The sequence below is a fragment of the Gilliamella sp. Occ4-3 genome, from assembly GCF_001690675.1.
GTDB lineage: Bacteria > Pseudomonadota > Gammaproteobacteria > Enterobacterales > Orbaceae > Gilliamella > Gilliamella bombi.
This window is the reverse complement of record NZ_LZHR01000118.1, coordinates 1-107,798: the sequence shown is the minus strand read 5'-3', so window position 1 is coordinate 107,798 and position 107,798 is coordinate 1. Positions and strand designations below refer to the sequence as shown.

124 protein-coding genes, 6 pseudogenes and 1 riboswitch are annotated in these 107,798 nt (G+C 35.1%); of the genes and pseudogenes, 41 read left to right on the top strand and 89 right to left on the bottom strand.

Annotation, left to right across the window (positions count from 1 at the left end):
• The 12 genes and pseudogenes from A9G44_RS12595 to dusA form a co-directional block, all read right to left on the bottom strand.
• A pseudogene (locus tag A9G44_RS12595) lies at positions 1 to 238 on the bottom strand (hypothetical protein); the annotation flags it as partial.
• A 125-nt stretch (positions 239 to 363) separates the two neighbouring features.
• Entirely contained in the window at positions 364 to 780 is a 417-nt protein-coding gene (locus tag A9G44_RS12590; protein WP_218837602.1) for a DUF4878 domain-containing protein, read from the bottom strand.
• Between the two features lie 140 nt (positions 781 to 920).
• On the bottom strand, positions 921 to 1,628 hold the full coding sequence (truC, locus tag A9G44_RS12585; protein WP_065611439.1) for a tRNA pseudouridine(65) synthase TruC: 708 nt from the start codon (positions 1,626 to 1,628) through the stop codon (positions 921 to 923).
• Positions 1,629 to 1,649: 21 nt separating this feature from the next.
• Positions 1,650 to 2,468 (bottom strand): pyridoxal phosphatase, encoded by an 819-nt coding sequence (locus A9G44_RS12580; RefSeq protein ID WP_065611437.1) that lies wholly within the window; start codon positions 2,466 to 2,468, stop codon positions 1,650 to 1,652.
• 66 nt (positions 2,469 to 2,534) lie between these two features.
• Entirely contained in the window at positions 2,535 to 3,140 is a 606-nt protein-coding gene (gene recR, locus A9G44_RS12575; RefSeq protein WP_065560888.1) for a recombination mediator RecR, read from the bottom strand.
• A gap of 210 nt (positions 3,141 to 3,350) precedes the next feature.
• Positions 3,351 to 3,953, bottom strand: a complete 603-nt coding sequence (plsY, locus tag A9G44_RS12570) for a glycerol-3-phosphate 1-O-acyltransferase PlsY (RefSeq protein WP_065590802.1) — start codon at positions 3,951 to 3,953, stop codon at positions 3,351 to 3,353.
• 183 nt (positions 3,954 to 4,136) lie between these two features.
• Positions 4,137 to 6,977: an excinuclease ABC subunit UvrA gene (uvrA, locus tag A9G44_RS12565; protein ID WP_143426418.1), complete on the bottom strand. Its 2,841-nt coding sequence runs from the start codon at positions 6,975 to 6,977 to the stop codon at positions 4,137 to 4,139.
• A 233-nt stretch (positions 6,978 to 7,210) separates the two neighbouring features.
• Positions 7,211 to 8,146, bottom strand: a complete 936-nt coding sequence (locus A9G44_RS12560; RefSeq protein ID WP_065611433.1) for a sugar kinase — start codon at positions 8,144 to 8,146, stop codon at positions 7,211 to 7,213.
• Positions 8,147 to 8,171: 25 nt separating this feature from the next.
• On the bottom strand, positions 8,172 to 8,642 hold the full coding sequence (locus tag A9G44_RS12555; protein ID WP_065611431.1) for a YhcH/YjgK/YiaL family protein: 471 nt from the start codon (positions 8,640 to 8,642) through the stop codon (positions 8,172 to 8,174).
• Between the two features lie 112 nt (positions 8,643 to 8,754).
• Positions 8,755 to 9,510, bottom strand: coding sequence for a hypothetical protein (locus A9G44_RS12550; protein WP_143426417.1), 756 nt, complete (start codon positions 9,508 to 9,510; stop codon positions 8,755 to 8,757).
• A 35-nt stretch (positions 9,511 to 9,545) separates the two neighbouring features.
• Complete coding sequence (gene rep, locus A9G44_RS12545) at positions 9,546 to 11,561, bottom strand: DNA helicase Rep (protein WP_065611428.1); 2,016 nt, start codon at positions 11,559 to 11,561, stop codon at positions 9,546 to 9,548.
• A gap of 104 nt (positions 11,562 to 11,665) precedes the next feature.
• Positions 11,666 to 12,628 carry a tRNA dihydrouridine(20/20a) synthase DusA gene (gene dusA / locus A9G44_RS12540; RefSeq protein WP_065611426.1) on the bottom strand — a complete coding sequence of 321 codons (963 nt, stop codon included), beginning with the start codon at positions 12,626 to 12,628 and terminating at the stop codon, positions 11,666 to 11,668.
• A 150-nt stretch (positions 12,629 to 12,778) separates the two neighbouring features.
• Between dusA and A9G44_RS12535 the strand changes: the two genes are divergently transcribed.
• Complete coding sequence (locus A9G44_RS12535) at positions 12,779 to 13,867, top strand: site-specific integrase (RefSeq protein WP_065611425.1); 1,089 nt, start codon at positions 12,779 to 12,781, stop codon at positions 13,865 to 13,867.
• A gap of 152 nt (positions 13,868 to 14,019) precedes the next feature.
• Here A9G44_RS12535 and A9G44_RS12530 read toward each other — a convergent pair whose 3' ends face one another.
• The 10 genes and pseudogenes from A9G44_RS12530 to A9G44_RS12485 all read right to left on the bottom strand — a co-directional run bounded on the left by A9G44_RS12530 (position 14,020) and on the right by A9G44_RS12485 (position 23,163).
• The gene (locus A9G44_RS12530; protein WP_065580538.1) at positions 14,020 to 14,826 is read right to left on the bottom strand and encodes a hypothetical protein; all 807 of its coding nucleotides are present in this window, start codon (positions 14,824 to 14,826) and stop codon (positions 14,020 to 14,022) included.
• Between the two features lie 84 nt (positions 14,827 to 14,910).
• On the bottom strand, positions 14,911 to 15,438 hold the full coding sequence (locus A9G44_RS12525) for a tail fiber assembly protein (protein ID WP_065611423.1): 528 nt from the start codon (positions 15,436 to 15,438) through the stop codon (positions 14,911 to 14,913).
• 1 nt (position 15,439) lies between these two features.
• Positions 15,440 to 16,876: a prophage tail fiber N-terminal domain-containing protein gene (locus A9G44_RS12520; RefSeq protein ID WP_065611421.1), complete on the bottom strand. Its 1,437-nt coding sequence runs from the start codon at positions 16,874 to 16,876 to the stop codon at positions 15,440 to 15,442.
• 41 nt (positions 16,877 to 16,917) lie between these two features.
• Positions 16,918 to 20,160: a TipJ family phage tail tip protein gene (gene gpJ / locus A9G44_RS12515; RefSeq protein WP_065611419.1), complete on the bottom strand. Its 3,243-nt coding sequence runs from the start codon at positions 20,158 to 20,160 to the stop codon at positions 16,918 to 16,920.
• Positions 20,153 to 20,728, bottom strand: a complete 576-nt coding sequence (locus A9G44_RS12510; protein WP_065611417.1) for a tail assembly protein — start codon at positions 20,726 to 20,728, stop codon at positions 20,153 to 20,155. The genes gpJ and A9G44_RS12510 overlap by 8 nt, the downstream gene beginning before the upstream one ends.
• On the bottom strand, positions 20,725 to 21,441 hold the full coding sequence (locus tag A9G44_RS12505; protein WP_065611415.1) for a C40 family peptidase: 717 nt from the start codon (positions 21,439 to 21,441) through the stop codon (positions 20,725 to 20,727). The genes A9G44_RS12510 and A9G44_RS12505 overlap by 4 nt, the downstream gene beginning before the upstream one ends.
• Positions 21,442 to 21,444: 3 nt before the next feature.
• Positions 21,445 to 22,149, bottom strand: coding sequence for a phage minor tail protein L (locus A9G44_RS12500; protein WP_065611412.1), 705 nt, complete (start codon positions 22,147 to 22,149; stop codon positions 21,445 to 21,447).
• On the bottom strand, positions 22,146 to 22,475 hold the full coding sequence (locus tag A9G44_RS12495) for a phage tail protein (protein ID WP_065611454.1): 330 nt from the start codon (positions 22,473 to 22,475) through the stop codon (positions 22,146 to 22,148). The genes A9G44_RS12500 and A9G44_RS12495 overlap by 4 nt, the downstream gene beginning before the upstream one ends.
• 89 nt (positions 22,476 to 22,564) lie before the next feature.
• Positions 22,565 to 22,867, bottom strand: a complete 303-nt coding sequence (locus A9G44_RS12490; RefSeq protein WP_065561131.1) for an addiction module antidote protein — start codon at positions 22,865 to 22,867, stop codon at positions 22,565 to 22,567.
• Between the two features lie 2 nt (positions 22,868 to 22,869).
• Positions 22,870 to 23,163: pseudogene (locus tag A9G44_RS12485) on the bottom strand (type II toxin-antitoxin system RelE/ParE family toxin).
• 136 nt (positions 23,164 to 23,299) lie between these two features.
• Between A9G44_RS12485 and A9G44_RS12480 the strand changes: the two are divergent.
• Positions 23,300 to 23,548 carry a helix-turn-helix domain-containing protein gene (locus A9G44_RS12480; protein WP_218837601.1) on the top strand — a complete coding sequence of 83 codons (249 nt, stop codon included), beginning with the start codon at positions 23,300 to 23,302 and terminating at the stop codon, positions 23,546 to 23,548.
• Positions 23,549 to 23,603: 55 nt separating this feature from the next.
• Here A9G44_RS12480 and A9G44_RS12475 read toward each other — a convergent pair whose 3' ends face one another.
• From A9G44_RS12475 to A9G44_RS12350, 28 genes are all read right to left on the bottom strand, one after another.
• The gene (locus A9G44_RS12475) at positions 23,604 to 24,248 is read right to left on the bottom strand and encodes a hypothetical protein (protein WP_065611410.1); all 645 of its coding nucleotides are present in this window, start codon (positions 24,246 to 24,248) and stop codon (positions 23,604 to 23,606) included.
• A 125-nt stretch (positions 24,249 to 24,373) separates the two neighbouring features.
• Complete coding sequence (locus A9G44_RS12470) at positions 24,374 to 25,195, bottom strand: phage antirepressor N-terminal domain-containing protein (RefSeq protein WP_065611408.1); 822 nt, start codon at positions 25,193 to 25,195, stop codon at positions 24,374 to 24,376.
• Positions 25,196 to 25,462: 267 nt separating this feature from the next.
• Positions 25,463 to 26,236 (bottom strand): 3'-5' exonuclease, encoded by a 774-nt coding sequence (locus A9G44_RS12465; protein WP_081298342.1) that lies wholly within the window; start codon positions 26,234 to 26,236, stop codon positions 25,463 to 25,465.
• Positions 26,237 to 26,244: 8 nt separating this feature from the next.
• Positions 26,245 to 26,655, bottom strand: a complete 411-nt coding sequence (locus A9G44_RS12460; RefSeq protein ID WP_081298341.1) for a J517_1871 family lipoprotein — start codon at positions 26,653 to 26,655, stop codon at positions 26,245 to 26,247.
• Positions 26,656 to 26,708: 53 nt separating this feature from the next.
• Positions 26,709 to 29,972, bottom strand: coding sequence for a tape measure protein (locus tag A9G44_RS12455; protein ID WP_065611406.1), 3,264 nt, complete (start codon positions 29,970 to 29,972; stop codon positions 26,709 to 26,711).
• Positions 29,973 to 29,974: 2 nt separating this feature from the next.
• The gene (locus A9G44_RS14155) at positions 29,975 to 30,253 is read right to left on the bottom strand and encodes a phage tail assembly protein T (protein ID WP_081298346.1); all 279 of its coding nucleotides are present in this window, start codon (positions 30,251 to 30,253) and stop codon (positions 29,975 to 29,977) included.
• Positions 30,254 to 30,267: 14 nt separating this feature from the next.
• Positions 30,268 to 30,639 carry a phage tail assembly chaperone gene (locus A9G44_RS12450; RefSeq protein WP_065611404.1) on the bottom strand — a complete coding sequence of 124 codons (372 nt, stop codon included), beginning with the start codon at positions 30,637 to 30,639 and terminating at the stop codon, positions 30,268 to 30,270.
• The gene (locus A9G44_RS12445) at positions 30,639 to 31,109 is read right to left on the bottom strand and encodes a phage tail tube protein (RefSeq protein ID WP_065611403.1); all 471 of its coding nucleotides are present in this window, start codon (positions 31,107 to 31,109) and stop codon (positions 30,639 to 30,641) included. The genes A9G44_RS12450 and A9G44_RS12445 overlap by 1 nt, the downstream gene beginning before the upstream one ends.
• Before the next feature lie 60 nt (positions 31,110 to 31,169).
• A complete protein-coding gene (gene gp17, locus A9G44_RS12440) occupies positions 31,170 to 31,496 on the bottom strand; it encodes a tail completion protein gp17 (RefSeq protein ID WP_065611401.1) in 327 nt (108 codons plus the stop codon).
• The gene (locus tag A9G44_RS12435) at positions 31,493 to 31,921 is read right to left on the bottom strand and encodes an HK97-gp10 family putative phage morphogenesis protein (RefSeq protein ID WP_065611399.1); all 429 of its coding nucleotides are present in this window, start codon (positions 31,919 to 31,921) and stop codon (positions 31,493 to 31,495) included. Before A9G44_RS12435 ends, gp17 begins: the two co-directional genes overlap by 4 nt.
• Entirely contained in the window at positions 31,914 to 32,243 is a 330-nt protein-coding gene (locus A9G44_RS12430; protein ID WP_065611397.1) for a phage head closure protein, read from the bottom strand. Before A9G44_RS12430 ends, A9G44_RS12435 begins: the two co-directional genes overlap by 8 nt.
• A 4-nt stretch (positions 32,244 to 32,247) precedes the next feature.
• Positions 32,248 to 32,556: a head-tail connector protein gene (locus A9G44_RS12425; protein WP_065611394.1), complete on the bottom strand. Its 309-nt coding sequence runs from the start codon at positions 32,554 to 32,556 to the stop codon at positions 32,248 to 32,250.
• Between the two features lie 11 nt (positions 32,557 to 32,567).
• Complete coding sequence (locus A9G44_RS12420; RefSeq protein WP_065611392.1) at positions 32,568 to 33,098, bottom strand: Ig-like domain-containing protein; 531 nt, start codon at positions 33,096 to 33,098, stop codon at positions 32,568 to 32,570.
• Positions 33,099 to 33,177: 79 nt separating this feature from the next.
• Positions 33,178 to 34,449: a phage major capsid protein gene (locus tag A9G44_RS12415; RefSeq protein ID WP_065611390.1), complete on the bottom strand. Its 1,272-nt coding sequence runs from the start codon at positions 34,447 to 34,449 to the stop codon at positions 33,178 to 33,180.
• Between the two features lie 70 nt (positions 34,450 to 34,519).
• Positions 34,520 to 35,452: a S49 family peptidase gene (locus A9G44_RS12410; protein WP_065611389.1), complete on the bottom strand. Its 933-nt coding sequence runs from the start codon at positions 35,450 to 35,452 to the stop codon at positions 34,520 to 34,522.
• Positions 35,440 to 36,693, bottom strand: coding sequence for a phage portal protein (locus A9G44_RS12405; RefSeq protein ID WP_065611387.1), 1,254 nt, complete (start codon positions 36,691 to 36,693; stop codon positions 35,440 to 35,442). Before A9G44_RS12405 ends, A9G44_RS12410 begins: the two co-directional genes overlap by 13 nt.
• A gap of 2 nt (positions 36,694 to 36,695) precedes the next feature.
• Positions 36,696 to 36,875 carry a hypothetical protein gene (locus A9G44_RS12400; protein ID WP_065611385.1) on the bottom strand — a complete coding sequence of 60 codons (180 nt, stop codon included), beginning with the start codon at positions 36,873 to 36,875 and terminating at the stop codon, positions 36,696 to 36,698.
• Positions 36,869 to 38,593 carry a terminase large subunit gene (locus A9G44_RS12395; RefSeq protein ID WP_065611383.1) on the bottom strand — a complete coding sequence of 575 codons (1,725 nt, stop codon included), beginning with the start codon at positions 38,591 to 38,593 and terminating at the stop codon, positions 36,869 to 36,871. The genes A9G44_RS12400 and A9G44_RS12395 overlap by 7 nt, the downstream gene beginning before the upstream one ends.
• A gap of 2 nt (positions 38,594 to 38,595) precedes the next feature.
• Positions 38,596 to 39,081, bottom strand: coding sequence for a phage terminase small subunit P27 family (locus A9G44_RS12390; protein WP_065611381.1), 486 nt, complete (start codon positions 39,079 to 39,081; stop codon positions 38,596 to 38,598).
• Positions 39,082 to 39,175: 94 nt separating this feature from the next.
• Positions 39,176 to 39,538 (bottom strand): HNH endonuclease, encoded by a 363-nt coding sequence (locus A9G44_RS12385; RefSeq protein WP_065611379.1) that lies wholly within the window; start codon positions 39,536 to 39,538, stop codon positions 39,176 to 39,178.
• Positions 39,539 to 39,550: 12 nt separating this feature from the next.
• Positions 39,551 to 39,742, bottom strand: a complete 192-nt coding sequence (locus A9G44_RS13370) for a hypothetical protein (protein ID WP_143426415.1) — start codon at positions 39,740 to 39,742, stop codon at positions 39,551 to 39,553.
• A complete protein-coding gene (locus A9G44_RS12380; RefSeq protein ID WP_065611376.1) occupies positions 39,739 to 40,110 on the bottom strand; it encodes a hypothetical protein in 372 nt (123 codons plus the stop codon). Before A9G44_RS12380 ends, A9G44_RS13370 begins: the two co-directional genes overlap by 4 nt.
• Positions 40,082 to 40,348: a hypothetical protein gene (locus tag A9G44_RS12375; RefSeq protein WP_143426414.1), complete on the bottom strand. Its 267-nt coding sequence runs from the start codon at positions 40,346 to 40,348 to the stop codon at positions 40,082 to 40,084. Before A9G44_RS12375 ends, A9G44_RS12380 begins: the two co-directional genes overlap by 29 nt.
• A complete protein-coding gene (locus tag A9G44_RS12370) occupies positions 40,314 to 40,640 on the bottom strand; it encodes a hypothetical protein (protein ID WP_143426413.1) in 327 nt (108 codons plus the stop codon). The genes A9G44_RS12375 and A9G44_RS12370 overlap by 35 nt, the downstream gene beginning before the upstream one ends.
• A 41-nt stretch (positions 40,641 to 40,681) precedes the next feature.
• A complete protein-coding gene (locus tag A9G44_RS12365) occupies positions 40,682 to 41,122 on the bottom strand; it encodes a lysozyme (RefSeq protein WP_065611371.1) in 441 nt (146 codons plus the stop codon).
• A complete protein-coding gene (locus A9G44_RS12360; protein ID WP_065611368.1) occupies positions 41,106 to 41,465 on the bottom strand; it encodes a phage holin family protein in 360 nt (119 codons plus the stop codon). The genes A9G44_RS12365 and A9G44_RS12360 overlap by 17 nt, the downstream gene beginning before the upstream one ends.
• The gene (locus A9G44_RS12355; protein WP_065611366.1) at positions 41,465 to 41,854 is read right to left on the bottom strand and encodes a putative holin; all 390 of its coding nucleotides are present in this window, start codon (positions 41,852 to 41,854) and stop codon (positions 41,465 to 41,467) included. The genes A9G44_RS12360 and A9G44_RS12355 overlap by 1 nt, the downstream gene beginning before the upstream one ends.
• Before the next feature lie 17 nt (positions 41,855 to 41,871).
• The gene (locus tag A9G44_RS12350; RefSeq protein WP_065611364.1) at positions 41,872 to 42,954 is read right to left on the bottom strand and encodes a DNA-methyltransferase; all 1,083 of its coding nucleotides are present in this window, start codon (positions 42,952 to 42,954) and stop codon (positions 41,872 to 41,874) included.
• Between the two features lie 367 nt (positions 42,955 to 43,321).
• On the opposite strand from A9G44_RS12350, the gene A9G44_RS12345 reads away from it, so the two are divergent.
• Positions 43,322 to 44,431: a hypothetical protein gene (locus A9G44_RS12345; protein WP_065611362.1), complete on the top strand. Its 1,110-nt coding sequence runs from the start codon at positions 43,322 to 43,324 to the stop codon at positions 44,429 to 44,431.
• Positions 44,432 to 44,451: 20 nt separating this feature from the next.
• Here the strand turns inward: A9G44_RS12345 and A9G44_RS12340 are convergent, their stop codons facing one another.
• A complete protein-coding gene (locus A9G44_RS12340; protein WP_065611360.1) occupies positions 44,452 to 45,237 on the bottom strand; it encodes a BRO family protein in 786 nt (261 codons plus the stop codon).
• Between the two features lie 243 nt (positions 45,238 to 45,480).
• The gene (locus A9G44_RS12335; protein ID WP_065611359.1) at positions 45,481 to 45,840 is read right to left on the bottom strand and encodes an antiterminator Q family protein; all 360 of its coding nucleotides are present in this window, start codon (positions 45,838 to 45,840) and stop codon (positions 45,481 to 45,483) included.
• 216 nt (positions 45,841 to 46,056) lie between these two features.
• Between A9G44_RS12335 and A9G44_RS12330 the strand changes: the two genes are divergently transcribed.
• Positions 46,057 to 47,151: a hypothetical protein gene (locus A9G44_RS12330; protein WP_065611357.1), complete on the top strand. Its 1,095-nt coding sequence runs from the start codon at positions 46,057 to 46,059 to the stop codon at positions 47,149 to 47,151.
• Positions 47,152 to 47,180: 29 nt separating this feature from the next.
• On the opposite strand, the gene A9G44_RS12325 is transcribed toward A9G44_RS12330, so the two are convergent.
• From A9G44_RS12325 to A9G44_RS12310, 4 genes are all read right to left on the bottom strand, one after another.
• On the bottom strand, positions 47,181 to 48,200 hold the full coding sequence (locus A9G44_RS12325; protein ID WP_065611355.1) for a DUF968 domain-containing protein: 1,020 nt from the start codon (positions 48,198 to 48,200) through the stop codon (positions 47,181 to 47,183).
• Positions 48,200 to 48,991, bottom strand: coding sequence for a KilA-N domain-containing protein (locus A9G44_RS12320; protein WP_065611353.1), 792 nt, complete (start codon positions 48,989 to 48,991; stop codon positions 48,200 to 48,202). Before A9G44_RS12320 ends, A9G44_RS12325 begins: the two co-directional genes overlap by 1 nt.
• A 252-nt stretch (positions 48,992 to 49,243) precedes the next feature.
• Positions 49,244 to 49,531 (bottom strand): helix-turn-helix domain-containing protein, encoded by a 288-nt coding sequence (locus A9G44_RS12315; protein WP_065611351.1) that lies wholly within the window; start codon positions 49,529 to 49,531, stop codon positions 49,244 to 49,246.
• Positions 49,524 to 49,844 carry a type II toxin-antitoxin system RelE/ParE family toxin gene (locus A9G44_RS12310; RefSeq protein WP_065611349.1) on the bottom strand — a complete coding sequence of 107 codons (321 nt, stop codon included), beginning with the start codon at positions 49,842 to 49,844 and terminating at the stop codon, positions 49,524 to 49,526. Before A9G44_RS12310 ends, A9G44_RS12315 begins: the two co-directional genes overlap by 8 nt.
• Positions 49,845 to 50,040: 196 nt before the next feature.
• On the opposite strand from A9G44_RS12310, the gene A9G44_RS12305 reads away from it, so the two are divergent.
• Together A9G44_RS12305 and A9G44_RS12300 are read left to right on the top strand one after the other, a co-directional pair.
• The gene (locus A9G44_RS12305; RefSeq protein WP_065611347.1) at positions 50,041 to 50,262 is read left to right on the top strand and encodes a hypothetical protein; all 222 of its coding nucleotides are present in this window, start codon (positions 50,041 to 50,043) and stop codon (positions 50,260 to 50,262) included.
• A 14-nt stretch (positions 50,263 to 50,276) separates the two neighbouring features.
• A complete protein-coding gene (locus tag A9G44_RS12300; protein WP_065611345.1) occupies positions 50,277 to 50,621 on the top strand; it encodes a hypothetical protein in 345 nt (114 codons plus the stop codon).
• 57 nt (positions 50,622 to 50,678) lie between these two features.
• Here the strand turns inward: A9G44_RS12300 and A9G44_RS12295 are convergent, their stop codons facing one another.
• From A9G44_RS12295 to A9G44_RS12260, 7 genes are all read right to left on the bottom strand, one after another.
• Complete coding sequence (locus A9G44_RS12295; RefSeq protein WP_065611445.1) at positions 50,679 to 51,032, bottom strand: RusA family crossover junction endodeoxyribonuclease; 354 nt, start codon at positions 51,030 to 51,032, stop codon at positions 50,679 to 50,681.
• Positions 51,028 to 51,402 carry a hypothetical protein gene (locus A9G44_RS12290; RefSeq protein ID WP_065611343.1) on the bottom strand — a complete coding sequence of 125 codons (375 nt, stop codon included), beginning with the start codon at positions 51,400 to 51,402 and terminating at the stop codon, positions 51,028 to 51,030. The genes A9G44_RS12295 and A9G44_RS12290 overlap by 5 nt, the downstream gene beginning before the upstream one ends.
• Complete coding sequence (locus A9G44_RS12285) at positions 51,399 to 52,145, bottom strand: phage N-6-adenine-methyltransferase (protein WP_065611340.1); 747 nt, start codon at positions 52,143 to 52,145, stop codon at positions 51,399 to 51,401. The genes A9G44_RS12290 and A9G44_RS12285 overlap by 4 nt, the downstream gene beginning before the upstream one ends.
• A complete protein-coding gene (locus A9G44_RS12280) occupies positions 52,138 to 52,851 on the bottom strand; it encodes a replication protein P (RefSeq protein ID WP_065611338.1) in 714 nt (237 codons plus the stop codon). Before A9G44_RS12280 ends, A9G44_RS12285 begins: the two co-directional genes overlap by 8 nt.
• Complete coding sequence (locus A9G44_RS12275; RefSeq protein WP_065611336.1) at positions 52,848 to 53,762, bottom strand: hypothetical protein; 915 nt, start codon at positions 53,760 to 53,762, stop codon at positions 52,848 to 52,850. The genes A9G44_RS12280 and A9G44_RS12275 overlap by 4 nt, the downstream gene beginning before the upstream one ends.
• A gap of 228 nt (positions 53,763 to 53,990) precedes the next feature.
• Positions 53,991 to 54,476: a YmfL family putative regulatory protein gene (locus A9G44_RS12265; RefSeq protein WP_065611332.1), complete on the bottom strand. Its 486-nt coding sequence runs from the start codon at positions 54,474 to 54,476 to the stop codon at positions 53,991 to 53,993.
• Between the two features lie 27 nt (positions 54,477 to 54,503).
• Positions 54,504 to 54,689, bottom strand: a complete 186-nt coding sequence (locus tag A9G44_RS12260) for a Cro/CI family transcriptional regulator (protein WP_065611330.1) — start codon at positions 54,687 to 54,689, stop codon at positions 54,504 to 54,506.
• Positions 54,690 to 54,789: 100 nt separating this feature from the next.
• Between A9G44_RS12260 and A9G44_RS12255 the strand changes: the two genes are divergently transcribed.
• The 3 genes from A9G44_RS12255 (at position 54,790) to A9G44_RS12240 (ending at position 56,685) form a co-directional block, all read left to right on the top strand.
• Positions 54,790 to 55,437 (top strand): LexA family protein, encoded by a 648-nt coding sequence (locus tag A9G44_RS12255; RefSeq protein WP_065611328.1) that lies wholly within the window; start codon positions 54,790 to 54,792, stop codon positions 55,435 to 55,437.
• Positions 55,434 to 55,931 carry a hypothetical protein gene (locus A9G44_RS12250; RefSeq protein ID WP_065611326.1) on the top strand — a complete coding sequence of 166 codons (498 nt, stop codon included), beginning with the start codon at positions 55,434 to 55,436 and terminating at the stop codon, positions 55,929 to 55,931. Before A9G44_RS12255 ends, A9G44_RS12250 begins: the two co-directional genes overlap by 4 nt.
• 526 nt (positions 55,932 to 56,457) lie before the next feature.
• On the top strand, positions 56,458 to 56,685 hold the full coding sequence (locus tag A9G44_RS12240; protein ID WP_065611322.1) for a hypothetical protein: 228 nt from the start codon (positions 56,458 to 56,460) through the stop codon (positions 56,683 to 56,685).
• Here A9G44_RS12240 and A9G44_RS12235 read toward each other — a convergent pair.
• Positions 56,675 to 57,601 carry a hypothetical protein gene (locus A9G44_RS12235; RefSeq protein ID WP_065611321.1) on the bottom strand — a complete coding sequence of 309 codons (927 nt, stop codon included), beginning with the start codon at positions 57,599 to 57,601 and terminating at the stop codon, positions 56,675 to 56,677. The genes A9G44_RS12240 and A9G44_RS12235 overlap by 11 nt on opposite strands.
• A gap of 217 nt (positions 57,602 to 57,818) precedes the next feature.
• Here A9G44_RS12235 and A9G44_RS12230 point away from each other — a divergent pair, with 217 nt between their 5' ends.
• From A9G44_RS12230 to A9G44_RS12170, 14 genes are all read left to right on the top strand, one after another.
• Positions 57,819 to 58,673: a hypothetical protein gene (locus A9G44_RS12230; protein ID WP_065611319.1), complete on the top strand. Its 855-nt coding sequence runs from the start codon at positions 57,819 to 57,821 to the stop codon at positions 58,671 to 58,673.
• 39 nt (positions 58,674 to 58,712) lie between these two features.
• Positions 58,713 to 58,931 carry a recombination-associated protein RdgC gene (rdgC, locus tag A9G44_RS12225; protein ID WP_065611318.1) on the top strand — a complete coding sequence of 73 codons (219 nt, stop codon included), beginning with the start codon at positions 58,713 to 58,715 and terminating at the stop codon, positions 58,929 to 58,931.
• Complete coding sequence (gene rdgC / locus A9G44_RS12220) at positions 58,898 to 59,629, top strand: recombination-associated protein RdgC (protein ID WP_081298337.1); 732 nt, start codon at positions 58,898 to 58,900, stop codon at positions 59,627 to 59,629. The genes rdgC (A9G44_RS12225) and rdgC (A9G44_RS12220) overlap by 34 nt, the downstream gene beginning before the upstream one ends.
• A 196-nt stretch (positions 59,630 to 59,825) precedes the next feature.
• Positions 59,826 to 60,098, top strand: coding sequence for a hypothetical protein (locus A9G44_RS12215; RefSeq protein ID WP_065611314.1), 273 nt, complete (start codon positions 59,826 to 59,828; stop codon positions 60,096 to 60,098).
• Entirely contained in the window at positions 60,083 to 60,262 is a 180-nt protein-coding gene (locus A9G44_RS12210) for a hypothetical protein (RefSeq protein ID WP_065611312.1), read from the top strand. The genes A9G44_RS12215 and A9G44_RS12210 overlap by 16 nt, the downstream gene beginning before the upstream one ends.
• Positions 60,263 to 60,264: 2 nt before the next feature.
• Positions 60,265 to 60,465, top strand: coding sequence for a hypothetical protein (locus tag A9G44_RS12205; RefSeq protein ID WP_065611310.1), 201 nt, complete (start codon positions 60,265 to 60,267; stop codon positions 60,463 to 60,465).
• 2 nt (positions 60,466 to 60,467) lie between these two features.
• Positions 60,468 to 60,638: a hypothetical protein gene (locus tag A9G44_RS13610; protein WP_179854849.1), complete on the top strand. Its 171-nt coding sequence runs from the start codon at positions 60,468 to 60,470 to the stop codon at positions 60,636 to 60,638.
• 64 nt (positions 60,639 to 60,702) lie between these two features.
• Entirely contained in the window at positions 60,703 to 61,512 is an 810-nt protein-coding gene (locus A9G44_RS12200) for a DNA adenine methylase (protein ID WP_065611308.1), read from the top strand.
• A 30-nt stretch (positions 61,513 to 61,542) separates the two neighbouring features.
• The gene (locus A9G44_RS12195) at positions 61,543 to 62,067 is read left to right on the top strand and encodes a hypothetical protein (RefSeq protein WP_065611306.1); all 525 of its coding nucleotides are present in this window, start codon (positions 61,543 to 61,545) and stop codon (positions 62,065 to 62,067) included.
• 2 nt (positions 62,068 to 62,069) lie between these two features.
• A complete protein-coding gene (locus A9G44_RS12190; protein ID WP_065611304.1) occupies positions 62,070 to 62,786 on the top strand; it encodes a hypothetical protein in 717 nt (238 codons plus the stop codon).
• Positions 62,787 to 62,815: 29 nt separating this feature from the next.
• Positions 62,816 to 63,298 (top strand): hypothetical protein, encoded by a 483-nt coding sequence (locus tag A9G44_RS12185; protein WP_065611302.1) that lies wholly within the window; start codon positions 62,816 to 62,818, stop codon positions 63,296 to 63,298.
• 10 nt (positions 63,299 to 63,308) lie between these two features.
• Positions 63,309 to 63,917, top strand: a complete 609-nt coding sequence (locus A9G44_RS12180; protein ID WP_065611300.1) for a 3'-5' exonuclease — start codon at positions 63,309 to 63,311, stop codon at positions 63,915 to 63,917.
• A 39-nt stretch (positions 63,918 to 63,956) separates the two neighbouring features.
• The gene (locus A9G44_RS12175) at positions 63,957 to 64,208 is read left to right on the top strand and encodes a pyocin activator PrtN family protein (RefSeq protein WP_065611297.1); all 252 of its coding nucleotides are present in this window, start codon (positions 63,957 to 63,959) and stop codon (positions 64,206 to 64,208) included.
• A gap of 288 nt (positions 64,209 to 64,496) precedes the next feature.
• A complete protein-coding gene (locus A9G44_RS12170; RefSeq protein ID WP_065611295.1) occupies positions 64,497 to 64,874 on the top strand; it encodes a DUF5362 family protein in 378 nt (125 codons plus the stop codon).
• 229 nt (positions 64,875 to 65,103) lie between these two features.
• Here A9G44_RS12170 and ilvN read toward each other — a convergent pair whose 3' ends face one another.
• Together ilvN and ilvI are read right to left on the bottom strand one after the other, a co-directional pair.
• Positions 65,104 to 65,598, bottom strand: coding sequence for an acetolactate synthase small subunit (gene ilvN / locus A9G44_RS12165; RefSeq protein ID WP_065591025.1), 495 nt, complete (start codon positions 65,596 to 65,598; stop codon positions 65,104 to 65,106).
• The gene (gene ilvI, locus A9G44_RS12160; protein ID WP_065611293.1) at positions 65,598 to 67,316 is read right to left on the bottom strand and encodes an acetolactate synthase 3 large subunit; all 1,719 of its coding nucleotides are present in this window, start codon (positions 67,314 to 67,316) and stop codon (positions 65,598 to 65,600) included. Before ilvI ends, ilvN begins: the two co-directional genes overlap by 1 nt.
• A gap of 284 nt (positions 67,317 to 67,600) precedes the next feature.
• Here ilvI and ygfZ point away from each other — a divergent pair, with 284 nt between their 5' ends.
• On the top strand, positions 67,601 to 68,476 hold the full coding sequence (ygfZ, locus tag A9G44_RS12155) for a tRNA-modifying protein YgfZ (RefSeq protein WP_065611291.1): 876 nt from the start codon (positions 67,601 to 67,603) through the stop codon (positions 68,474 to 68,476).
• Between the two features lie 68 nt (positions 68,477 to 68,544).
• Here the strand turns inward: ygfZ and A9G44_RS12150 are convergent, their stop codons facing one another.
• From A9G44_RS12150 to ppdD, 5 genes are all read right to left on the bottom strand, one after another.
• Positions 68,545 to 69,702 carry a M20 aminoacylase family protein gene (locus tag A9G44_RS12150; protein ID WP_065611289.1) on the bottom strand — a complete coding sequence of 386 codons (1,158 nt, stop codon included), beginning with the start codon at positions 69,700 to 69,702 and terminating at the stop codon, positions 68,545 to 68,547.
• 210 nt (positions 69,703 to 69,912) lie between these two features.
• Positions 69,913 to 70,662, bottom strand: a complete 750-nt coding sequence (locus A9G44_RS12145) for a prepilin peptidase (RefSeq protein WP_065611287.1) — start codon at positions 70,660 to 70,662, stop codon at positions 69,913 to 69,915.
• On the bottom strand, positions 70,662 to 71,837 hold the full coding sequence (locus tag A9G44_RS12140) for a type II secretion system F family protein (protein ID WP_065611286.1): 1,176 nt from the start codon (positions 71,835 to 71,837) through the stop codon (positions 70,662 to 70,664). Before A9G44_RS12140 ends, A9G44_RS12145 begins: the two co-directional genes overlap by 1 nt.
• Entirely contained in the window at positions 71,834 to 72,943 is a 1,110-nt protein-coding gene (locus A9G44_RS12135) for an ATPase, T2SS/T4P/T4SS family (RefSeq protein WP_065611284.1), read from the bottom strand. The genes A9G44_RS12140 and A9G44_RS12135 overlap by 4 nt, the downstream gene beginning before the upstream one ends.
• Before the next feature lie 39 nt (positions 72,944 to 72,982).
• A complete protein-coding gene (gene ppdD, locus A9G44_RS12130; protein ID WP_034911395.1) occupies positions 72,983 to 73,414 on the bottom strand; it encodes a prepilin peptidase-dependent pilin in 432 nt (143 codons plus the stop codon).
• A gap of 200 nt (positions 73,415 to 73,614) precedes the next feature.
• On the opposite strand from ppdD, the pseudogene ampD reads away from it, so the two are divergent.
• Positions 73,615 to 74,163 (top strand): annotated as a pseudogene (ampD, locus tag A9G44_RS14150) (1,6-anhydro-N-acetylmuramyl-L-alanine amidase AmpD); the annotation flags it as partial.
• A gap of 21 nt (positions 74,164 to 74,184) precedes the next feature.
• Positions 74,185 to 74,478 (top strand): annotated as a pseudogene (locus tag A9G44_RS14145) (YqcC family protein); the annotation flags it as partial.
• Positions 74,479 to 74,567: 89 nt separating this feature from the next.
• On the opposite strand, the gene mltG reads toward A9G44_RS14145, so the two are convergent.
• The 3 genes from mltG to A9G44_RS12110 form a co-directional block, all read right to left on the bottom strand.
• Positions 74,568 to 75,590 carry an endolytic transglycosylase MltG gene (mltG, locus tag A9G44_RS12120; protein ID WP_065611280.1) on the bottom strand — a complete coding sequence of 341 codons (1,023 nt, stop codon included), beginning with the start codon at positions 75,588 to 75,590 and terminating at the stop codon, positions 74,568 to 74,570.
• Positions 75,583 to 76,683, bottom strand: a complete 1,101-nt coding sequence (gene alr / locus A9G44_RS12115; RefSeq protein WP_065611278.1) for an alanine racemase — start codon at positions 76,681 to 76,683, stop codon at positions 75,583 to 75,585. Before alr ends, mltG begins: the two co-directional genes overlap by 8 nt.
• A 206-nt stretch (positions 76,684 to 76,889) precedes the next feature.
• The gene (locus tag A9G44_RS12110; protein WP_034911385.1) at positions 76,890 to 77,219 is read right to left on the bottom strand and encodes a nitrous oxide-stimulated promoter family protein; all 330 of its coding nucleotides are present in this window, start codon (positions 77,217 to 77,219) and stop codon (positions 76,890 to 76,892) included.
• 70 nt (positions 77,220 to 77,289) lie between these two features.
• Here A9G44_RS12110 and A9G44_RS12105 point away from each other — a divergent pair, with 70 nt between their 5' ends.
• Positions 77,290 to 78,120 (top strand): shikimate 5-dehydrogenase, encoded by an 831-nt coding sequence (locus tag A9G44_RS12105; RefSeq protein ID WP_065611276.1) that lies wholly within the window; start codon positions 77,290 to 77,292, stop codon positions 78,118 to 78,120.
• A gap of 61 nt (positions 78,121 to 78,181) precedes the next feature.
• Here the strand turns inward: A9G44_RS12105 and ycaO are convergent, their stop codons facing one another.
• Positions 78,182 to 79,948 carry a 30S ribosomal protein S12 methylthiotransferase accessory factor YcaO gene (gene ycaO, locus A9G44_RS12100; RefSeq protein WP_065611274.1) on the bottom strand — a complete coding sequence of 589 codons (1,767 nt, stop codon included), beginning with the start codon at positions 79,946 to 79,948 and terminating at the stop codon, positions 78,182 to 78,184.
• Positions 79,949 to 80,066: 118 nt separating this feature from the next.
• Between ycaO and A9G44_RS12095 the strand changes: the two genes are divergently transcribed.
• Positions 80,067 to 80,423, top strand: coding sequence for a DUF4282 domain-containing protein (locus A9G44_RS12095; RefSeq protein WP_051634198.1), 357 nt, complete (start codon positions 80,067 to 80,069; stop codon positions 80,421 to 80,423).
• Between the two features lie 103 nt (positions 80,424 to 80,526).
• Here A9G44_RS12095 and tsaD read toward each other — a convergent pair whose 3' ends face one another.
• Genes tsaD through coaE form a run of 4 tightly spaced genes read right to left on the bottom strand, consistent with a single transcriptional unit; the run spans position 80,527 to position 83,144 of the window.
• Positions 80,527 to 81,552, bottom strand: coding sequence for a tRNA (adenosine(37)-N6)-threonylcarbamoyltransferase complex transferase subunit TsaD (tsaD, locus tag A9G44_RS12090; protein ID WP_065611271.1), 1,026 nt, complete (start codon positions 81,550 to 81,552; stop codon positions 80,527 to 80,529).
• Complete coding sequence (yacG, locus tag A9G44_RS12085; protein ID WP_034911369.1) at positions 81,552 to 81,767, bottom strand: DNA gyrase inhibitor YacG; 216 nt, start codon at positions 81,765 to 81,767, stop codon at positions 81,552 to 81,554. Before yacG ends, tsaD begins: the two co-directional genes overlap by 1 nt.
• 28 nt (positions 81,768 to 81,795) lie before the next feature.
• The gene (gene zapD / locus A9G44_RS12080) at positions 81,796 to 82,533 is read right to left on the bottom strand and encodes a cell division protein ZapD (protein WP_065611269.1); all 738 of its coding nucleotides are present in this window, start codon (positions 82,531 to 82,533) and stop codon (positions 81,796 to 81,798) included.
• 5 nt (positions 82,534 to 82,538) lie between these two features.
• On the bottom strand, positions 82,539 to 83,144 hold the full coding sequence (gene coaE, locus A9G44_RS12075; protein ID WP_065591010.1) for a dephospho-CoA kinase: 606 nt from the start codon (positions 83,142 to 83,144) through the stop codon (positions 82,539 to 82,541).
• 256 nt (positions 83,145 to 83,400) lie between these two features.
• Between coaE and lexA the strand changes: the two genes are divergently transcribed.
• Both lexA and A9G44_RS12065 read left to right on the top strand, forming a co-directional pair.
• Entirely contained in the window at positions 83,401 to 84,027 is a 627-nt protein-coding gene (lexA, locus tag A9G44_RS12070; protein ID WP_065611267.1) for a transcriptional repressor LexA, read from the top strand.
• An 81-nt stretch (positions 84,028 to 84,108) separates the two neighbouring features.
• Complete coding sequence (locus A9G44_RS12065) at positions 84,109 to 84,483, top strand: hypothetical protein (RefSeq protein WP_065611265.1); 375 nt, start codon at positions 84,109 to 84,111, stop codon at positions 84,481 to 84,483.
• 127 nt (positions 84,484 to 84,610) lie between these two features.
• Here the strand turns inward: A9G44_RS12065 and hisM are convergent, their stop codons facing one another.
• The 4 genes and pseudogenes from hisM to clpB all read right to left on the bottom strand — a co-directional run bounded on the left by hisM (position 84,611) and on the right by clpB (position 89,803).
• A complete protein-coding gene (hisM, locus tag A9G44_RS12060; protein ID WP_065611263.1) occupies positions 84,611 to 85,330 on the bottom strand; it encodes a histidine ABC transporter permease HisM in 720 nt (239 codons plus the stop codon).
• Between the two features lie 6 nt (positions 85,331 to 85,336).
• Positions 85,337 to 86,020: an ABC transporter permease gene (locus A9G44_RS12055; RefSeq protein ID WP_065611261.1), complete on the bottom strand. Its 684-nt coding sequence runs from the start codon at positions 86,018 to 86,020 to the stop codon at positions 85,337 to 85,339.
• A gap of 3 nt (positions 86,021 to 86,023) precedes the next feature.
• Positions 86,024 to 86,809 (bottom strand): annotated as a pseudogene (locus A9G44_RS12050) (transporter substrate-binding domain-containing protein).
• A gap of 423 nt (positions 86,810 to 87,232) precedes the next feature.
• Positions 87,233 to 89,803 carry an ATP-dependent chaperone ClpB gene (gene clpB, locus A9G44_RS12045; protein WP_065611259.1) on the bottom strand — a complete coding sequence of 857 codons (2,571 nt, stop codon included), beginning with the start codon at positions 89,801 to 89,803 and terminating at the stop codon, positions 87,233 to 87,235.
• Positions 89,804 to 90,088: 285 nt separating this feature from the next.
• A riboswitch (PreQ1 riboswitch) is annotated at positions 90,089 to 90,134 on the top strand.
• Between the two features lie 3 nt (positions 90,135 to 90,137).
• Between clpB and queD the strand changes: the two genes are divergently transcribed.
• The 3 genes from queD (at position 90,138) to A9G44_RS12030 (ending at position 92,353) form a co-directional block, all read left to right on the top strand.
• Positions 90,138 to 90,560 carry a 6-carboxytetrahydropterin synthase QueD gene (queD, locus tag A9G44_RS12040; RefSeq protein WP_065611257.1) on the top strand — a complete coding sequence of 141 codons (423 nt, stop codon included), beginning with the start codon at positions 90,138 to 90,140 and terminating at the stop codon, positions 90,558 to 90,560.
• Positions 90,561 to 90,562: 2 nt separating this feature from the next.
• Complete coding sequence (locus A9G44_RS12035) at positions 90,563 to 91,177, top strand: 7-carboxy-7-deazaguanine synthase QueE (protein ID WP_141672793.1); 615 nt, start codon at positions 90,563 to 90,565, stop codon at positions 91,175 to 91,177.
• Between the two features lie 108 nt (positions 91,178 to 91,285).
• Entirely contained in the window at positions 91,286 to 92,353 is a 1,068-nt protein-coding gene (locus tag A9G44_RS12030; RefSeq protein WP_081298336.1) for a DUF1176 domain-containing protein, read from the top strand.
• A 143-nt stretch (positions 92,354 to 92,496) separates the two neighbouring features.
• Here the strand turns inward: A9G44_RS12030 and pgeF are convergent, their stop codons facing one another.
• Together pgeF and rluD are read right to left on the bottom strand one after the other, a co-directional pair.
• Positions 92,497 to 93,267, bottom strand: a complete 771-nt coding sequence (pgeF, locus tag A9G44_RS12025; protein WP_034911320.1) for a peptidoglycan editing factor PgeF — start codon at positions 93,265 to 93,267, stop codon at positions 92,497 to 92,499.
• A gap of 5 nt (positions 93,268 to 93,272) precedes the next feature.
• Positions 93,273 to 94,247, bottom strand: a complete 975-nt coding sequence (gene rluD, locus A9G44_RS12020) for a 23S rRNA pseudouridine(1911/1915/1917) synthase RluD (RefSeq protein WP_065611253.1) — start codon at positions 94,245 to 94,247, stop codon at positions 93,273 to 93,275.
• Between the two features lie 92 nt (positions 94,248 to 94,339).
• Here rluD and bamD point away from each other — a divergent pair.
• From bamD to infA, 6 genes and pseudogenes are all read left to right on the top strand, one after another.
• Positions 94,340 to 95,062, top strand: a pseudogene (gene bamD / locus A9G44_RS12015) (outer membrane protein assembly factor BamD); the annotation flags it as partial.
• A gap of 341 nt (positions 95,063 to 95,403) precedes the next feature.
• Positions 95,404 to 97,986 (top strand): leucine--tRNA ligase, encoded by a 2,583-nt coding sequence (gene leuS / locus A9G44_RS12010; protein WP_065611249.1) that lies wholly within the window; start codon positions 95,404 to 95,406, stop codon positions 97,984 to 97,986.
• Between the two features lie 35 nt (positions 97,987 to 98,021).
• Positions 98,022 to 98,516 (top strand): LPS assembly lipoprotein LptE, encoded by a 495-nt coding sequence (lptE, locus tag A9G44_RS12005; RefSeq protein WP_065611247.1) that lies wholly within the window; start codon positions 98,022 to 98,024, stop codon positions 98,514 to 98,516.
• Between the two features lie 7 nt (positions 98,517 to 98,523).
• A complete protein-coding gene (gene holA, locus A9G44_RS12000; protein ID WP_065574613.1) occupies positions 98,524 to 99,528 on the top strand; it encodes a DNA polymerase III subunit delta in 1,005 nt (334 codons plus the stop codon).
• Positions 99,522 to 100,175 carry a nicotinate-nucleotide adenylyltransferase gene (gene nadD, locus A9G44_RS11995; protein WP_065611245.1) on the top strand — a complete coding sequence of 218 codons (654 nt, stop codon included), beginning with the start codon at positions 99,522 to 99,524 and terminating at the stop codon, positions 100,173 to 100,175. The genes holA and nadD overlap by 7 nt, the downstream gene beginning before the upstream one ends.
• Before the next feature lie 226 nt (positions 100,176 to 100,401).
• A complete protein-coding gene (infA, locus tag A9G44_RS11990; protein WP_025315083.1) occupies positions 100,402 to 100,620 on the top strand; it encodes a translation initiation factor IF-1 in 219 nt (72 codons plus the stop codon).
• Positions 100,621 to 100,737: 117 nt separating this feature from the next.
• Here the strand turns inward: infA and A9G44_RS11985 are convergent, their stop codons facing one another.
• Positions 100,738 to 102,180 (bottom strand): amino acid permease, encoded by a 1,443-nt coding sequence (locus A9G44_RS11985; RefSeq protein WP_065611243.1) that lies wholly within the window; start codon positions 102,178 to 102,180, stop codon positions 100,738 to 100,740.
• Positions 102,181 to 102,383: 203 nt separating this feature from the next.
• Entirely contained in the window at positions 102,384 to 102,650 is a 267-nt protein-coding gene (locus tag A9G44_RS11980) for a YkgJ family cysteine cluster protein (protein ID WP_065611240.1), read from the bottom strand.
• A gap of 117 nt (positions 102,651 to 102,767) precedes the next feature.
• Between A9G44_RS11980 and yeiP the strand changes: the two genes are divergently transcribed.
• Positions 102,768 to 103,340, top strand: a complete 573-nt coding sequence (yeiP, locus tag A9G44_RS11975) for an elongation factor P-like protein YeiP (RefSeq protein WP_065559915.1) — start codon at positions 102,768 to 102,770, stop codon at positions 103,338 to 103,340.
• A 14-nt stretch (positions 103,341 to 103,354) separates the two neighbouring features.
• Positions 103,355 to 104,251: a tRNA 2-thiocytidine(32) synthetase TtcA gene (ttcA, locus tag A9G44_RS11970; RefSeq protein WP_065611238.1), complete on the top strand. Its 897-nt coding sequence runs from the start codon at positions 103,355 to 103,357 to the stop codon at positions 104,249 to 104,251.
• A gap of 128 nt (positions 104,252 to 104,379) precedes the next feature.
• Here the strand turns inward: ttcA and glnE are convergent, their stop codons facing one another.
• Both glnE and A9G44_RS13605 read right to left on the bottom strand, forming a co-directional pair.
• Entirely contained in the window at positions 104,380 to 107,223 is a 2,844-nt protein-coding gene (glnE, locus tag A9G44_RS11965; RefSeq protein WP_065611236.1) for a bifunctional [glutamate--ammonia ligase]-adenylyl-L-tyrosine phosphorylase/[glutamate--ammonia-ligase] adenylyltransferase, read from the bottom strand.
• 394 nt (positions 107,224 to 107,617) lie between these two features.
• On the bottom strand, positions 107,618 to 107,798 hold a 181-nt coding region (locus tag A9G44_RS13605; RefSeq protein ID WP_179854848.1), incomplete at its 5' end, for a hypothetical protein.

The window sequence follows — 107,798 nt, the reverse complement described above, 5'->3', positions numbered from 1 at the left end:
TAGGATGGTCCTCATCATCGCTAGTCGTAGCATGAATAATTCTAATTTCTGGATTGATTGATATAATCATACCAATATGTGAAAAATCACTACCACCTAATTGATTGACTATAAGACTATCGGTTTGTATACCTTTTCTAAAAATCCAATCGCCAACTTTTACTGAATATGGTATTTCGGTGGTTGGATTTGAAAAATGAACAGTATCATTAGCTAGAGCAAAATTTACTAGCATCATAATTAACATCATACAAAGATAATAGCAATATCTCATCAAAAATCGTTTCTTAATAAAAAAGGGTAATCACTATTTACCCTTTTTAGATTCTTCTAAAAGTATAATCTATATTGACGATAATATAGCTATTTAAGATTAATTAGCCATTTACCATCAGCTTTAATCACCGATATGTTTTTTTCCTCTTTTTTAGTAGCATCTTTAAAGATAACAGTAGTACTAACTATTGCCATATTTTTTTCATCATTAGTATATTTTACGAGTTCAGATTCGACTTTATCAAGTCCTCCATGTTCATCAGCAAATTGTTTACCTCGCTGTAGTGCTTCTTGCATTTTGCTTTTAACGAACATTCGCATATCCATACCTTTGTTATCATCATCTTTAGGAAAATTGATGAGATTTATAACAGTATCTGAATCACCTTTGTAGATCGCTGAGATAAATTTTTCTGCTACTTGTTCAGGAGAATCATTATTCGAACATGCAGTTACCATAAGTGCTAATAAAAATACACTTAAAAATTTCATTATCAATTTCATTTTTAATCCCATCATCAATTTAAATTATAATTAAAATATTACATAAATTTCCTTTGATAAAAATAAACAACATCAAAGGAAATGGTGTTAAATAATACTATATAATCAAATAATTGCAAAGTAATATGGAATAATAACTACTATTTAAAATTTAAAAGGATATCTTGCCAACTTTGATCTAATTTAGCTTCAATAATCATTGGCTTATGTTGGATTGGATGTTTGATTTCAAGTTTGCTTGCATGCAACATCAATCGTTTGATATTAAAATAAGTTGCAAATGCACGATTCTGATGTAAATCGCCATGTTTGCTATCCCCCAATATCGGATGGAAAATATGTTTCATATGGCGACGTAGTTGATGTTTACGACCAGTTTGTGGTTTTAATTCAACAAAACTATACCTTGCTGTTTCAAATTTGCCAACCTTAATCGGAACTTCAATTTTGCTTATAGATTTGTAAAATGTGACGGCATCTTGTGCTGGTTTATTATTATTAGTAAATTTATCTGCAATTTTATCTAATTCTTCAACTAAAGGGTAATCAATCACCGCTTCCCCCTCAACATAACCGCGCACAATCGCATGATACGTTTTTTCAATTTGTTTTTTTGCAAATTCTTCTGACATAATTCTTGCTACATCACTAGAAAGGGCAAACAACAAAACACCAGAGGTTGGTCTATCTAGCCTATGTATAGGGAAGACATGTTGACCGATTTGATCACGCAATGTTTGCATCACAACAACTGTTTCAGTTTTATCTAACCAACTGCGATGCACAAGCCAACCAGATGGTTTGTTAATGGCAATTAAGTCATCATCTTGATAAAGGATTTCAAACATAGAATATTTATAAAATATCAATTATAAAAAGAGTTCTTCAAGCTCTTTAGCTATACTAGGACCATTATTATCACCAATGGCATAATTTGCTTTGGCTTTCACTTCATCATCAGCATTACCCATCGCAATCCCTAATCCAGCAATAGATAACATACTTATGTCATTATAACTGTCACCAAAAGCGACTATTTCGCTTAAATCAATATTTTCGTACTCTGCCCAGTGAGTTAATCCATTTCCTTTGGTATTTCCTTTAACTGCTACATCTGCTCGATTTGACCAAGACCATTCACACGAAAACATACCAAAGGAATCAACTGCATTTGAAAATTGTTGTAAAGCAGGTATATTATGACTACTTGTTGCAAATTTAAAAATAGCGTCAGATTGCTCAATAACTTTTTCAAAATCATCTACTTTTTTAATTTCAGGTTGTAAAAACTCAGGCAATGATTTAACCCACTTAAAAAAGCTTTCTAGATGATCATCTAACAATTCATAAGTCATTATTTTATCAGTATAAATTAATGTATGAATACCATATTGATTGACAAGATTTAGTAGCATTCGAGCCTGATCTTTCGTCATTGGTTTAGCGGCAAAAGCGTTTTGTTTCTCAAAATCATAGAGATAAGATCCATTACAACAAATTGCCGGGGTTGATAATTTGAGCTGATAGTAATAAGGATAAATTACAGAATGATGCCGCCCTGAAACTAAAATAACTTTCATACCTTTAGCTGTAATTTTTTCAATGGCCGCTATTGTTTCTGGTAAAATTAAACGATTGCCGGCTAACAACGTACCATCCATATCAAAGGCTACGGCTTTATACTTCATATAATACCTCTTTTCATTTCTGATCTTAGCTATAAAGACTGACTAATTACTAAAAGTTCAATAAAATTATAATTCTATTTTTTGACGACCAACAAACGAATGCGATAAGGTGGTACCATCTACCATTTCGAGTTCACCACCAACTGGAACACCATGAGCTATTCTTGTTGCTGTTACATTAAACTCTGCACACATTTGCGCAATATAATTAGCTGTTGCATCACCTTCGACGGTGGGATTAGTGGCTAAAATAACTTCGCTAATCGACTCTGAAGATAGTTTTTTTTTCAATAAATCAAGACCTATATCACTAGGGCCAATACCATCTAAAGGTGATAAATGCCCTAATAATACAAAATAGCGACCACTATACTGCCCAGTTTGTTCAATGGCTACTATATCTGCTGGAGTTTCAACCACACAAAGCTGTTCACTACTTTGACGACGAGCATTTGCACAAATAGTACAGGTTTCTTGTTCGGTAAAAGTTCGGCATTCCTTGCAATGGCCGATATTTATCATTGCTTCATGTAGCTCATGAGCTAATTTAATGCCACCTTGTCGATTTCGTTGTAATAAATGAAAGGCCATTCGTTGCGCCGATTTTGGACCAACGCCAGGTAAACAACGCAATGCTTCCATAAGTGATTCTAATAATGGGCTTATTTGCATGAATTATTTGGTTTCCACATATTTGAGTTTTAAGATAATAATACCTTTTTTAAAAAATCTATCAAACAAGAATTATTCTATTGTTTAATTAACTAACGATAAAATCAAAAAGATTGCAGAAAATAAGTAGGTAGGATGTTACATAACGTACAATCTATGTTATAAAAGCACTATTCAAATATATAACATTATTATGTATAAATTTTTAGGTTATCTTTTGTTCTTGCTACGATGATAACTTTTTGGTTCTTCACCTTTAAAAAGACGCATAATGTTATTATTATGGCGAACAATAATCAAACACGAAAGCATTGCAACTGGTAAAGTAAGCTCAGGTTTGAATAACCAAACATAAAATGGCGCCATAAGAAAACCAACAACTGCAGCTACCGAAGAATATCCTGTAATTAGTAAAGTAAGTAACCAAGTTAAAATAAAGCAACCTGTAAAATCAAACCCAATTGGAGCCATCATACCTAACGCAGTTGCAACTCCTTTTCCTCCACGAAAATGAAAAAAACAGGGGAAAATATGTCCTAAACAAGCAAAAATACCAATAATACCTAAAAAGAAAGGTGTAATACCAATCCGATATGAAATATAAACAGGAATTGTACCTTTTAACATATCAAAGATTAAAACAAAAATGGCTGGTAATTTGCCATTGAGTCGTAAAATATTGGTTGCTCCAGGATTGTGAGATCCATGTTCTGAAGGATTAGGTAAATGCATGATACGACTAATGATCATTGCACCAGAAAGCGAGCCCAAAATATAGGCGACTATGATCATCAATACAATTAGCAATGTCAAAATATACCCCCTTTCATCAACCACACCATGCTGATAATTGCACTTAAGAATCTTACCAAACTCGTCGTAAATCCAGTTTCTGTCTATTTTCAGTACTTATTTAACTATAATATTAATTAAAGTATATAAAAAGACTGGGCGTTGCTCCTCGCCCGTTCTTTATATGCTATATTAATAATAATTCTAGACTACTTTTTGTTTTTCCAACAACGGTTTTAAATATTCACCAGTGAAGGAATGTTTAGATTTCGCAACCTCTTCTGGCGTCCCTTCGGCAATAATTTCTCCGCCACCATTACCACCTTCTGGTCCTAAGTCCACAATCCAGTCTGCTGTTTTAACTACATCCAAATTATGCTCGATAACAACGATAGTATTGCCTTTATCTCGTAATGAATGTAATTGCGTTAATAATTGTTTCACATCGGCAAAATGTAGCCCAGTTGTTGGTTCATCTAAGATATACAAAGTACGACCAGTATCTCGCTTAGATAATTCTTTTGCGAGTTTTACTCGTTGCGCTTCACCACCCGATAATGTTGTTGCTGACTGTCCAATGGTAATATAAGAAAGCCCAACATCAATCAATGTTTGCAGTTTGCGTGCTATCATTGGCACGGCATCGAAAAACTCACGACCTTCTTCAACTGTCATATTTAAAATTTCGTTAATAGACTTTCCTTTATATTTGATCTCTAGGGTCTCACGGTTATAGCGAGCACCATGACACTGATCACAAGGAACATAAATATCAGGCAAAAAGTGCATTTCAACTTTGATTAAACCATCACCTTGACAAGCTTCACAGCGTCCACCCTTAACATTAAAACTAAAGCGACCTGGATTATAGCCTCGAGCTCGAGATTCTGGTACACCAGCATAAAGTTCACGGATAGAAGTAAAAAATCCAGTATAAGTTGCTGGATTAGAACGTGGCGTACGTCCAATTGGGCTTTGGTCAATCGCAATTACTTTATCAAAATGGTTAAGTCCTTTGATTGATTTATAGGGTGCTATTTCAGTTTTTTCTGCACCATTGAGTTCGTTTTGGGCAAGGGGATATAAGGTATCATTAATTAAGGTTGATTTTCCCGAGCCCGATACACCAGTGATACATGTAAATAAGCCAACTGGAATATTTAATGTCACATCTTTAAGATTATTACCGGTTGCACCAATAAGAGATAACATTTTTTTCTTATCGACTTTGGTGCGAATAGTTGGTATTTCAATTTTTTCTTTACCGGATAAATATTTTCCTGTTAAAGATGTTTTACATGCCATTATTTGTTTGGGTGTTCCCTGAGCAACAACTTCACCACCATGAACCCCTGCCCCAGGACCAATATCAATTACATAATCAGCAGCCATAATAGCTTCTTCATCATGTTCAACGACTATAACAGTATTACCTAAGTCACGTAAATGCGTTAAAGTGTCAATCAGACGAGTATTATCTCGCTGATGCAATCCAATAGAAGGTTCATCCAGCACATACATCACGCCAACAAGACCTGCACCAATTTGGCTTGCTAATCGAATACGTTGTGCTTCACCACCTGATAATGTTTCAGCGGATCTTGAAAGCGTTAAATAGTTAAGTCCAACGTTAATCAAAAATTGTAAACGATCGTTGATCTCTTTCAAGATTTTTTCTGCAATTTGAGCTCGTTGCCCAGTCAATGTCAATTTATCAAAAAAATCCTTGGCTTGTTGCGTACTTAAATCACTAATTGTTGGTAAATTTGTATCATTAATAAACACATTTCTTGCTGCCGTACATAACCTAGAACCACCACAACAAGGACAAGGTCGATGGCTAATATATTTTGCTAGCTCTTCACGGATAGTTTGTGATTCAGTTTCTTTATACCGACGAGCTAAATTATTAATAATCCCTTCAAATGGATGTTTACGCTTAACCACATCACCACGATCGTTTGAATAAACAAACTGAATTTCGGTATTACCTGAACCATTTAATAAAATGTCTTTTATCTTTTCAGGTAATTTTTCATACGGTTTATCAATGTCAAACTTATAATGATCTGCTAATGATTTTAGCATCTGGAAATAGTAAAAATTGCGACGATCCCAACCTTTAATCGCACCAGCAGCTAATGAAACTTCTGGCATCTGAACAATACGTTTTTGATCAAAATATTGTTGCACACCCAAACCATCACACTCAGGGCACGCACCAGCAGGATTATTGAACGAGAATAATCTCGGTTCTAATTCAGAAATACTGTAACCACAAATAGGACAAGCAAAATTAGCCGAAAACAAATATTCTTCAGCTTGTGGATCATCCAAATTGGCGACTTTAACAATACCATTAGTGATCGAAAGAACCGTTTCAATCGACTCCGCTAAACGAAGTTTTAAGTCGTCACGAATACGAAAACGATCAACAACAACTTCAATGGTATGTTTTTTTTGCAATTCAAGAATTGGCGGATCAGAAAGATCATATACATCACCATCCACTCGTACCCGAATATAACCACTAGCAGCAAGTTGCTCGAACAGTTTAACAAACTCCCCTTTACGCTCAGTAACCACAGGGGCAAGTAGCATATAACGATTATCAGACGGTAACGCCATGATGCTATCGACCATCTGTGATATCGTTTGTGCAGCTAACGGTAAATGATGATTTGGACAACGAGGCTCTCCAATTCGAGCAAAAAGCAAACGTAAGTAATCATAAATTTCAGTGATAGTCCCTACTGTCGAACGAGGGTTATGCGAAGTTGATTTTTGCTCAATCGAAATTGCAGGTGATAATCCTTCAATATGATCTACATCAGGTTTTTCCATCAATGATAAAAACTGACGAGCATACGCCGACAACGATTCAACATAGCGTCGTTGCCCTTCGGCATATAAAGTATCAAATGCTAACGAAGATTTACCTGATCCAGAAAGACCTGTAATAACAACTAATTTATCTCTTGGAATGGTTACATTAATGTTTTTTAGATTGTGCGTTCTCGCACCACGAATATCGATATCTTTGATTGACATAGATCTCTTCTTTTTTGTGTTTTTAAACAAAATGGATAGAAAATTAACTGTATATTATACCAGTAACATTTGATTAAATATACAACTATATAGCTTAATATACTACTTAGCTAATTTTATACTAAAACACAGTGTTACCTGAAACTTTTTGACAAAAAATAAACTAAAAATATTTATTTTTACAGCAGAAAAAACGGCCATTAATGACCGTCATTTGTTGATTCAACTTAGTATGTCAATTTTGGCGTCGCATCAACAGGAATAATTGCGCCGCGATACTGTATAACCGTGCCAGCCACCAAGTGCCCTTGTAATGCTGACTGAGAAGGGTTCCTTCCACTTAAACGAGCCCCAAGATAACCTGCACTAAATGAATCACCAGCGGCCGTAGTATCAATCACTTTATCTTTAGCAATTTTATTAGCAGGAACTTCAAAACGACCATCAGCAGAATCAATAATACAGCTATCACTGCCACGTTTAATAACAATTTCAGTTACACCAAATTGTTTTGTACGCTCAATAACTTGCTCATAAGGTAGCTTACCCCATAATAAATCTTCGTCATCTAATGTTAAAAATGCAATATCTGTAAAGCTAAGAATATCAGCATAAACACTACGAGCCAAATCAAGGCTACTCCATAAACATGGACGAAAATTATTATCAAAAATAACTTTACCGCTATTAGCTTTAACACGTTTTAAAAGATCTAATAATTTAAGGATACTTTCAGCATCTAAAATAGCAATACTAATACCGCTCAAATATACATAATCATAATGTTCAATTTGCTGAATTATTCTATCTGTTTCAGTTGTTTTCAACCAAAATTTAGCAGCAGCATCATTACGCCAATAATAAAAAGACCGTTCACCATGTTCATCAGTAACAATAGAATAAAGCCCCGGCATTTTATCAGACATTCTTTGTACTAAATCTGTTTGAATGTTTTCTGTTTCCCAACAATCTAACATTTCTTGACTGAAGGGATCGGTACCAAGCCCGGTTACATAATGTATTGAAAAATCATTATCTTTTAGTAAACGAGACAAATAAACCGATGTATTAAGCGTATCACCACCAAAACCACGCGTAGTCGAATCCTGATTCATCGACAATTCAATCATACATTCGCCAATAACAGCTATTTTTGTAGTCATAATATACTTATCATCTTTAACCTTTTTATAAATAATCTAACGCGATTTTTACCACAACTTTGCGAACTGTTTCGATATTATTATCAATTGCACAAAGCGGTTTATGCACTTCATTAGGTAAAAACACGATAAAATCATTTGGGTGTAATATCAACAAGGTTTCTTCTTTTGGTGTTTCGATAAAAGCAATATCATTTTCTACTAATTTATTATCTAACACTTTTGTATATGGCGGTAACGTACTTACTGCCATACCCTCTTGCCCAACTAAAACAATCTGAACGTCAATATATTTTTCATGATATTCTGGATTAGCATCGTGGATATATCGCGATGTACTATCTGACACAATAAAAAACATATTATCACCATCAATATCGTAACGCCCAACAGGCGTATTATTATTGACATTATCTTTAATATATTCAATTGATTGTTTAATTTTTTCGGGTAAATAAGGAACTAACCCTAAATGATTAATATTACCTAAAATCATACCAAATGATCCTTAAAAATATTGCTGAAAATTAATACTAATAACCAAATTAGTTGTAACTAACTTATACTATGATAAAGTTAATTAAATTGATAAAGAGTATATACATAAGTCACTTGTTTTTGTAGATTCTTTGACATATTTCTTCACATTTGTTTGTTTTCATCACTTCGATGATATGTGATAACTGTGATTTAAATATAGGTTGTTGAGTTATTAATTGTTCGGCCTTTTCAATGATTGCTGTCTTTTTCGATTCTGGGATAAATTTTGCGTAATTTTCAGCTGATTGTTCTAATGTGGTGATAATATCCAATTTAGATTGTTCAGTTAAACAATCTGGTAAAGCAATCCACTTAAATCCACCGTAGTAATATTTTAACATTTCTGATTGCATCATTTTCACACTATACTGTATGACTCCACCTCTTTCATTATCGGGAAGTTCTTTATAAAACTGATTAACATGAGGAGATATTGCCGCAAAATATTTTATATTAAAAGTGCTTAATAAAATAATTTCTTGTTGAAATCGTTTTAGGTTATTTGTTAGATCTTGGCTAGTTATTTCATTTGATTTATTTGATAAAAAGGTTAAATAAATCTCAACTATATGGTTGATATAATTGGTTATATCTAATTTTTCATCTATTTTATCTTTTGAAAAATTCTCAAGAAGTTTGGGATCAGTAAATTGGCTAAGAATTTCTTTACCTTCTTTTGTATATAATCTAGGTAATGTTTTTTGCGCTTCAAATTTTTGGGTTAATTGATAGAGCCTCGTGCGTTCTGAGTGATAATTTAAACCTGTAGCATTCGCAAAGCAACTAGTTAAAATTAATATGACACTTATTATTAACTTCATCATTTGTTATTCCTTATTTTATAATTGTCAAAATTTGGTTACTTAGCCTTGGCAATTTGCGCTTTTAGCATGGCTAGCCTACTTTGCCCTTGTTGCATTTTTTTTTCAGGTGATAATTCGTTACGCTGATCTTGCCACTCCAAGTCGTCTTGTGGCAGTTCTAATAAAAATCGACTCGGTTCAACTTGAAGGGTTTCGCCAAATTGTTTACGTTGCCGGCTAAAAGAAAAAGTCAGTTCTCGTTGCGCCCGAGTAATACCAACATAAGCTAAACGGCGCTCTTCTTCAATGTTATCTTCATCAATGCTGGTTTGATGAGGTAATAAACCTTCGGACATGCCAATCAAGTAGACATAAGGAAACTCTAATCCTTTAGATGCATGTAGTGTCATAAGTTGTACTTGGTCGAGTTCTTCTTCGGACTCGTTACGTTCTAACATATCACGCAAAGTAAATCTCGCGACAGCTTGTTCAAGTGTCATTGCTTCATCAATATCATCACCTTGCAACATATCATTTAACCAACTGACCAATTGTTCTACATTGCGCATGCGCATTTGCCCAGATGTTGGAGATGATGAGGTTTCATAAATCCAGCTCTCATAATGAATCCCGTGTAAAAGTTCATAAATTGCTTCCATGGGTTCAGTATGAGATTTTTGAATAAGGGCATCAAACCATTGTATGAATTCTTGTAATGACTCCATACGTTTACCTGAAAGCAATTGGGTCAACCCCATATCATGGCTTGCTTGATATAAACTAACACCTCGATGATTTGCCCATTCGCCAAGTTTTTGAATAGTCGCTGGACCAATTTCTCGTTTTGGTGTGTTAATAATACGAATAAACGCATTATCATCATCTGGATTAGTTAATAATCGCAAATATGCCATTAAGTCTTTAATTTCAATTCGAGCAAAAAATGATGTGCCGCCAGAGATTCGATACGGTATCCGATATTGCATGAGTATCTTTTCAATTAGTCGTGCCTGATGATTGCCACGATATAAGATAGCGTATTGACCATATTGACTGTTATGCGCAAAGCGATGGCCAATAAGGTGATTAATAACTTTTTCGGCTTCATGCTCTTCGCTATCGGCTGAAATAACTTTTAATGTTTCACCATAACCCAGTTCTGAGAAAAGTTTTTTTTCAAAGATATGTGGATTATTTTCGATTAAGATATTCGCCACTTTTAAAATTCGACCCGATGATCGGTAATTTTGTTCTAATTTGATCACTTCTAAATTAGGAAAATCTTGTTTAAGTAATACTAAATTTTGTGGTCGTGCACCACGCCAAGAGTAAATAGACTGATCATCATCACCAACAACAGTAAATTTAGCTCGGTTACCAACTAGTAATTTGATAAATTCGTACTGACTTGTGTTTGTGTCTTGATATTCATCAACCAACAAATAACGAACTTTGTTTTGCCATTTTTCGCGAACTTCTTCGTTGGTTTTTAATAAGAGTGTGGGCAATAATATAAGATCATCAAAATCTAATATACTGCAAGCTTTTAATTGTTTTTCATACAATTGATAACAGTGAGCAAATAGTTTCTCTTTATTCGTCTGCGCTCTTGCCATCGCAATAGTTGAATCAACAAGATCATTTTTCCAATTTGAGATTGTTGAGCGTAATTGATTAATCAAATCCTTATCATCTTCTAACCATTGATGAGTTAGTTCCTTGAGTAGCGCTGTTTGATCATGATCATCAAATAGAGAGAAGTTAGATTTAATTCCCAGATGAGTATACTCTCGGCGAATAATATCCAATCCTAGCGTATGGAATGTTGATATTTTAAGCCCTCTTGCTTCTTGTTTACTAAGCGCTTGGGCTATACGTTCTTTCATTTCGCGTGCGGCTTTATTCGTAAAGGTAACCGCAACAATATGGCGTGGTAAATATTCTTTAACATGAATTAAATAGGAAATTTTGTTAATGATAACCCGAGTTTTGCCAGAACCTGCTCCAGCTAAAACAAGACACGGTCCTGAAACATATTCAACGGCTTTTTGTTGACTTGAATTTAAACGCACAGAATAAAACCATTAGGAAAAATGTGAGTTAGTATATAACGATATACTAGTAGCGCGCAATTAGCGTCATTATTGAGCAAATATAATTGCTATTTTGTTAAATATTATTTGATGAATGTTAAAGCCTGTTCAACAACCTCGACCCCTGCCCCTTTTTTATGCGCATTTTCACTAAGATAACGCCGCCATTGCTTTGCTCCTTTACGTCCATTAAATATACCTAAAGTATGCCGCATAATATGGTTAAGTTGCGCACCTTGCATTAGCTGTTGTTCGATATAAGGGTAAAGTGCTTGAATAGCAGATAGGGGATCAATGATGGGGGTATTTGTGCCAAAAATTTGCGTATCAATTTCAGTAAGTAACAATGGATTTTGATATGCCTCTCGCCCAACCATTACACCATCAACATGCTGTAAATGACATTTTATTTCATCAATCGTTTTTATGCCACCATTGATGGCTATAGTTAAATTGGGATAATCTTGTTTCAATTTATAAACACGTTCATAGTCAAGTGGAGGAACCTCACGATTTTCCTTTGGGCTTAATCCTGATAACCATGCTTTGCGCGCATGTACAATAAATGTTTTGGTGTAAGGCATTACCTTTTCAATAAATTGACACAAAAAAGTATAGCTATCGCAATCATCAATACCAATTCTTGTTTTTACCGTGACGGGAATATCAACCTGATCTTGCATCTGAGCGATACAATCGGCAACCAAATTTGGATTTCCCATTAAACAAGCACCAAACATACCATTTTGTACGCGATCTGATGGACATCCCACATTTAAGTTGATTTCGTCATAACCACGTTCTTGCGCTAATTTTGCACATTGCGCTAATGCGTTAGGATCACTACCGCCTAGTTGCAAGCTAACTGGATGCTCTTCATTGTTGAAAGCTAAATAATCACCTTTCCCAAATAAAATTGCGCCTGTAGTCACCATTTCGGTATATAGCAATGCTTTTTTTGTTAAAATTCGATGAAAATAACGGCAATGTTTATCTGTCCAATCTAACATAGGAGCGATGGAAAATTTATTTTTTGTTGAATTCATTGATACACCAATATTTATAGCTATTTTTACTGATTATTTCAGAAATATTATTTTTGCTTATTTTTACCTATTTTGATATATTTTTCCATCATCAGGATCCCACATGGGCTCCCACGCGGATAGGACAAAATAATTTAGGATAAACAATTTATGGCTCATTATATCATAGAGAAACGTATTCGTGCAGACGGAACACCTCGATATCGTTGTACCGTTGTAATAAAAGAAAAAACCAAGGTTATTTATCGTGAGTCAAAGACATTTAGCAAACAACAAATAGCAAAAACATGGGGAACAAATCAAGTATCGAAAATAGAGCAATTCGGGATCCCACAGAAAAACGATATAACAAAATTAACATTAGGGAATCTTTTAAATAAATACTTATCTGATCCAAATCTTGGTGAAAAAGCAGGACGAACAAAACGATATGTTATTCAAATGATTATCAATAGTGACATTGCAAATATAAAATTATCTGATCTAAAAACGCATCACATAATTGAACACTGCAGGGCTAGAGCAGCCTCAGGAACCAAACCAGCTACTATCAACCATGATATAAGCTATATTGGTTCTATTCTTGAAGTTGCGCGGCCTATTTATGGAATAAATATTGATAAAACAGTTGTAGAGGATGCTAGACCGTTATTAATACAGATGAATTTAATCGGAAAAAGCCAACGCAGAGCAAGACGACCAATAAGTGATGAATTAAATCGTATTGTTGAAAAACTACAAGAACGGCAGTCACATAAATATTCAAAAATTCCTTTTGTCGATATTTTGAATTTTTCAATATTGTCATGTATGCGAATAGGTGAAATATGTTCTCTAAAATGGGATGATGTAGATTATAAACAAAAAGCAGTACTAGTTAGAAACAGAAAAGATCCTAGAAAAAAAATAGGAAATCATATGCTTGTACCCTTGTTAGGCGAAGCGTGGACTATTTTACAATCACAACCTAAAAACAACGAGTTAATATTCCCTTATAATTCAAGATCTGTAACTGCAGGTTTTCAGCGAGTTAGAAATAAACTTGGTATTATTGATTTAAGGTATCATGACATGAGGCGAGAAGGAGCTAGTCGATTATTAGAACAGGGTTTTGCAATAGAAGAAGTGGCTCAAGTGACAGGACATAGAAATTTACAAACGCTCTGGAATATTTATATTAGTTTATTCCCAAATTCATTACATGCTAAATTTAACAAATTAAAAGAAAAAGAAAGCTAGTTTTCTTTCGCTTTAATAATGAAATTACGGGCGAATGCTACATTATCAATAGCGACGACGATCACAATTATGTATTCTATCAAACGCAGAAAACACTATATGATATCGCCGATTTTGTGATGCTACATGACGCTGTTGAGTATTGTAGGCTATTATTTGATAAAAATTAGAAAAATAAAAAACAATATTATTCCAACCTCAATTATTATTTTTTGTTTATATTTAATTTTGCGTAAAATAAATTGAAAAATATTTTCTTTTAAATAGTAATCAATTTCTTTTTGCAACATTTTATTACCACCTAGTATTTCAAAAATTTTCTGCTTTTGGTTTTTAAGTGTTTCTTTTTTTTCAATAAGATAATCAGTTATCTCCACTTCCTTGATGTTTTTTTTCCAAGTTTCTACCGTTGTAAGCTGATTTATAAAGGTTTTATTAGATTTTCCTTCTTCTTTTTTATCATTACTATAATTAAACTTAATTCCAAATTGCTCGTAAAAGCGATTTCTCCGTTCCTTGTTTTCTAAATTAGCTTGACCTTGACAAAGAGTGATAGTATCAAGTATTGCACTAGAATAGTTATGCTTCGCCCATAATATTATTTGATTCATGATATATGTACCTATTCTATATCCTCGTATTTCTTCCGGATCTAAAAATACTGCTCCCCTAGACATAGAATCAGAAGTGATAGACAATCGCTTAGCCCTCCTGTCATAACTTGCGCCAAACCAACCATGACCGACTCCTGTTGCGCATCTATCTAATACTCGATACGAAATTGTTAAAGAGTCTAGTCCAAAATCACCCTCAGAGTTAACCTCTTCTTTTTCAAGTATAATAGTAAAAAAAGGGGCTTCTTTGGCTGATATTTCACCTTGATATACTTCTAAAAGTAAAATGCGGGGACTTAGAATGTCTGTTTCATTTTTACTAAGACGGGGTAATAACTTACTCACAATTTTTACCTTTGTTTATCGTTATTATCATAATAATGTCTTATTTTTACACAAAACAAAAATGTTATGAAGATAAAATACACTTTACGGCTTGTCTGGAAATACTGCATTAATGTCTGATACATCAACACGCATTAACAAGATTCGATATTTTTTCCACGCTTTTAACTGCGCTTCTTCATCAGCTTCTTGCATATCAAGATCGATAATATCTTGCAAAATAGCTATTTTTTCGTTAGCTTCGTTGATTAATGAGTTTTTTAATGCCTGGTTATTTTTGATGATATGTTCATTTTTTGCATCTTCATCTAATACCCATTTTTTTCCGCTCCATTTACAAAACTCGAACGGTTTTAGCTCAGTAAACCCACTCTTGATTTTACCGAGATAATCGATTTTTTTTGCTTCTTTTGTTTCAATGTTATAAACGGTTTTATCCCTATTGTCCTCAACTAACACCCAGGCACCGTTTTGCATACACGGACAATATCCATCTTTGAACTCAGGAGCGATACGTAACGCATTGTCTGGCGGTAATGTATCATCATTAGCTTCTAATTTATGTGTAAACGGTCTTAGTTCATTTGTGTTATCAAAATAATAATTAATCATATTAAACTCCTAAATAAATTACAGGTGTCATACCGATATTGAGAGGTCTATTTTCGTGAGCCGTAGGTACTATGCGTGATGCATCAAATGTTGAGATGACGGATTCAGCCAAAGAATTATAATCTTGAACAACTATCGCTTGTTTGCCCACTCCCCTAGAATAACTAAATACATATGTATATGGAGTAAAACCACCGTTTATATCTATTGATGCATCAACTCCGCCCCTAACGCCTTGTTGACCATAAATATTACGAATCGCATCATCTTCAGTGCTACCAACTTGCCTGTTGATTCCATTTACTGCACGCTCAAAATAACCTCGACCGTCGGGTGCAAACGCTGTTGGTACATTAATGTATTGTTTACCGTTAATTGTTTTTATCGTAATGCGATGATCGTTTTTATAATTAGCTGACAAACTATTTAAAGCTCGCCCATGTGGTGAATCTAAAAGAAAATTATCACCGTTGCGAAAATACCAACCAAAAGGCAGTTCATCACGACGAAACGGCATTAATCGTTGGTCGCCAATCATGTCTTTTACAACTATGTGAGCACCCACCTTGTAAATAGGTGAGTCGTTAACAACCTCTTTAATGGCTGGAACAGTACCAATATCATCAGCGGTTGGTTTATTATTCGGCGAGTAAACACGTTGCCCTTGTTCAGTTAATTTTTTAACATCTATCGAGCCATTAATTGACTGGTTTTCTTCACCTGTTTTTTTGATAAAATTTGAATTATCGATAGTAGACGCCCAATTTTTAGCATCATCTGCTGATTTTTTAGCATTTTGTTCAGATGTTTTAGCTTTGTCTTCCGACACTTTAGCAGCATTTGCGCTATTACTAGATTGCTCTGCTGAGTTACGTGACTCTGTAGCTGATGCGCTAGCACTATCTGCATATGATTTTGCTGAATCTGAATGTGATTTTGCTGATGTGTTAGCATTCGTTGCCGTTGTTGCTGATTCGCGTGCTGATTGTGCGCTGTTAAACGCATTATTTTCACTGGCTTTTGCATTATCAGCACTAACTTTTGCATTCGTTTCAGATGTTTTGCTATTTCTTTCTGAATCTGCCGCTTTTTCAGCAGATTTATTTGCATGATTACGAGCATCGATAACTTGTTGCAGTATTTCTGGCGTAATTTCACTCTCCAACGGATTCAGTAAAAAATCATTTAATGTGCCATCTTTTGAATCTGAAAATACTTGAATAGTGCCAAGCTTCTTCGGCGGAAACCCATTTATAATCAGCTTCACATCGTAATCACACGGCAACACGTTCATCATGTAACTGCCGTTGTTTGCGACTTGAAACGCTTGTGTTTGTGTTAGCACTTTGTTTGTTGTTTTTTTTGCGTATAACTCGATAGTGCAGTTGTTAATAATATTACCTGCGCCATCAGTTAATACCCCTGATATTTTTGCCATATTTGCTCCTAAAATAAAAAAAACCGCTACGAGCGCGGTTGTTATTTTTTCAATGTCATTATTGTGATGGAATTCGGTATGCCAGATACTTTATATTTATCTGGCGTTTGCGCGCTAACAACAAGAGTTTCGTTGGCGGGTATTGAGTGTAAAAATATCTCGCTGACAACTGGGTTAAGATTCGTCGTTTCTAATCTGTGACGCGCAGGAGCTGGGTGCGAAATTTCTCTAATAGTAATATCCAGCCTGCCTAAATTCCAATAATCTGGTTTTATCCCATCACCCCCACCACCGCTGCTGTGTCTGATTGCAACCAATGTTACCGGCAGTATAACTAACTCTCGTTCGAACGGCTCCGGTGCTATAGTAACAGAGCCATTTTTTTTACACGTATGCATTTTTACAATATCACCGACAATTTGCATTGCTGTCAATTTTCCCTGAATCTGACAGCTCTCATTAATCACAACATTATTTAATTGCCCTGAACTTGCATAAATATTGCCTGAGATGTTAGCTCGTCTAGCGTTTAGCGTACCGTCTTCTAGTAATTCAAAAGCTGGAGGATTACCTGCGCTGATAACATTACCGGCAACCATTTTACCGCCAGCAATTTGAGGTGCTCTGATTTCAGTGCCAGCAATTAATCTATCACCTCGCATTGTGCCAGTAGCGATTAAATCACCGTCCAAAAACATAGCAGGTTCAACCCAATACGCACCGTTGTACATTCTTGCTTCCGAATGAGCAACTTTGCCTGCACCATCTAATGAATAAACGATTAGCGTAGTGTCTCTCGCAGGATAAAATCCGAATTCACGATAAAACATTTGAGTAGCATCATCGTTATTTGTCGGGAATCTACCATCTCCCGTTTGAATTCTAAATAATCCCCCCGCCCCGTTTTCTGCAATTAAGGTCCTGGTATTAGCTATGAACATCTCTGAGCGACCAACAACATTAACCGCATTCACACCGTACCAATATTCAGTGTCTGGCTGACAATCAACATCAGTAAGTGACATAGCTCGCCCCAGATAATTGCGCTTAGCTTCAACTTCGGCTTTAGTTGTACCTTTGTAGAATTCGAATTGTGTACCCAAACTCGATACAGAAGTCATTACTGGTCGAATTGCTACGTTAAAGCTGCTTGGTGTTAACACTAAACCCGATGGTTTAGCTGGCGGCAGAATCGAAAATGCAATCGTAGTTTCGTCGCCTAGCCGTCCATCCTCTGCCACTCCTCTAACCGTTGCATTGAATTTACCCTGTTGTAGGTCCGATAGATAATACTCAGTATCATTAACCATTTCTCTGCTAATCAATTTATCATCACGATACACTTTTACTTCAAACTTCAAGTTTTGGATTGTGCGAGGTGTGGACCATGAAAGCCTAGCTTGGTATAGGTCTGATTCGGGGATTATTTCAGCTTGTAACTGCTCAACGGGTGGAATTGACCATCCGAAAATAGTACCGCTTTCCGCTTCAAATTTAGCCCCGTTATCAACAATCGCTTCTTTTTGTGGCTCATGTTGTAGCGCAGTGATTGAGTAAGTGCCGTCACTGTTTTCAGCGATTGTTATAGCCTTAAATAGTCTTGGTTTGATTTTATTGTCATATAAGCCCCAGACAGAATACTCATCAACACTAACACTATTCACCAAAACAACTTGATTTGGTTTGACTTGCGCTTGAATTTTAACTTTCTGTAGCTGCATATTAGTATCAGTGACACACAAATAAGCATTTTTCAAATTTTTAATATCAATATCACGGTCTAACGTAATCGTATCACCATTCGCCGTTACAATTCGCCCTCCAATTGTTGTGCCCGAAAAATCGTTATCGGCAATACCGATAATATCACCCGGTAAATGACGGATGCCCTCACGACCTACTGAAAATGTTACCGTTTGCGTTTCTAATTTTTCAGTTTGAATCAGCCACTTACCCACTCTGTGCGCTTGCCCTCTCGATGTACAGCCAAACGCATCAATCTGTGCTACATTTAATCCAAATCGTTTAATTAAATCATCATCAGCTACGTATTCAGTCGTTGGTTCCCAATTATTATTTGGGTCAATATAGCGAACATGAACCGCAGTATGCCGTGATTTTTGTGCTGCCGATGTGTAGTTGAACTGCCCATCTACTACATTTGCATTTGCATAAATCGCTACTGGGTCGCTCGGTCTGTCCATCACTGCGGTGTACTGCGTACCATCCCAAATTGGCATAGCTCGAAAGATTGAGCACAGGTCGTGAATAACATCGTACGCTTGTCGTTGCTCTGTGATATAACAGTTACAGGTAAATCGTGGTTCTTTACCGCCAAAACCATCGTCAACTAGTTGGTCACAGTATTGAGCAATCGTGTATAACGCGAATTTATCAACACCGAATTGGCCAATACGATTGCCCATACCGTAACGTGTATTGGTCAGGATGTCGTAAAATATCCATGCCGGATTATTGGTCCAAGCAAGCTTGAAATTACCCGACCAAAACCCTTTGTACTCTCTTGTTTCAGGAGTGTAATTATCAGGTACTTTAACTATCATCCCTTTAATGAGATAGTTACGACGAGGTACACCGCTGAACTGCGATGAATCGAATTTTAGTCCTACAACAGCCGTGTTCGGGTATGAAAATTTAGTATCATAGATTTCAGTGTATGAACTCCACAATGTATTATTGACTAGCAATGATGATGTACTATCTGGCGTTCTACGTGCTACACGAATATTAAACGGTTTCGGCGGTAAATCATCTAAAATAACTGATGTTAAATATTGTGAGCGTGTTTTTTTATCAATTAAATCAACCGTTTTTACCGTTTTCCATATACTGCCCACGCCAATTTGAATTTCCATTGATACCGATGTTCGGTTGATGTTGCCTTTGTTATCCGTTGAGCTTAATGATTGCACACCTACAGTTACACGAACTCTATCAATATTCGGGTCGGTAATAGTACGCACAATCGGGGTTGATGCTTTTACCTCAAGATTAACGGGCACTTCGTTTTCAGTGGCTGGAAAACCCTCAAGTGGTGCTTGTGACTGAATACCCGCCGTCCATTCAACATTAACGCCGTTGAAATTATATGAGCCGTCGGGTGCTTGGATTGGCGTGTCGTTTAAAAAAACGCTCTGTAGTCCATTTGATGGACCTTCTATTTGCCCTTCACACAGCAAATCAATAATACTTAACTGTTGATGTGACTTAAGATTGTCACGAGCTTCACTAGGCGTTTTCGCCTTTTTTGAACCTTTACCCATGTAATTTTGGCTCCTTAATAGCAATATTGTTACCATCTTGTTTTGGTGGGAAAAATGGCGGTTTATCTGAATCTATCGTGTCGTCTAATGTTTCAAGCCCTTGCGACAGTACTTTTGAGCCGATTTTTGTTAATCCGTAACAAAGCGGTACAGGTGCGCCCTGCGCTATCGTGTTGTCTAAGTTGGAAAAATAGGTGTTTTTATTGGTACCACCGTCCGCTGATTTGTCGGTTTTGGGTAATTTGGTTAACATCATGGCCACACCACCAATCATTAAGCCCAAGCCTGCTGCCATCAGCGGATAACAGTAAAAAATAGCCCCCACAACAAACATTACAGCCCCTGCTATAAAGCTGAATGCTCCGCCTTTTGCGCCCTTTGTTTTCGGCACAATATGAATAACGGCATTTTGTGGGATTCGGCTGTGTAGACCAAACTGTAAATTGTCATCGTTCATATCTACGCCGTTAATTCGCACCCGAAAATAGCCGTCCATGATTTGCTTTTTCAAGCCTTTAATTTGACAATACAAGCCATTCATCGCTTCCGCTGCTGTTTCAACGCTCATATTGAACTTATCGCCATATTGTTTAAGATTGCCGTAAAAGCGAATGATTGCCACTGTTTATGTCTCCATATTGAATGTGTGTATTTAAGCCAAAACCCGTCGTATAAATCTCTTTTTGATAAACGGTTTGGACAGTGATGTAAAATGAACTGATTACCGATGTAGATAGCTGCGTGATTGGGGGTTGTTGAACCAAGGCAAACCAAGATAACGTCACCCTCTTGTACGTCATCCACTTGTTCAAACTCATTCTTGGGTAGTAAATCTAAGTAAAGGTTTTGCCCGTTATGCCACCAATCATCTTGTCGTTCATAATTTGGTAAATTGATACCCGTTAACATGTACGCATCTCGTACTAGTGTTAGGCAATCAATCTCACCGTGTTTGAATTCACGACCCAGTAACGGTTTGATATACCTGAATTTGTGAATTTTGTTATCACAAACTAGCCACCAGTCTAATCCTGTTTGTTGTTGATAAAATTGGTCCGCTTCGCTCAAAATTGGCAAACCATCAGGATGTGAATGCACAATTGCAGTTATTTCCCCTTTTTGTTCCGCTTTTATCCAATCATCAGAGGATATTTCGAATGTTTCGGTTGGTGTGGGTGAGATGTTGTTGCATGGCAGATAGGATTTATTATCAATAACAAATCCGCAGCACTCAGCCTCGCCGCATTGTTTAGCGTGATTAAGTATTTGTGTTTTCATAATTAATTAAGAGAGTTTAGCAGCAGTTGGAAAACCGCCGAATGGAAGAATGCCGTGTTGCCCATAACGCAGTTTACAGCCATTTAAACAACGGCTACATTTATCTTTTGTGATGTCGTTTGTCGGTTTATCAAATTCATCAGCTACAGGTCCACCAGTGTAACCACATTCTGACGAGCGATATATCCAGCTACAAGTATTAGCGACAATAACACGAGCAGGAATTAAGGCACCATCTGATTCGCATGGCAACGCTAATTCAAACGTCACAACCATTGAATTTTGTTGTTTCACCTGCTCAATCACATAATTTGAGATGATTTCGCAAAACGGATCAGCATATTGATTACCATTCTCAAAGTTAACAGCGTCTAAGTATTTAACGGGCACTTCGTGACGTGTGACAATTGCGCCTAATAAACCATCGAAGTCATTAATTAAGCCAGTAATAAATCCCATTGCATTGCTAACGCTCATTGTCGGACGGTTACTCGTTCCCTGCCCGTTTTTTTCGAATCCCTCTACTTTTATTGGGTACGGCTCATAAACGTTACCTTGCCACGTTATTGGACGTCTCAGCTCATTTAATCCGTTATGAAATCGGAATATCGTTTTATTACCCACGATCTTCGTTAAATCGACTTCATACAAATCAACAATCGCATCTTGCGCTATTTTGGTTATATCAAGTAACATTTTTTTGGGGATCATGCGACTACCTCCTCGAATGCTGCGGTTATTGTTGTTACTGTGTTCATAACGTTAGATGTCCAAGATGTACATTTAACTCTAATTAGCCGATGAGAGTTAGGCTCTCTCCATTTAAATGCATGAAGCCCACCATGACGTGTTAAAAAATCATTGATGTGATGCGCATCTTCTCGTGCTACTTTTAGCGTGACACTGTATGAGCGCAAGTCGTTGTTAATGCCGTCTTTAATTCGTTGCTCGTAGCCGTCACCGAATTTTATAACTTTTACTCGTGGCTCAGCTTTTTCGCTCATATTCGGCGCAACTTGCCAGTGAAATGTTTCCATAATTTTCTCCAGACATAAAAAAAGCCCGCAATTGCGAGCTTTAGGTTTGATTTTATTTTGTATATCTACATTAGATTTTCCATACTCAGTTAACAACAATCAGCATGTTTTTGTGAGGAAAACTGCATTTGCAAACCTAATGCTTGAACAATTTTAAAGATTGTATTAAAAGTAGGATTCCCCTCACCTGATAACGCTTTATAAATACCCTCACGGCTTATACCTGTATCACGTGAAAGCTGACTGATGTTTTTAGCTCTAGCTATATCACCAAGTGCAATAAATAAAAATTTAGGGTCTCCTTCTTCTATTGCGGCATTTAAATATTCTTGCATTTCTTCATCAGTATTTAAAAAATCAACCACATCAAAAGTTTTTAGTTTTGTAGTCATAATTAACCCCATTTATTTGCTAATTCTTTAGCAATTTTAATATCTGTTTGTTGTGTATCCTTGTCACCGCCACACAATAAAATAACAATTTCATTATTGCGGTTAACAAAATAAACCCTATACCCTTTTCCACAGTGAATACGCATTTCTGATACACCGCTGCCTACAGGCTTAACATCACCAAAATTACCTTCTTGCATGCGACGAATTCAAACTTTAATTTTAGCTGCTGCAGTTTTATCTTTAAGCGACTTCAACCATTTTTCCATTTGCGGTGTATAACTTACAGTAATCATGCTTTATTCCTGTTTTAATTTAAAACTATTATATCTTACACTGTTAGAATGTCAACTATGGTTATCAATTCTAATTATTTATATTTTTACTAAAACTTATATAATGCTTATATTGAGGTTAATCATAAAAATAATAATGAATAAAACAATCGATATTGAAACGGGCGTACCAAACGAAGTTGTTAACATGGTTTTTGATAATAACTATTCTCCTGCACAAGCATGGCGTGAGTATTTAAAATTATCTCAAGTTGAAGTTGCGAATAAAATAGGTATTAGCCAATCAGCTTATTCTCAATATGAAAAAAGCCAAAACTTAAGAAAAGCAACACGAATTAAAATTGCCCAAGCACTACAAATCAAGCCTGAACTGTTAGATTTTTAATAAAAAACCCGCCGAAGCGGGGTAGATTAATAATATACAGTTAAGTTAAGTTATTTTACATACCTGGGGTTTTTTTTAAGGCAAGGGAGGGAGTATTAGATATATCCACTCCAAAAGCTAATTTAAAATTGTCTTCATGAATCATGACTAATGAATTTTTCTCTATCATTATAGCGATTGAGCCACCACCGCCACTCTTGTTAGAGCCATTTTCTCTTATACGTTGTTCTTTCAAAAAGTTAAGATAATTACAGAATTCTTTGTATGATGTAGTTTGTTCATCGTTTGACTGAGTTGATTTTTCGTTTAAAAACGCTTTTTGTATATCAAGAGGAGTGCCTGCTTGACTATCATCCCAATATAATCGAATTTTTAAATCTAGTGCTCCATTACCTTGACAACCATAAATTAAATAATGGAACTTATCTTGATTATTAAAACCCTTTTCACCATTTTGATTATTAATGGATTCTTTTGATTCTTGATAATTTTTATATTTACATTTTTCACTATCTAAGCAACTTTTATTGCGCTTAAATTCAATTAAAAACCATCTACCTCTGATGTTTGCTAATGCATCACCCGCATGTTCTTCAGCATTTCCATCTAGCGGAGCTATGTTTTTTTCACCTTCTATAGCAAAAAACATTTGAAGAAATCGATATTCTACTGTTTTCTCCCACCATATTTTATCACTCATAACTTTCACCTCTAAATATATTTATAATACATGACTCAATTATACTTCTAGGTAATAGTATGTTATTTCAACGTTTGGGGCAATAAAAAACCACCCGCAGGTGGTTATATTTAAATATTATTTGATTAGTGATATCGAATGACTGGTAATACTCTATTCCATTTCTCAGTAAAGTGATTTGTAATGATATGCATTGTCTCCCTTTCGATAATCAATCGTGCCGATTCAATATCTCTTTTAAATTCAATACCCATAGAATAAAAAGCTCCTCTATAAGATGAATCAATTATTTTTAACGCCGGTTCAATTAACTGAATTTTTTCTCTCATATAATTAGCAACAAATAATAGTCGAGCTAATTTATACCAATCTTCATCAGATAATCCACTTCGAGAATGCACACCACCCAACCACTTAATCGCCTCATCAAATTTACTAGCTGGCAAATCTTGGTAACGTGGTATCTTAAATTGCTGATGAAATTTTGAATAAACCGCTTGATGTTTTTCACCTGTTCGATACACTCGCTCGTTGACAGCCTGTTGGATTTGCTGTTGTTGTTCGGGTGAAATAGTGTTAGGAAACTGCTGCGCTACTTTTGGCATAAAGTGATTATAAAGTACATCGAAACATTCAAGTTGATATTGTTCAAGTGTCGCCCTTATTTCTGGTTTTACTCTGCTTGTCTCAATACCAAAAAGCCAGCCGTTGATCATTGAGATTGGGAGGCAAACGTACTTTTGTAAACCACCTTTTGTGGGGGTCGCTATCATGGCGACACCTTGACTTAATACGTGATGTCTATTAATTCTATTTAGTTGTGCGTGCCAATCTAACCCAATATTTTCACAAACTGGCTTCATTGCAATATAAGGTTTGTTTTGGTGATTAAGAACGATTAATTGTTGATTGTGAAACTGAATTGTTTCTAATTTTGTGTTTGACATGCTATATCCTCTTTGATTTTATTATTAACCCTATTTTGAGTAGGGCGATCAGGAGCTCAAAACTGCAAAGAGACAGCGGACTTATTTCCCGAGGGTGTTGTATTCGTCGCACTCCCGATCATAAAATCTGGATATAAAAAAACCGCTTAACTATCGGGTGCGGTTACCGCTCTTTGAAGGTGTTTTGAGCACCTTTTTAGAATATATATTAAGTTAACAAATAAAGTCAACTAATATTATTTTACTGGGTGTTCTCTCGGCATTCTTTTAGAGGTTAAGAAAACTATTAATTATAGATAAAACTGTTTTACAATCAGTTAAAGACCTATGCTTTTGACCTTCTATTTGCACCTTTCTCAATCTGGCTATAAAGTCAAGCGACTTGAAAAGATATTCTCCATTTCTTTTTTGCTCTCCATTCCATTGAGCCATAAGTTTCATAACGCATGCACTTTTAAATGTCGGAGATGGAACTTTTGATAATCTACATGTTTGCATAATTAAACGTTTGTCATAACGTTCATTATAAATAAAAACCAGATCGGCTGATTTAACTATTTTTCTAAACTCTTTATAAATATCTTCCCATAGAGGAGCGTCTTTCACCATTTCATTTGTGATACCATGAATGTTAATAGCATCTGCAGGTATTTTTCTCTTTGGTTTAATCAAGGTATCAAGTAAAACATTACCTTTTAAGTCAATAATGCTTACTTCGATAATTTCAGCTTTTTCATCCAAACCAGTCGTTTCAGTGTCTAAGATTAGCGTGTTATCAGTTATTAATTTAGCAAGTAAAGATCGATAATAGTTGTCACGAGAAATAGGTGGTTCTGTATAAAATTGTTTCTTCTTAGAAAGATCTTGATAGTTAACTATTAGTTCTTTTTTTTTAAGTTTTGATATTTTTGACGGCTTCAACGGCTTATTTAAATGTTCATCTGATTGACCTTTTCTTTTTTTCAGAGGTGTCCACCAAAATATCTGTAGAAAAAATGCAATAATAAAAACAAATATACCTAATGCCGCCCACCACATCATAATTTACCTTATTTATTAAATAAATTTTGACAGAATGTTGATGACTTTGTCAGGTTATCATCTTTATAAAATTTGTACTTTGTTGTGCCATAGTAATACGACTTAGCTTCTATTACACTTCCGTTAGTATCTGTTATTTCTAACTTCTCTCCACTTTGATAAATTATCTCTTTACCATTAAAAATTAACTTGCCATTAACATTTTTACCATTCCAAGAATAACAAAATTCACCTGTCCCATCATTATTGATCTTCCATGTATTAAGATATGGACCAGACGCACCCACCCAAAAACCAATCAAGGATGATTGCGGATTAACTTTTTTTGCTGTTATAAAATCCTCTCCATTTACATCGCCAATTGTCGCGCACCCAGCCAACCAAAAACCTACAACACCGACTGTCATTAATTTTTTCATACCATTCTCCTTAATTAATTTTTGGATAATGGTATGAAATTTCGGCTACTAAATCAACGTCTATTTAATTTGCCTCCTGGGCGTGTTTGCTCATCAAGAATTGCTAGTACTGATTGCTTTATCATATTCCCGACTGCTTTTCCGTCATCCTCAGATAAACCACCGTTACCAACATTTACAGGCACGTTTACTGTTATATTACCGCCTGATTTATTCGATGTTTGCAAGAAATCTTTTAAATCAGCATTTGTTCGTGCATCAACTACACGCTCACCTTTATCAAGTAGCCAAGTACCCTCTTTAGGGATGTTATCAATACCGCTATGCGCCATACCTGAAATTGTTTGAGCTGCGATCATGCCAACCGACGCATAGCCAAGACCTCGAATTAATGAGGCGGCAGGAACACCCATTATTGGACCTAATTCAAGTGCTTTTGCAGCCGCAACTTCGGTACTAATCATCGCTTGTGCAATAGCGGACGCTTTACTAGCAAGAAACATCACTTTGTATGCTGCTGATGATTCGCCTGCCGTCTCTCTGAACATGTCAGCAATAGAGCCAGTTAACGATGAAAATGTGCCGAGTGCCGCTAATGTATATGCAGACTGAATATCCTTTTGCTTTTGTTGCATAGTTTCTTCAATCTTAACGACAGCGTCAGCGTACTCTTCATACATAATCTTCTTTTTCTCTAAGAGATCGGCTAGTATTGTTAGCTGGTCTTCTTTCCAGTCTCGCAGCTTTTTATCGTCTTCCGCTACATTCAGTAAATCACTACCCAAACCACTGTAAGAGTTGTGATAGCTGAATGTTGGTGCTGATTCAGCGGCTTTTTTAGCCATTCTATTAAGCAGTTCTTCACGTTCTTTTAATGATAGATTTGCTTTTTCGATAATCGATAAATGCTGCTTGTAAGTATCTAGCTGTTGCTCAGCAGGAGTGCGCAAAGAATCCATAATTGATTTATACTCTTTTTGAGCATTTAACTTATCTAGTTCAACCGCTTTGGTTTCCAACGCTTTCTTCTGAATATCAGTTAATCTACTAAGTTCACCTTCGGCTAATTGTCTGCGGATTTTTTGCAACTCAGTGATATCTGTATATGCATTGATTTGGTTGTTGAGTTTATCTAACTGCGACTTATACAGTTCTGCTGCGCTCTTGATCGTTTTTGAATGCTTGAAGCCCTCTTGTAGCTTGAAGCTTTCACGTAGATTTTTTGCAAATTCCGATAGTTTTTGAGCGAGTTTATCAGTCATTTTCCCTGATAAATCCGCCCCTTTCGCTAATGCAATTAAATCATCTGCATGTTCAAGCGCAGCATCGCCAGCTGCTCGTTGTAGCCCTGCAAGCACATATGCTGCTTCTGCTCCAGCATCTGCTTTGACGTTGTTAACATCAAGTTGCTGACTAAGTACGCCAAGTTGATTTTCTAAATTGGGAAAATCAGTTACATCAAGTTTTTTAACTTCTTTAGCTGTTTCAGCCGAGGCTTTGCCCACCGCATCCATTTTTTCTTTGTTTTCTGCTAGCTTCTGAGCATTTTCTAACAGAGCAGTAGTAATATTCCCAATTAGTGTCTTGAATTGTTCGCCGCCTGCTGTTGCTGATGTAAATTTCTGCCCAGCTTCAAATAGCTTCTCGCCAAATTCTTTTGATGTTATTTCTCCCTCTTTTAGCTTATTTTTGAGCGAATCAATTTCATTCACATACTCATCAATAGCTTGTTTATTAGATGGTGACAAATAAAGCGTCACACCCGAATATCCAGCGGGTAAAATGTCAGTTAATTTATCCGTTAATTTATCTTTAATATCAGAAATATTAATATCGATATCTTTTGTATTAATATCGATTTCAGCTTGCAGTCCAGTTGTTATATTTAACTGTCTTGATTTGTCGAGCTCTTTAAACTTAGCGAGTAGTTGATCAATGGGTAGCTGTAATTCTTCGATCGGCTTCTTAGCTTTATCTGCGCCGTCGCCCATCATTAAAAAACCAGCGCCCACCGATAACAATGTTGTAGCTAAGCCAAGTGGACCACCCAGCATACCTAATAAACCGCTACCCGCACGGGATAACAAATTAAATTTACTAGTTAATACATTTACTTTTGTTTGTGCAGCAGCTAGCGCATTGTTTGCTTGTGTTTGGCGATTAATAGCTGCTGTTAAATTGTTTTGCGCAATTAAATTGGCTTTTAAGCCAACTGCTCGTTGTGCTTCAAATCTAGCAGCATTTACTTCTGCAACCGCTTTTAATTGCAAGCTTTTAACAGCTGCTAGTTGTGCTTGGGCTTGAGATATTTGTGCTGCTCTGTTTGCTAATGTTGTTTTTGTTGCATTAAAAACAGATAGCGAAAGTCCGCTAAAATATCGTGATAATCCTGCGGCAGTTAAAACTGCGCCAGCACCAGTAATCAAATGAATATTGTCCGCAACGACTTTCAAACCACTAGCAACACTTTGTGTAATCCCCATGTTGCTATTTATCTCACCGATTAACGACTTAAAGCTGTTTGATATTTGAGTAAAACCGTCTTTTACAGTATTACCCATGCCATCAGCCATTTCACCCGTTTCATCTTTAACCTTAATCATTGCATCAGCAAGCTGTCGCATTGATATTTGACCACTCATACCGAGTTGCTTTATGACCTTTTCGGCTTTACCTGTTGAGTTTGTAAGTGCTGTAACAACATTTGGCGTTGATGCCATTATCGATTTCCAGTCGTTACTACTAACTTTCCCTGTGATCATCGATTTAGTGATTGCGTTAATGCTTGTTGATACTTTATCTGCAGAAGTCGCATTTATAGTATAACTGTTTGACATGGCTTCGATAAAGTCGATCGTGTCATTTGTGCTATAACCAAGATCCCGCATTGATGAAGCCGTTGCAATGTATAGCTCTTGCGAATCTTCGATAGCTTTAGCATTGCGATTACTAATTTCAAGCAAGCGACCCTGCACTTGCTCATAATTATCAGCTGAACCCTCGACAGATGTAATAGCCATTCTGATACGAGCAGCTGATTGCCCCCAATCGTCCGCCATATTGACAATGCTAGTAAAGGCAAAACCACCGGCAAATGCTGTAGCAACACTTAACGCTGATGATTTTAGTTGTGTTAATTGCATGTTCAGTGCTTGAACTGAGCGATTATTGCTAGCAATGTATGCATCAAACCGCTTTGAGCGATCTTCCATTGTTTTGTAATAATCTGTACCAAGCCGTGATGCCCTGCTCATTTCTCGTTGATATGATGATGAGTCGGCTGTGACTCGGATTGCCAATTCTCGCAATGTTGCCATAATTATTTCCCAAGTAAATTAGATAAAGCATCAAAGATACTCACAGGCTCTTTCTTCTCTTCTTTGAATTTAAGTAAACAGTCGTCAAACTCGACTTTTGCGCCTTGTGAGCGATAGATAGCTGATGCGACTTGTGCGGCGTGCCAGTCGTGACGCTCGTCGCCGATCGGGTTTAATTTGTCGAATGCGACCCAGTAATAAAACTCTCTAGCCGTTAATGTTTGTTCAAGCTCGGCAAGAGTTTTACCGAGCCTTAATGCAAGCTTTAACTTAAAAAACAGCTCAGGATCGCTTTCTACTTTTTTTCAGCTTCTTTTATTGGCTCGCTTTTCAAGCCTAGTAGATTAAAAGCTTCATTTACTAGTCGGGTGTGAACAGGACCGTAGCTTTTTACTAAATCATCAATATCATTGCTGAAAACAAAATCACCGTTATCGTCAAGCAGCACTGTCGCAAATAGCGTTGCTTCTGCTTTAATGTTCAGTAAATCTTTTTCGTGTTCAGTTAGCTTTTTATTATCTGTGATATCTTTGATTGTCTTAATGTACCGATTAAAATCAGTGTGCAAAGGCTCACGAATAGTAACCGCAACACCCCACTCGGCAACGTGAACTTTTTTTGTACGAAAGCCTGAATTTTTTGCTGTAATAATTTGTTTTAAATTCATTATTTTTGTCCTGAATTAACAGATGGAACATTAAAAACAAACTTGCCTTTAACTTTAAATGAAAATGAGCCTGTTACAACACCGTTTTTAGCACCTTTGAACTCGTAGCTAGTTACGCGAGCAATCCAATCGATTGAGCTGCCATCTTCGTACTTAATTTGAAATGCGTAGTTATCTCCCGTGTCGTACGATTTACGTAAAACTTGCTGTGCAGCGTTGCCGATAACAAAATTAGCATTCATGGATACCGTCGCTTCTGCAGGTAAACCGCTAATAGTCTCTTTTGTGATTGAGGAAAGGGTTGATACGTCGATTTCTTCGCCCTCAGGTGCTGTCATTGAGTAATCAGTTACAGTGCACTCAAGACTAAGCTTTGCTGTTGCCTGCGCAATAAATTTAAGGGACGGATCTTTACTAACAAAAACACCAACATCCCTTGTTTTTGTATATTCACTTTGTACTTCTGCCATATTAATATCTCCAAAATAAAAAACCGCAGTTAAGCGGCATAAAAATGGTTAAATAGGTAATTATTGAATGAAAAATTCTAATGTTGAGCGATATAGCTCAGTTTCTGATTCGTAGTCTTGGCGACTAGTGATATTGAATGGTTTTAACGGTTTCAGTTTTTCGTACGCTTGTTGTTTAATGGTTTCAGCTTCGAGCAATGTTTTAGCGTAGATATCAACTTGAAAACAATACTCAACAGATGATTGGCCACACATAACATCGTCGTAAACTTCTGAAACTTTTGTGTAACAGATGTAAGGAGGACTAGTCCCCTGTGGCGCAACTAATGGGCTAACACGACCGTCGCACAATGTTTTTAGTGTGTTGTTAATTTTAGCTTCTATCATTTTAAGAAAATCTCATCGATATCTTTTAAAAACTGTTCAAATGCTGCATCTTCTGCCTTTTTTACATTTGCATCAAATGCAGGACGAACAAAAGGCCGTGCTGACATTTTTGAAGTGCCGTTTTCGATCATCCACCAGTAAAAAGGTAAAATATTTTTATGTTTGCCTTTTTGTGATTTCTTTGTAACTCGAATTTTTTTGAACTTCACGCCTGCTGTTAGCGAGCCTCTTGCTGTATCTACAGAAATAGACCGCCTCAAGCGTCCAGTTCGAACTGGCGCACTTGCACGAATAGCATCACGAAAAACAACAGCACCGGCACGCACAGCCTTTTTTGAAACTTTTCGTTGCTCTGCTTTTGACAGTAATTTAAAGTCCGCTTCAAGCTCTTTAAATCCAGCTATTGATAACGTGGGTTTAATCATAACGAGCACCTTTTTGACAGGGTAACTGCAGATGAGTCTGCTTTTCATTTGTTAAAACGGCTTTAATATCATAAATAATCCCGTTATGACATGCCCGCATATCAGGAGTTATTACGGCATTTTTATATTTTCTAACGGTAATTGTGCAATTTGAGACGGACTGCTCGGTTTGGCTTGAATTAAATTCTCTTCCAGTCTGATCTGTTATTGCCCCCCACAGTGTAATAACATCATTCCATTTTTCTGTTATTTGTCCAAGTTCGTCTTTTTCTTTTGTTTTTTGTTGAAAAACAATACGATTTATTAAGCGACCAGTTTGCATAAACCTATCCAATTGCATGTTCTTTGAACGGATGTAGCATAACTTCAACATGAGCGGGAATACTACCACCTCCTCGCCCTTCAAACAGATTGCAAACAAGAATCTTTATTGCTAGTAAAACATCAGCTTCGGCAATAAAATAACGCTTACCATCACAAGGAAACTCTGTATCTTTTGGTAAAAAAATACAGTTACACTCTCTTTCGATTCTTTTATGAACACTTTCAATCAATGCAGATATAACAGGATCGTGCTCAGTTATATCATCTTCAATTTGAAGAAAGCGTTTCACATCAATTAAGTCAACAATCATTGAAGCACCAATTATTTTTTATAAAGCTTGGCCACATTCCGTGTTTCAACTAATTCTTTTGCATAACTAGTTTCAAAACCCGCAATATCACCACGCGAATAACGACTAAAAGGACAAATGAATTCAACAATAACTTTAGTATCGTTTTTAGCACCTTTTTGCGGTTGCTGTGTTTTTTGATCTTTAGGCGGTGATGGAGGTAAGCTAGGGCTCTTTTCTTCAATATATTTCAATTCAATTGAATTTTGATTCACAACATCATTCACACTAAAGCCAAACTTTTCTTCACCAACATTCGTTGTTGAAACGGTGCATGTATATGTACCGTCGTCATTGCTTGTTAGTGCAGATAAAATACTTTTACTTTCAGAAATTAACGCTACTTTATATTCACTAGAAAGATTTTTAATATCATTACCTTCTGAGTCCTTTAATTGGATTGTAATAACAGCTTGATCTGTCCCATTTGCTAAGATTTGCTCTTTGTTTATCGATAATACAGATAATTGTGCATCAGCAATTAGATTTTTAGTTTTGCTCATAATATTCTCCTAAAAATAAAGCCATCAGTATCTTCGATGGCTTTATTATTGATGTTTTTAATTAGACAAATTATCTAAATTAAAATGCAACTTTTGACCCGAGTGATAATCCTTCAGGATGACGGAACCCGATATCATGTTCAGTAACAACACGAATTAATGATTGGTTACGTGCAAAAGCTGAAACTTGATTACCATTTGCGTCGATATATGTCGCTTCTCGTGAATAATCAATTGTCATATTGCCATCTTCACCGATGACAACATCATTGAAATCCGCAAAATAAATTTCGGTTTCATTTGATCCTGTACCTAAATTTGATGGAATGGCGTTGGTGTGTTCGATCGGATATCCTTTCAAAATGCCTTGCGCCATTTCTGGATAAACTTTGTTACCATTTCCATCACGTAGCCCAAACAGATACATCCACGTGCGAGGCGACATAGCCCATCCGCATTTAATCATCAAGCTGTTTGATTCCATTAGTTTTAAAATCAATGAATCTAAATATTTATCAACTTCATTCAAATTCACAGCACCCGACCAATCAACATTACGTGAGTTATCCATTGCTGTGGCTTTAAACCCTTTCGGTGTGTTGTTATTACCATCATCACGCAAAAAGGCTTTATCTTCACGTACTGCAATTGCTGACAGCACATCAGCTAATACCATTTGTTCAACATTGAAGCCTGCTCGACCAATTAATTGGTTAGACATCGGCACCAGCGCAATCATTGTTTTAGCCGTTAATTTAACATCATCAAATTTTGACTCTGTGGCTTTTGCATCACTACCTTCGCCAACATAGGAAGCTGTTGCTCCCCCCGACATTCGTGGTAAGCTTAAATTGCCATTTGGCAATGGAATTGAACGAGCCCCCAGTTTTCGAACTACAGTGCGATCACGTAAAAGCTCAATAACTTCGCTATATAAATTTTGCGGAATTAATGCTCCACCCGATGCTTGTGTAGTACTAATTGCCATTGAAACGCCTTTATCTCCGATTTCTGTTTCGGCAAATTTTGCAGCATCTTGAAGATTACCTTTACCTGCAGCAATAGACATTGCAATTCTGGCCAATCCAGCACCAGGATATTGTTTAAGATCTTGCTTAACAACAACTGCCGGAGCATTAACGGCACTGACTGGTTGTGCAATAGCTGCTTGCATTTTTTCTGCTTTTTCAAGTTGTTCTATTTGCGCTGTAATTTCATCAAATTCAGTACAAAGTTGAGTGAACTGAGCTGACTCATCACTCGTTAACCCAGCTTCTGACTTTTTTGCTAAAGCTTGCACTTTATCATTTACTTCTGAACGTTTTCTTCGTAATTCTAGAATTTTAGACATGTTTTCACCTTGATTTAGATATAAAAAAAGCGACTTGAGTCGCTTGATGAGAGTAAAAAATTATTAATTGTTAAATTCGTGATGCGTTAGCAATTGCTTGTGCACGAATCTTAATGTTATTTTGAACTTTTGCTTGTTGTTGATACTGTGATGCAATTAAATTAATTGCGTTTTGAGGCGTTTGTAATTCATCAGCTAGTCCAGCACTTATTGCTTCATTACCAAAATAACATCTTGCTTGTGTATTGATAATCGTTTGAACATCAACACCTCTATATTTAGCAACTGACTCAGTAAATAATTTATATGTCCAGTCAAGCTGCCCGTTAAGGAATTCCAATGCATGATCGCTTAATGGCTCATGAATTGAACCTGCATTTTTATAATCACCTCGATAGAGTGTTGTAAATTTAACACCAGCATTTTCTTCAAGCTTTGACATTTCCATATGTTCTAGAATTACGCCGATTGATCCAACTCCTGATGTTTCACTCAGAATTACTTTTGAACACGCAGCAGCAATAAAATAAGCAGCAGAAAAAGCAGAATAATTAACAATAGCGGTTATTGGCTTTATTTCCCTTGATTGATAAATAAAATCAGCTAACTCTTTACAGCCTGCTGCGGTACCACCACCTGAATTTATATCAAGTACAATCTCCTTTATTGACGCATCATTCAGTGCTTGATTGATATCGGTACGTAATTTTTCATAGCTGACAAGCTCTGTACATGCTGCGTTGATTGAGCCTCTTCGTGTTGTTAATAAACCGTGAATAGGGATAACTTTAACGGGACTAGCAGTGCTTGTCACTGCGGTTGCTTCAATATCATTTTTGCTTAAATTGATTTTATTCAATTCAATATCTGATAATGCTAATGAGCCACTTAGCATACGTGGGACCAAAACAGATTTTACAGCGTCCAAGGTTTGCGGTGTTGCATAATGAGGAACTCCAAAAACCTGATTTGCTAGATGAGGATAATTAATTAATTTCGGCATAATATTGTCTCTATTTCTTTTATTTGGGATGGCGTTGCTTTTTTAATTCCTGTTAACATTGATGTATCAATCATATTCAACGGTGTTAAATAAGTATCGCCGCCAGATATTGGGGTTAGGTTTTCCATTCTTCTGATATCATTGACAGATAACCACCCCCACTGCCTGCCAATCGCATATGATTCATACCGTGCTTTTTGATCGCCTCTAAGCAATCCCGATACGTTAAATTCAATATATAAATCTTTACGTTCTGACGGTAATAATAAATCACGCATCATTGCCGCTTCATGACGTTTTAACCAAGGCAATAAGGTATAAATAACAAACTGTAACCCTTGATGCTCAATATTGCTAAATGTGGCTTTGTCCAAGGACTGGATCATATGAGGAGGAACTTTATATAATCGGCAAACTTCAATTACGCCGTATTGACGGCTTTCTAGTAGTTGTGCCTTTTCGTTATCCATTGCCAGTTGTTTATACGTCATGCCCTCCTGTAGTAAAGCTACTGAAAATGCATTACGAATCCCGCTGTGTTTTTCTCTCCATTTATTTAATATGGCATCCACTTTTTCTTGAGATTCTATAGGTTTAACATCGCTAGGGCGTTCAATTACTCCACTCATTGTTGTGCCATTAGCAAACACTTGTGATGCATGCCGATCAACGGCAATACTCAAACCGATAACATCTGCATTAGTTTGCAATGGTGAAACTCCCACAAAACCATCAAACGAAAATGCTTTAACATGATGCATCATGTGCATGGGGACAATTTCATTGTGATCTAAAAGATTATAATAAGGTAATCCGTCAGGACCTTTTAAAACCTGAATTTTTTTAGGATTTACAGGGATTAACTCTGTTACATAACCACTTCCGTCACGCTCTATTAATGAATAACTATTTCCATCAACGCCAAGATAACCTTGCTTTTGTTCATTGAATTCAAAAATAGTGTCTTTTTTATTTGGCTGATTATGAATTAAATCATATAAAGGGTGATCTGTTGCTCGTTCTCGCTGTCCATTTTTACCACGACGATAGAGTTCACAGGGCAACTGTGCTACAGACTCGGCTAAAAGAGTAACACAGGCCTGAACTGCGCTTTGTGCAAATGCTGTTTCACGATTTACCATCACCCCTGCCGAGCTTGATCTTCCAGAAATAGAGCTAATCCAACGCCAAGCTCCACTCTGTTGAATTTTATGCCCTTTGAACATTGAGGGAGTAAACATTATTAACCTTCTTTATTTTCAATTTGTTGTGAGTTAGCAATCACCTTTGAAGCAAAATATGACCACATGATAAAAATACAACCTGCAGTAATAAAACCACATGCGGGCAATATAAGCCATGCTCCGTAAGAGACTAACGCCCCTCCCAGAACCCCAATTAAAAAAATAATTATGTTTAGCATAAGACATCCGTTTTTTCGTAAATTGAATCTTCATCATCTTGTTCAGATAGAATAATTCGACCAATAGCCATTATTAACGCTACCGCTCCATCAATTTTGTTTTCATTCCGCTCTTTTATCGGTCGCACAACATCATCATTACCTGGTGCATTTTTTCCAACAACGTTACTAATACACCACGTTAAAATAGGGTTACCGTCGTGATGAAATCTGCCCGATTGAATGGCAGCCTCCAATTCCTTCATTGGATCACTTAAATTAGTAAAGTTTTGAATAATTGTGACTGGGTTTAATCCCTCGTCAGCTAGATGATGTGATAGGTTTGTAGCTCCGTGCGGATCTATCGCTGAAACTGTGACAGGATTATCTTTGTTGGACTCAATAGCGTCATGTAATATTTCACGATAATCAATTTCGGCACCGTCAGTAACTTCTAGATGCCCCGTATTAATCCATTTTTGAAAGCGTTCTGCTGTTTTTCTATCTTCGACATCAGCACCATAAACAGTGTCATAGGGCACCCAAAACTTTGGAGAAATACAATAATAATGGCGTTTACCATCAAGAATTCGGTGAAATAGCCTGACTCCACTGTTCATATCCAATTTTCTGGCCAAATCATATCCACGTATTACTGATTGCCCCTCAAATTGCTCTAACGATAAACTTTTATCTTCGCAGCTTGCCCAACTGATCATATTAAAAAATGCTGATTTTGCTGAAACCCACACATTTAAATGTTTAGTCTTAAACGTATTTGCCAATCTTGCATTATTAATTGCTCGTTGTTGTTGGCTTAATAAAAAGTCACGATAAACAGAAATACCTATATTGGGATTGGCCTTTTCAAGTGCAGAGGGATCTGTCCAATCGTCACCCTCATCAATCGTGTAAATAATGCCAAACAGTTCATCATTCGGGACTGTTCCATTTAGCATATCAATCACTTCTCGGCGTTTGTCATAACAAGGACCTTCAATGTTATAACCTGCGGTTGTAATCGCCCACATCAACGGCTGTTTACGTGCCCCCATACCTGTTAGCATTGTTGTGTAAAGTGAATCGGTATCATGTTCATGATATTCATCAACAATTGCACAACTAGGAGAAGCCCCGTCACCAGGATTACCGATCAATGGTTCAAAGCGAGCACCGTCTGCAATTCGACTAAGATTAGAAGCATTTACGGCTATACCAAATGCTTCACAAAGAAGAGGTGTTCGTTTACACATTAATCGAGCAGGACGAAAAACTTCCCACGCTTGTTTTTCAGTTGTGGCACCAGAATAAACTTCTGCACCAAATTCATTATCCGCCGAAAAGCAGTATAACCCCGTTCCTGCTGAAATTGCCGACTTCCCGTTTTTACGCGGAATTTCAGTGTACACTTCACGAAATCGACGTAAATTTGTTTTTTTATGAACCCATCCGAATACACAACAAAATATAAATAATTGCCACGGCTCTAATGTGATCGGCATTCGTTTAAATGCCCATTCGCCTTTTGTATGCGGCAATAATTGAATAAATTTACATACTTTTTCCGCAAGATCTTTATTAAATTTATATTTAAATGACTTATTTTTTTCTTGTTCTAAATCATCTAAATGCCTTTGGCATGCGTCAATTACATATTTACACGCAATAATTTTTCCTTTAACAATATCTCTTGCATATTGATTTGCAGCATTAACATTTTTATATGATTTTTTGGCCATAACTATAAATTACTAAATGGGTTATTTGATTTTTCTTTAGTCGCTAAACCAATCAATCTTTGACGGCTACTAGGATCTAAACCCAGCAATGCGCCAGTTGTGTTCATTTCAGATTCTTGTTCTTTTTTGGCAGTTAACTCAGGATTTTTTACTGGTCCACCAGTTGCGCCGATCACGGTATTACCCTGCCGAGCAATATTAATTACAGCTCTACGCCAAAATTCATATGCGACACACCAACGCTCAAGAATACTCAAATCGGTTACACACAATAGTCCTTCAGCACACAGCTCTTTTGCTGTTAGCTCCCACATTATAATAGCGAGATGCAATTCAGCTTCTACAAACCATTCTGGAGGGGTAACACCTTTTATTGGTGTAAAAGTGGGTTCATATTTATTAAGTTTACGTTTGCCCGGATTGTTCGTGAGCTTTTTAATTGCGACTGGTTTTGGCTTACGTCCTGACCGTCCGCTTGCTCCAGCCATAACATCTCCAATTTAAAGTTCATTTTTCGCGGTTGTAAAAATTTGCCTAGGGGGGCGGTACTCAGGAAGAAAAGCTACAGAGATTTGATCCCCCCTACCTAAGCCGCTCTCTTGCTGTTTTCTTATCATGACAGTGCTTATTAATTGCACGCAGATTACTTAGGTCATCTGTTCCGCCATGAGCCTTGGCAATGATGTGATCAACGTGAGTGGCTTCTTTAACCAAACCCAATCCCTTACATTCATCACACTGACAAATATATTTATCACGCTGCAAGACTTGTTTCCTTAGCTTGTCCCAAGATGATCCATAACCTCGCTCATGTCTTGAACGACCTTTTTGGTACCTAGCCCAACTGTTTTCCGTTGGTTTGTGACTTGTACAATAACCTGACGCATCAGTTGTAACCCTTGGGCAACCTTGTTTTCTACACGCTTTTGGTGTGCGAGCTGGCATATTAACTCCAAATTAGACAAACCAATTATGTTGAGAACAGTAACGTTTTCCTTGTGGTGTTTTGTTCTTACATCCCTTTTTATTACAAACAGACCAATCCATTTGGCGTTGTATTTTATTCGCCTTGATCATGTATAAATGTTTATCACAATAACCACTTGCTGAATACGCACAAACACAACATCCTTTTGCTTTACATCTCAACTCAACACCTCAATCTCGACACCATTAGAGTTTGTTATAAAGACGCTTTCACCTTCATAAATAAACAAATATGAAAGCTCCTCTTTATCATTTTTATCATCTGTTGATAAACAAACTAATCCTATGATCATCGTATTATCATTAATGCAACGAGGAAGAATAAAAACCTTACTATCATCGCGATAAACGCCTTTTTCAATTTCAGTAGCACGCCCATAACAAATCATATGCTCTGGTCTCTCATACCCCTTTTTTTTAGCCTCGGCAATTGTTGAATCAAACATTAACTGACCAGGTCTAGCTATCACTACTGAATCACATTCGCTAATAATTGTGTTGTTATTTGTGTTTATCTTTACTGTTTGCATTATTTTCACCAATCACTTTTTCGTAAATAGTTATACATGAGTTAGCACGATTCCGCTCTTTTTCACCCCATGTTTTATATTCATTCATTAATTTAAGCGCATCTTTCCACTTAACAAGATTTTGCTCATTTATCGAAGGTTCAGGATTTTGTTTCGATATGTTATCGGGCAATGGAATGTAAGTCGGAGTTACATACTGAATTTTAGTTTGTTGAGAACAACCTGCGGCGGACATCATCAGCAATATTACTATTGCCACACTCGTCACTTTTAAGTAATGCATCCATATCTTTCTGTAATACATCATATTCACCTTGTAACTGCTCGTTTAAGTTCATATAAAGACTTGTTTCTTGCACAACTGTTTCGATTGAACTTTTTGTCAGTTCGCGCTGATATTCCAACTTACCAACATACTCTTTCTCTCGCTTCAAATCTTCTTGAGCGTAACTCAACTGTATTTTTGCAATTTTGCCCTTTAAGCGTTCAGAGTTATAAACCCAAAAACCATTACTTGAAATTAACGACACGATCAGAACAAAGATAGTTATTGCTATTTTTTTATTCATGATTACGCTCTATCAAATAACTCTTTTTCAGCTTGGCGACGTTGAGTCAAACCAAGGCTCGGTTTTTTAACGCCATTTACCCTGATTTTGTTCCACACCAAAAATTGATTAGATGCCCCTGAATAATCCCCTGCATTTAATTTTCTTAATAATGTTGAACCAGTAAATGCAGTAATGCCGATATTGAAAACCAACAAAATTAGAGCATCAAATTGATTTTGATTAATCGGCACTTTAACTAATTTATTCACTGCATTTTCAAACTGAACTAAATCACCCGTTAGGAAAATTTCAGCTTGTCCGACTGTTATTTTATCGCCCTCTTTTACTCCTGAAGTATGACCCCAACCGATAGTCCAAACACCTGCTGAGCATTGGTATGCTATTAACCGTAATCCCTCAAACGACTTTAATTTAGATTTTCCATTAATGCTTGTTTTCATTCTTCCTCCGAAAATTAAATATCCTTGGCCATGTTGCATTTTTAAATGCGCCAACAACATTACCGTTGTGTGCCAACAAAACAGCCAGAATAAAACTTCTACCTAATATTTCCGTAAGATCAATTATTTTAGGTTGACCAATAAATACCAGGATTGGATCGGAAATCATTGCAAGCATTAATGAATAAGCTAACAGAGACGGAAAGAATCTAAACTTTGACTTACCACGTCTATAGCAAAACAACGCGCCTGCAGATGATAAACTCAATAAAACAACAATCCATTTAAGAAGTGGTTGCACAGAGTGCATATCGAAGTTAAATAAACTAGCTAATAGATACATTAATCATCCCTCCTAGTATTGGAGAGCCATTTTATAATTGAACTAAAAATAGATTTTTCGACATCTTTATTCTCTAAAAAATACACCAGCACTTTTACAATAAATGCTGAGGACAACAACGCTCCTAATGACTGATCAACAGTTAACTGAACAAATGGGACAAATGCAGCTATAATTTTCCCAACTGCGTTAGATGTCGTGATACCAAGAAAAAATGACAAAATAAAATACAACCACCGCCGACTCAAACTAATATTATGACTAGATGTCATATATAGTGTTGCACCGGCAAATGAACTAATTATTACTGGATATGCGTCAGATCCAGACACAACACCAATAGCGCACATTACCGCTAAAAATGCTGATGTAGTGGCTGGCTCTTGCATGTTTTTACCCTTTTAACTTAAATAGTTGTTTCTTTAATTTCTGAAACTGTTTTCAAAAACGTTTCTTCTTCAAACTCAACCCCAAGCCCAAAGCGACCTAATTTTTTAGCTGCTTTTAATGTCGAACCTGAGCCCATAAAAAAATCAGCGACCAAATCGCCATCTTTAGAACTTGCACTTATTATCTGCTCTAACATTATTGATGGTTTTTCACAAGGATGCTTACCTCGATAATAAGCGACTGGCTTATGCGTCCAAACATCTGTATATGGTACATGCTTTGTCACATTAAATGGGCGCCGTAAGTGTTCGTATTCTTTTTTTAAATCATCATACTGCTTAAATAGAAATTCATAATCATGGCTTAATACAGAATATTCACTTGTTAAAACGTTACTATTTTCATGCAACTGACCTTTTTGTATTTTTTCTTTTGCTATTTGATTAAATAATTCTTGCAGGGCTTTATACTGTTTTTCATTCGGTAACTGCCATTGGCTTCGACTGAACCAGTGCGAACACATTTGTGAATTAGTTGCTCTGTTAATATCCGCAGCAGAAACCCCAAGTTCATCACGCGCATTCCTAAAATACTCAATTAGTGGAGCAAATATAGTCTGTCGCAAACTCTCACACTTTGACGCGTAGCCAACTTGCCCTTTGAATTTACCTTCTGCATTATAATGCTCAGCAAAAATAATACGCTCACTAGATGTACAATATGCTCGTAATGATTCTTTATGTTGCCGTAACCATGTTCCATTAGGCTTTGCCCAAACAATGTGATTTAAAACATTAAACCGTTGTTTGATTAATATTTCAGTTTCAGCGCATAAGTGGGGACTACAGAACACATATAAAGAACCCGCGGGCTTTAACACTCGCCAGAATTCAGCAAAGATATCATCTAGCCAAGCTAAATAATCATCTGCAGTTCTCCACTGATTATCCCATTTATTTGTTTTAACTTTATAGTACGGAGGGTCAGTTAAAATGAGATCTATATGATTATCAGGCAATGATTTAAGTACATTCAGACAATCATCATGAATCAATGTTAAGTTATCTATTTGAATTTGATCGCTTTTTTTACTGGTCATTTTTACAGTAGTCCTGTAGAATATGCCCGCTGATCAGCTGGGGCTTGGTTGATACTCATGACCATGACGCGTGGGTATTGATGACTGCTACATGCAGCAACATGTAGCAGTCCCCCATCACATAAAGAAAGGCGGCGAGTTGCAGCGATATAAACACTGTGGAGCTAATGTGGAGTAATAGCGTTTATATCTCTCGCCATAATTTCTGTGCAATAAAAAACCCCAACTGAGTGAGTCGGGGTTTAATTTGGATGCGAAAACCGCAATATAGGCGTATTATATGTCGCTACACAGCGACAGTCAATCACATAAAATTTATTTTTTATATAATAAGGATAATTTTTTTGAATTATAAGAGATAAGAAACATGTCAAGAAAACTTCGATTTATTAAACCATCACTATATCCAAGTGAAAAAGTACAAACACTCACGTTAGAACGAATAAAATATAACTATGAGAACGGAATTACAACTAATTTAATCCCCGATACAAATATTCTTATAGCCATGGAAGAATGTGCTGATAAGAAAGTAAATAATGACCAAGATAGAATTAGAATTTTGAAAGATCATGATTTAATAGAGTTATTTAACTTATTGGGATTAAACTCATACTCAAATATTGCATGGTGTCCTTTTTTTTCTTTATCTGAAATGCCCGGTAAATATGCAAATTATAGCTATAAAAAACTAAAATTATTCGATAAAAAATTTAAATTCGAATGTGCTTATGAAGAAGATAATATCAATGATGATACATTTGATAAGCAACAAACCAGAAAAACGATAGATAATTTCACTTCAGGGCAAAAATTAATATCTTCTTTTTCCTACTGTTCATTGTTATTAATTCAAATTATTGAAAAGAATCTAAACAACTCAACTTTTGATGACAAAATTAATCTCTATATTCGTATTGTTATAGATGAACTTGATTTAGTGTCTATGAAAGAATTCTTTATTGCTTGTATTGTTTTCTACTCATCATCTGTAAGACAAAACAATGGTCCTTATAAAGAATTAATTAAAGATATTAAAAAGAATTTTTATTCTGGAAAAAAATCGAAGTCATTTAGTAAGTTATCACCTTTAGAAATAATGAAGTCCATAGCATCAAATGGCTCTTTTGATTTAGCACTTATAAATATATGTAACATTGGTGATTTTAATGGAATTGATGGCGAAAAATTAGATAATTGGATTGTTTCTTTCGATAATAAATTATTTAATCTTGTAAGGCATTTTCCTCATTTCAAAAATGGAAAAGGTGAAAGTTCACATGTATACTATAATAATCTACTAGAAATTATGCCGGAACATAAAGATAGACTTTTGTCTATTATGTCATTATTAGAAAATAGAAAAAATAAAACCCTGAAACTTGAAAAACTTCAAAATGAACCATTAGATATATGCATAAAAGAAATTGAATCAATTATTGATAAATTTCACCAAATGGCAATAAATGGCATCTAAAAAGCCCTTTCGGGCTCAGTTTATTGAATAAATGGTAACACCCGTTGCCAAGATAGATTGTCGGTGTTCACTTGAGTGGTTTTCATTTTATTTTGTACTATTTTTTTGCAAACTTGAATCAAGTTGCGGTATTCTCTGCTCATCGTATAGTATAGCGTGGCTTTTTCTGATTTTAACACTCTAAGTGCTGGCTCTATTTCTTCAATTTCTCTACGCATATGCTCTGCTGCTTTATAGAGCCAAGCAAAATCACAAAGCTCATCGCCAGTTAACGCTTCTGGTTTAGTTAATAATCCACCTAAAAATTCAATTGCACTATCAAATTGAATTGCAGGTAAATCTTGATAACGGGGGATCTTAAATTGCTGATGTAGTTTGGTGTAAATAGCTTGGTGTCGTTCGCCTGTTCGATAAACTCGCTCATTTACCGCTTGTTGGATTGCCTGTTGTTGTTCGGCATTAATTGTTAATGAGTAACTGCCAGTCTTGCGGATCGTGGGTAATAAATCTTCCATGACCCATTCTTCAAAAATAACAGCTTTCTCTTGTTTACTTTTAATAATTAACCTAAATAAATTTGCCTCACTAATATAAGTCATTTCTTGATTACCACCTTTTGTAAGGGTGTACCGTTTTGTTACTCCCTTTTCTTTGCAATGTAACTCTATTGCTCTGCGTGGGTTTTTATATTCAAGAATAGAACAAACGTCATTAGCTAAAAACCATAATTGGTTGTTAATTTCAGTGGTACGAACAGGTGAATTATTGAAGTTAAACGTAAAGAAATTAATAGATATGTTTGACATATTTTTGTACCTTTTGATTTAGTTTATTTTCCCATGTTGATTGGGCGCTAGGTGCTTCAACACAAATATAAACCCCAAAAGTAAGATTTACACCTGCCAACGTCCTTACGGATAGTTCGCCACCTAGCATAAACTGGATACAAAAAAACCGCTAAATCTCGGTTTGCGGTTATCCGCTTTTGGTTATATAAGTGTGTTGAGCACTCAAACACAAATATACAACCCGACAAAATTATTGTCAAATTATAAAATAACATCACTTATTACATCATGAATTTTAGCGAACACATAAATTTCAGCCATCTTTAATTTGTCACAAACAAAATCTTTACTTTTATGTGTATTTTTGGCTAATTGACGACAAGATTGTTGATTGATATAAACTGATTTAAGAATAGAATAAGAAATAATATCTATTTTTGATAAGCACAAAATAGCTTTATCAACTATTTCAGCTTCATCTTCACTGAGTAATGGGCGAGGGTCAACGCCATTATTATCGTTAAGAATTGATGGCGATTTATATGGGTATTCTAAACCCGTTCTTATACTACGTCTAACATTAGCCCATGCGACAAGGACTTGTTTAATATCTCTCTTCATGTAACTCTCCAATATTGATAAGAGAGGAATTTTTACAATATAACAGTCTGCACTCTGTTTATTGCTTATACTCCACACTATGTTATATTAGCATCTATCTATTTAGATGCCAATAAAATTCTTTCGCGCTTAAATATACGCCAGCAATGCATTTTTACCTAAAATTTTATACAATTAACCATTTTTAAAATGGTTAATTATTAAACAAGGGTAAAAATGGGAAATATTGACAAATATACAGAAAAATATCGAAATTTAAATTCAAAAAAAAGTAATTCAATATGTATACATCAACACTGCGATAAAAAAGCAATAAATTCTCATTGTTTTTCTAAAACTAGCATGTTGAAAAAAATAGCCATTGCTGGAAAGTTAAGGACTGACGATTTTAAAATAAATGATAAGGGGATGAGTAAAGAAATAGTTTTTAAAGAAATTGGAATACATGAGGCATCAACTTTCAAAGGTTTTTGCCATGAACATGATTCTTTGTTTTCATCAATTGATAGATATGGAATCACTACTCTAAAAGACATTTTTCTTCAGCTATATCGTTCTATGTCTAAAATTTGGTTTACTTATAATATATTAACTATTTGTGAAAAAGAAACCTTGGGAGTGAACACTTGTCACAACTCAAATTATCAGAATAATAAAGTTATTAATGATACACAAATGAGAGATCTGTTTGCTGATCTTTCAATTGATGTGCCGACTTTAAATTCTCCCTTAACATTATGTTCAAATTTCGCTTTAAAAATGAACCCTTATCAGTCGGAAGAGTTTACTAAGGCTAAAGTATTAGTAAAAAAATTAGATTTCTTTGTGCCAGCAATCTTTCAAAATTATCTTTGTCTCAAAAAAGATGGTCACTATATTGACTATTTATTTATTGTAATTCCATTCGAAAATACTAGTTTAATAACTGCAGCGTCTGATAATGACACTATTGAGTGGATTAACAGCGAGCTTAAAACAAAGATTTCCTCATTAAATTTTATAGAGTTAATGTTTATGATGAATTCTAATTTTTATTTATCACCAAAAATATTTAACGAATGGCCAGATGAAAGAAGGGAAATTATAATTTCTGATTACAGGTATCACAACGAATTGAATATCAATTACGATTATGATATATCTTTATTTGATGACATAAGAAAGGAATTAATTAAAAATGAATTACCTTCTATAATTGAAAAAGAAGAACGAAAATTAACAAGCTTACCTTTAAGAGAGGATACTCTGATTAGAGAAAAAAGAATGCAAGTAAGACATTCTAATGATTTTAGAAATCAACTAAATATTTAACCGCCGAAAATTTAATTAATTATTTTCACTTAAAAAATAACTTTCATCCCAAAAACACGATCCAAAAATTGAACTAATAACAGTATTTGTGACCCGTGTGTTTGCTCCCATGCTTCAACGCCTCTATGCAGTTCATTATGATGTTCTCGACACAGCGGTAAGGTAAATATATCATGAGCCTTTCCTCCCATCTTGCCTTGACCATAACCGATTATATGGTGAGGATCATCAGCTTGTTTACCACAGCAAACACATGGCTGAGCTTTTACCCATTGAGTATATTTCGCTGATTCCCACCGCCTCATTTTTGGTCTAAGCATAAACGATTCTGGCGACTCAGGATCTACAGCTATTTTTCTAATTGGTTTTGTTAAAGTTGCCATACAATTGAATGCGTTGCTTATTTCTGTTCGCAACATTGGTGCAGAACGATCATCACTAGCTACTAAATCAGATTCTTTGTAAACAGACTTTATCTCTTCAATTGGTCTATTATGCAGTAATCTGGCCATATTCTCAGGTATGAGTTCATGCAGTTGATTGATTACAGCCCACCATGCTAATTCTTGAATTGATAACAGATGATTACTGTCATGTTTTAACTGGTTTATAACACATTCGATTAGAAATTTTTTTAAGTTGCGCTTTGCTAGCGTTTTCACATTATCATCAATAACTAAATCTTTATTGTGATGCCAGCACACACGAATAGCTGAATTGCCAACTTTTTCATTCACTAATTCATGATGACAATACTCACCATCTTCTAACTGACATTTATATCGTTGATTTAAAAAATAATCAAAGTTATATAGATTTTTTAGTTTATCAACTACTGTGTCATGTAATATAAATGGATCGATATATTTATTATTTAATAATGGTTGCTCATCTTGAATAATACCCGATTTAATACCCGCATACTCTTCACCACTTTGAGAAATAATAATACGATTACCTGTGCACAGTTTTTTTAATAACTCTGCACCAGGTTTAAGAATGACTAGTCCAAGCTCAGGCTGGCAATATGGAGTAAGTATTGCTTTCATTATGCCACTTTAGCGTTTTGCATTAGCTTTAGTAATTCTTTAAATCTACTATCATAAAAATGAGGCTGCGTTTCTCTAGGGTTATTCGGTGGAGTAAGATTTTTACCATATAACAATCCATACGCAGTAATTGACCAAAACTCTTTTTCTTCACCTGTTTTAACACTCTTGCGTTTATTGCGCTCAACAATGCCTAAATCTTTCAATATCGCATAAGCCACTGTCGTTTTTAATGGAACTTCATATTTTTGTAATAAATGCGTTAATGAAAAAGATACACGGCTGGAACCATCGACTGAGTCACTTGGTGCATCTATTGCATAATTAGGTAATAGACAGGGTATACCTGAATATTTTTGTAATTCTTGGTACCCTTTTAATTTGGCTGAATTAGATAAATTTAAAGTTCTAGATGCAGATTCTAAAATCATCAATCCGATATTAACTTTATCCACTTCTGATGATTTTCTAGCTACAACAGAATCAAATGTACGAATAACCTTTAGATTAAATGTGGGGCTAATCCACATTGCATAGGCATAAACAAGCTCTTTACAAGCGTATGTCCCTCGCTCAATACCACCATGCACCACTTCCAAAGCAGGAATTCCTGCTTTGACAAATTCTTCAGTTATTTCTTGTATTAATTCTTGGGCTTGTTTATTTTCAAGCCACAAAGATGGGCGGTTTTTATTTAGTTGTCCTGATGCTCGATGAAGATCATTTAAGCAATACAACCCCTGCTTATTTTGACGAATAATAACATTTTCAATAGCAATTAATTGATTCATTTTTTAATACTCCACTTGTTTCTATATTCGCTTAACATCTGCATTGTTAAGCAACCTCTTTCGCAATATGTCAGTCTGCACTCTGACACTGTTAATATATACATTATATAAAATTATAAAGAAAATAAAAGATGTAAGATGGTATGTTTACTGTTTTTATTGGCTGATAAACTTGAAGAGATAACAAAGAGGAATGATGACTCCGAACAAATAAAGTTAAATTTTTATCGTTCGGAGGCGTTATACGTATAGTTAGGAAATTACAAAATCAATATTTGTATTACACGCGTTTAAATATTTTAAAATCGTTTTTATATTAGTGTTAAGCGGTGATTTCTCAATTCTATTTATGTTAGAAGGTGCAACATCTAAACGTTTTGCTAGCTCGGTTTGAGATAGTTTTGCTGTTTCTCTTGCTGTTAACAACAATTCACGCAATTTCCACTCGTTCTCGGCTTCATCATATGCTGCACGCGCAGCAGGATCTGCTAGCGCCATTTCTTTAATTTCACTAAATGTTGTGCTGTGTTTTTTACTCATTTTCAATCATCTCCAATAATCTTGTTCGTGCTATTTGTAGTGCGCCGGCTGGCGTTTTTTGTGTTTTTTTTACAAATGCATGCAAAATAAAAATAGTTTTTTCTTTTTGATATACATAAATAGTTCTAGCTATATTATTGCGCTCTAACGCTCTCAATTCAAATAAACCATTTCCCAACGCTTTACTATGTGGCATTTGCATTTGTCCGAATAATTCCAATTTTTCAATCAATTTAATTGTTCGACCTTTTAACTCTGATGGTAACTTAAGAATTTCAGCTTTTGCATCATCATGTGTTTTTATTGTGAACATTTAACTAATCCGTTTTGTTATTTTTAATAATTGTATCAAATTTGATAAAAAAAGCAATAAATTTTTATTTGTTTTGATAAAAATATCAAAATAAATATTTTTATCAAAAAAGATAAAAATAATGCTGGACTCTGTTTTTGATGAGAGTTACATTATCGTTATTGAAACAGATAACAAGTTTAAAAAAGGATAAAAAATGAATAAATTTAATGAGATAAAACTAGAAGAAAAAGTTGAAAAATTACAAAAATTACAACGCGAATTGTACGCAGAATATAAAGAATTAATTGATGACAATGTTTTTATGAAAATGAATACTCGGCTCGAAATTTTGCAAACAATGCAACAAATACTAAAAATTGGGAAAACAACAGATAACTTAAAAAATAGTTTTTATATTGAAAAATTTGATAATTAAGAGGCAACTAAAGCATGAAAAAATTTATTAAATTATTAAATGATATTAGCAAATCTCACAATATAGCAATTAACGCAACGCTGTCGAAATCGACAGCAAATAAAAAAATTTGTTACGCTCATATTGAGCGTTCTTCTAGTGAACTAGATCGTTATAATTCTTTTTTACGCGATATTGAATTATTAACTGCAAAAACGGGCGTAATGTTAACCGGCTCAATCAATATGATAGATTTAAATTGTTTAGCTGATTTTGATAGTTACAAAATCAACGGAAATCAAATAATAGCATCAGTAAAAGATTTTAGTTTACGATATATTAAGCAGATTAGAATACATAAATTTAAATATGATAAATAATTGATTTTGTGAATTTGAAAAAGTAAAAACCCAGTAAATCGGGTTTTTATTTATTTTTTATGCAGCTTTTTCACAAATGCTTATTAAAACCATTCCTTTATTATCGTTAAACCAATCTGATTCAATTCGTTTAATCTGACTATCATCAACCCAAACGCCTGCTGTTGTAAGTGAATCGAACAAAGCCTTAAAATAATTATCCATATCACGCCTAATATTATTAGGCGGATAAAATTCAACTTTGACAGCAACATTATCTGTAATTGGTTTAGGCTTCTTTTTTAATTGCTCATAAACTGCAGCAATAACCGCAGTTTTATATTTTCGACCTTTAACACTTAATAGCGTTCTGCCATTCAAGTTGCGCCAGTAAGTATTCATTGATGGAGGGAATGGTAATGTTAATTCAATCATTTGGAACCAACTTCATTTTTTCAATATTAAGTATTTCTGCGACTTGATTGTACGTTTCAATAAAATCATTAATTTCTTCATTCCAGCGACCACAATAAATATGTTCACCTTTATTTATTTTATAATTAACAATAATTTCATTTTGAGCACATAGCAATTCATTTAATAAATCACATGAAACAGTTACTGTAGCTTGTTTAGTCATCATGCTGCTTTGAGTCGCTTTTAACACCCAACCTTGAAATGCTGACTCCATGTTTTTCCTTAAATATCCGCCCTTTCTATCCTTTCTTAAATGAATATCTGGGCACCCATTTTTGCGCATAGCATATTCAAATGATATTCGCTCATTGCTTATATTTATCATCGTTTAGCCTCCATTCTATTCACCAGAAATCTAGTTGCGTTATTAATTTGATCTATAGGGAGATTATCGATAATCATTTTATTAATACTTTGTTTAACCTTTGTTTGATCTTCAATGGTTAAATTTTTAGAAAATTCTACCGAATCAAAAATTTCATTAACTTGTTTTGGCCATACAGTACTCACCTTAGGATCTGGGATTGTGTCTTTGATTTTTTCGTAAGTATCAAAGATATCATTGCGGTTAACACAAGAAATTCGACACTCACCAAAAGAGCGAGGATTGAATACCGCAAATAATGAACCACGATTATTACCGTGAATTTTTTGTTTATTGTCAGATCTGACAAATGAAATACGACCATTAACAATAAAATAAATTTCACTAGCTAATTTTCGTAACTCGTTAAACCATTCAACAGATGTATCAACGGGTAATAACATCACGGTACCAACACCATGATCCGCAGCTTCACGTGCTTTTTTAACCCACGGTAAGATTCGAGAATAAGGAGGATTACAGAACGCAAAACCGCTTTTTAAGTGAGCCCAACCGTTAAGTAACGAATCATATGACTCAGTTAAATAATTCAAATGCAAATGATTGTGATCACTAGCAGCCACATCACAAACAAAACTAAAGCGAGCATTTAAAAATTCATATAACTCAATCGGTGTTTGCCATAGATCTTTTATATCTGAATCAGTTTTGCTTTTTGAATGTTTATAATCAACTTTAGCCATTTTCTGCTATACTCCTTTTTGCTTTCTCTCTCGCCCTTTCTCTCATTGCGTTGACTGCATCAGAATTACAATAATATACGCCGTAGCCTGAGCCCGTTTTTTTATCTTCAAGCTGAACCCGAATTTCAGGGATGACGTCACCCTGACTTAATTTTTTTGCCCATTTGTTAATTAGCATTTCTGCACGCTTTTCAACCTCAAACTCAGATTGGTTGTATTGGCGCATGTGCTTTCTAAGGTCGGTAACAATCCAGTACATGACTGGATGAGACCAAGGGAATTGCTCCGCTGTTTGACATGAAAAACCAATCTCAGCACTATACTTGTTGAACTCTCGCATAACTTGAGCAACGGTTGGTAACCCCATACCTGATGCCTCGCCCTCTTTACACCATGAAATAAATTGACCGGGTGATGGAACAAATGGCGTGCTTTGTTGACGTGCTTTCTTCATGCCAATTTCAAACTGACGTAACGTTGTTATGCCGTTTTCAGCAAATGACAATAACCATTGTTTTTTAAACGTATCCAGATCTGATTGTGTTTTAATAACAGCAGTTATTGCAGGGAATACCGCTTTTAACTCAATGAATATTTGATTGAATTGTTTTTCAATTTCATTAATAACATAAGTTTTGCGATCAACAGGCTGAGCTTTAACGGCTAACCCATTACAATTGTCATAAATCTCGGCTAACGATTTCATACAGTTCCTCCTGCCCAGCCTGTACTGTGCCAATCAATTTCTGATGATGTTGGTTTATTATTTGTTGTAGAATGGAATCTATCCCAGTGTTTACGTAGTTTTGCTGGACACTGGATATTATCTTTCCAAAAGCTATCCATGTTGGCTATTTTGAATCGCCTACAAATTTCTTTGTGAGGGTTATCAACGTGATCGCCTAAAACTTGTGTCCTTAACAATCGAATATCGTTAGACCAATCAACCCAATTAGGTTCAACAGCGGTAGGGTTCACAATTAATAATTTTTTATAAATCCACTTGGCACACTCCAAATCTTTTACACTTCCCCATTTTTTACCCAATGTCGTATAAATATGGGCATCAGGATTTTTATGCAAAAAGCGCTTTAATTTTTCATCGTCTGAAAATTTGTCAAAATTTCCAGACAATAAAATATTATTAGTAGTCTCTGTAGTAGTCTCTGGTAATGGTTTACTCATTTTGGGTAAATGCATTGACTCATTTTGACTAGATGCATTATCGCAATTTGACGGAATGCATTTAGTCAAATTGACTGATTGCATTTTGTCATTTTGACTAAATGCAAGTTGTTCAAGTTCATCTAACTTTGTATAATCTATGGAATACCATTTAGTCCTATCTCTTCCGTCTTTGTTATAATTACCAACAAAAACCAACCCTTTTTTCTCAATATTTTTTATCGTTCTGACAATCGTTGAGTCACTAAAAAAGGGAAATTGTTTTGCCCACTCGGACACGCTGTTATAAATCCATTTTTTGCCATCATAATTATTATTGGTTTTTCCTATCCAATAATGCATTTGTTGCAAAATAATGGCTTCATTTAGCCCAATAAGTGTTGCTAACTTTGGATTAACAACTAATAACTCGCTATCAAATAGCAGGTTCATGACGCCACCTTTCTATGAGCTTGTTTGTAAAAGTAATTCCACAAATCTTCAACAAATTTGTGGCTGACAGGTGTCCAGATGTGATTTATCATAGCTTCATATTCAAAGCCTGATTGTGAAAACTTACAACGCAATTGCGTTACAGTACAATTTAGTGTTAAACTATTCATGCGACTAATACTCCACAAGTGTTTTTTCGCAACCGACCGATAGCCTTCTGCAAAATTGCTATCGGTCACCCTTTCCAAAAATCATCTCAGTTATAACGATAATTTCACTTAATCTACATTGAATTGCATACGACGTAGCTTTTAATGACTTTTTCTCTTTTTTATCTAATATGCCATCGGACGTAAATTCATTATGTTGCCGACAGAATTGACCAAGATCTGCAATCAAATTATTAAATTTATTTAGTAGCTCGTCGTTATCAAATTCATTAAATTCAGGCAACTTAACAAAAACACCGCCTCGATATTTTGCAATTGCTTCTGTAATAACATTAGAATTGGCTTCTGCTTCCATTTCTAATATCATTCCAAGCGGTACCATTTGCCCGTTTAATTGACGCACTCGATTGCGCAATGCATTTTCTGTACCTGATGTAGGATCTAATCGTTTAGCCATCTCAGGGTATTTACCGTCAAATGCTGTGATTAACTGATGAATTGCATCGGTTATCTCTTTTGGGGTTGGATAATTTCTATTGTCCACATTTGCCTCTCATTTTTGGTGGTTGTTTTAATGTTTATTTCGATATAATTTTGTATCAACCTTTAATGCTCCATTGGTTATTTCCTGAATCCGATAAGCATTTTTTTCGGGAATAATGTCTCCCCATTGAGAGATAGCCCCTTTTGATATACCTAAACTTTTAGCTAATGGAGTTACACCATTAAAATAATTTAAAACGATATTTTTGAACATTTATGCCTCCTTTTTGTTTAGTTTTCTAAATATTATATGTTTATTTATCTAAAGTCAACAGATGTTAAGATAACTAAACTATTTATTAATAGGTGTCTTTATGAATACAATTGGATCTAGAATAAAACAAAAACGAACAGAACTGGGCTTAACCCAACGCGAACTAGCTAAATCAATAAAAGGGGCAAACCATTCTTCTGTTTCGCAATGGGAGTCAGATATATCTACACCCAGTTCTAAAAATTTATTTGATCTGTCAATTGCTCTTAATTGTGATTTTGCGTGGTTATTAAAGGGAAACTTTGAATCTAATATAGTCCCAGTAGAATTACATCCATACAAAGTACCATTAATTAGTTACGTCCAAGCTGGAGCGTGGACAGAGTCTTGTGAACTAAGAGACTCAACAGGATTTGAATATATAATAACCTCTTTAGATCTATCAAAAAAAGCATTTGCACTTAAAATAAAAGGTGATTCAATGGAGCCCGAGTTTAAAGAAGGTGATTTAATAATCGTAGATCCTGAAGTACGTCCATACCCTGGTGAATTTGTTGTCGCAATGAACGGCGAATCAGAAGCTACGTTCAAGAAATATCGTGAATTAGGTTATGACAAGCATAATAGGATGCAATTTGAATTAATACCATTAAACCCAGATTATAGCCCCATGAGCACATTAAACCAGCAAATACGTATAATAGGCACAATGGTTGAACATAGAATATTTAGGAAAAGACGAGTATGAAATATAAATGTATATCATTAATTTTATTGTTGAGCTGTATGAGCAATATGGCTTATGCGGACTGGGAAGTAAAAAAAGAAGGTCAAACAGAAATAACAGCAAGTATTCATGCAGAAAGAAGCTCTGAAAAAAACACTTCAATGTCGATTGGTTGCACAGATCTTTTTAGTGTAAATGATAATGGGGATTTAAGATTTTTCATTTACACAGAAGACCCTAACTTCAAAAATGCAGGTGAGGTAGAGGTTTTAATTGAGGATCTTAATAAAAACTCCATTAGAAAAAAAATGTTTTCTAATGGTGAGTATATAGAACTAGAACAAGGTAGTCTCGATGTTACAGAAGTGTTTAACTTCATGAAAAATAAGAAACGTATCATTGTTACAATGAAACCATTAACAAAGAATACCAAAGCGGAATTTATTGCATTTTTTGATCTTGATAACTACGATAATATCGTTACAGATGTAGAAAAAACGTGCAAAATAAAATAACAATAAAATAGTGACCTTATCAGGTCACTTTCTCCTGCCGTAACGTTTACCTTTCTAAAATTATTTTATTATTCGATAAAAATAATGTTGACTTTTTTGTTTAGTTATCTAAAATTAAATGCAGTTAGTTTTACATAGCTCTTTAAAAATCAAAACATCTAATTAATTATTCTTGTTTTCAGTTCGTCGTATTTGAAACCCGTTTCTGATTCCATGAATTCTACTGCTGAAATTGGATAACCGCATAAAGCGCATGAGATGCTTTTAACAAAAATAGCCTCATCATTTGGGTTTAGCTTAGGTTCATGCTCGAAAAGATATTCGTGGCTTTGGCATATAGCACAACTGTGTTTTATTGTTTTAATCTCGTCCATAGTCTTAGATCAGTTAATCAGTTAATTAGAGTTATTCATTATAATAAAATACTGAATTTATATACAGTGTTTTTTGATGAATTGTTTTGATAGTTCTTTAAAAATCAGGAACAGTATTAACTAAGTGTATTTTTATTAATATAGGAGGTTATATGATTATCAAACTTGAATTTCACCCTGCATCAGAAAAACCAAAACCTGAAGATTGGACAAAAGAAGCGATTCTTTTTAATAAGTGTGATGGTTACCATCTAGCTGATAATATAATGTTTAACGATGACGGTTCATTTGATGGCTTTTATGATTTCATGATGAACCGTTTTAGCGATGACTTTTACGTATCTTGGGCAATATTACCCGAAAACCCAATTATTGAGTAAGTGAACGCAAGAAGGTTCGAAATATTTTGATATCCTTATCGTTATTCGGAATAGCATTATCTTTTATCATTTTATTTAATATAGGTTTGAGGTTTTTTTCGGTAAAAAATTTTTTCGAATTATCCAAAATAGATATAACCTGATTAAAAGAGTTTTCTATATTATTAACACGTTTAAATGTGTCCAAAATAAAATCCTCATCATCTATATCAGAAGGCATAAGAGATAGTTTTATTAATGTTTCTTCTAGTTCTACTAATAATAATTTTTTTAAATTATTAGCATCACTCAAAACGGATACATTAGAAACTACACCAACAAGATCCTCTACCACATAAGGTGGTTTCTTACCTTGTAGTTTCATTACATCTATTTCATCTTGTTTTGCTTTACGAGTTAAAATTATTCGACCATTACCTAATCTTGCCATGTTAGAAAATTCAGTTTTTGCAAAGGAACCAACTTGATCTATATTGGCTATTTGAGACATTTTTTTTAAGATTATTTTTGCAATAGGTTTTAAAGCGTTTAGTCTATCAAACCAGAAATCTAGTTTACTTTTGCTGTCCAATAATGAATGTTTTGCTTGTGAAATTTTTAAAGACCTATCGAATGAACGAGTTAATGTTTTAAAATTGATCTCACCAAATATATTTTTTCCACACCGATTCCCAATATAAGTTTCTTCACCTGTTGAAGTTAAAACTAAATAGCCATGATTATGAGGTTGGTTACAATTGGTTAAGCAACAATGAAGTTGTTTTTTAAGAGAATAATGTCCAATAACATCAACAAGTTTTTTCCCTGTTGGATCAAAACTTGTCACAAAGTTGGGTCTATTTAATACATCATTCCAATCATCAATTTTAATGAATTTGTTTTTTTCAAAAATATATATAAGACCATTTTCTGACATATATCAATATCCTTTGTAATTGTGGTTACCTAAATTATATCAAAATCCCTTGCTGTTGTGGTGACAAAAGGACACTTGAGCCTAACAAGTATAAAGATAGGCACACTTAGTTAATGCAGTTCCTGATTACAGAATGTTAGTGGAGTAAATCGTACGCTCTTGGAGTGCAGACCAGAGCGTTTTTAAAGATTTTTAATAAATAACGTGGAGTATTAGTATGAGTCATTTTGCAGTTTTAGTTATCGGAGAAAATCCAGAAGCACAATTAGCCCCATTTCATGAATTTGAAAGTACTGGCGAAGATGATCAATATGTTCAAGACGTAGACATTACCGAAAATGTTTTATCATCCGTCGATGAACAGGGTAGTTTAGACTCTGCTTTGTGTTGTCACGGTCTAGAAGACTCAATTGTTGAAGATGAAAGTCAAATTAATAAACTTGACCAACATAAATTTGGTTATGCAATAGTTAAAGATGGCAAATTAATTAAAGCAGTTCAAAGAACAAACCCAAACTACCAATGGGATTGGTATAGCCTAGGCGGAAGATTTGGAGGCTTCCAACTGAAAGACCAAACAACATCACCATTTGCGTTAAAACGTAATATTGATTTCGATACAGCTATTTCTAACGAGCGTCTAGACGCAGAAAAAAGGTACGACCTATTTCATTCATTTTTATCCGACAAAAATTTAGAGTATCCTAAAACATGGAAAGAATGTAAAAAAGAACATGAAGACATTGAAAGCGCAAGGGATTTCTACAATAACCAGCCTGCTGTTAAATTAATTGAGCAAGACTCTAAAATTTCTAAGCTATATCCGTTTTTATGTTGCCCGTTTGACTATTTTGGTAAATCAAAAGATGATTTTGTCAAACGTTGTATTGAATCAACATGCGTTACATATGCAGTAATTAAAGATGGTAATTGGTACTCAAAGGGGAAAATGGGCTGGTTTGGCTTATCTTCTGACGATGTTTCACAAGCTGACTGGAATGCTAAGTTCTGGGAGTTAGTAAACAGCGCATCTGAAAACGCATTATTTAGTTTATATGATTGTCATATCTAAATAAATAAAAATATGAGTCCTGTGCAGAGGGCTCATAAAATGATTTATAAAATTTGTGGAGTATTAAATATGTTTTTCAAAAACCTAATTATTTATCAATTTGATAAAAACAGTAGCATAGAACGTTTAGACAACGACATGCTAAAAAACATGGCATTCACACCCTGCGGACCAACAGATTCAATTAAAAAAGGTTTTGTTTCGCCAATTGATAACGATGACGTATTAAAATTACAGGTCCAAGGGCCTCATTATTAAAGTTACGCATTGAAAGCAAGCTGCTACCGTCATCTGTTATCAAGAAAAAAACTTCTGAACGAATTGAACAGCTCGAACAAAAACTTGGCCGTAGCACAACTAAGAGTGAAAAACATTGTGTAAAAGATGAGGTTATTATTGACTTATTGCCCGTTGCATTCACAAAAGATCAATACGTCTACGTCTGGATTAATGATAAAGGTAAATTTATAGCGGTAGAAACAGCCAGCTTTAAAAAAGCCGAAGACGTTCTTGCGCTAATAAGAAAAGAATTAGGCGCATTAGCACTCAAACCTCTTTCTGTTGAAAATAATATATCATTCACGCTAAAAGAATGGGTATGTAATGACACAACCCCACCTAATTTTTTTATTCTCAATGATGCAATGTTAGCCGATCCATTAGACGGTAATGGAAAAATAAAACTTATTGACGAAAACCTTACTGCAGAAGAAGTCAAAAGTTATCTAAATGGCGGGCGTGAAATTAAATCGCTATCGTTCTCATATAAACAACAAACAGTTTTTACAGTAAATACTGAGCTCGTTTTTTCCAAAATTAGCTATTCATCTGAAATGTTAGATGAAAATAGCGATATCTCACTAGATGATAAAGCAAAACGAATAGAAGCTGATTTCTTTTTAGTTGCTAATGAACTAGCTAATTTAATCAACGATTTTACTAAAGCGGTGCAATAACGCAGTGGGGCGTCTGGTATATGCGTTGATAATTAGTGTTAGCAGTGATCTGTCCCTTATGCGGTTAGCCCACTAATTTGAAATATACAAGTCTAAAACCATTTCCAGACGGTAGCCACGCCGTTGGCGACAGAGTGGCACCTACCAAAATCAACGGTTAAAACAATAGAGGTTAGAAATTGTGATGATAAAGATAATGACTAAATTAAACTGGCGTAAATATCCCGATGAAAAACCAGTTACGATAAGAGAAGACAAAATTATTGCACTTGTAAAAAGCAAGTATTGCGATAAACCTTTTTTGCAAGTTTTCGCCTATGTGCGCGAAATCGAGTTATTTTACTATGGCTATAGCTTAGTTACCGATATTGATCATGAGGACGATACTGATGACGGCAAAACTGTAATTGCATGGACGTATTTAGATGAATTACCACTACCGCAGGAGTACTTATGTCAGAAAAAGTAACGTTTATAGTGAGCGCGCGAATTGGTCCTTCATACAATGAAGTAGAAATAGAAGTTGATAAAGCTGAATATGAAGCTGCGGAAGATAAAAATGCTTACGAACAAGAGTTAGTTGATTCTTATTTCCCAGATCTTGTTGAGATCGGAATAGGTATTAAGGAGTAATTATGAAATATTTTACATATGATCATAATGGCGAGGGCTTTGAATATCACAATACCAAAGAGGATGCAAAACGTCATGCCGCAGAATTGTTGAATTTTTATTTACAAAACGACGATGAAAACAATGTAGATATTTGTTGGGGTGAGATAAAGCAATCTGTTCACGCAAATGATGCTGAACTAAAATTTAAAAAGGTGATGTGATTATGATTACACCAGTTAGAGTAGACCAAATAAGTTTGGTCTGTGCAATTATGAAAGAAATAGATCAACAAAATAATGGTTGTTTTGTCACAAATGAGCAGGTAAACACAATCATAAAAGCCGCAAATATAATATGCGATGAATTTAATAATAAGGTTCCTAAAAAAGAATAATTTTTCAAATATTTTTTAATTACAAGTAACGAGTGCAGACGTTATTAAACATTGTGGAGTAATTATGTCAGAAATTGAGTATAACCTTAAACACCCTGCTATTAGATATCATGGTGGAAAGTGGCGATTAGCGCCATGGATCATCAGCTTTTTTAAAGAACACCGATGCTATGTAGAACCTTTTGGCGGTGCAGCTGGAGTTCTACTACGAAAACCTCGAAGCTATGCTGAAGTCTATAATGATCTTGACGGTGAGATAGTTAACTTATTTAGGGTTTTGCAAAACGAAGAACAATGCAAACGCCTGCAAGAATTATGCATACTAACACCTTATCACCGCGAAGAATTTTTACTCGCATACGAACCGGCCTTAGACCCTATTGAAATGGCTAGACGTACAGTTGTTAGAGCATGCATGGGCTTTGGATCAGCGGGGGCAACAAAACAAACTATGGGGTTCAGAATAGATAGTAAACGCGAGTATTCATTAGCATCACATTTATGGACTCGCTTCCCTGCGAATATTGCATGTGTTGGCGAACGTTTTGCGGGCGTAATTATTGAAAACAGACCTGCAATACAAGTTATGCAACATCATGATGAAAAAAACACTTTACATTACGTTGACCCTCCATATTTACATTCAACTAGAAAAATGGGTAATCGTGCATATTCATTTGAAATGTCAGACCAAGATCATATTGAGTTATTAACAGCAGTCAAACAACTTAAAGGAATGGTTGTTATTTCTGGTTACAACAGCGAACTTTACAACGATATGCTGAAAGATTGGTCTAAACACACAAAACAGGCACAAGTTTCAGCATACCGCGGGACAGGAATAAGAACTGAATGTATTTGGATTAATTATTAAAAACATTAACAAAAATATGTGGAGTATTATATGACTTGGATTACAACCCATTCAGGGTTAAATTTTGATTATCAAAACCCTATTATCGATTCAATCTGTATTGAAGATATCGCAAAAGGATTATCTCATGAATGCCGTTACACTGGCCAGCTTGATAGATTTTATTCTGTAGCTCAACATTCTGTTGAATGTAGTTACGTTGTTGCCGATAAATTTAAATTAGAAGCATTGTTACATGATGCTGTTGAAGCGTACTGCAAAGACATCCCGTCACCACTAAAAAAATTATTACCTGATTACCGCCTAGTTGAAGACAAGGTTGATCAAGTTATCAGGCAAAAATTTAATTTGCCATTAACTATTTCTCCTGAAGTTAAACAAGCTGACCTTATTTTATTAGCAACTGAGCATCGTGATATAGCTAATGATGGCAAAGAGTGGCCAATGTTAAAAGACATTCCATTGCTTGAGAGAAAAATAGAGCCAGTACCAAGTGGTGTTGCTTATAACCGCTTCATGCGTCGATTTTATGAGTTGATCAAACAGGAGATGTAAAAATGGCAGAATATGGCGTAAAAGTTAATAGCTCTAATTTTATTGAAATCTCATCTGGGCAACAAAAGTTTTTGATTCTAACTGCTGCACGTGAGCCAGTCGTTGGTGACATATTAATTATCACTGATAGAAGCGATAACGATAACTCAGTTGAAGCGGTTATTACTAGTTTTGACATTGAAGCAAATGGAATTGAAAACGGTTTTATCGTTGTCAGCATTGATATTAACTCCAAAGAACAAAGTGCAGTAGTAAAACAATCTCAAATAGATAAAAAGATTGTTTTATTAAATGAGAAAATATCTGAGTTAACTAAAAAATATAACGCATCATGTAACAATTACAACGAATTAGATAATGAAAAAACTAAAATCAATGAACTCTTGAAAAAAGAAATTAAAAAAAGTGATGGGATGCAAGAAGAAATATCTTCACTAAAAGCGGAAATCTCAAAACAAAAAAATGAGTTAGCAAGAAATCATAACACAATAAAAGACCTACAATTTCATATTAATAAACAAAGAAATAGTCTAGAAGAGTGCCAAGCTCGACATAATGAATTGGCTGATTTAAATGAATCATTGAACCATGAATTACATAGCATAAAAAATAAAAATGACATCATGAATAAAGCAACCGAACATGTAGTTCCTGATAGTTATATCAAGCTAAGAAGCCTAACCAAAAACTTATTATCTTATATCGATAGTAATTTATAACTGCAGTTAATAAATGCTAGAACGTAATTATGAAAAAGAAGCGAAACAAAAAATATAACCCAACACTAAAATATCAGCAAATATCTAGAATTGTGGCCAAAGATTACATGATTTTAGATATCACTGCTGTTGATGTGTTTGTTTACTACAAAGGTTCTGAAATCAAACCAAAATCGTTCGAAGCTAGAATGTTGAACGAAGTGCGTTATAAATGGCAAATAATGGCAGGCGTTATTTGTCGTGATCAACTAAATCGTGAGTATTTAAAAACAGACACATTCATAACAGCTAATGAGTATTTTACATCTGAACTATCTGATTATCTGGCTGAGTTTCAAATAAATTTATGGGAAACAGCAAACCCAATGCATAGGTTAACCCAATTTTGGTTAGCGACACCAAATACTGTAGAACTTAGCGAGCAACAAGTTATAAATATGATTAATAGTAAAAATGGATTTAATCAGTTTATGACTGAATATGAATATGAATATAAAAAACAAATAAAATAAAGGCCTAACTATGACAATTAACACTATTATTATTGATATTGAAACATTAGATACAAAACCGACGGCAATTATATTGTCAATTGGAGCATTTGCATTTGATAGATTTAATTTAAATGAAACGTTAGAAAAAATAGAAATGGTTGAAATTTCAGGTTGTTACTGTGATCATCATCTATACCTGTCATGTGACCTGCCAGACCAATTATTTTATTCCAACCGAACGATCAGCAATGAAACGCTAGAATGGTGGAGATCTCAAGTTGATAAAAAAATTGTATTCCCTGCACCAGGGCATTCTCACCTAGAAGAAGCTCTTAAGAAATTAATATCTAAAATAAATGAATGGGAAAAAATTAACTCTGATATTGCATTTTATTTTAGAGGAACAAATTTTGACCCGATTATTTTAGAAAATGCATTCAATGAATATTCATTACAAACGCCGTGGTTATATTACCAAGTGCGAGATGTTAGAACATATATTGATACATTAACACGAACAACAAAAGGAAAAATTGAAGGACATACGCCGTCATTTAATTTTATAAAACACAACGCACTACATGACGCAATGTACGATGCAGAGCAAATGTGTGTTGCATATGAAACCAATAAATAATCGTTAAATTGCAGATAACGAAACCTGTGGAGTATTATAATGAATACAGTATTTTTACTAATGGCCGAATTTAACACGCCAACAATACCTCTATCTCAAATAGCAGAACGATATCTTGGAATGAAGCCAGAAACAGCAAATAAAAAAGCTATTTGCGGCGAACTTTCAATACCGACGTTTAGACTAGATCAAGGACAAAAAGCTCCAAGAATAGTACACATTAAAGATTTAGCTGATTTTATTGATATGAAAAGAGAAGAGGCAAAAAAAGAATTAGATGGAATGAAATAAAATGAGGGCTTCGGCCCTTTTTTTGTTTTTAAAATTTAAAACATCCACCTTTTGATTGTCGTTTTTTTTGGAATATTTACTTTTTTATTAAAATACATTAGACTCCCAATAGGATCCCAAGATAAAGTCGACCCCTTAAAATCAAAATCTATTCGTCCAATCTAACATTGGGGCAATAGAAAAACGATTTAAACTTGAGCTAGTATGCAAAAAATCACCTCGACATTAATTGAAAAAATGCTATTCTATTCGCCGCTTTCAAATAGCGCAATAATATAAGGAATAAAAATGAATACAAATCAAACAAATACAATTTCTTTTCAAACAACTGAATTATTAATAAAACATATGCGTTTTATTGCTACTATGCAACAAGTTTTTGGTGTTATTTTTATAATTGCTGGCGCTTTTACATGTCTAGGAATAATTACTGCTATTGTTGGAATCCCTCAAATTTTTGCTGGAGCCAAACTTTTCAAATCGGGAAGTGCATTTAGCTTAGCTGCAAGTCTTCGAAAAGGAGACGATATTGTTGATGCTATAGAAAATATTTATGGCTATTGGAAATATTTTCTAATTACATTTATCGCTTCGATTGTATTTATTGTTTTATACATTGTAATTATTATTTCTATTTTTGTTACATATAGTAATGGTTATTACTAACAATTATTACTTTAATCTAGAAACTACTGATCTTCCAATTTTGGCACTTTTTCAAGTAAGTATCTAGTAGCATAGTTCTTGGCATAACGAGCTGTTATTGTTAATTTTTGGCGAGATTAAATTATGACAACATCTTTATGCCTTTTAACTAAAAAACAAACAACTTAATACTGTTAACAAAATTAAGGCGCACAATGTGCCTTAATAAATATGTTAACTATAAATGTAGCTATTTAACTGTTTTTTCACTACGTGATAAGCCAATAATTCCTGAACGGACGGTTTCGATAATATTGCATGTTTCACGAATTGAGGATAAAAATGAATCTAGTTTTTCACTAGTACCCGATAGTTGTACAATGTAATGTGTTGCAGTAACATCTACGATCGATCCTCTAAAAATATCGGCACAACGTTTAACTTCATCACGTGCTTGTGAACCTTTTGCTTCTACTTTTACTAGCATGATTTCACGCTCTACATGCGGGCCTTCGGTTAAATCATGAACACGGTAAACATTAACAAGTTTATGCAATTGCTTTTGGATCTGTTCAATCACATGCTCATCACCCGAGGTCTGAATTGTCATGCGGTGCATGGTTGGATCTTCAGTCTGCGCAGTGGTGATAGTTTCGATATTAAAACCACGTTGCGAAAACAAGCCGATAATTCGTGATAATGCGCCTGGTTCGTTTTCGGTTAAGATTGATAATATATAACGCATTAGGTTCTCTCCGTTTTACTAAGCCACATTTCGTTCATTGCACCACCTCGAACTTGCATTGGATATACATGTTCAGTCGCATCAGTCATAACATCAACAAAAACTAAACGGTTTTTGATTGCCAGTGCTTGTTTCAGTTTAGATTCTAGTTCCTCACGCTTTGTTATTACCATACCAACATGACCATAGGCTTCTGCAATTTTGGCAAAATCAGGTAGAGATTCCATATAAGAACTTGAATGGCGTCCAGCATAAATCATATCTTGCCACTGTTTAACCATACCTAAAAAGCGGTTGTTCAAATTTAAAACCAATACTGGTAAGCCATATTGCAATGCAGTTGATAATTCTTGAATATTCATTTGGATACTACCATCGCCTGTTACACATACAACGGTTTTTTTAGGATATGCTAATTTAACCCCTAGCGCTGCTGGCAAACCAAATCCCATCGTGCCAAGCCCACCAGATGTGATAAAGTGACGTGGTTTGTCAAATGGGTAATAAAGCGCAGTAAACATTTGATGCTGACCAACATCGGTCGTCACAAATGCATCACCTTTGGTTAGTTTATATAACACTTGTATCGTTTCTTGTGGTTTAATGCTTAGCCCTTCATGGTTATAAGCTAAGCAGTGACGTGATCGCCAGTGTTCTATCTGTTTCCACCAATCAATTAATGCGTCAAGATCACGTTCTGTATCTAACTCATCTAACATAGACAGCAAAGTTTCAAGAACAACTTTTGCGTCTCCAACTACAGGAATCGAAGCAGATATAGTTTTTGAAATAGAAGTCGGATCAATATCAACATGAATAATTTTGGCTTTTGGACAATATTTTTCAACATTATTGGTTGTTCGATCATCAAAACGTGCACCAATTGCAAAAATTACATCGGCATTATGCATGGACATATTAGCTTCATAAACACCGTGCATACCTATCATACCAAGATAATGTTTATCAGTTCCTGGAAAAGCACTAATACCCATTAACGTTGAAGCTACAGGTAAGTTTAATTTTTCTGCAAGTGTTTTAATTTCGCCACTAGCATCGGCGGCAATAACCCCACCACCAATAAATAACACCGGCTTTTTAGCCGATAATAACGTGGTTAATGCTTTTCTGATCTGTTTTTTATGGCCTTGAATAGTTGGATTGTAAGATCTCATTAAAACTGATTTTGGATAATGATAATTATATTTGTTAGCTGGATTAACAATATCTTTTGGTAGATCGATAACCACTGGACCGGGCCTACCTGTCGAAGCAATATAAAATGCTTTTTTGATAGTTTCTGGAATATCTTTACTATCTTTGACTAAAAAACTGTGTTTAACAATCGGACGCGAAATTCCGATCATGTCACATTCTTGGAATGCATCATTACCAATTAGGTTACTGGCAACTTGTCCTGACAATATAACCAGTGGAACCGAATCCATGTAAGCTGTTGCAATACCAGTAATAGTGTTTGTTGCCCCAGGACCTGATGTAACTAAAACAACACCAACATTCCCTGTTGCTCTAGCATAACCATCGGCCATATGTACCGCAGCTTGTTCATGGCGAACTAATATATGTTCAATACCGCCTAATGTGTGAATTGCATCATAAATATCAAGAACACTACCACCGGGATAGCCAAATATCTGTTTTACTCCTTGGTCAATCAAAGATTGAATAACCATCTCTGCGCCTGACAGTTTTGCCATGGTTGTTGTCTCCAATGTAACTGATTAGTCATTTAGTGGTTTATTTTGCATCAACTTATAAACAAAATCAATTAAAGTCAATTAACTAAGCGTTTTACTGAAAAAATTATCCACAAATAAAAGTATTTTTTAAAATATTATGAATAATATCCGTAATCTATCTATTTTATTTAAATATTGCTAATTGATTTTATTGTTATTTTTTTATTTTTTATATAAACTCAGGAGATAAGTATTTCTAGCCATAACGGTGCTAGGATTCTTCATCACCCAAAGGTACAAATATGAGCAATATTTCTTCTAAACCAACCTCTCTTGCTGACTGGCAATTAGTTAAAGTTACAGGTGAGGATAACCGAGCTTTCTTGCAAGGTCAAATAACTAACGATATTAACCGACTTTCAGAAAAATCTACTCTTTATGCTGCTCATTGCGACAGTAAAGGCAGAATGTGGAGTACTTTATTGTTATTTCAACGAGGTAATGATATTTACTATATTGAGCGTAAAAGTGTTGTTAAAAAACAGATTGCCGAACTAACAAAATACGCTGTTTTTTCTAAAGTAACTATCGAACCAGTCGAAGATCTAAATATGGTCGGCTTGGTTGGAGATGCGATCCCCCCTGGAATCACAGAAAAATTAAGCGATAAAAACTGTTTTACTGAAAATAATATCACCTATATCAAACTACCTTTACCGCAAATGCGTGTTATTATGGTAACGCCGGAGCCTATTTCTGAAGATTTACATCCATGTAGCGACTGGCTAAAACTTGATCTTCAAGCTGGTTATCCTATCATTGATAATGACAATATGGCAATATTATTACCACAAGCTTGTAATTTGCAATCTTATGATGCAATCAGCTTTGAAAAAGGTTGTTACTGTGGTCAGGAAATGGTAGCTAGAGCGCAGTTCCGTGGAGCAAATACTCGTGGTATGTATGTTATAAAGGGCACGAGTGATGTTCTACCTAAAATTGGTAGTACACTTGAATATAAACTTGCCGGTGGTTGGCGAGAAGGGGGACTTGTGTTAGCTGCGGCAAAACTAGACGAAAAAGACGGTGTTTGCGTCCAAGTGGTACTTAATAATGGAATTGATTTAAATACGCCATTTAGAGTATATGGAAATGACAATAGCCGAATGACATTTTAATTGTCTGCGACTAATAAGCTGGGATAACACAACGTTTATTCCAGCTGTCGTTGAAATCTCGTTTTAACTTAGTTAGCAAGTTCTTGGTTAACTATTTCAACAAAATAGCTTACACCAGTTGTTAACACTTCATCATTAAAGTTAAAAGCTGGATTATGCAAATTAGCCCCTTTACCAGCGCCCAACCATACATAAACACCAGGGATTTTTTGTAGCATAAAAGCAAAATCTTCTGAACCCATTGAAGGGAGAGGATCAATAATTAAGTTATCTTGTCCCACAACTTGTTTAGCAGCTGCAATAGCAATATCAGCTTGTTTAGCGTAATTGATGGTAGCTGGGTAACGGCGTTGATAATCTACTTCCGCCTTGGCTCCAAATGTTGTGGCAATACCTGTTGCTATTTGTTTAATACGATTTTCAGCCATATCTTGTACTTGTGCACTAAATGTTCTAACAGTACCGCGAATAACCGCTTCCTGTGGTAACACATTCCAAGTATCGCCACTATGAATTTGCGTTACGCTAACTACCAATGAACTTAAAGGATCAGCATTACGGCTCACAATACTTTGTAATCCATTTACGATTTGCGTAGCTGTCAAAATTGTATCTTTCCCTAGATGAGGCGCAGCGGCATGAGCACCAACACCCGTTATTTTGATCTCAAATACATCATACGATGCCATCATTGGGCCATGATTAATATAAAAGTGATTTAACTCCATATTAGGTTGATTATGCATGCCATATACTGCTTCAATCGGAAATCGTTCAAATAAGCCATTTTCAACCATTACTCTGGCTCCGCCTTCGTTTTCTTCAGCTGGTTGAAAAATAAGAACAACAGTACCAGCAAAATCACAGTGTTCGCTAAGATATTTAGCCGTTCCTAGTAACATAGCAGTATGTCCATCATGACCACACCCATGCATTTTGCCAGAAATGGTTGAGCAATAACTAATATTATTTTCTTCAATAATATCTAATGCATCTATATCAGCTCGCAGAGCAATCCATCGTCCATCACGATTACCTTTAATAATACCAACAACTCCTGTTGGGGCAAAATCAGTATATAACTCGGTAATACCAAAGGATTGTAACTTTTCGATAATAAATTGCGTGGTTTTAACCTCTTCAAAGGCTGTTTCTGGATGGGCGTGAATATGATGGCGCCATGTTATCATTTCGGTTTTTAATTGATTAATACTATTAGTTATCATAAGTAATTCCTTAGTAGGTGAATAACCTGCGGTTCAACAAGCCTAGCTAACACTATAATGCGATTTTCACTTTTATAAAAATAACTAATTTTACTATAGATATCAATTTTAGTTATATATTGTATTTAACGAAAAAATAATACATTTATGCACTTTTACACTTATTAATTAACAATAAATTGATTAAAACACCTATTTTCCTGAAACTTTTTAACAGAAATAATAAATCACATAACCAGAAATTAATAAGAAAGGACCAAATGGAATAACATTTGATTTTGGTTTATTGATCACATATCGCAAAAAAAGAGAATATATAATCCCCAATAAGGAAGCAAAAAATAATAACATTGGTAATAATGTATAAGGCAACCAAGCACCAAGAGCGGCAAGCAATTTGATATCGCCTCCCCCTAATCCCTGTTTTTTAGATACCAAATAAAATAAAGTAGCAGGTACTTTTAATAATACATATCCCCAAAAAATACCTAGCAAAGCATCGGTTAAGATGATATTTGCCATGTCAAAATAGGCAAGCATTACACCTGCCCACATTAATGGTTGGGTAAACAAATCTGGCAATAAATAGTATTTAAAATCAATTAAAGCTAAAAGCAAAAAATAACAACCAAGAATCATTAAAATGCCGCTTTGATAATTGATGCTTTTATCAATATAAATAAAAGTAAATAAAACAGCGACAAATAATTCAACAATAAGATATTGGCATGAAATATTGGTATTGCAGTAATAACAACGTCGTTTTAATATTAACCAAGAAATAATCGGTATCAATTGCCAAGCTTTAAGTTTACTATGACAATGTGGGCAAGCAGATCGATGAAAACAAATTCGACATAAATATCGGTATGGTGTCAGTGTTGGCAAATAACGATAATAAGCAACATAAACAAAACTACCGATACAAAGACCTAAATAGATAATAATAAATACTAACATTAGTGAATTACATCGCCCATTTGGAATATTGGTAAATACATAGCTACAATTAAACTGCCAATAATTAAAGACAAAACAAGCATTAATAATGGCTCGAATGCTTGTGATAAATTATCGGTTAAGGTTTGATTTTGTTCTTGATAATAAATTGCTAATTTATCGAGCATTAAATCTAGTGTGCCTGATTCCTCCCCCACATGAATTAACTGTGAACATAAATTAGGAAAGTATCGTTGCCCATGCAATACATGGCTAAATGGAAGCCCTTGCTCAATGCCTACAATAATTTGAGAAATACTATCACGATAAAGACAATAGCAAGTAGTATTAGCCGCCGCAGTTAAACCAGCTAATAATGGTATGCCAGCTTTTTGAGTGATTCCAATTGTTTGAAAAATCTGAGTTAAGCAAGTGGTTTGAATAATTTTTCCAATAAAAGGAAATTTTATTACTATCATTTCGATTTTACGTCGATAACGCACTTTTAAATAGCGCTGATAACAGAAATAACTAATAAAAAAGACGATACACCAAATTACCCAGTTTTGTTGCAAATAACTCGAAAAATCAATAACTCCTTGTGTAAAAGCTGGTAGTTCAGCATCGAAATTTTGATAAATATCGGAAAATTTTGGTAAAACGAATAATAACATTACCAAACTTGCCATCATTGCAATCAATAATAAAAATAACGGATAACGCATTGCCTTTTTTAGGCTTTTTTGCAGTTTAATTGATTTTTCAAGCAATAACGATAATTGTTCAAAACTTTCATCGAGCTGCCCAGTTAGTTCACCTGTTGCAATAATCTCACAATACAAAGAGGAAAATACCGATTGATGTTGCTGCAATACTTGAGATAAAAATTCGCCTTTAGCGACTTGTTGTTTGATATCAAGTAACAAATATTGCCAATGCGGTTTAGCTTGTTCTTGAGCAAGCAATTGTAATGTATCAATAATAGACAAACCGGCTTTTAACATAGTCGCTAATTGTTTGGTAATCATCAGTAGATCTGTACGATTAAAACTATGTGCAGTAATAATTTTACCAGCTTTAATCTTAATGGCAATTTTACCTTGCAACAATAACAGTCTTTTAGCAGCCTGTGATGATTCAGCGATAATTTTGTGTTGATTAAAATCGACATCATACCAATAATAGAGCCGTTTCATACTGTATCACCCAAGACTCGATTTAATTCAGCTAACGTTGTCATACCCTGCTTCACTAATTTTTGCCCAGCTTTTTTTAAAGAAATCATATTTGAGGATAAAATAGCTTGATTTGCTAAGATTTGTTGTTGAATTTCGGGGGTGATGACTAACAACTCGTATAGTCCAATTCTTCCTTTATAGCCACCAATACAATTAGAGCACCCTGAAGACAAATAATGTGTTACATGTTCATTACCAAACATAACCAGATCATTCGCTACTACCTTACAGTGTGAACACAATTTTCGAACTAACCGCTGAGCAATGATTAATTTTAAACTTGATGATAATAGATAATTTTCTATACCCATTTGCTTTAATCGTGTTATTGCCTCGACACTTGAATTAGTATGCAATGTAGATAATACTAGATGCCCTGTTTGCGCAGCTTGAATGGCAATTTCGGCGGTTTCACGATCGCGAATTTCGCCGATCATCATTACATCAGGATCTTGCCGTAGTAAAGCACGCAATACAATAGCAAATGTTAAGCCAGCCTTGAGATTAATCGCAGTTTGATTAATACCCTCTAGAGGAATTTCAATGGGATCTTCGACACTACAGATGTTACGTTCGGTTTTATTTAACCGCTTTAATCCACCATATAACGTCACCGTTTTACCGCTTCCTGTTGGACCTGTAACTAAAATCAATCCTTGTGGGTAGTCTAAAATTTGTTTGAATGTTAACAGATCTGCATCCGTTAACCCTAAATCATTAATGGTTAATTCAGATTCATGATTATCCATTACTCTTAAAACAATTTTTTCGCCATTCATTACAGGCAAAGTGGAAATACGCATGGTATAACGATCAATAATGAGTTGACCATCTTGCGGTAATCGATGTTCAGCTATATTTAGTTGAGACATGATTTTTAATCTTGCTGTTATCTGTTTCGCTAATGCAAGTGGGGGTGATAACATATCGTGCAAAACACCATCAATGCGCATACGAATACGATAGCTATGTTGGTAAGGCTCAAAATGAATATCCGAAGCACGCTTATCTAATGCTTCAAGTAACAATTTATCGATACTTTCAATTAACAGTTCTTCTTGCATAAAGGTGATTCCTTATTCGTCAATTATAAAATACAAACATTAGAATTTAAAAATATCTTCACAAGCACTGGTTAAACTGGTATCACTTGGCGATGTAGTACAAACTCGGCTCCAATCTAAATTGCCATTTGTAGCATTGATTGTTGGTGTTAGTGTAGTAGTTAACCCTGTTAAGGCGCTGGTTCCAACCAAGGTAATAACTCCGTTATTAACCGTAATAGAGGTAACATAATTTGATGTTCGACTCGCTGGTACGCCATTATTACCATTACTACAATTGGTTAAGCTACCTTGCTCTACAGCACAAATTTCGACAGCTGTTTTATACGAAGTCATCGTTTGTAACATATCGGTTAAGGCAGCTTTTTTTACATATCCCTGATAAGCAGGAACACCGATAGCAGCTAAGATAGCGATAACAATAATAGCAATCATAAGTTCAAATAACGTAAAGCCCGATTGATTAGACATAAATACCTCTATTTTTTAGTCAATGATTTAATCTAAGAGCCTTTATAGCAAAACAAAAAAATGGAATAATAATGAAAAAGTAAGATTAGAAAGTAAAATCCTTAATGTAGTTAATTATTACGTTGTATGTTCAATTTTTGCGAAGCAAATCGCAAAATAGACAAATCCATACATCGGTTTATCAAATAAGTGGAGTCACTATGTCCCTAAAAATTGTTAATGGCTGGTTACAAGGTATAAAGCAAGTTGTTTCGCCTTTTTATAATGAACGACCTATTAATAAACCGATATCACTACTTGTTATTCATAATATAAGCTTACCGCCCAATGAATATGGAGGTCCTTATGTTGAGCAATTATTTACTGGTCGGCTCGATCCCAACCAGCACCCGTACTTTGCTTCGATTCATCAACTTGAAGTATCAAGCCATCTGTTTATTCGACGTGATGGTGAAATTATTCAATTTGTTCCATTTGATAAACGTGCCTGGCATGCAGGAAAATCAGCATTTGAAGGGCAAGAAAATTGTAATGATTTTTCGATCGGCATCGAAATGGAAGGATGTGATAGCGATAATTTTACCGAACAACAATATCAGCAATTAGTAAACGTTACGTTATTATTACAACAAACTTATGCCATCAAAGATATTGCTGGGCATAGCGATATTGCTCCAAATCGAAAAACAGATCCTGGCCCTTGTTTTGATTGGCTACATTATCAGAATTTATTAACACAAAAATCGCAAGGGCAAAAGCTACTAAATCAACTTGAACAAATTATAGAGGAATTACAAAAAATCAATTTATGGCAAACTATACCGCCAAATCCCAATGCATTTTTAAGCCAAGAACCTTTTGCTATCGATACCATGCAAGCACACGAATGGTTACAATGGATTTTTATTCCACGTATACAAGCAATGATTGACGCCAAAACAAATTTGCCCAAATTTGCCTTACACCCTTATTTTGAAGAAGCACTAAAAGAGCAAGAACAAGATGTTAATCATCTACTTTACCTAATTAAGCAACTTGATGATTTGTCGCAACTTAATTTATGAAAAATTACCGCATTAATATGCGGTAATAATTAAAGTTAACAAACCTGAAAAAATGCTCAGGTAGAGCATTGATTTTATTTAATTTTTATTTAATTTCCACTACTATTCATTCGACGATACTCATTAACTGCTTGCTGATGGTTACTGTAAGTACTTGAGAATGTATGTCCACCTGTTCCATTCGCCACAAAAAACAGATAATTGGTTTTAGCTGGGTGTGCTGCAGCTTCGAGCGAGGCAATGCTTGGCATTGCAATTGGAGTTGGTGGTAATCCTTCAATAACATAAGTATTATAAGGATTTTCAGTATCGGTCAAATCAACGCGCCTAATAGTACCTTTATAGTTATCGCCTAAACCATAAATAATAGTTGGATCTGTTTGTAACTTCATTTTAGCTCTTAAACGATTAACAAATACCGATGCCACATTAGCACGCTCTGAACTAATACCTGTTTCCTTCTCAATAATTGATGCAATAATCAGTAATTCATAAGGGGATTGATAAGGAAGATTACTATCCCGATTATCCCAAATTTTTTGCAAATTACTTTTCATCGTCATATGCGCACGTTTTAGGATATTAATATCTAAAGTGTCTGCGGTATAAAGGTAAGTATCAGGCGATAACCAACCTTCAATTGATCCTTCAATGCCTAATAACTTAGCAATTTCTTCATCTGTTTTTCCAACTAATGTTTGTTCAATGTATGGCGTACTTTGAATAATATTTAACCAATCTTTAGCTCGTTTACCTTCCACAAATTGAATTGAAAAATTGCTTTCTTTACCCGACACTAATAATTGCAAAAACTCTTCAACGGTCATATGTGGGTGTAATTGATAAGTTCCTGCTTTAATTGATCTCAATGAAGGATTCAATTTACACAAATAAGGCAATAAATAAGCACTATGCATTAATTTACTTTCTTTAACTTGTGCAACCAATTGGTGCATGGATATGCCTTTTTTCAAAACAAACATCTGGTTTTCGTTGGTTACTTGCATTTGTTGTTTTGAAAACTGCTGTAAAAAGTAATAACCAATACTGATCGAGCCGCCAATAATTAATATAAAAGAAAGTAAAGTGTATAAAAATATTTTTTTAATCATAATTTAATTTATCTATATAATGAATTTTTGCGCGTGAAGTTAAGCGCGTTATTAATTCGTAAGCACTAATTCCAGTATGCTTTGCGATTTCCTCAACAGGAAGTCCTGCTCCCCAAAATATGACTTCATCACCTGGTTTTTCAAGACAATTTATACCTAAATCAACTACAATCATATCCATTGATACTCGACCAACGATTGGTACTTTTCGACCATTAATCAAAACAGGAGTATTTTCTGGAATATTTCGTGGATAACCATCACCATACCCCATTGCAACCACACCTAGTTTAGTATCTTGCTGGCTACACCAAATTTGACCATAACCAACTGATTCACCTTTTTTGTGTTTTCGTACCGCAATTAATTCAGATTTAAACGTCATTGCGGGTTGTAGCTCAGCAATCGGTTCATCAAAAGGTGAAACACCATATAAAGCAATACCTTGACGCACAACATCTCGCTGAGCTTTTGGCCAGGCTAATATACCGCCTGATGCAGCAATCGAGCGTTTGCCAATAAGTGATTTGTCATCAATTGAATTAATAAACTCATCAAATAGTTCTATTTGCTTTAACGTTTTCTCTGAAGAGAGATCATCAGCCGAACTAAAATGACTCATAATATTAATTGGTTTGCAAACCACTGAACAACTAGCCAAACGATAAAATTCTTCTTTTGCTTCATCAGGACAAAAACCTAAACGATGCATTCCTGTATCAAGCTTAAACCATGTGGTAATTTGATCTTTACGGAGGGATGTTTGCAATATGTCAATTTGCCATTTGCTATGAATAGCTGGTTGAACGTTAAAATCAATAAAATAATCCAAATCATCATGCGGGAAGAAACCTTCCAAAGCCAGAATCGGTGTGTTAATACCATTGTTTCGCAATTGCATAGCTTCAGTAAGGCGCGATACACCAAAATAATTCACTTTATCATGTAATAATTGAGCAATCTCCTCACTACCGTGTGAATAAGCATTGGCTTTTATAATCGCAACTAGTTGACTATTTGGAGCCATTTTTTTGAGATACTCAACATTATGAATAACTGCTTGACGATTAACTTCAACAACTGCAATAGACATTTCTTTAATCCAGACTCTTATCGAACCATTATTTTAAATTCTGTTTCTAATAATAACAAATTTTTTACAGTATACAAATCGGTGGAAATTTTAGGCTATTACGGAAATTAGTATTTTTAATCAATAGAATATACTAAACCATAATTTTAACTTTATGACGAGTTAATATTTGTTTTGTCATAGTAAACGTTAATAATGGTAATAACTTACCTACTCACCAAGTTTTTATAAAGATGCCTTAATGCCATTGTAGGATAATAAATTAACATTCTTGGACCAGAAAACCGCATTACCTGTTTAATTTTTAATTTATAATCTTTACGATAACAATGTTTAGGGCAACGTTCACATGTCGTTTTTTCTTCACCAAAACGGCACATTGTTAAGCGTTGCATAGCATATTGCAACAGGTCGTTGCATTCCTCACATAACTGATGATGTTGGCTATGATGTTGTTTAAAGCAATATAAATAGATCATTGCTCTTACTGTTGCTTTTTCTTGCTGTATTTTAGGACCGTTATTGTTTGCAACCATAATTACATACACGTTAATTAAGAAAGTGGTAAAATAAAATCATCTAATATGATCACAAGGATTTGTTGTAATGGCAAGAATTATCAATAAAGACACAACTGTTTGCATGTCCCTTTCAGCAAGACCAAGCAATTTTGGTACTCGCTTTCATAACTATTTGTACGAAAAACTCCATCTTAATTACTTATATAAAGCCTTTACTACCAATAATTTGAAAGATGCGATTTATGGCATTAAGGCCTTAGGTATTAGAGGTTGCGCCATTTCAATGCCTTATAAAGAAGCTTGCATTGAGTTTATTGATGAATTAGATGACTCGGTAAAATCTATTCAATCGATAAATACCATTGTTAACACCAACCATCATTTAAAAGCTTATAACACTGATTATATTGCCGTTGCTAAACTCATTGTAGAAAATAATATTGATAATACAACACCATTTGTATTAAAAGGCAGCGGAGGCATGGCTAATGCGGTGATCGGAGCTTTTTATGATGCGGGATTTAAAAATGGTATTATTGTCGCACGTAACCAACAAAAAGGCGAAGCATTAGCCAAACGATATGGCTATAAATGGGTAAAGGATGAGCAAGAAATATTGCCACATCAAGCCAAATTGATTATCAATGTTACCCCAATTGGTATGCTTGGTGGTATTGAGTCTGAGACGCTTGCATTTCCCACAACTATGATAAAAAATGCCGATATTGTGTTTGATGTAGTTGCCCTTCCCGTTGATACTCCCATGATAAAATATGCCCAAAAGATAAATAAAATCATTATTTCAGGTGCTGATGTTGCTGTTTTACAAGCGCTTGAACAGTTTGTGTTATATACCGGTGTAACCCCGAGCGATGAGTTAGTAAGGCAAGCAGGAGAATTTGCAAGGCAAGGTTAAATAAAGTTATTCATTCCACCGTGTTCACCGGTGGAATTTAAATAAAATTTAAGTTAATAATTTATAACATTGTCTGATGCAATTTATTATATACAGCTAATAATTTTTGGTGCATATCAAACTGTTCTAGATTGTTATTGGTCTGTTTCTCGATTTTCGTATAATTAGCTAAACCAAAAAATGTTTTGTCACCATTAGCGTATTGCCACATATCATCAACACAGGTTTTACCATACATTTTATTAAATGCGGCTTGATAGTTATTAAACTGTTTTTTGTCTCGTTCTAAAATAAAATTAACTAATGTCTGTAAACAACGATAAGCATGATTGCGCGATGGCGTGAATATAGACTCGTTCATTTCAATCGTCCAATCAATCCACTGTTGTGCTTGTATTAAGTCTTTGCCTGCCAATGCCAGCATTGCTTTTAACTCGCCAACGCGAAGAGTTAACCAAGCATTATCGTTACCTGTTGCTATGCCTAGCAGTTCGCGAATTCGAGCATAATCATCAAGCCCTTCATCATCAAGCTGTTCAATAATTGCTAGGTACTGTTTAGCTGTACGTTTTTGGTAAGGTAATGACAAAATAAGCTCTCGTAATCCAATAGCCATATTGCTATTGGCAATTATAAGATCTTCAGGAGGATAAATTTCAGACATACCAACGGCCAGAATTCGGCAAGCATATACACCAAGGTGTTCGTAGTCCATAATTAACACTTCAGTATTATGGCGGGTAAAAATATCCATCAAATTAGCAAATTCTTGCTCAGTTGAACCGGAAAAGTCCCAATCGACAAATTCGTAATCTGCTTGCTCATTAAATAGATCCCATGAAATCAAACCGCTCGAATCAATAAAATGCGTTTCTAAATTGCTAAGGTCGGCAATATCATCATTATCAAAACTTGGAGGTGAAAACACATCAAGATCTTTTAAACTGCGTCCTTGTAGTAATTCTGTTACTGTTCTTTCAAGCGCAACGCCAAAATTTGGATGCGCACCAAATGAGGCGTAACACGTTCCATTTTGTGGATTAAATAACACTACACAAATAACCGGAAACTCGCCACCCAATGAAGCATCAAAACAATAAAGCGGAAATCCTTCATTTTCAAGTGCATCAATTGCAGCTAAAACGGTGGGGTAACGGTTAATCACTTCAGTTGGGATAATTGGTAAGCTAATGCTTTCGGCTATAATCTTATTTTTAGTATAACGCTCAAAAATTTCAGATAACCCTTGTACTCGGGCCTCATTACGAGTATTACCGGCTGACATTCCATTAGAGGCATATAAATTAGCAATTAAATTAACTGGCACATAAATAGTTTTTTTGTCAGACTGCTGTTCAAATGGTAAAGCGCAGATACCTCGATCACCATTACTTGATTGTAAATCAATTAAATCTGTTGCACTCAATTCCTGATCAGGATCATAAAACTTAAGTAGTTCTTTGGATAATAGTCCTTTAGGTAGGGAATTATCTTCAGGAATAGTGAACCATTTTTCACTTGGATAATGCACAAAATCGGCATTCGCTATTTGCTCTCCTAAGTAAAAATCTGAAAAAAAGTAATTGGTTGATAACCGTTCAAAATACTCTCCTAAAGCCGATGCTAATGCCGCCTTTTTGCTTGCGCCTTTACCATTAGCAAAGCACAGTGGACATTTAGTATTTTGAATATGCACTGACCACACATTAGGTACCGGATTTAACCAAGAAGTTTCTTTTACTTCTAAATCATATTTTGCTAATTGCTGCTGAAAATAGTTGATCGAATCTTCAAGAGCAGCATCTTTACCGGGGATATAAGTTTTCATAAGTTAATCTCAAAATAATTTTATGTTATAATTGTTGCGCTTTTCAAAAATTATCACTTTATACGCAAATATAAAAAAATAGAAGTAATAAAATCAATCCAACTAAAAAGGAAATAAAATGAACAAAAAAATAGACTTTAAAGGCTTTACCATTAAAGACTTATTCTTCTTTGATAAAATGTTAACACCTTCTTGTATCACAATCGTGTATTGGATCGCATTATTACTTATTGGAATTAGTGCGTTCTCTATGATATTAGGTAGTTTTGCTGCATTTACTTATAGCTTTACTATGGGTTTAGTTGCTTTTTTCACCGGTATTGTTACCTTAGTTGTGGGCTTTATTTCAACTCGCATTGGTTTTGAATTAATTTGTGTACTGTTTAATATTAATCAAAATATTCAAAAATTAGCTAATGAAAAGACCAATTCAGAAAAACAAGAAGAATGTTCTGATACAGATCCTATTAATTAATATCGTTTATTTAACTATATAGCTTAAAAATGCGGGAACAAATTCCCGCATTTTTATTTTTCATGTAATTTTAATTTACATGTTGTCAAATCAAAATAATCAGTTAACCAACATTAAGATCGCTAAGAGGCCATCTTGGTTTAACACTAATAACTAAATCTGAATACTGCCTCTCTTTTAAATGAATCATACCAGCATAAGCAATCATGGCACCATTATCGGTACAAAATTCGAGCCTTGGATAAAAAACTTTTCCTTTTCGTTGATGCATCAACTCAGTCAATTTAGTACGCAGTGTTTTGTTAGCACTTACCCCACCAGCAACTACTAAATTTTTAAATCCTGTTTGTTCAAGTGCTCGTCTTACTTTAATCACCAATGTATCAACCAAAGCATCCTCAAATGCTCTAGCAATATCTGCTTTAGTTTGTAGATCAATAATATTATTATCACTATGCTGATGAATCATATTAGCTGCGGCTGTTTTAAGGCCTGAAAAACTAAAATCAAGCCCAGGACGATCAGTCATTGGCCTAGGAAAATGGAATCGCGCTCCACTACTCTGTTCAGCCAATTTTGATAATTTTGCGCCACCGGGATAATCTAAACCAAGCAATTTGGCTGTTTTATCAAAAGCTTCTCCTGCAGCATCATCAATTGATTCGCCAATAAGTTCATATTTACCAATACCAGTTACACTAATAAGCTGTGTATGCCCTCCTGAAACTAATAATGCAACAAAGGGAAATTTAGGTGGATTATCTTCAAGCATCGGCGCAAGTAAATGGCCTTCCATGTGATGAACTGCAACAGCTGGTACGTTCCAAGCATAAGCAAGCGATCGTCCAATTGATGCGCCTACCATCAAGGCTCCAATCAATCCCGGACCTGCAGTATAGGCAACCCCATCAATATCGTGTGCGGTTAAATTAGCTTGTTTTAAAGCTGCTTGAATTAATGGCACGGTTTTACGAATATGATCGCGTGATGCTAGCTCTGGCACCACACCACCATAATCAGCATGTAATTTAATTTGTGAATAAAGCTGATTTGCAATTAAACCATTGACATCATCATAAATGGCAATGCCAGTTTCATCACATGAAGTTTCAATACCAAGGATCTTCATTAATGTCTACCTACAAAATCAGCAAAGTCTTGTTCACTCCATAGATCTTGTTCTGTTATATCTTTATCGGGAATACGATATTCTTCGGTTGCCCAATCACCTAAATCGATAAGCTGGCAACGCTTACTGCAAAATGGACGATAAAGACTGGTTTGACTCCATTCAACTTCTTTTTGACAAGTTGGGCACTTAACAAATGTAGTATTTTTATTCATTTCAACTCTTTTTATTAACTGTATTCGATCAACAACAGGCTAATTCAAATTCAATTTCATCAGTATTGACGTTATCGTAATTCTCAAGTGCTAAAAAGCGAATACTATAACGCGACAAATGACCAGATACTTGAGGATATACATTTTTATCTAAAGAAATTCGAATACGAATCAAATTAACATCACCATTTGTTTCTTGAAAAAAGTTATTGGTATAAACAAACGGTCTAAATTCCCCTAACCGTCGAATTAATTGCATATAACATGTTAGAGATTTATCAAGTATTGATAAATGCTGTAACCAATTTTTTATTTGATTATAACGCCTTTCTTGTGAAATTCTGAGCCATAAATGAAACGAAGGCAAGTCAAAACTACAACATCCTCCTGGAATCATTAAACGTTGACGAATGGCTGTAATAAATCGATCATCTTTTAATGGTTGTCCTAAACGCCCGATTGCATTAAATTGAGCGATAAAATCATCAAATTGGTGAATCAGGTCATTAAGTAAATCATGATCCACGCCTTCAACATTTAACCACAAGATTAACTTTTGTTTTTGCGATTCAAGCTCTTTAACCAAATCACCTTTAATATCATTACGCTCAATAATCTCTAACAATTCAGACAATGCATGAAAAAAAATCAAAGCACTATTGTCATTAAAATGACAATGTACATTTAATTGATTTAATAAAAATTCAACTCTAAGCCAAGTACGCATTTTTTCATTTAATGGATGTTCAAAAATAATATTATTCATCTATTCTAAATCTTACTTTTAAAGCTATTTAAATATTGTTGATGCAGTAGATTAACTTGTGTTGTTAGCGACAACAAATTACCGTCATTAACTATAATATCATCAGCATAAGATAAACGTTTCTTCAAAGATACTTGTGACTGTATCATCTTTTTAGCTAATGATTCACTAATATTATCCCTTTTTACTAATCGTTCCAATTGTAATGAAAATGAGGTATCAATTATCAGCACACGATCAGCCCAAGTATGCAAATTGTTTTCAATCAATAACGGCACAACCCAAATTAGATAGATTTTACTTTGCATAGCAATTTGTGTTTGAGTTTCTTGTTGAATGATGGGGTGCAACAAATCATTAAGCCAGAGCCGTTCATGCTCATTATTAAAAATAATTTCGCGGAGTTGACTACGATCAAGTTCTCCATTAGCGAGTAAAATTTCTTGGCTGAAATGCTTAACAATTTGGTTAAACGCATAACTACCAGGTTGCACAACTTGCCTCGCAATAATATCTGCATCAATAATAGGCACGCCTAATTTGGCAAACAAATCAGCAATAGTGCTTTTACCGCTGGCAATACCACCACTGAGCGCAACAACATAAGACATAAAGCAAATTCCAATCCAACAAAAATTGCTTTATTATAACATATATATAAGTTGATTAAATAACACTAATAAGGAGAAAGATTCAGTTGTTAATTAACTATTGCATTTCCAGAATAATTCACAAAATTAGCGCATAATAACAACAATCCCCCCCAAAATTTACCACCAATTGAAAAATAAATTAAATAAAACAGTTGTTTTATATTATTAGCTGTATATAATTACATATATCTGTATATAAAAACAGGAATATGTAATGAGACCGTTAACTGAACGCCAACAACAGATTTATGATTTAATAAAAAATAACATTCAAAATACTGGTATGCCACCTACACGTGCCGAAATTGCCCAGAAATTGGGGTTTCGATCTGCCAACGCCGCCGAAGAACATCTGAAAGCTTTAGCTAAAAAAGGCGCAATTGAAATGATTGCCGGCTCATCGCGTGGAATTCGCCTTTTACTTGAAACACCTATTGAGCCAAACGAACAGGAAGGTTTACCGCTTATTGGACAAGTCGCAGCTGGTTCGCCAATATTAGCGCAAGAGCATATTGAAAGCCATTACCAAGTTGATCCTTCACTATTTAAACCTCGCGCAGACTTTTTATTAAGAGTGCAAGGTATGTCAATGAAAGATATTGGTATATTTGACGGTGACTTGTTGGCTGTACATAAAACCCAAGACGTTAAAAATGGACAAGTTGTTGTAGCTCGTATTGATGATGAAGTTACAGTTAAACGCTTGTCGCGTAAAGGCAAGCATGTACATCTTCTTGCCGAAAATGCCGAGTTTTCGCCAATCAAAGTTGATTTAGAACAGCAAAATTTTGCTATTGAAGGATTAGCGGTTGGTATTATTCGTAACGGATCTTGGATGTAAGCAAACTCATAGACGCAAGTATATAGAAGTATAGCCAAAGTTAGTATAAAATAGCACTTAACTAACGTGTGGGAGATTACTATGTGGCTATTTTGGTTATACGAATTTTTAGGGTTTATTGCAGTTTTATTACTCGTTTTTGGGTACTGCCGTTTTAGAGGGATCGGTTTTTGGCTTTTTATTTGGAAACATCTAAAATGGGTTGCTTCAGCTGTATTAATTACTTGGTTAGGTATTGCATTACTTTGTCGCGTTGATTTATATAATGCAACTCACTGTTATTTTAGAGGCGAAAGTATGCGAGCTAACACAAAATATTCTATCTTTTTAGGCGAATGCCAAGTAGAAACTCCTAGCGGCAGTTATGTTCCTATTGAACGAGCTAGAGCATTACCTGGTTCAAGTCACCATGATGATGATGCCGACTCTACAAACGATTTTTATCCTATAAATTAACATGTTGTCAAATCGACAAACAACCAAAATCCGGCAAATGTCATTACAATTGTCGGATTTTTATTTTGATAGATCAATAACCTTATAAACGAATTGAGAAAATTATCCGATAGTCTAAATCAATTTATTAACTGATTTGCATATTAGCCTGCTGAAAAGCCAAATAACGTTGCTCTAACTTTTTGAAACTAAAAATCAATGTAAAGCTCACACTAAGATAAATCACTGCTGCAATACCAAAAGCATGAAAAGGTTGATAGGTTTCGGCATAAATATCGCGCGCAATCTTCATCACATCAGGCACAGTAACAGTAAAAGCCAGTGCAGTTGAATGCAACATAAAAATGACCTCGTTACTATAAGCTGGCAATGCAATACGAAATGCTCTTGGAAAAATGATATAACGATAAAGTTGAAAACGATTAAAACCAAGTGCTGTTGCGGCTTGAATTTCGCCATTTGGCACATTCCGCATGGCACCAGCAAAAACCTCAGTAGTATAGGCGCAAGTGTTTAAGGTGAAAGCTAACACCGTACAATTTAAACCACTTTGAAAAAAATCCCCTAACCAAGTATTATTTTTAACCACACTTAAGGTATATATGCCAGTATAAATAATCAATAACTTCACATATAAAGGCGTACCTCGAAAAATATAAGTAAATAGCCAAATAGGTAATTTAATCAGTTTATTTTGCGAGTTTCGCCCTACCGCTAACGCTAGTGACAAAATTCCCCCCATTAAAACCGATAAAATCAAAATCCACAGCGTCATCGCAAGACCAGTGATATTATAACCATCGGTCCATAATAGTGATTGCCAATATTGTTGAATAATTTCTAACATGAGTTCTTATAACTTAGTTTTGGTAATGCCAATAGAATAATGCCGTTCAAACCACCATAAAATGATATTAGATATTGACGTAAAAAACAGATAAAACGCCCCGGCAATCAAAGCAAATAATAAAGGTTGGTACAGTGCTTCACCTGCATTTTTAGTAGCTTTGACTAAATCCGATAACCCCAATAACGACACTAATGCTGTAGCTTTTAACACCACTAACCAATTATTAGCAATACCTGGCAAGGCAAAGCGCATCATTAAAGGAAACATTACATACCCAAATACTTGCACTTTACTTAAACCAAGCGCTGTTGCTGCCGCTAAGGTATTTCTAGAAACCGCAAGATAAGCTCCTCTAAAAGTTTCGGTAAAATATGCCCCATAAATAAAGCCTAACGTAACTATACCAGCGATTAAAGGATCAACTTCAATAAAAGGAGCGTTAAAATAATCAGTTATATTATTAACCAAAAACTGCAAGCCAAAAAAGATTAGCATCATCAATACTAAATCAGGTACACCTCGAATTAACGATGTATAAGCCTGACAAAGCATATTACATACTTTTGAATGACTCAGTTTACCTAATGCACAAACAATACCAAGTATCATGACCAGTAGTAGCGATGTCAATGCTAAAATAATAGTCAACCATGCACCTTGACAAATTAAAGAAATATACCCCTCCATGGTTTATTTTTTATTACCGTGCACATTAAAATCAAAATACTTATTGTTTATTTTTTGTAGGTACCATCAGCTAAGAGGTCTTTTAAAGCTAGGTTAAAAGACTTGCGCAATTCATTATCATTTTTACGAAAACCAATTCCCACTCCGACATCAAAGTAGTTCACATCGGTTAGAGCATCACCAGAAAAAAAAACCTTTACCTTGTAGCTGTTTTAAAAAGGCATAACTGCCAGTCACTTCGTCTTGTAATGCCGCATCTAAACGACCAGCCACTAGATCAGAAAATACTTGTAACTGATTTTGATAAGGCACAATAACTACACCGTTCGGGCGCCACATCTCGTTGGCAAAATGTTCTTGCGATGTTCCTTGCTCAACACCAACACGCTTACCTTTCAATGACTCAGCATTAGGCATTAAATTAGTACCCTCTTTAACAATCAAACGTGAATAAGTCATAAAGATTTCGTCAGAAAAAGCGATCTGTTTTTTACGTTTTTCGGTCATCATTAGCGAAGACGAGATAATATCAATCTTTCTTGATAATAACGACGGGATCAAAGCATCGAAGTCGGTCGATTGAAAAGTACATTTAATATTGATCTTTTCACACAATGCTTTCGTGATTTCAATGTTGAATCCAGTAACTTCACCATTAGCATCAATAAAATCAAAAGGCGCATAGGACGTATCCGAACCAACTTTAATCGATTCAGGTAACGCAGCATAACTTGCCATTGGCAAGCTTAAACAACCGAAAATAAATAATTTTTTTAATAAATTCTTCATGTTTAATCTTTCCTTTTTTATTTAAGGCGATAATATAACGTGTTCTAAGGTAATTTTATAATAAAAAAAAAGTTATTATTGTGCTGTATAAAATTAGAATTACTTAATGGCAAAAACCCTAGACAAAATAGTTAAAGTTGTTACTTTTAACAACTAACAAAAAGCTAGTTTGATTGAGCTTTGGTTGCAAAACCTTGAAAACGGTTTTAAAAAAATTTTGTCAAAAAGTTTCAGGTAACTATATGTTAAAGTATAAAATGAGTTGTTTAGTTGGGTTCGGGTTTGTGTTGTTATTTTATTCATCAGACATCCATTTTGCGTAAATAATGTTTGTCTGATTAAATTCTAAGTACTATAGGTAAACTAAATTGTATCAAGCATAAAAAACCGACCATAAAGGTCGGTTTGTCTTTTGAAGTTTTATTACTGTTGAGCTTCGATGTTGCCGCCAACTAAATCTAGATGAATAGTTTTACCCGAGACTAATTTACCTGACAGTATTTGTTGTGCCAATGGGTTTTCGATCTCTTGTTGGATCGATCGTTTTAACGGTCTTGCTCCATAAATTGGGTCAAAGCCAACCTTAGCTAAATGTTCAAGTGCCGCATCCGAAATATCCAATTGGTAACCACGTTCTTCTAAACGTTTTTCAACGTGTGCTAACTGAATTTTTGCAATCGCTTTAATGTTTTCTTGACCTAATGGGTGGAATACCACGGTTTCGTCAATACGATTGATAAATTCTGGTCTAAAGTGTTTGGTTACAACCGTCATCACTAGAGATTTTATTTCGTCATAACTTAGTTCAACTTGACCTCGGATTAGGTCAGAACCTAAGTTTGATGTCATAATTATGACAGTGTTACGAAAATCAACTGTGCGACCTTGACCATCTGTTAAGCGCCCATCATCCAATACTTGCAGTAAGATATTAAAGACATCTGGGTGTGCTTTTTCGACTTCATCAAGTAAAATTACTGAGTATGGTCGTCGTCTAACTGCTTCGGTTAAATACCCCCCTTCTTCATACCCAACATAACCTGGAGGTGCACCAATTAAGCGAGCAACGGAGTGTTTTTCCATAAACTCTGACATATCTATACGCACCATAGCATCTTCGCTGTCAAACATAAAATTAGCCAATGATTTGCAAAGCTCGGTTTTACCGACACCAGTTGGTCCTAAGAATAGGAATGATCCAATCGGTTTATTTGGATCTGAAAGCCCTGCTCGGCTACGTCGAATCGCATTTGCAACCGCTAATACTGCTTCATTTTGACCTATTACACGTTTATGTAAGGCATCTTCCATGTGCAATAGTTTATCTTTTTCGCTCTCAAGCATTCTAGAAACTGGAATACCTGTCGCTTTAGATAATACTTCTGCAATTTCGTTATCGGTCACTTTGTTACGCAATAACTTCATGGTTTTGCCTTCTAACTGCGTTGCTGAAGCAAGTTTCTTTTCGAGCTCTGGAATTTTGCCATATTGTAATTCTGACATTTTGTTCAAGTCGCCAGCTCGACGAGCTTGCTCTATCTCAGTACGTGCCTTTTCTAGTTCTGCTTTGATGTTTTGAGTCCCCGAAACAGCTGCCTTTTCTGACTTCCACTCTTCTTCAAGTGAAGCATATTCCTTTTCTTTTTCAGAAAGTTCATCATTTAACATTTGTAGTCGCTTTTTACTCGCATCATCAGATTCTTTTTTAAGCGCTTGTTGTTCAAGTTTAAGTTGAATTATGCGCCTTTCAAGTCGATCTAAAGATTCTGGTTTTGAATCCATTTGCATACGAATACTTGATGCGGCCTCGTCAATTAAATCAATCGCTTTGTCAGGTAACATGCGATCAGAAATATAACGATGCGATAATGTAGCCGCAGCTACGATTGCCGGATCGGTTATTTGCACATGGTGATGCAGTTCATAACGTTCTTTTAAACCACGCAAAATAGCGATAGTATCTTCAACTGTTGGTTCGGCAACATACACTTTTTGGAAACGACGCTCTAACGCAGGATCTTTTTCAATATATTGACGGTATTCATCAAGCGTTGTTGCTCCCACGCAGTGTAATTCACCACGAGCTAATGCGGGTTTTAACATATTACCAGCATCCATTGCTCCATCGCTTTTTCCTGCGCCAACCATGGTATGGATTTCGTCAATAAATAATATAATGCGACCTTCTTCTTTTGCTAAGTCTTTAAGCACGGCTTTTAGGCGTTCTTCAAATTCCCCTCGATATTTGGCACCAGCAATTAATGCCCCCATGTCTAATGATAAAACGCGTTTATGTCGTAATCCTTCAGGGACTTCACGGTTAACAATACGTTGTGCTAATCCTTCTACAATAGCAGTTTTCCCTACACCTGGTTCCCCAATTAATACTGGATTATTTTTAGTACGACGTTGTAATACCTGAATAGTTCGACGGATTTCTTCATCACGACCAATAACAGGATCAAGCTTACCTTGTTCTGCTCGTTGAGTTAAATCAATGGTGTATTTTTTAAGTGCACCGCGTTGATCTTCTGCATTAGGATCGTTCACGTTATCGCTACCTCTTACTTGATTAACTGCTTGGCTAAATTTATCTTTATTAACACCTGATCTTTTAAGAAGATCGCCTAAACTGCCCTTATCTTCTAAAGCGGCTAATATAAAGAGTTCTGATGAAATATAGCTATCACCGTTCTTTTGGGATAATTTATCGCAAAGATTTAATACTCGAACAAAATCTTGCGATGGAATAACATCTCCACCCACACCTTGAACTTGGGGTAATCGGTCAATAGCTTGAGCTAATTCTTGTTGTAAATTAACAATATTTGCACCTGCTGCAATCAATAAAGGCATTACACTACTCCCTTCTTGATTAAGCATGGCTGATAGGACATGCACAGGCTCTATATATTGATTGTCTTTACCTAATGCCATTGACTGCGCATCAGCTAAAGCTTGTTGAAACTTATTTGTTAGTTTATCTAACCTCATAGTGTTTATCTCCTGAGCAATAAATTTGGATTAAACGCTTAACACATTTAATCCATTTGCATGTGATCTAAATGAGTGTTGCAACCTAAATTTCAAGAGCTAAGTTAAAATATTTTTTACAAAATTTATACAACAAGATTATCAAATATGTAAGAATTAATTGACATAAAAATAAAGCTGTTTGCAATTCAAGCAATTACATCTAAATTTCGTTTTAAGATATACTGGTAAGATGACAAATTCACTTTTATCCCTTATATTGTTACCTTTATTTTGTTAGGTTCGCTAACCGTGGTTCGCAACCCATCCCACGAAAAAAAACTAGGAATATAAAATGTTCAAAATAGCCAAAGAGTTTCAATTTGATGCTTGTCACATGTTAGATGGGCACAATAAAAAGTGTCATAATCTGCACGGCCACACTTATCGCCTATTAGTTGAAATTAGCGGAGAGCTTATTGATAACGGCTCAAGCCAAGATATGGTCATGGATTATGCCGATTTAAAGCTAATAGTTAAACAACATATTGTCGATCCGTTAGATCACGCCTATCTTTACAATCAACATAACCCTAATGAGTGCCGTATCGCGTCGTTACTACAAGAAATGGATCGTAAAATTTTTGCCTTTCCATGTAGAACCACCGCAGAAGGAATGAGCAAATTTATTTTTGATTGCTTATCGCAATATTTGCCTGTTTCGATGATCAAACTATGGGAAACGCCAACTTCATATTGTGAATATCATCGGAGTTAATGATGATTGAATTTCGTATTGTTGAAATCTTCGAATCCTTACAAGGCGAAGGTTATAATACTGGCATGCCTGCTGTTTTTATTCGTTTTGCAGGATGCAATTTAAATTGCGCCTGGTGTGACACTAATTTTCGAAAATTTACTCGATTCACGTTAGATGCTTTAATGACTAAAGTGAGCGAATATAAAAGCAAAAATATTATTATTACAGGTGGCGAACCGACAATGGTTAAAGCGTTACCTGAATTGCTTTTGCCACTCAAAAAAGCTGGTTATTTCATCGCCATTGAAAGCAACGGTCTTGGTAAAGTCGATCCGCTTATTGATTATATTGCGCTAAGCCCTAAATTTTGTTATCAGTCACGCTATCAAAAAATAGTACAACCAATAGCAAATGAAGTACGCATAGTAGCCGAAAATCACTGCGATTTTATTCCTTTTTGCCAATATATCGAAACTCATATTCAAGCCAAACGCTATTATCTATCTCCTTGTGAAAAAGATGGTGCATTTAATATGTTTGAAACGATAGAGTTGTTAGGAAAAATCAACCAAAATCGACTGAATAATAAATGGCTTTTGAGTGTGCAAAGCCACAAGTTTGCCAATATAGAATGATAAATTAGTACTAAAGAGAACTAATTAAATATTCATAAAATCAAGAAGTTTTATTAATTTTAATTGAATAATTGTTTAATCTATAATAACCTCATATAAATTATTTATATGGAATTAACTGTCATGCGTTTTTGCTATTGTTTATTGCTAACTTTGTTTACAACTCCAGTTATAGCTTGGGATATAGTTTGTGATAATACTTTAACTTGTCGTGTTATAGAATATAGTGATATATCTGATACAGGAGTGATAAAATCGTCAATTTTATTCCAGCGAAAAGCGGGGGCCAATCAGCCAGTTGAAATTTATGTTAGAACAAAAAATAACAAAGAAGAAGATGAAGAAGATATTGAAATTAAAAACACTCAACAATTAGATAATTCATTGGCTGCATTCATTAATCAAGAGTATTTAGGCGAATTAAAAGAAATACAAAATAATATTTATCAGTTGTCACAATTCCAAGCTACAAAAATTATTCAAGCATTTACAAAAAATGAAAAAGTTATATTCCGTAACAATAGAAGTCAATCATCTTATACCAATGGCGGATTTTATGATGTCATGTTAACAATGGACAAAAAACAAGGACGGGTTGGTACAACTGGCGCAGTTATAGCACATGGTAATAAAAATGAATCAAACGTTTATGCACCAATACCTGTACCAACTATAAAAAAAGGTAAAGTAATTGCTCCAGAACAAAGTCAAAAACTTAATACCAATGAAGTAATTAAAATATTCCCTCAATTCAAAAAACGCTATATACATGAAGCTAAATGTGATGCTTATGATTTAGAAGATCCTTATTATGATGAAACACAAGGATATGATAAAAGATTTCGGTTAATTAAATTAGATAATAACCACGATTTACTTGAAACTAGGTGTTGGTTTAGCGCATATAACTCAGGTAACGCCTATTGGATAATTTCTAACACTGCTAAACTAAGTAATAAAAATATAAAATTTATAAATAATGAGGGCAATACATACAAAAATGGAACAATATCCAGTATAGCTAAGCTAAGAGGTGAGGGAGATTGTTTAGAAAAATCTAGCTGGACTTGGAATGGACATAAATTTATGCTTTCCTCTAATATAAGTACTGGTGAATGCTTAGGTTTTGACGGTGGGGCTTGGGAATTACCTTCTTTTGTTAGCGAAATAAAATAACAATTGAACAATAGAAAGCCTTCAGATCTTATGGCGGTTTAAATATTATAATTTTATATATTAACATTTACCGCAGATCTTTATACTATAAATATTTTACAAAGCAGCTAAAAATTGAAGGTTTTTAGCTTAAAAAAACTCTTTTATTCAAACCAGATCATTGATGCCATTCTACCAGTTCTATTTTCACGTCGATAAGAGAAGAATTCATCTTGTTCAGTATAAGTACAATAATCACCACCAAAAATTTGCGTTACTCCTACTGCTTGTAAACGTTGTTTGGCAATTAGATATAGGTCTGCTAGGTATTTTTGTTCAGTTGGGTTGATCAATTTAAACGCTTCTTGTGCTTTTGGATCGACTTTTTCAAATTGTTGTTTGACTTCAATACCTACCTCAAATTTTTTGACACTAATGGCTGGTCCCATCCAAGCAATGATGTTTGATGGTGAGCTTGAAAATTTTTTGATTGTTTCTTCTAATATACCATTACATAATCCTCGCCAACCGGCATGGGCAGCTGCAACTTCGTCACCTTTTGTTGTACAAAAAAGTACAGGCATGCAATCTGCGGTTAACACCACACTAACTTGCTTAGGTTGATTGGTATATGATCCATCAGCTTCAAAAGTTTGATAAGAATCGATGTTACCTGTTGGAGGCTGTAAAGCAATTTGTGATATATCAAGCACTGTTGTGCTGTGAGTTTGCGTTAACCAATACGGTTCGCTTGGTATTTGTTCGGCTTGAATAATTCTTCGGCGGTTTTCAGCAATATGTTCTGAATTATCACCAGTTCGATTTCCCATATTTAAACTTGCAAATGGCGCTAAACTAACGCCACCAGTCCGTGTTGAAGTAAAGGCATGAATTTTTTTTGGGGCTGTCCAATATGGGTAAATCGATTTAATCATATTTATCACCAATCTAGTTCATCTTTATGCTGTTCGGTATCTTCTTGTAAAGCTTGTATTAAATTTTGCATATCTTCAGGAATAGGAGCATGCCATTCCATTTGTTCACCTGTTATAGGATGATATAATCGCAACATGGTAGCGTGTAATGCTTGGCGATTAAAATCGCGTAAGGTTTGAATGAAGGATTCACTAGCCCCCTTAGGCGGCCTTGGTCTTCCACCATAGAGTGGGTCACCAATTAGTGGGTGAGCAATATGTGCCATGTGCACACGGATTTGGTGAGTTCGCCCTGTTTCTAAGCGCAATCGCAAACGTGTATGTAGGCGATATTTTTCCATCACTCTATAATGGGTAACCGCTGGTTTACCCGTTGGGAATACAGCCATATGTGTGCGTTTGGTTGGATGACGGGTGATAGGCTGATCAACGGTTCCTCCTGCGGTAATAATCCCCATAACTACAGCTTCATATTCGCGTGTAATTTCGCGTAGTTGAAGTGATTCGACCAAATGTGTTTGTGCCATAATAGTTTTAGCTACAACCATTAGCCCTGTTGTATCTTTATCTAGACGATGCACAATACCTGCGCGGGGTACGCGTGCTATCTCAGGATAATAATGCAATAAGGCATTTAATACCGTACCATCAGGATTACCGGCGCCAGGATGCACAACTAAATCACAAGGTTTATTAATCACCAAAATGTCATCATCCTCGTAAACAATATCAAGCTTTATATCTTCCGGTTGATGATAAGTTTCTTGTTCAATTTCAGCATTGATAGTTATTATTTCGCCACCGAGCACTTTTTCTTTCGGTTTATTAACGATAACATCGTTGATAGTGACTTTATTATTAATAATCCAATCTTTTATTCTTGAGCGTGAATAATCAGGAAAAAGCTCGGATAATGCTTGATCTAAACGCATTCCTAGTTGACTTTGTTCGATTTTAGTTGATAATTTTAACTCATGCATGTGTAATTTATCTATTTTAAGCTGTTATGTTTTAGAGTATTATATACTAATCATCGCCTTTAATGTTTAATTATATTTGGATCAAAAACTGAATGAAATTGCGTTTACACTCTTTGCTAGCTATCGCTTTAAGTGGCATGCTAATTGGCTGTACTTCTTCCAAGCCCGATGTTGAAAATGTACCCGAGATTGAACTACATAACAAAGCGAAGTCTGAGCTTGAAAATGGTAATATTAAATCCAGTATTACTATATTAGAGTCCTTGGACAAAAATTATCCTTTTGGTCCTTATTCTCAACAAGTTCAACTTGATTTGATTTACGCTTACTACAAATCAGCTGACTTACCGTTAGCGATTGCGTCAATTGACCGTTTTTTGAAATTGAATCCAACGCATCCAAATATTGATTGGGTTATTTATATGCGTGGCATTTCAAATATGGCACAAGACGACAATATGATCCAAGGTTGGTTTAATGTTGATCGTTCAGATCGCGATCCTGATTATGCTTCAGCTGCATTTAAGGACTTTTCTTATCTACTATCTAGTTTTCCAAACAGTCAATATGCAGCCGATGCGCAAAAACGCCTTGTATTTTTGAAAAATAGATTGGCTCGCTATCAGTTAAAAGTCGCACAATTCTATACAAAACGCGGTGCTTATGTAGCTGTGATTAATCGCGTGACTGAAATGTTAATTATGTTCCCAGATACCGATTCAACTAAAGAAGCATTGCTTTTAATGCGTAATGCTTATAATGAATTAGGCTTAGCTGATGAAACCCAAAAACTTGATCAACTGATTCAAGCAAATCTTAAAAACATTCCTAAAGAAGAACAACGATCATTTTTATCACGTTTTACTAGCGTTTTTAATGGCGGTTAGATTGTTTTATAATTAAGATACCTATCTTTAATTGCTATTTAATCACACTTAAATAGCAATTAATTTAACTTGTTGTACTCCTTTCACCTTAACCTATTAAAGTTTTGTTATTTATTAAATATCAGTAATAAGATATGCTCAATAACTTAAAATTTATCATAACAAGAAATCAATATCTTACTTCATATATCGTTTGTAAAACGAATCAATAACCAATACAATTAGCAGCATATTTTTATTAGTAATAATAGATAGGACATTAACTCGTCATGCAAGAACAATATCGCCCAGATGAAATAGAAGCCATAGTACAAAAACATTGGCAAGAAAATAAAACCTTTCACGCTACTGAAGACTCGTCAAAAGAAAAATATTACTGCTTATCGATGCTACCTTACCCTTCTGGGCGTTTGCATCTTGGTCATGTTCGTAACTACACCATTGGTGATACCATTTCACGTTACCAACGTTTAAATGGTAAAAATGTACTACAGCCAATCGGTTGGGATGCGTTTGGTTTGCCTGCTGAAGGTGCTGCAATTAAAAACAATACTGCACCTGCAAAATGGACCTATGAAAATATTGCTTATATGAAAAAGCAATTACAACTTTTAGGATTTGGTTATGATTGGGATCGTGAAATTACTACTTGTCGTCCTGAATATTATAAATGGGAACAATGGTTTTTTACTAAGTTATACGAAAAAGGCTTAGTTTATAAAAAAACATCGGCAGTTAACTGGTGCCCAAATGATCAGACCGTACTTGCTAATGAGCAAGTGGTTGAAGGTTGTTGTTGGCGTTGTAGTACCCCTGTTGAGCGCAAAGAAATTCCACAATGGTTTATTAAAATTACCGAATATGCCGAAGAACTACTTAATGATTTGGATACGCTTGAAAGCTGGCCAGAGCAAGTTAAAACCATGCAACGTAACTGGATTGGTCGTTCTGAAGGGGTTGAGTTTGATTTTGCTGTTGAAAATTATTCTGATAAATTACGCGTTTATACAACTCGTCCTGATACATTAATGGGCGTTAGCTTTGTCTCTATCGCCGCAGAGCACCCTCTTGCACAATTAGCAGCTCAAAACGATCCTAAAATTGCTGAATTTATTGCTGAATGCAAAAATACCAAAACAGCCGAAGCTGATATGGCAACCATGGAAAAGAAAGGTATTGCCACAGGCTTTTATGCTATTCATCCTTTAACAGGTAAAAAAGTCCCTGTTTGGATTGCTAATTTTGTGTTAATTGAATATGGTACAGGTGCAGTAATGGCTGTACCAAGTCACGATGAACGCGATTATGAATTTGCTTCTAAATATCACTTACCAATCAATCCTGTTATTTTAACTCAAGACGGTAACGCACCAGATCTTTCTGAAAAAGCATATACTGAGCATGGCAAGTTATTTAATTCAGGCGAATTTGATGGTCTTGATTTTGATCAAGCATTTAATGCTGTTGCTGATAAGTTAATTGCATTAGGTATTGGTAAACGTAAAGTTAATTACCGTTTACGTGATTGGGGTGTTTCGCGTCAACGTTATTGGGGTGCACCAATCCCAATGGTGACGCTTGAAGATGGTACAACCATACCAACACCAGAAGACCAATTACCAGTTATTTTACCTGAAAATGTTGAAATGAACGGTATTACCAGTCCAATTAAGGCAGATTCTAACTGGGCTAAAACAACCGTTAACGGTCAACCTGCACTACGTGAAACCGATACGTTTGATACCTTTATGGAATCTTCTTGGTATTATGCTCGTTACACTTGTCCAAACTACGACAAAGGTATGTTAGACGAAAAGGCGGCAAATTACTGGTTACCTGTTGATCAGTATGTTGGTGGTATTGAACATGCCATTATGCATTTACTTTATTTTAGATTTTTCCATAAATTAATGCGTGATTTTGGTTTGGTATCGTCAGATGAGCCAGCAAAACGCCTACTTTGCCAAGGTATGGTATTAGCTGATGCATTTTATTATACTAGCCCAACAAATGAACGTATTTGGGTTTCGCCAACTGAAGTCACTATTGAACGTGATGATAAGGGCCGCATTGCTAAAGCTGTCGATAGTCATGGCAATGAGCTAGTTCATGCTGGTATGACAAAAATGTCAAAATCAAAAAATAATGGCATCGATCCACAAGAGATGGTTGAAAAATATGGTGCTGATACCGTTCGATTGTTTATGATGTTTGCTTCGCCTGCTGATATGACTCTAGAATGGCAAGAATCTGGCGTTGAGGGTGCAAACCGATTTATTAAACGTGTATGGCGTTTAGTTTATGAACATACCCAAAAAGGTGTAACAGCAAAACTAGACGTTACAGCTCTAGATAGTGAACAAAAATCATTGCGTCGTGAATTACATAAAACCATAGCGAAAGTGAGTGATGATATTGGCCGCCGCCAAACATTTAATACTGCTATTGCCGCTGTGATGGAATTTATGAATCGCTTACAAAAAGCACCACAAGAAACTGGGCAAGATCGCGCTCTAATGAATGAAGCTTTAAATGCGATTGTTCGACTACTTTACCCTATGATGCCTCACGCTTGTTTTGTTATGTGGCAAGCTTTAGGTAACAACGAATCGATTGATAATACAACTTGGCCTGTTGCAGATCAATCGGCAATGGTTGAGGACGAAAAACTCATTGTTGTACAAATCAATGGCAAAGTCCGCGGTAAATTTATTGTACCTGCCGATGCCGATCAAGATTTTGTTGTATCACAAGCAAAACAAGAGCCTAACATCCAAAAATATTTGAATGATGTTGCTATCCGTAAAGTGATTTATGTACCGGGTAAATTATTAAATCTTGTTGTTGGTTAATATTGTTTGATAACTAAATTTAGGCGGTTATTGATATGAAAAAATATTTAGCATTAATTATGTTATTAACAATATCCTTAACAGGATGTGGATTTCACTTGCAACATGAGACAGAAGTACCAGAAAGTTTTAAAACGATGTCTTACATAAGTTATGACCCTTATGGCCGGTTGTCTCGCAATATTAAAGAGTTATTACACGATAATGATGTGACAATAACGAATAATAATGCTTCAGGTCAGGTACCATTGTTAAAAATGGTAAGTGAAAACCTAAGTCGCAATACCATCTCGATTTATCAAGATGGTAAAGCTGCGGAATATCAATTAGTGCTAACGATTGAAGCACAAGTTGTTATTGCTGGTCAACAGACTTATCCAATAAGCGTACGCGTGTTTAGAACGTTTTTTGATAATCCTGCTGAAGCTTTGGCTAAGACGGTTGAACAAGACTTGATTGAAAACGAAATGTTTAAACAAGCGGCTAAACAAGTCATCCGTAAATTAAAATCGATTCATGCAGTAAATTAACATTGACATGATTAAAATTAGCGCCGATCAAATTAACCATAAAGTGGGGGCACCCTATTATTTAATTTTAGGTAGTGATCCCTATTTACAGCATTATGTGCAAACTGAGTTACGCAAGGCCTTTTTACAAGAAGGATTTGACGAGCAACTTACTTTTGTAATTGATAATCAAACCAATTGGACAGCAATTTATGATAGCTGTCAGGCTATGAATCTATTTTCTGCAAATACTCTGATTTTTCTTGATTTTGGTGAGGGTTCATTAAACGCAGCTATCACTACCAAACTCAATACACTAAGTGAGGTTTTAACCCCTGGTATTGCGCTGGTTATTACACTTAACAAAATTACGAAATCGCAAGAAAATGCTACTTGGTATAAAGCGTTATCTGATAAATTGGTGGTTGTCAATTGCACTACACCCGATACTTTACAGTTGCCACAATGGATTAAAAATCATTTGCAACAACAACAAATGACCATTGAACCAAAGGCAATTGAACTGCTTTGCTATTATTATGAAGGCAATTTACTAGCATTAACACAAATTATTGCACAACTTAAGTTGTTGTATCCTAATCAGAGCATTTCTTATGATGAAGTCGAAAATAATATAAATGATTCGGCAATATTTACACCATATCATTGGATTGATGCGATGATTGCCAATAAAACAAAGCGAGCCATTCATATTTTACAACAATTAAAAATAAATGAATTTGAGCCGTTAATTTTATTGCGGATTGTTCAACGTGAATTGATATTGATGATCAATTTAAAAAAAGGATTGCAACAAAAATCATTAAAACAAGTTTTCGATGAATATAAGGTTTGGCAAAATAAAAGAACGATATATACCAGTTATCTCAACCGTTGCGATATTAATGACCTATTTAATTTGTTAGCCAAATTGACAGAGATCGAAATCAGTTTAAAGCATGATAACCAAGCACGAATATGGGACGCAATATTTAATTTATCGATGCAATTTATGGGATTAGATAAATGTTAACTGCATTATTAGGAGGAACTTTTGATCCGATCCATTATGGACACCTTCGCCCTGCTATTTCGTTAGCAAATGAAGTCGGATTAAAGCAAATTAGTTTATTGCCTAATCATATCCCTCCTCATAAACCACAACCCGAAGCGAGTACTGAACAACGCTTGGCAATGTTAAAATTGGCTATCGAAGATTTACCATTATTTGCGTTGAATGTAAGAGAGATCTTACCTGAAACTTCAACACGTCCTTCTTATACTATCGAAACTCTTCAAGCCTGGCGACAAGAAAATGGGAATAGTGAAGGATTGGCATTTATTATGGGACAAGATTCATTATTGAGTTTACCGACTTGGAATAAATGGAAAACGTTGCTTGATTATTGCCATTTACTAATTTGCCGTAGACCAGGTTATGCCCAAAAAACTGATAACATTGAGTTACAACAATGGATTGATGTGCATTATACCACAAACGTTAAAGATCTACACAATTCACCACATGGTTATATCTTTTTTGCACATACGCCACTTGAAGATATTTCAGCTACTGAGATCAGACAAAATATTAACAACCAAGTCAGTTGTGAAAATTTGTTACCGCCCAAAGTGTGGCATTACATTCATCAGCAAGGACTTTATACTGCAAAGAAATAGTAGAAAGGGCTTTACATCTGACAGTTTTTTCGGCATTATTTCGCCGCTGTGTTTATTTATTTTAAACTCAGCTTTTTGTGTTTATACTTAACTTTACTTTGTCATCAAATAAAATACTTTATAGGTGACATAAAAGCGCAACCAACGCTATACCTTTGCACTATGTGCTTAGACGTGGAAAGTTAGTTGAGTATATTTAATTTGTACTTATTATTAAGAGGCCCCAATGGCAAAAGAAGATAACATTGAAATGCAAGGAACCATACTTGATACTCTTCCAAATACGATGTTTCGTGTGGAACTTGAAAATGGTCATGTCGTTACTGCACATATTTCTGGTAAAATGCGGAAGAACTATATTCGTATTTTAACTGGTGATAAAGTTACTGTTGAAATGACACCTTACGATCTATCTAAAGCACGCATCATCTTCCGAAGTCGCTAATATCGTTATCAGAATAAACTGTTATCACTATATAACTGTTTATTTCTCTCTTTTTTAATAAAAAAACCGTCGACAAAAGTCGACGGAGAAGTGAGATGTTCAAACTAAGCTAGTGAGTTAATCATCTTTAGAAAAGTTCATTTGATCGTATTTAACCCATTTTGTCTTTTTAACTATCTTGTAGCCAAAGTAAATCATTAAAAATAATGGGATACCAATATAGGTCGCGATCACACCATTCCAATCAATGGTATCTTGTAAGAAAGCTTCGTAATTTTGACCAAGCGTAATAATTAAGCATAATACAAAAGCAAAAATAGGGCCAAATGGGAAATAGCTTGATTTATATGGTAATTGATCAACATCATTACCTTGAATAAAGTAACCCTTTCTAAAACGATAATGGCTAATTGCAATGCCTAGCCAAGCAATAAAGCCTGTCATACCTGACATATTAAGTAACCATAAATAAACAGCCTGATCTTTATACATCGAGGTTAAAAAACAAAGCATGGCCACAAATGTTGTTGCTAACAACGCAGCACGAGGCACACCTGACGATGTTAATTTTGCAAAGATTTTAGGCGCTTTACCTTCTTTAGCAAGAGCATAAAGCATACGAGTTGAAGCATAAAGTCCTGAGTTACCCGCAGATAATACTGAAGTCAGTATAACTGCATTCATTAATGCCGCAGCTGATAATAATCCTGCATGTTCAAATACTAAGGTAAATGGACTAACACTTATATCGGTTTCATCGTTACGTAGTAAATTAGGATCAGTATAAGGAATAATTAAACTGATGACTAAAATCGCAAAGATATAAAATAACAGTATTCGCCAAAAGACTTGTCGCATTGCTTTAGGAATATTTTTTTCTGGATCTTTTGATTCACCAGCTGCAATACCAATTAATTCGGTACCTTGAAATGAAAATCCAACTACCATTGCTACACCAATCATTGCTGAAAAACCACCGGCAAAAGGCGCTTCTTTGATGGTCCAATTTTGCCAACCTGCACCTTCGGCACCATGGAAAATACCAATAATCATTAATAAACCAACAATAATAAAAACAATAACGGTGACGACTTTAATTAATGAAAACCAAAATTCAGCTTCACCAAAGCCTTTAACTGAAATATAGTTTATGCAAAAGATGATACTTAAAAACAATAAACTCCATAACCAGCTATAAGGACCGGCATCAAACCAATAAGAAATAACTAGCTGAGCGGCAACTAGGTCAACCGCAACCGTAATTGCCCAGTTATACCAATAGTTCCAACCAATGGCAAAACCAAACGCTTCATCTACATAACGTGAACCATAAGTTGCAAAGGTGCCTGAAACAGGTAAATATGCAGCAAGTTCCCCTAAGCTAGTCATTAAAAAGTACACCATTACACCTATAATGGCATACGAAAGCAAAGCACCACCGGGACCTGCATGAGCAACAGTTGCTCCTGAGGCAACAAATAGCCCTGTGCCAATTGAACCACCAATGGCGATCATGGCTAAGTGACGCGCCTTCAAATCTCGTTTTAATTTGTTTTTCATATCAATATTCTTCTTTGTTAAGGAGAGTAAATCTTATGGAGCATAAATTTTTATACTTCACATTATTTAACAGCCAAATAGGCAGCTAAAAATTTATATTAATCATTACAGATAAATAAAATGAGTGGAAGTGTATCAAAAAAAGATGATGGCGAGATAAATAATTCTAATAATAGAACCGTTTTGTTAAATATATACAATACTTAACCTTTAGTTAGCTGTTCTAATTGAGTTAAATAATTCAATGCTTGCGAACGGCTATTACAACACATTTCGATACAAGGTTTTAATCGACCACAGACTATTGGTCTTGATGGGTGCAAAAACAATTTACATTGATAATTGTTATCTAAATGAATACAAGCAATACCAGCTGGTTTACCTTTAGGCATACCGGGAATGGCTGATGAAATTGAAGGAGCAATACAACAGGCACCGCAGTTTTTTCGACATTGGAGTGAATCTATCATAGTATTTCCTTTATTTTAAGCTTATTCAATAAATTTTGATGGTGACAATAGCAAGTTAGCGGTAAAATAGCGAGCTAATTTTTTAACCTTTTTTATTAATCGTGAAGAATAAATATTATGGCTAAAGCAAATGAAATAAAACGTGGTGATGCAGTCACCTATAATGGTAAATTATTACTTGTTAAAGATATTGATGTTCAAAGTCCAACTGCACGGGGTGCCAGTACACTTTATAAAATGCGTTTTACCGATGTAAAAAATGGTGGAAAAGTTGAAGAACGCTTTAAAGGTGATGATATCCTCGAAACAATTGAACTATCCCGTCGACCTGTTAGTTTTTCGTATATTGATGGTGATGAATATGTGTTTATGGATAATGAAGATTATACTCCTTATATCTTCAAAAAAGAGCAAATTGAAGATGAATTATTGTTTATCCCTGAAGGCGGTATGAATGGTATTCAAGTGCTAATGGCTGATGGTGAAGTTCTTGCCTTGGAATTGCCACAGACTGTTGAACTTGATATTGTTGAAACCTCGCCAAGTATTAAAGGTGCTTCAGCTAGTGCGCGAACTAAACCAGCTACTTTATCGACTGGGCTTGTAATTCAGGTTCCAGAATATATTGATAACCATGAAAGAGTTAAAATTCATATTGCTGAACGCCGTTACATGAGCCGTGCCGAATAACCAATAAAATCGTAATGAATATATATAATCAAAATAAACTACATAAACGATTGCGTCGCTTAACTGGCGAAGCAATCGCTGACTTTAATATGATCGAAGAAGGCGATCGTATTATGGTTTGCTTATCAGGCGGTAAAGATAGTTATACTTTGCTTGATATTCTTATCAACTTAAAAATCAGTGCACCAGTACATTTTGATCTAATAGCGGTTAACTTAGATCAAAAACAACCAGGATTTCCTGAACATGTATTGCCCGAATATTTAAATTCGTTAGGCATTGAATATAAAATCGTGCAAGAAAACACCTACGGTATTGTCAAGGATAAAATCCCTGAAGGTAAAACAACTTGCTCGCTTTGTTCACGGCTACGTCGTGGTATTTTATATCGCACAGCGACCGAACTTGGTGCAACAAAAATTGCCCTTGGCCATCATCGTGATGATATTTTAGAAACATTATTTTTAAATATGTTCTATGGTGGCAAACTCAAAGCAATGCCGCCAAAGCTAATGAATGATTCAGGTGAACATATCATTATCCGACCACTGGCTTATTGCAAAGAAAAAGACATCGCCAAATACGCTGAAATTAAACAATTTCCGATTATTCCTTGTAATCTATGTGGCTCCCAACCCAACTTGCAAAGGCAGGTAATTAAAGAAATGCTCAATGAATGGGATAAAAAGTTCCCCGGACGCATTGAAACCATGTTCCGAGCAACACAAAACATCACCCTATCCCATCTGTGTGATACCAATTTGTTTGATTTTAAAGGAATTAAAAAAGGTGATCTTGCTGTTAATGGTGGCGATATTGCTTTTGACCGCGAAGATATGGCAACAACCATCGGCTTTGATGCTTCAGAACTTGAAAAACAAGATATGATTTTATGGAAGGAAGCAAAATAGTGGCTTAATATACATATACTTTAACTTTTTTCATCAATGCCATTAATGTGGCATTGATTTTTACATTTCCTAGAAATTTTAAATCAACAATAAAGTTAAACCAAACATTAAAATAAAAAGCCAATTTATTATGTTAACCATTTTAGCCAGCATTGGTTGACTATTTGTTTTTCTTGCACAAATTGCGAACTATTAACCGTGCTAGATTGTAATTGCAATGCTAATCTATGAATTTTGTTGCGCATATCGATATAGGCTTGTGTTAGCTGCTCTGCTTCTTGGCTATCCATTATTTGATAATTTGTCGCAAGTTCTAAAATCCGAACATTATCGCTCCACTTTGTCATTTTAGGATATTTATTAGCATAATTAAGCACAAGATATTGCGATATAAACTCAATATCTCCTATTCCTCCTTCATCAATTTTTAAGTTAAATAAATTGTTTTGAGTGCTACCTAGATGTACTCTCATTTTTTCACGCATTTCACGCACTTCTTTTTTTAATACAACTTCATCACGCTTTTTACAAAGTACATTATGACGAATTTGGTTAAAACGTTTTATTAATTCACCTTCTCCATATATAGCTCTTGCTCTGACTAATGCTTGATGCTCCCAAGTCCAAGCTTCATTCATTTGGTAATCTTCGAACGAATCTAAACTACAAGCAAGCAATCCTGCATCACCCTGAGGGCGAAGCCTTACATCAACTTCATATAAAATCCCAAAACTAGTACGAACATTAAATAGATGAATAATTCGCTGAACTAAACGCAAATAGAATTGACGACTATCTATCTGCTTATTGCCGTTAGTTATACTATTAACTGGACAATCATGTAAAAAAACCAAATCGAGATCCGAACCATAACCCAGTTCCCAACCGCCTAATTTACCATAGCCAATTACCACCAAGCCTTTATGATTATCAGCCAAATGCTCAGGCTTGCCATAGCGAGTAACCATTTGATTCCAAGCCATTTGTATGACAAAATCTAATAATGATTCAGCCACATAAGTTAGGTGATCACTGACCTTCATGGTAGTTAATACATGCTCAACATCGCAAGCAGCTATATGCAACAATTGCATCTGTTTAAATTGACGTAAAGCTTCAAGTTGTTGTTCTTCGTCATCAACTTCAATACGCAATAAATATTGATAAAGCTGGCTTTTATATTCATTTGGAGCAACAGTCTGATAAAGCGAATTGATATCAATAAGCTCATCTAATAATATAGGGTAATGAGCCAGCTGATCGCTAATCATTGGTGAAGCACTACATAAGCGAATCAATTGCTTCAAAGCAGTTGGATATTCAAGTAACAGTTCTAAATAAGTGGTGCGACTAACAATATTAACAAGTAACGGCAAAATCCTTGATAGCACCATTGTTGCTTGCTTTTCGCTACAGACAGCTTCTAACAAACGTGGCATTAACTGATCGAGGATTTCACGCCCCCGTACGCCAATGGTACGTTTACCTATATCATCACGAAATTGCACTAGCATTTGGTAGATCTGCGTAACTTCTGTTTCTGAATAGGTAGGTAATATTGCACTAACATCGCTTATTTGAAGATCAGGCACCCAAAGATCGTCAAATTGATCGTTATAAGGCTTAGTCGTTGAGGTAGATTCTGATTCGTTTTCGCCAATAAGTTCATTAAAAATTTGGCGGTTATGTTGCATTCGTACTAATAACGCTTGTTCAAAATCATGCCAATGATTAAAGCCCATGCTTGTCGCTAAACGAGCTTGATCCAGTGCATTATCTGGCAAGGTTTGGGTCTGTTCATCAGCAATAGCTTGTAGAAGATTTTCACAACGGCGTAAAAATAGGTAATTTTCTCGTAACAACGATACTTCATTCGATGCAAGTAGCGATTCTTGTTCAATCACATCAAGCGCATTTAATAGCGAACGAGTTTGCAACCCCACTACTCTTCCACCACGAATAAGCTGAAAAACTTGTACAATAAACTCTATTTCACGAATCCCACCAGCACCAAGCTTAATGTTATTTATTAAACCACGACGACGCACTTCACGTTCAATCATGCTTTTCATATTACGCAATGATTGTAAAACACTAAAATCAATATAGCGACGATAAACAAATGGTTTTAACATTTGATAAAGCTCACTGACATAAGGAGATTGTTGATCCCCAAGCACTTTAGCTTTAACCATTGCATAACGTTCCCAATCGCGCCCTTGTTCTTGGTAGTAATCTTCCATAGCAGAAAAACTCAGCACCAAAGGTCCACCATCACCAAGTGGCCGCAAGCGCATATCAACGCGATAAACAAATCCATCTTCTGTAATTTGGTCTAACGCTTTGATCAAACGTTGTCCCAAACGTGTAAAGAATACAGCATTATCTAACTCTCTACGCCCTCCTTGTGTTTGTCCATGTTCAGGATAGGTAAAAATCAAATCAATATCGGAAGAAAAATTAAGTTCTCCACCACCTAATTTTCCCATACCTAAAATCAGCAGTGGCTGCGCCTGACCTTGAGCATTGTAAGGTGTCCCCCACTCTTTGCAACTAAGCTCATAAAACCAATTACGAGCTGTAACAATTATCACCTCAGCGAGTTCACTTAATTGTAATAAAATCTGCTCGTCATTACTGATATGAACTAGTTGAGACCATGCTAACCGGACTAAAATATAACGACGAAATTGCCTTAAAATCTTCATGAATTCAGTTTCATCTGAAACTGCTATTAATTTTTCATTTAACCAAGTTTGGTAATACTGTCTTTCGTCTGCCTGTGGGGGATTTTGGCTGATTTCTGTTAGCCAGTTAGGAAATCGATAAAATGCATCTACCAAAAAATTACTTCGCACTAAAATATCTAGATTAGCTTGTATTTCGTTTGATTGACATTGTTTAAGTTGAGAGGCAACTTTTTGCTTTTGTTGTTCAAGCAAAGAAGAAACTGGAAGGTTAAATTCTGACATAAGCAAGCTCTCTTAGAAATTTCTTCACAAAATAATATTAGCAAAATAAGAATATATTATAAGTAACTTTTGTAAGTTATATAGTATTTTATATACAAAATAAAAACGTGTCGAAAATAATGAGATGATGTTTTAATTGAGTATTGTTTTTAGGAATGATTCATAAAGAATATACAACTTCTTTAAACCTTTTATTTTATATTGCCATAGGTGCAAAGTCTTTTTGGAGAAAAAGACCTTTACTGGAGCTATATATAACCATATATCCTAATAAAAACCGTCATTATATTGTTGTATAAATAAAAACATATCATACCGAAAAAAGTAAAAATTTCAGGCAACAATTCTTACAATTAATGTAAAAATGTTACCACTAAACTAATTTGTACAAATTCTATTCTGACTTTGACTCAACAAAACTGGATAAATTAACTTTTTTCCCAAAAAATGCTTTTGCTGTTTTACTAACAACTACCGAACCTATTACACATAGAGTAAGAAGAAATAATATAATATCTGTTATAACAATAGCCATTATTTCGCTGTCTGTTAATGAGTCTGCAACCTCATCAAAC

Coding starts and splice junctions, on each gene's coding strand:
- A9G44_RS12525 (WP_065611423.1), bottom strand. CDS start 15,438: ATGATTAATTATTATTTTGATAACACAAATGAACTAAGACCGTTTACA.
- clpB (WP_065611259.1), bottom strand. CDS start 89,803: ATGAGGTTAGATAAACTAACAAATAAGTTTCAACAAGCTTTAGCTGAT.
- A9G44_RS12490 (WP_065561131.1), bottom strand. CDS start 22,867: ATGACTACAAAACTAAAAACTTTTGATGTGGTTGATTTTTTAAATACT.
- A9G44_RS12590 (WP_218837602.1), bottom strand. CDS start 780: ATGAAATTGATAATGAAATTTTTAAGTGTATTTTTATTAGCACTTATG.
- yacG (WP_034911369.1), bottom strand. CDS start 81,767: ATGAATAAAAATACTACATTTGTTAAGTGCCCAACTTGTCAAAAAGAA.
- ycaO (WP_065611274.1), bottom strand. CDS start 79,948: ATGAAAACTTATATCCCCGGTAAAGATGCTGCTCTTGAAGATTCGATC.
- alr (WP_065611278.1), bottom strand. CDS start 76,683: ATGTCTATTGCAGTTGTTGAAGTTAATCGTCAAGCAGTTATTCATAAT.
- A9G44_RS12375 (WP_143426414.1), bottom strand. CDS start 40,348: ATGATGTCCGCCGCAGGTTGTTCTCAACAAACTAAAATTCAGTATGTA.
- A9G44_RS12360 (WP_065611368.1), bottom strand. CDS start 41,465: ATGTATCTATTAGCTAGTTTATTTAACTTCGATATGCACTCTGTGCAA.
- A9G44_RS12410 (WP_065611389.1), bottom strand. CDS start 35,452: ATGCCGAAATTAATTAATTATCCTCATCTAGCAAATCAGGTTTTTGGA.
- A9G44_RS12095 (WP_051634198.1), top strand. CDS start 80,067: ATGAACAAAAAAATAGACTTTAAAGGCTTTACCATTAAAGACTTATTC.
- zapD (WP_065611269.1), bottom strand. CDS start 82,533: ATGAATAATATTATTTTTGAACATCCATTAAATGAAAAAATGCGTACT.
- A9G44_RS12065 (WP_065611265.1), top strand. CDS start 84,109: ATGTGGCTATTTTGGTTATACGAATTTTTAGGGTTTATTGCAGTTTTA.
- A9G44_RS12335 (WP_065611359.1), bottom strand. CDS start 45,840: ATGAAGAGAGATATTAAACAAGTCCTTGTCGCATGGGCTAATGTTAGA.
- A9G44_RS12140 (WP_065611286.1), bottom strand. CDS start 71,837: ATGAAACGGCTCTATTATTGGTATGATGTCGATTTTAATCAACACAAA.
- A9G44_RS12425 (WP_065611394.1), bottom strand. CDS start 32,556: ATGATTGTTGACTTAATTGATGTGAAACGCTTTCTTCAAATTGAAGAT.
- A9G44_RS12500 (WP_065611412.1), bottom strand. CDS start 22,149: ATGATCCCCAAAAAAATGTTACTTGATATAACCAAAATAGCGCAAGAT.
- A9G44_RS12145 (WP_065611287.1), bottom strand. CDS start 70,662: ATGTTAGTATTTATTATTATCTATTTAGGTCTTTGTATCGGTAGTTTT.
- A9G44_RS12235 (WP_065611321.1), bottom strand. CDS start 57,601: ATGTCAGAAAATGGTCTTATATATATTTTTGAAAAAAACAAATTCATT.
- A9G44_RS12150 (WP_065611289.1), bottom strand. CDS start 69,702: ATGATAACTAATAGTATTAATCAATTAAAAACCGAAATGATAACATGG.
- A9G44_RS12325 (WP_065611355.1), bottom strand. CDS start 48,200: ATGAAAGCAATACTTACTCCATATTGCCAGCCTGAGCTTGGACTAGTC.
- A9G44_RS12420 (WP_065611392.1), bottom strand. CDS start 33,098: ATGAGCAAAACTAAAAATCTAATTGCTGATGCACAATTATCTGTATTA.
- A9G44_RS12035 (WP_141672793.1), top strand. CDS start 90,563: ATGATTGAATTTCGTATTGTTGAAATCTTCGAATCCTTACAAGGCGAA.
- mltG (WP_065611280.1), bottom strand. CDS start 75,590: ATGATTAAAAAAATATTTTTATACACTTTACTTTCTTTTATATTAATT.
- A9G44_RS12175 (WP_065611297.1), top strand. CDS start 63,957: ATGAATACAGTATTTTTACTAATGGCCGAATTTAACACGCCAACAATA.
- A9G44_RS12275 (WP_065611336.1), bottom strand. CDS start 53,762: ATGAACCTGCTATTTGATAGCGAGTTATTAGTTGTTAATCCAAAGTTA.
- A9G44_RS12230 (WP_065611319.1), top strand. CDS start 57,819: ATGAGTCATTTTGCAGTTTTAGTTATCGGAGAAAATCCAGAAGCACAA.
- ilvN (WP_065591025.1), bottom strand. CDS start 65,598: ATGCGTTATATATTATCAATCTTAACCGAAAACGAACCAGGCGCATTA.
- A9G44_RS12055 (WP_065611261.1), bottom strand. CDS start 86,020: ATGGAGGGGTATATTTCTTTAATTTGTCAAGGTGCATGGTTGACTATT.
- A9G44_RS12475 (WP_065611410.1), bottom strand. CDS start 24,248: ATGAGTGATAAAATATGGTGGGAGAAAACAGTAGAATATCGATTTCTT.
- A9G44_RS12305 (WP_065611347.1), top strand. CDS start 50,041: ATGAATAAATTTAATGAGATAAAACTAGAAGAAAAAGTTGAAAAATTA.
- A9G44_RS12415 (WP_065611390.1), bottom strand. CDS start 34,449: ATGTCTAAAATTCTAGAATTACGAAGAAAACGTTCAGAAGTAAATGAT.
- A9G44_RS12195 (WP_065611306.1), top strand. CDS start 61,543: ATGACTTGGATTACAACCCATTCAGGGTTAAATTTTGATTATCAAAAC.
- ttcA (WP_065611238.1), top strand. CDS start 103,355: ATGAATATATATAATCAAAATAAACTACATAAACGATTGCGTCGCTTA.
- A9G44_RS12400 (WP_065611385.1), bottom strand. CDS start 36,875: ATGCTAAACATAATTATTTTTTTAATTGGGGTTCTGGGAGGGGCGTTA.
- dusA (WP_065611426.1), bottom strand. CDS start 12,628: ATGAATTCAACAAAAAATAAATTTTCCATCGCTCCTATGTTAGATTGG.
- recR (WP_065560888.1), bottom strand. CDS start 3,140: ATGCAAATAAGCCCATTATTAGAATCACTTATGGAAGCATTGCGTTGT.
- A9G44_RS12290 (WP_065611343.1), bottom strand. CDS start 51,402: ATGATAAATATAAGCAATGAGCGAATATCATTTGAATATGCTATGCGC.
- A9G44_RS12350 (WP_065611364.1), bottom strand. CDS start 42,954: ATGACCAGTAAAAAAAGCGATCAAATTCAAATAGATAACTTAACATTG.
- gp17 (WP_065611401.1), bottom strand. CDS start 31,496: ATGATAGAAGCTAAAATTAACAACACACTAAAAACATTGTGCGACGGT.
- ilvI (WP_065611293.1), bottom strand. CDS start 67,316: ATGGCAAAACTGTCAGGCGCAGAGATGGTTATTCAATCTTTGATTGAC.
- A9G44_RS12465 (WP_081298342.1), bottom strand. CDS start 26,236: ATGATGTGGTGGGCGGCATTAGGTATATTTGTTTTTATTATTGCATTT.
- pgeF (WP_034911320.1), bottom strand. CDS start 93,267: ATGATTAAATCGATTTACCCATATTGGACAGCCCCAAAAAAAATTCAT.
- A9G44_RS12445 (WP_065611403.1), bottom strand. CDS start 31,109: ATGGCAGAAGTACAAAGTGAATATACAAAAACAAGGGATGTTGGTGTT.
- A9G44_RS12385 (WP_065611379.1), bottom strand. CDS start 39,538: ATGCCAGCTCGCACACCAAAAGCGTGTAGAAAACAAGGTTGCCCAAGG.
- A9G44_RS12460 (WP_081298341.1), bottom strand. CDS start 26,655: ATGAAAAAATTAATGACAGTCGGTGTTGTAGGTTTTTGGTTGGCTGGG.
- A9G44_RS12560 (WP_065611433.1), bottom strand. CDS start 8,146: ATGACTACAAAAATAGCTGTTATTGGCGAATGTATGATTGAATTGTCG.
- holA (WP_065574613.1), top strand. CDS start 98,524: ATGATTAAAATTAGCGCCGATCAAATTAACCATAAAGTGGGGGCACCC.
- tsaD (WP_065611271.1), bottom strand. CDS start 81,552: ATGAAGATCCTTGGTATTGAAACTTCATGTGATGAAACTGGCATTGCC.
- A9G44_RS11980 (WP_065611240.1), bottom strand. CDS start 102,650: ATGATAGATTCACTCCAATGTCGAAAAAACTGCGGTGCCTGTTGTATT.
- infA (WP_025315083.1), top strand. CDS start 100,402: ATGGCAAAAGAAGATAACATTGAAATGCAAGGAACCATACTTGATACT.
- A9G44_RS12185 (WP_065611302.1), top strand. CDS start 62,816: ATGAAAAAGAAGCGAAACAAAAAATATAACCCAACACTAAAATATCAG.
- queD (WP_065611257.1), top strand. CDS start 90,138: ATGTTCAAAATAGCCAAAGAGTTTCAATTTGATGCTTGTCACATGTTA.
- A9G44_RS12200 (WP_065611308.1), top strand. CDS start 60,703: ATGTCAGAAATTGAGTATAACCTTAAACACCCTGCTATTAGATATCAT.
- rdgC (WP_065611318.1), top strand. CDS start 58,713: ATGATTTATAAAATTTGTGGAGTATTAAATATGTTTTTCAAAAACCTA.
- A9G44_RS12280 (WP_065611338.1), bottom strand. CDS start 52,851: ATGAAATCGTTAGCCGAGATTTATGACAATTGTAATGGGTTAGCCGTT.
- hisM (WP_065611263.1), bottom strand. CDS start 85,330: ATGTTAGAAATTATTCAACAATATTGGCAATCACTATTATGGACCGAT.
- A9G44_RS12110 (WP_034911385.1), bottom strand. CDS start 77,219: ATGGTTGCAAACAATAACGGTCCTAAAATACAGCAAGAAAAAGCAACA.
- A9G44_RS12405 (WP_065611387.1), bottom strand. CDS start 36,693: ATGTTTACTCCCTCAATGTTCAAAGGGCATAAAATTCAACAGAGTGGA.
- A9G44_RS12535 (WP_065611425.1), top strand. CDS start 12,779: ATGGCTCATTATATCATAGAGAAACGTATTCGTGCAGACGGAACACCT.
- ppdD (WP_034911395.1), bottom strand. CDS start 73,414: ATGTCTAATCAATCGGGCTTTACGTTATTTGAACTTATGATTGCTATT.
- A9G44_RS12105 (WP_065611276.1), top strand. CDS start 77,290: ATGGCAAGAATTATCAATAAAGACACAACTGTTTGCATGTCCCTTTCA.
- A9G44_RS12255 (WP_065611328.1), top strand. CDS start 54,790: ATGAATACAATTGGATCTAGAATAAAACAAAAACGAACAGAACTGGGC.
- ygfZ (WP_065611291.1), top strand. CDS start 67,601: ATGAGCAATATTTCTTCTAAACCAACCTCTCTTGCTGACTGGCAATTA.
- glnE (WP_065611236.1), bottom strand. CDS start 107,223: ATGTCAGAATTTAACCTTCCAGTTTCTTCTTTGCTTGAACAACAAAAG.
- A9G44_RS12555 (WP_065611431.1), bottom strand. CDS start 8,642: ATGATTTTAGGTAATATTAATCATTTAGGGTTAGTTCCTTATTTACCC.
- leuS (WP_065611249.1), top strand. CDS start 95,404: ATGCAAGAACAATATCGCCCAGATGAAATAGAAGCCATAGTACAAAAA.
- A9G44_RS12215 (WP_065611314.1), top strand. CDS start 59,826: ATGACTAAATTAAACTGGCGTAAATATCCCGATGAAAAACCAGTTACG.
- A9G44_RS12550 (WP_143426417.1), bottom strand. CDS start 9,510: ATGATGAAGTTAATAATAAGTGTCATATTAATTTTAACTAGTTGCTTT.
- A9G44_RS12580 (WP_065611437.1), bottom strand. CDS start 2,468: ATGAAGTATAAAGCCGTAGCCTTTGATATGGATGGTACGTTGTTAGCC.
- A9G44_RS12250 (WP_065611326.1), top strand. CDS start 55,434: ATGAAATATAAATGTATATCATTAATTTTATTGTTGAGCTGTATGAGC.
- A9G44_RS12480 (WP_218837601.1), top strand. CDS start 23,300: ATGAATAAAACAATCGATATTGAAACGGGCGTACCAAACGAAGTTGTT.
- A9G44_RS12135 (WP_065611284.1), bottom strand. CDS start 72,943: ATGCAAGAAGAACTGTTAATTGAAAGTATCGATAAATTGTTACTTGAA.
- A9G44_RS12340 (WP_065611360.1), bottom strand. CDS start 45,237: ATGTCAAACATATCTATTAATTTCTTTACGTTTAACTTCAATAATTCA.
- A9G44_RS12180 (WP_065611300.1), top strand. CDS start 63,309: ATGACAATTAACACTATTATTATTGATATTGAAACATTAGATACAAAA.
- A9G44_RS12190 (WP_065611304.1), top strand. CDS start 62,070: ATGGCAGAATATGGCGTAAAAGTTAATAGCTCTAATTTTATTGAAATC.
- A9G44_RS12455 (WP_065611406.1), bottom strand. CDS start 29,972: ATGGCAACATTGCGAGAATTGGCAATCCGAGTCACAGCCGACTCATCA.
- A9G44_RS13610 (WP_179854849.1), top strand. CDS start 60,468: ATGATTACACCAGTTAGAGTAGACCAAATAAGTTTGGTCTGTGCAATT.
- A9G44_RS12510 (WP_065611417.1), bottom strand. CDS start 20,728: ATGAGCGTTGAAACAGCAGCGGAAGCGATGAATGGCTTGTATTGTCAA.
- A9G44_RS12380 (WP_065611376.1), bottom strand. CDS start 40,110: ATGCAAACAGTAAAGATAAACACAAATAACAACACAATTATTAGCGAA.
- lptE (WP_065611247.1), top strand. CDS start 98,022: ATGAAAAAATATTTAGCATTAATTATGTTATTAACAATATCCTTAACA.
- yeiP (WP_065559915.1), top strand. CDS start 102,768: ATGGCTAAAGCAAATGAAATAAAACGTGGTGATGCAGTCACCTATAAT.
- coaE (WP_065591010.1), bottom strand. CDS start 83,144: ATGTCTTATGTTGTTGCGCTCAGTGGTGGTATTGCCAGCGGTAAAAGC.
- A9G44_RS12395 (WP_065611383.1), bottom strand. CDS start 38,593: ATGGCCAAAAAATCATATAAAAATGTTAATGCTGCAAATCAATATGCA.
- A9G44_RS12435 (WP_065611399.1), bottom strand. CDS start 31,921: ATGATTAAACCCACGTTATCAATAGCTGGATTTAAAGAGCTTGAAGCG.
- A9G44_RS12355 (WP_065611366.1), bottom strand. CDS start 41,854: ATGCAAGAGCCAGCCACTACATCAGCATTTTTAGCGGTAATGTGCGCT.
- rluD (WP_065611253.1), bottom strand. CDS start 94,247: ATGCATGAGTTAAAATTATCAACTAAAATCGAACAAAGTCAACTAGGA.
- A9G44_RS12330 (WP_065611357.1), top strand. CDS start 46,057: ATGGGAAATATTGACAAATATACAGAAAAATATCGAAATTTAAATTCA.
- A9G44_RS12240 (WP_065611322.1), top strand. CDS start 56,458: ATGATTATCAAACTTGAATTTCACCCTGCATCAGAAAAACCAAAACCT.
- A9G44_RS12320 (WP_065611353.1), bottom strand. CDS start 48,991: ATGAATCAATTAATTGCTATTGAAAATGTTATTATTCGTCAAAATAAG.
- A9G44_RS11985 (WP_065611243.1), bottom strand. CDS start 102,180: ATGAAAAACAAATTAAAACGAGATTTGAAGGCGCGTCACTTAGCCATG.
- A9G44_RS12315 (WP_065611351.1), bottom strand. CDS start 49,531: ATGAGTAAAAAACACAGCACAACATTTAGTGAAATTAAAGAAATGGCG.
- A9G44_RS12300 (WP_065611345.1), top strand. CDS start 50,277: ATGAAAAAATTTATTAAATTATTAAATGATATTAGCAAATCTCACAAT.
- A9G44_RS12260 (WP_065611330.1), bottom strand. CDS start 54,689: ATGTTCAAAAATATCGTTTTAAATTATTTTAATGGTGTAACTCCATTA.
- A9G44_RS12430 (WP_065611397.1), bottom strand. CDS start 32,243: ATGCAAACTGGTCGCTTAATAAATCGTATTGTTTTTCAACAAAAAACA.
- A9G44_RS12520 (WP_065611421.1), bottom strand. CDS start 16,876: ATGGCAAAAATATCAGGGGTATTAACTGATGGCGCAGGTAATATTATT.
- nadD (WP_065611245.1), top strand. CDS start 99,522: ATGTTAACTGCATTATTAGGAGGAACTTTTGATCCGATCCATTATGGA.
- A9G44_RS12205 (WP_065611310.1), top strand. CDS start 60,265: ATGAAATATTTTACATATGATCATAATGGCGAGGGCTTTGAATATCAC.
- A9G44_RS12470 (WP_065611408.1), bottom strand. CDS start 25,195: ATGTCAAACACAAAATTAGAAACAATTCAGTTTCACAATCAACAATTA.
- gpJ (WP_065611419.1), bottom strand. CDS start 20,160: ATGGGTAAAGGTTCAAAAAAGGCGAAAACGCCTAGTGAAGCTCGTGAC.
- A9G44_RS12390 (WP_065611381.1), bottom strand. CDS start 39,081: ATGGCTGGAGCAAGCGGACGGTCAGGACGTAAGCCAAAACCAGTCGCA.
- A9G44_RS12030 (WP_081298336.1), top strand. CDS start 91,286: ATGGAATTAACTGTCATGCGTTTTTGCTATTGTTTATTGCTAACTTTG.
- A9G44_RS12345 (WP_065611362.1), top strand. CDS start 43,322: ATGTCAAGAAAACTTCGATTTATTAAACCATCACTATATCCAAGTGAA.
- A9G44_RS12210 (WP_065611312.1), top strand. CDS start 60,083: ATGTCAGAAAAAGTAACGTTTATAGTGAGCGCGCGAATTGGTCCTTCA.
- A9G44_RS12495 (WP_065611454.1), bottom strand. CDS start 22,475: ATGGAAACATTTCACTGGCAAGTTGCGCCGAATATGAGCGAAAAAGCT.
- A9G44_RS12310 (WP_065611349.1), bottom strand. CDS start 49,844: ATGTTCACAATAAAAACACATGATGATGCAAAAGCTGAAATTCTTAAG.
- A9G44_RS12365 (WP_065611371.1), bottom strand. CDS start 41,122: ATGAAAACAAGCATTAATGGAAAATCTAAATTAAAGTCGTTTGAGGGA.
- truC (WP_065611439.1), bottom strand. CDS start 1,628: ATGTTTGAAATCCTTTATCAAGATGATGACTTAATTGCCATTAACAAA.
- A9G44_RS12450 (WP_065611404.1), bottom strand. CDS start 30,639: ATGAATTTAAAACAAATTATTACAGCAAAAAATTCAGGCTTTCGTACA.
- A9G44_RS12170 (WP_065611295.1), top strand. CDS start 64,497: ATGAATACAAATCAAACAAATACAATTTCTTTTCAAACAACTGAATTA.
- lexA (WP_065611267.1), top strand. CDS start 83,401: ATGAGACCGTTAACTGAACGCCAACAACAGATTTATGATTTAATAAAA.
- A9G44_RS12285 (WP_065611340.1), bottom strand. CDS start 52,145: ATGGCTAAAGTTGATTATAAACATTCAAAAAGCAAAACTGATTCAGAT.